The organism is Acidithiobacillus acidisediminis (assembly GCF_023277115.1).
Lineage (GTDB): Bacteria > Pseudomonadota > Gammaproteobacteria > Acidithiobacillales > Acidithiobacillaceae > Igneacidithiobacillus > Igneacidithiobacillus acidisediminis.
In genome coordinates, this window is sequence record NZ_JALQCS010000001.1 from 1,473,440 (window position 1) to 1,588,782 (window position 115,343).

Consider the following 115,343-nt stretch of genomic DNA (forward strand, 5'->3'; position numbering starts at 1 on the left):
GCCGCCAATGTAATCCGGCACGATACTCTCCACGGCTGTTGCCTCGATACCAAAGGCATGCAGCAGGTCATTCTGTTGACAAACATTGTCAACCGAAAGCGACAGGAGGTTATCGCGGGTGATGATCTTTCCCGGCAGCCGCTCAAAAACCATCGCCTGAATCGTCGCGAGCAAGTCACAAAGGGGAATGATCGCCTGATGCTTGCCGATCAGGCTCTGGGTATAGCGCAAAATCTCTGCCAAGGTGTAGACCTTGGGTCCGCAAAGATCGTAAGACTTGCCGTAGGTCTTGGGATCATCCATGGCTTGTACAAAGGCGCTGACCACATCTTCTACCCAAACCGGCTGCAGTTTGGCTTGCGCCTTTGCCAGAGGAATGAAAAAGGGAACAGAGCGCAGCAGCTGAGCAAACTGGTTGAAGAAACTGTCTCCATCACCAAAGATTACCGAGGGCCGGAAGCTGGTCACGTGTAAACCACGTCCCCAGAGCAGCTTGGGCCCATTGAGATAGGTGAAGTACCCAAGTGCGGCACTGTTTTCTCCAGATTGGCGGACGATTTCTTCGCCAATACCCTTCGAACGCAAATAGGCGCTGGGGGCAACAGGATTCGCACCCAGAGCACTCATGTGCAGAAGCCGCGGTACGCCGACCCGAGCACAGGTGTTGGCGACCAAGCGCGGTAGTTCGATGTGATTCTTTTCGAAATCTCCGTGTCGTTCTGGCGGAAGGTCATTCCGCCCCGGACGGCGTTCGTGCAGAATCCCGACCAAATTGATGACGACATCCTGATTTTTGAGTTGGCGTTCCAGCTCGATCGGATCGTGCACGTTTGTCTGCACCAATTCCAATCCTGGCAGCACCAGCAGCTTTTCCCGATGACGCTCGCGATTGCGGGTCAGGATTCGGACTTGTTGCCCCTCTTTGCAGAGACGCTCTGCCAGATGTCTGCCGACAAAACCCGATCCACCCAGGATGACAATGCGTTTGGACATAAAGACGCTCCTGCATTCAAAATTTCTCAACTGAGAATAGCATGAACCTTCGATGCCGTATTATCGTAGCTATTTATGCGCGGATTAGGAGAAAGTCGATGCGGGATACCGAAACGAGGAAGGGACACGGGACGCTGTGGGCGGCGATCGGTGCGATCCTTTGTTCCTTGACCGTAGTTCTGGCGGCGGCTGGTGATCATCTGGTAGCAGGTGATGTCGGTCATCGCGCCATGCGGGTATATGACATTGCCAACCGCTTTCAGTTTTATCAGGGGATTGGTCTGATCTTGCTGGGGCTGGCCATTGCTCAGTGGGGACAGCGACGCAGTTGGACCTGGGCGGGTATCCTGATGCTGCTCGGGGTCTTTTGTTTCAGTGGTGGCTTGTATCTGGTGGCCCTGCTCGGTCAGACCTGGACCTTTCTGGCACCCATCGGCGGTATGGCGATGATTTTTTCCTGGCTGGTTTTCGCTTTTGGTTTTTGGCGGCGTAACTCAGGCTAAGGGCGGGGTCCAGATGCCATCCCAGACCTGTTGTGCCTTGAGACCCAGGCGTTGCGCTAGACCAGTGCGAGTACTGAACTGCAGGGCCAGCACCTTTTGCGTTTCCGCCGCACGCTGAATCCAGGCATCGCTGGTCGCCAGCTCATCCACTAGCCCGAGTTCCAGAGCACGCTCCCCGAGCCATGCCTCTCCCGTGGCAACCGTTTCCACATCCAACTGTGGGCGATAGCGGCCGATCAGGTCGCGAAATTGTGCATGAATCTCGCCCAGTTCCTCGCGGAGTTTGTTCCGTCCCGCATCGGTATTCTCGCCAAAGAGGGTGACGGTACGCTTGTATTTCCCAGCTGTGAATTGCTCGAAGTCGACGTTGTGTTCCTGAAGCCAGCGATGAAAATTGGGTACCTGGGCGATTACGCCAATGGATCCAACTAAGGCAAAGGGGCTGGCGACGATATGCTCCGCAACGGCGGCCATCATGTAGCCGCCACTGGCCGCGACACTGTCGACCAATACCGTCAATTTCATGCCCGCCTCGCGCAGGCGCAGCAACTGAGCGGCGGCTAGTCCGTAAGTGTTGACCATCCCACCACCACTCTCCAAGCGCACGCAGACCTGATCCTTTTCCTGTCGTGCCGCGAGCAGGACATCGATCTCCTGGCGCAAGGTCTCCACGGCTGATGCACGCAAATCGCCTTTGAAGTCGATGACGTAGAGACAACCCTGCTGGTCTTCCTTGTCGCGCTGCTGGCGGGCCTTTTGGCGCTGCTTGCACAGTGCCTTGGCCTGCTTTTTCGGTAAGCGCTGACGTAATAACTGTACCGCTCGCTCTTCTAATCGTTGCCCGAGATCGATGATTTGCAGGCTAGGCCCTTTACCGCGTTTCCGACCCCACGGTGACCAGGCGAGGAACAAGAGGCTGGCAACAACGATTGTCGCGGTTTCGGCGAGAAAGAGGAGGTAGGCGAGGAGCATGCGCAGGTTCCATCTTGCAAGGCTTAGGGGCAGCGTCTACCATCAATCGATGGATTGCAAAGGGTGCGCGCCGCGATGATTCACGTCAAGTTCTTTGCCAGTGTGCGAGAGCGCCTGGGACGCTCGAGCATGGAGATCGATCCGCCTGCGCATCCTTGCAGTGTTGCAGATATTCTTGCGCGCGTTGAGGAAACTGCTGAAGTGTCCCTTGCCGGTACGCACCTGTTGGCTGCCCGTAATCAGAGCCATGTTCCCTTGGGTGAGACGGTGCGGGATGGTGACGAAATCGCTTTTTTCCCGCCGGTAACGGGGGGCTGAGTGCGCGTCCAGGTGCAGCAGGAGGCATTTGATCAGGGGGCGGAGATTGCTGCGCAGTCCCATCCTGAGGCTGGGGCTGTGGTAAGTTTTCTGGGCACGGTGCGTGACTACAGCGATGCTGCGGATATCCTGGCGATGGAGATTGAGCATTACCCGGGGATGACCGAGCGCGAACTGGAGCGCGTGGCGCAAGAGGCGCATCGACGCTTCTCTATTCTCGACAGCCTGATCATTCATCGCTATGGGCGCCTCGTTCCGCAGGATCCGATTGTCCTCGTGGTGGTCTGGTCTCTGCATCGCGCTGCGGCGTTTGATGCCTGCCGCTATTTGATTGACGTGCTCAAGACTTCAGCACCATTCTGGAAGAAGGAAATTACCCCGGCGGGTGCACGCTGGGTAACGGATTGTCCCGGATGTCGGGCCGGTACCCAGCATGGTCACGTACATCCCGATGTCCTAGAGGAGCTCTGATTTGCCGAGTTTTGATGTAGTCTCAGAAATTGATTTGCAGGAAGTCGACAATGCCTTGCATACCACGAGCAAGGAGATCGGTAACCGCTATGACTTCAAAGGCAGCAAGGCGAGTATCGAACGGAAGGATCATGAGTTGGTGCTGCTGGCGGAAGACGAGTACAAGCTTGGACAGATGATGGATTTGCTTTCCCAGCGTCTGGTCAAGCGTGGGGTGGATCTCAAGGCGCTGGAACTCGGTAAGGTGAATGACGCAGCCGGCGGTATGCAGCGCCAAGTCTGTACGCTCAAGGCTGGGATCAGCGCTGACCTGGGGAAAAAGATGATCAAGATCTTCAAGGACGGAAAACTCAAGGTGCAAGCCAGTATGCAGGGCGAACAGCTGCGCGTGACGGGAAAGAGTCGCGATGAATTACAGACGGCAATCGCGGCCCTGCGTGCGGGAGAATTTGACCTGCCGCTGCAATTCAATAATTTTCGAGACTGAGGGCATGGACGGCAACGCCTCGTCCTTGCGGTCCTTTGTACGCGCGCACTACCAGGGGGCGATCGCGGTCCTGGCGCCGGATGGTATGCCCTACAGCGCGGTGGTCCACTACGCATGTGATCACTCCGGCGTGCCCTATTTTCTCTTTTCCAATCTTGCGGTGCATCAGCAGTATCTGCATCGAGATCCTCGTGCGTCGCTGTTGATCTGGGAGCCTGGCGATGACCTCATGGCCTTGTCGCGTCTCGCCTTGCAGGGAGAGATCCGACGTGTGCATCCGGACCCGGCACTCGAGGGGCGTCTGCTTTGTCTGCTGCCCGGAGCCGATGGCTATCGTGATATGCCGGATTTCCACTTTTATCGCTTGGAAATCCAGAAAATCCGCTGGATCGCCGGTTTTGGCAGCATGGGATGGACGGAGGGCGAAGGAGAATTTTGCCTGTCGGGTGATCTTCGTCCGTTGGAGCTCGATGAAGCGGCGGCAGTGGCACACATGAATGCCGATCATGGCGGAAATCTGCGTGACTACTGGCGCCATTTTGGCGGCGAGGAGCCGATGGAGCACGTACGTATGCTGGCCCTCGATGCCGAGGGTATGGATCTGCAATCGGGCAGCAAGCGCCTGCGCGTAGCCTTCCCGGAAACGATTGCGGAAGCACGGGGATGGAGAAAAATGCTGGTGGAGATGGCGCAGCGTGCGCGTGAGGGAGAAGGGTGAACGCAGACCTACAACACACGGCATTGCATACCTGGCACCTGGCCCACGGCGCGAAGATGTCCCCTTTTGCCGGCTGGGACATGCCCCTGCACTATGGCTCGCAGCTGCGGGAGCATGAGGCGGTACGCACAGCCGCTGGGCTTTTTGATGTCTCACACATGCGCCCGCTGGACCTGCAGGGTCCAGATGCCCGTGCCCTGTTGCGTTTGGCCTTAGCCAACGATGTGGCGCGCCTCGACCGCGAGCCCGGCCGGGCACTTTATTCCTGCATGTTGCGCGGCGATGGCGGGATCCTCGACGACCTCATCGTCTATTTTCTTGGTGACGATCGCTACCGCATCGTCCTCAACGCCGCGGGGGTGCAGGCGGACCGCGCGTATTTACAGGATCTGGCAGCTACCCACGGGTTGACGGTGACCTTCCAGCCGCGCGACGACTGGGGCATTCTTGCCTGTCAGGGACCGGAGGCCGTGGCCAAGGTCGCCCGGGTTCTGGCACTGCCAGAGCTGCCGGCCTTGAAGGGGTTTCGTTCGTTGGCGGTAAATGCCGATCTCTTCGTCGCCCGAACCGGCTACACCGGCGAGGATGGGGTAGAGATTCTGGCCGCCAACGGGGAGCTCGCCGCCATTGCCGACGCTTTATTGGACGTGGGTGTCGTACCCGCCGGTTTGGCTGCACGGGACAGTCTGCGCCTGGAGGCTGGACTCAATCTCTATGGGCAGGATATGACGGTCGCGGATAGCCCAGACCGCAGTCATTTGGGCTGGACGGTCGATCTACGGGATCCCGAGCGCCAATTCGTGGGTCGGCCGGCGATCGAGAGCGAGAGAGCAGGGGGCCCGGTACAGCAACTCTGGGGCCTGTTACTGCCGCGCGAAGCCATTCCCCGTTCCGGGTACACTGTCACCCTGGCGAACGGGCAATCGGTTGGCGTTGTGACCAGTGGTTCCTTTTCCCCCAGTTTGGGCTTGGGTATCGCTCTGGCCCGTCTGGATGCTGATATCCTTCCAGCCAACGCAGTATTTTTGCAGGTGCGCCAACGTGCGGTCCCGGCGCGTCTGGTTGAGCCCCCATTCTGGCGTCATGGTCACGCCGTCCATTCCGTAGAGGAGATCCTTCCCCAATGAGTCATGTTCCCGCCCAACTTCGCTACAGCCACACCCACGAGTGGGTTGCGCAAATCGCTCCTGGGCATTTTCGCATTGGCATTACTGATCACGCGCAGGAGTTGCTGGGCGATGTGGTCTTCGTGGAGCTGCCAATGCTGGAGCAAGAGGTCCAGGCCGATGCAGCCTGCGGTGTTATTGAGTCGGTCAAGGCGGCGTCAGACCTCTATACCCCGCTAACGGGGAAGATCCTCGCCAGCAATGCGGAACTTGTCGACAACCCCCAATGGCTGAATGAAGATCCCTACGAGAAAGGCTGGATCTTCGAGATTCAGGCGGCCGACGCCGACTTTACTCAGCTCATGGATGCTTCTGCCTATCAGCACAGTCTAGGGGACTGAGCATGCCCTATATCCCTCATGATGCCGCTGAGACTGCGGCCATGCTGGAGGCGATTGGCGTTCAGCAACTGGCAGATCTCTTTGACGAAATCCCTGAGTCGTTACAAAACGAAACCGTCGCCCTGCCCGAAGGATGCAGTGAGGCCAGTCTGCGGCGGCTTCTGGAGGGGCGTGCGGCGGAGCAGGGCCCGCTGCGTTGCTTTGCCGGCGCTGGGGTCTATGCCCAGCACATCCCGTCCATTGTCTGGGAGATCGCCCGGCGCGGGGAATTTTACTCGGCCTATACGCCCTATCAGGCGGAGGCGAGTCAAGGTACCCTGCAACTGCTCTACGAGTTCCAGAGTTTCATGACCCGCTTGACCGCCATGGCGGTCAGCAACGCCTCTTTGTACGATGGGGCCACTGCCCTGGCCGAGGCCTGTCTCATGGCCTTGCGTTTGCGCCCCCAAGCACGCGAAATCGTCGTTCCCGAGGGGCTCTGGCCACACTGGCGTGCGGTACTTGAATCATTGTTACCCCTGCAGGGAATTCGCTTGCATACCCTGCCGCAAGATCCACAAACCGGTCAGCTCCTCTTGCCGGAAGAGGGATTCCCGCATGCGGCGGCCTTGATTATCCCGCAGATCAATCGCTACGGACTGCTCGAGGAAGTCGACACCCTGGCGCGTTGGGCAGAGGCACGCGGGTTATTACGCATTGCCGTCGTCAACCCTCTCGCCCTGGCCTTGCTCAAGGCACCAGGCGACTGGGGCGAGGAGGGGGCCGACATTGCCGTGGGTGAAGGTCAGCCTCTGGGCGTCCCCCTCTCCGCCGGTGGCCCGTATTTCGGTTTTTTGACCTGCAAGCGCGACACCGTTCGCCAGCTGCCGGGCCGCCTGGTGGCCAAGACCGTCGATGCCGAGGGGAAGGTGGCCTACTGTCTGACCCTGCAGGCGCGGGAACAGCATATACGACGCGCGGGCGCGACCAGTAACATTTGCACTAATCAAGGCTTGCTGGTCACCGCCGCGACGATCCACCTGGCCACCCTCGGCGCTGCCGGCTTGCGTGCGGCAGCAGCGCGTTCCCATCAGCAGGCGCAGCGCTTGCGCGCGCTCCTGCAGGGCATCCCCGGGGTTGTGCTGCCCTATTCCGGAGCGGTATTCAACGAATTCGTCGTGCGCTTACCGTGCCCCGCTGCAGGGCTGCGCGATGCCCTTTTGGATCAAGGCATTCTCGCCGGGGTTCCCCTCGTTGAATTGGAACCTGGCGCCAACCCGCATGACTTGCTGGTGGCGACGACGGAATTGAGTGAAGACGAAGACCTGGCTGCCTACGCTACCGCCCTTGCCCGCCTGTTGGGGGAGATCTGATGGAAGAGACCATTTTTGCGTGCCAGCACGAGCGAGAAGAGCTGCTGCCGGAGCTGGCGATCCCTGGGCATTTGTTGCGTGCGGACCTGCCCCTGCCCAATCCCTCCGAACTCGAGGTGGTACGCCATTATACCCGCCTCAGTCAGAAAAATTTTTCCATCGACACGCAATTTTATCCCCTCGGTTCCTGCACCATGAAATATAACCCGCGTATCGCCCATGAACTGGCGACGCTGCCTGGGTTCAGCCGCTTGCATCCGGCCACACCGGCCAGGGCGGCGCAGGGATTGTTGCGTACCCTGGCGGAGTTACAGGATTGGCTGGCAGAGCTGACGGGGATGGCGGCGGTCAGCTTGAGCCCGGCGGCGGGTGCGCAGGGAGAACTGGCGGGCGTGGCGATGATCCGGGCTTATCATCTGGCCCGTGGCGATCGGGAGCGACAGCGGATGCTCATTCCCCAGGCAGCCCATGGCACCAATCCGGCCAGTGCACGGATGGCCGGCTTTACCGTGACGGAGCTGCCCAATCGTGCCGATGGCGATCTCGATCTCGACGTCCTGCGTAGCGCCTTGGGGCCGGACGTGGCCGGCATCATGCTAACCAATCCGTCCACCTTGGGCGTCTTCGAGCGGCAGATCGAGGACGTCGCGGCCATGGTCCATGCTGCTGGTGCGCTCCTCTACTATGATGGGGCCAACCTCAATGCCATCCTAGGGCGCGTCAAACCCGGTAGCATGGGTTTTGACGTCATGCACCTGAATCTACACAAGACCTTCGCCACACCGCATGGTGGTGGTGGACCCGGTTCCGGGGCCGTAGCCGTTGCGGCACGCCTGGCGCCTTATCTGCCTGTGCCGCGAGTAGTCGCGCAAGAAGGCGTCTACCGCTGGGAAACCTGGGCCGAGCGCCCAGAGAGTATCGGCCCCTTGAGCGCTTATGGTGGCAACATCGCTGTGCTGCTGCGCGCCCATGCCTATATCCGTCGCCTGGGGAGCGCTGGTCTCCAGAGGGTCTCTGCCTATGCCGCGTTGAATGCCAATTATCTGCAGCAGGGGCTGCAGCGCCTGGGCTACACCCTGGCCTTCCCCGAGCGGCGCGCCAGCCATGAGTTCATCATTTCGGTGCAGGATCTCTACAAGGCGACCGGTGTGCGTGCCCTGGATGTCGCCAAGCGCTTACTCGACTTTGGTATTCACGCACCGACCATCTATTTTCCGCAACTGGTCCCGGAGTGCCTGCTCATCGAACCCACAGAGACCGAGACTCGGGCGACCCTGGATCGTTTTCTGGAGGTCATGGCGCAGATCCGTCGCGAGGCGCTGGAGGAACCCGATCTGCTGAAAAATGCACCGCAGAACTTACCCGTGCGACGGGTGGACGAGACGCTGGCAGCCCGACGGCTGCAGGTAGCGGAGTGAGGGAGAGCAGCAGTAAGGGGAACCCTGCTGCCCTGCTCGGACAGCTCGCCTCCATTCTTCTGGACAAGGAAGCGCAGATCCGCCTGGTACTCACGGCGTTGATTGCTGGAGGACATGTCCTGCTCGAAGATCTCCCGGGTCTGGGCAAGACCACCCTCGCATTGGGTCTGGCGCGCTCCCTGGACCTACCTTTCGCGCGTTTACAAATGACGGCGGATATTTTGCCGGGAGATATTCTTGGCAGTAATTTCTATGACCCTGCGCAGCGCAGCTTTGTTTTTCGTGCCGGCCCGATCTTTCACTCTCTGCTCCTGGTCGATGAAATCAACCGCGCGCCGCCGCGAGCCCAATCGGCGCTCATGGAAGCCATGGCGGAGGGGCAGGTCTCTTTGGAGGGGGCCTGTTATCCACTTCCCCACCCCTTCTTTGTCATTGCGACGCAAAACCCGGAAGAATTCGATGGCGTATTTCCCTTGCCGGAAAATCAGCTCGACCGTTTTCTTCTCTCCCTGTCTCTCGGCTATCCGAGTCGAGAAGCAGAAATGCGTCTGCTCCGTGGCGAAGCCGTGGCTCCCGAACAGGTAGAGCCGCAGGCGGATGCCAACGTCCTGCTGGAATGGCAGGCAGCGGCGCGTAGCGTCTTCCTGAGCCCTGAAATCCGCGGTCTACTTCTGGATCTTGCGGAGCACAGTCGACGCGACCCCGCCCTGCGTTTTGGTATTTCCCCCCGGGCACTGCTGGCCTTGCAGGCCGCGGCGCGCGCCTCGGCCTTTCTTGCAGGCCGTGAATTTGTCACGCCAGATGACTTGCGTGCCGTGACCGTTGCGGTTCTGGCGCATCGCCTGCGTTGGCGCGATCCAGGCGACTCCCAGGGTCAGCTGCAGACTCTGCTGCGACGATGCTGGGGTTTCGGCGTGTAAAGCGGCGGGAGGTCAAACTCTCCCGCGCGGGCAAGCTATTTGTGGCCTTTACCTTGGCCGTTGGCTTCGCAGCCGTGAATACTGGCAACAACATGCTCTTCCTGCTGGTGTCGATGATGCTGGGCTTGATGATCCTGTCGGGACTCGCGGCACTCGTCAATCTGCAGTCCCTGCAGGTGGAACTCCTGCCGCAACAGCTGCTTACAGTTGGTACATTGGGCCATCTCCAATTCCGCATCCGCAACCCCCGCCCCTGGGCGGTGTGGTTGTTGCAACTACGTCTGCCTGGGTCGCAGGTACAGCTTGCGCGCCTGCCAGGCCGAGGGAGTGCAGAGCTTGGACTGCCCTATTGTCCACAACAGCGGGGCCCACTTCCGCTGCCGGATCTTCTCCTCGGCTCATCCTTCCCTTTTGCCTTTGTCTGGCGGGGCCAGCGCGTGCAAGTGTCGGCAGAGGAACTTCCTTGGGTCGCACCAAGCCACGAAGAAACGTCTGCCATGGCTGGCGCCGAACCAGTGACCATGGATGCACTTCAAGTTCGGGCAAGAAGCGAAGGATCAGCCGATGTGCTGGGCCTGCGGCCGCGCCTGCCCAACGAAAGTTTGCATCGGGTGCTCTGGCGGCGCAGTGATTGGCGCCATGGTTGGGATGCCACTCCACTGTTGCCGGTGCTGGAGCGGGAGCTACCTGAGCAGGAGGAGGTCGCTCTTTGCTATGACGCCGAAGCATTGACAGACTTGGATCATGAACAGCGTCTCGTGGTACTCCGGTCCTGCCTGGATGCAGTGACGGACGCAGGGGCTGGCTGGCGCCTGTGTTTGCCCAGTGGGGAGTGGATCGGTCGAGGTCGCAATGGCTATCGATCGGGCCTCTGGGCTTTGGCCCGTCAAATCCCGTTCCCAGTGCCACAACCAGTGGCGCAGAAACGACGCGCGTGGTTTCGGCGTTGAAAGCCGCCAATCTTATTCCTGGGCTGTTGTTGCTCATTGGCCTGATTTTATTCCAGGCGTTGCAGCCGCTGGCGTGGCAGTGGCCAACATTGCTTTGGTTGGTGGCTGAGCTGTGGGTGATTTTGCGCGGTGGCAGACTCCCCTTCGCGGAACTGCGCGGCGGTACGCGTTTCCTGATCACCATCGCATTGCTGCTGGTGGCCAACCTCAGTGCCGGCTGGGGCAATTGGTTGCAGATGGGTGCGGCGAGTCTGTATGTCTTGCTGGCCGTAAAAACCCTGGAGCTCCGCAGCACACGCGATCTCTTTCAGATTGCTGCCTTGCTGTTGCTCGGCATGGGGCTCGCGGCGTGGATACGGGTGGATATCGCCCTCGGCATCTTCTTCGTGCTGGAACTCTTCTTCATGCTCCTCGCTTTGTTGTGGCAGGGCTTTCTCGATGCTCGCCGCAGTGAGGGGGGTGACGCACAGCAGCGGGAACTGCTGCAATTGTTGCTCTTCGCCCTGTTTTTCCAATTCTTGCTCTTGCCCGTCCTGGCGGTGTTCTTTTTTCTGTTACCGCGCACTCCGACCCCGCTGTGGCATTGGGGCGGCGGGGTTGGCGTGGCGGCGAGCGGCTTTTCTCCCAGCCTGGATCCGGCGCGGATCCAGTCCCTCCAGCTCGATCCCGCCGTCGCCTTCCGCGCGCAGATCCGCGGACCGCAGCTAGCGCCGGCAAAGATGTATTGGGTGGGAGCCATCCTTTGGCAAGATGATGGCGGCGTCCATTGGCAGCCTGGCCAGGTGACCGCGGACTGTACACGGGTACCCCAAGCCGTGTGGCAACAGAAAATTCTCCTCAGTCCAGGACATCATAGCTATCTCTTCGCACTGACCAGCCCTGCACGGGTCGAGAGTGGACTTCCGCTGGAACGGAGTGCATCTGGGCTACGTTTGCGCAGCCCTCAGGACGAGGCGTTGCGCTACACGGCCTGGTCGGGCGTGGGCGATGTCTGTTTCTCGTCAGAGCAGCGGCACGCAGCCTTGCAGTTGCCGGATAAGATCAATCCCCAGATTCTTCAACTGGCAACCCATCTGCGCGGTGCTACCCCCGAGCAGACCACTCAACGTATCCTCTCCTGGCTGCGCGGTCCCAGCTTCCATTACAGTCTGCAGACCCCCGCAGCCTATCCCCACGGGCAAAGCCTCGCCGATTTCCTGCTGCACAGTCACAGCGGATTTTGTGAGTACTATGCGGCAGGACTTGCCACCCTATTGCGTCTCGATGGCGTGCCGGCGCGAGTGGTCGTGGGCTACCACGGCGGACAATATGATGCCTTGGGGGATTTCTGGGTGGTCCGTCAGAGCATGGCACATGCCTGGGTACAGGCCTGGTTGGGCGGGCAGTGGGTTTTGTTGGATGCAACACCGGCCGTCAGTCCCGGTGACTCTACCAGCGCCGCGTCAGCATCGGGGCAACACTTCTCCGCTGGTGGTCAGCTCTGGAGTTGGTTGCAGTGGGAGTGGTTGAACTGGGTGATCAATTTCAGCCCAAGCAAACAGCGGCAGGCCTGGCTCGCGCTGGGAAGCCTAGGGCAAGGAGACAGTCGGCATGCGCAGACTGGCGGGTTATCGGCGCCGCACCTTGCTTGGTCCTCGGCAGGAACACATTGGGTGCTTTTCGTTCTTTTGTCTGCCCTTGGCTTCTGGTGGTGGCGAGAGCGCAGGAGGCATCGTTTACCGCCAGCGGAGTTCTACCGCCAGCGGAGCATACGCCTGTTGCGGCGCGCCGGTATGCGCGATCTGCGTCCCGGTACAGAGAACTCTTGGCTATGTACATTGCCTCTGGCGGAAGCAGATCGGGCGGAACTCGGCGCCGCGCTTTATCGTCAGCGCTATGGTCCCAAGCCCAATACCGCGGGTGAGCAAAGCCTCAAGGATTGGCTGCAGATCCTTGCGCGCGCCAGGCGTCGTCTCCGTGCCGGCGTCCATGCTCGAGGTGAATGACGTGATCGGCCAGGACCAAGCTCGCTTCGCGGTGGGCGGCAACGATAATGGTTACCTTCCCGCGTAACGCCTCGAGGGTCTCGAGAATGCGCTGTTCGCTCTCGCTATCCAGGGCACTGGTGGCTTCGTCCAGAACCAGAAAGGGACGCTCCAGATAGAGAGCGCGAGCGATCGCCAGGCGCTGGCGCTGACCGCCGGAAAAATTGCTGCCGTGCCCTTCGACGCGCAGATCCAGACCGCCGAGGCCGCCTAAAAACTCCCAACAGTGTGCGGCACGCGCCGCGCTCTCCGCCCGCTCGCGATCTGGCTGGGGATCGGCGTAGGCGATATTTTCCAGAACGCTGCCCGAAAAGAGCAAAGGCTCCTGTGGCACATAGGCAAAATGCTGGCGATAACGGCGCAACGACATCTCGTTCTCTGGCCGTTGTCCGATCCAGATCTGTCCTTCATGCGGACGCAGAAGCCCCAGGATGACGCGCAACAAACTCGTTTTGCCACTGCCGCTCGCCCCGGTAATCGCGGTAAAACTGCCGGCTGGAATCTCCAGATCCAGGGCGTCCAGCACCGTCTCTCCGGCAAAGCGAAGGGTGAGATTCCGACAGCGCCAACTGCTGTCCAGATTGGGCAGTGTCTCAGCAGGATCCTCCGGCTCCAGAGGTTGATCGAGCCAGAGAAAGAGGCGGTCGGCAGCCGAGAGGCCCTGTTGCAATTGATTGTTGGCGGAAGAAAGTTGGCGCAATGGCTCGTAGACCATGGCCAGAGCGGTAAGGAAGGCAAAGAACGCCCCGGTGCTCATGGCGCCGCTAACCACTTGATGACCACCCAGGTAGATGGTGACCGCAATTCCAAGGGCGGCGATGAGCTCCATGACTGGGGTGCTGGCCTTTTGAATGCGCACAATGCGCATCATTAAACGGTAGTACATGGCGGCCAGGCCGGCAAAGCGTTGCGCCTCGAAACCTTCGGTGCCTTGGCTTTTGATTACCTCTACACCGCGTAGACTTTCCGCAAATTGGCCGAGAATTCCACCCATCTGCTCCTGCTGTTCGTGCCCGCGACGGCGCAGGCTTTGCCCAAAACGGATGAGAGGATAGAAGGCGAGGGGTAGGGTGCCGAGACAAATGAGTGCCAACTGCCAGCTCATATAGAACGCAACGCCAATCAGCGCGAGGATTTGCACCCCGGACAGGAAGAATCGCGCGAGTACGGAAAGGCTCTGCTGCAGCAGGGTGAGATCGAGACTCATGCGGGACAGGGTGCTTCCCTGACTTTGCCCAAGTAATGTGGGCAGTGAGAGTCGCAGGGTGTGGGCGTAGAGCTTCTCGCGTAACTGACGCAGGATGTCTTCTTCCATGCGTGCCAACAGAACTCCACCCGCGTAATCAGCAAGACCTTTCACCGCGTAGATGGCGATGACCAGCAAGGGTAGCCACAGCAGCATGTCGGCTTGGCGGGCGATGAAGATGTGATCGAGTATCGGCTTAACGACGTAGGCGCTCGCGCCGCTGGCGAGCCCGGATAACGTCATGAACAGCAGGGCCGAGGCGATGGCGCCGCGATGTGCCGAGAAGAGCTGCAGGAAGCGCCGGAAGGTGGCGGAGTGCAGCCAGCCCTGCTGCGCTCGGCTCACTCCTCGAGCAATGCCCGTTTATCTTGCACCTCTACCCATGCATCCGCATCGGCAGGCGCATCTTTCTTCTGAATGATCGGCGGCCACGCCTTCGCCAGGCGGGCATTGATGCCGATGAACTCCTCTTGTCCCTCGGGTAGATCGTCATCACGGAAAATTGCCGCAGCCGGGCACTCCGGTTCACAGAGGGTGCAATCGATACACTCATCAGGATCGATAACCAGAAAGTTGGGTCCCTCGCGAAAGCAATCCACGGGACAGACATCCACACAGTCGGTGTACTTACATTTGATGCACGACTCAGTAACCACGTAGGTCATGGGCAGGGGGCTCCTGAATTCTATAGGGATTGGGCAATGCCACGAGTAGCCGCGTATTCTATCCCAGACTTGCCCGTTTTGCCTACATCAGTCCGTAGTTGCGGGTGGGGTTGATCTTGGTGTATCTTCTCGCCTCCTGAAGTTCCGTGCATCGCTCCCATCGTCTAGTGGTCTAGGACACCGGCCTCTCACGTCGGTAACAGGGGTTCGAACCCCCTTGGGAGCGCCATCTCGCCTGTCTGCGTTACGACTCCATCCGCATTTTGGTCTTCAAGCACAACCATGTTAGGGTTCCCCGGTATTTCTGCAGCGGAGGAATAATGATGAGGATTGCGCCATCGGGCTTGCTGTTATTGATCGTGGCCGTCCCTGCGCTCAGCTTTGCTGCCGCAGCGAATCACCCGCAAGGTTTCAGTGGGAATGTTGGATTGGGTTTCAGCAACAGTACCGGCACCAGCCAGGCTCTCAGCATCAATACCGAAGATGCCTTGTACTGGCTTCGCGGGCCTTGGTCTAACGATGCCAAGCTTGCGTATAACTATGCGAGCACCAGCGGCATAGTGTCTGCCGACCGCTTGGCCATCGATAACACCACCAAGTACCTGTTCGACGAAAATACCTACGCCTTCGGTCAGCTCAATTACGTTCGTAACCACTTCGATGGCTATTTTTATCGCGTTGATGAATCTGCGGGTATAGGTCATTACCTCTATCCGGCAGCGAATATGCGGCTGGCGCTGGAAGCAGGCGTCGGTGCACGCGAGGCCCATCGTATTGGCTATGCAGCAGAATTGAATCCCGTTGCGCAATTGTCGGCAAAATATCGCTGGCAGATCAGCAAGGGAGCGCGCCTGACGGAGGGCGTGGAGGCGTTGCTTGCACCAAATGGTGCGAACACGTACCAATCTCTCCTGGCAGTCGATACCCCCTTGCTGGGTTCTCTGGGGATGCGCTTTTCTTTCCTGGCATCCTACAATACGCAGGTTCCGACAGGGTATAAGCCCCTGAATACGTTGACTGCGGTCAATCTTGTCTATCATTTTTGAGGGGAAAATCAATGCGGCAATCTGGTCGCGCGGCGGATGAACTCCGTACGGTGCATGTCGAGCGTGGTTTTACCAAGCATGCAGAAGGATCGGTACTGATCAGTTTTGGCGATACCCGCGTGCTCTGTACGGCGAGTGTCGAAGAGAAAACAGCCCCGTTTTTACGTGGTTCCGGCCAAGGTTGGATCACTGCTGAGTACAGTATGTTGCCGCGCGCAACCCACAATCGCATGACACGAGAGGCGAGCAAGGGCAAGATCGGCGGGCGCACGCACGAAATTCAACGACTGATTGGTCGCAGTCTGCGTGCGGCCATTGATTTACGGGCCCTGGGTGAACGAACGATCTGGTTGGATTGTGACGTCCTGCAGGCCGATGGCGGTACCCGCACCGCCAGCATTACCGGCGCCTGTATCGCCTTGGCCGATGCCATCGATAGTCTTCTCCGGCGCGAAATGTTGCGCACCAACCCCTGGCGGCATTGGGTGGCGGCGGTGTCCGTTGGCATTGTTGCCGAGCAGGTCGTGCTGGATCTGGATTATGGCGAAGACAGTTCCGCGGATGTAGATATGAACCTGGTGATGACTGATGCGGGGCATTTTGTCGAGTTGCAAGGTACGGCGGAGGGGAGCCCCTTCAGTGCGAATCAGATGGCAGATCTGCTGGTTCTGGGTCAGAAGGGAATCCGAGAACTGATTGCCGTGCAACAAAGAGAATTCCCAACTTGGCTACCGCACGCAAACTCCTGATCGCAACCAGCAATGCCGGCAAGCGGCGGGAGTTGGAGTCGGCGTTTGCGGCGCTGGGCTGGGAATGTATTGGCCCAGACGCGCTGGGTATCGATAGCCCAGAAGAGACGGGTGCGACCTTTCTGGAGAATGCGCTGCTAAAGGCCAGACATGGGGCGGGGCGCTGCGATACCTGGGTTCTAGCAGAGGACTCAGGCCTTTGCGTGCCGGCCCTGGATGGTGCGCCGGGCGTATACTCGGCGCGTTTTGCGGGGGATGGCGCCAGTGACGCGGAGAACCTGACCCTGCTGTTACAGCGGCTGGAGGGGCTGGCGCCGTCACAGCGCCAAGCCTACTTTGTCTGTGTGATGATCTTATTGCGCGGGCCGCGGGATCCGGATCCACTGGTGACGCGTGGCGTCTGGCGGGGCACCATTGCGCAGCAGGCCAGAGGCGTGGGTGGATTTGGATATGACCCGATCTTTCTTCCCCAAGGCAGGGAAGGGTCCAGCGCGGCGGAGATGTCGTTAGAGGAAAAACTGCAGGAGAGCCACCGGGGCAGGGCTCTGCGTCAACTCCTTGCAGAGATGCAGCTGGAGAGTGTTTAGTCGCTACTTTCCTCTTCCCAACCCCCGTCTACGAGGAGCTGACGCAGTTTCCCCAGAGCGCGAACCTGTAGTTGCCGGACCGCCTCCCGGCTGACGCCAAGACGTTCGGCAACGGCTTCCAGGGTCATCGGGGCATCGCCATGGAGGCCAAAGCGATAAATCATCACCTCACGCTGTTTTGGATTGAGTTCCAGCAAAAAACCGCGCAGCGCGCGAGCGCAGGACTCGCGATCATACTCCTGGCAGGGGGATGCCATCACCCCCATGATTTGGTCAATCCGGCTCAGGCCTTCTTGAATCTCTTCGTCCAGCGACGAAACACGAATATCGGCAAATTCCAGCGCGCGCACCGTACTCTCACGAACACCAAGCGCCTCTACCCGCTTGCGCCGTACTTCTTCGCTACTATTCAGGGTACTCTCGTCTTCCCTCTGGGTGTGGGCGTGCAAGGATTTCGCCAGGTAATCGGGCAGGCGAATGAAGCGGGAGCGGATTAAGGCACGTTGCATGGCTTCGCGAATCCACCAAGTAGCGTAGCTCGAAAAGCGCGTGCCGAGACCTTCGCGAAAGCGTTCGGTGGCACGCATGAGGCCCATGTATCCCTCCTGAATCAGATCATCCTGGCTCAGGCCCTTGTTGCGATAGGCGCGGGCGACAGAACGCACCAAAGGCATATGGGCAGACACGAGGGACGCTCGGGCGCTCTCGTCGCCTCGGCGCAAGCGCTGAATTAGGCTGGCTTCCTGCTGTGCGCTGAGAAAGGGGCCGGATTCCGCGAGGGCTTCGGCTGGAATATCAGGCGCCTGCGCGAGAGGCAGGTCGGGCACCTGGCTATCGGCGTCCGCTTTGACCTTTTTCGAAGCATGGGTTCTCGGCATCTTTTCCCCCTGACCTGTTGCGCTTTCCATCTTTAGGAATCAGATTCAACATTGTCATCTAATATCCTAATTCAACGACATTTGTTTACAAATATATTAGGAACCCACGGTTACAAGTTGTCAAGCAGTTGTTGCAGAGAAACCGTGGCTTGTTGCACATTCCCAAATCTACTCGCGCCTAGCGAGAAAATTTTGACTCATCAGGTACTAACGAGTATCCTCTTGCGGCTTCAGACTAGCCCTATTTGGAGAGGACTCGCTTTTCATGCCAACCATTCGCGTCAAAGAAAATGAACCTTTCGAAGTTGCCCTGCGCCGTTTCAAGCGCTCCTGTGAGAAGGCGGGAGTCCTGACCGAAGTCCGCCGGCGGGAGTTTTACGAGAAGCCCACGGAAGAGCGCAAGCGCAAGGCAGCTGCTGCGCGCAAGCGGTCTCTGAAGCGGATGCGGCGGCAACAGATGCGTCTGGTGCGGATGTACTGATGTCTCTGCGCGAGCAGATCCAAGAAGACATGAAGGCGGCGATGCGCGCTCGGGACACTGAGCGCCTGGGCACCATCCGTATGTTGCTCGCTGCCATCAAGCAACGGGAAGTGGACGAGCGGCGGGAGCAGTCCGACACGGATGTCCTCTCCGTCGTAGAAAAGTTGATCAAACAGCGCAAGGAATCCGCACGTCAGTTTCTCGAGGGAAACCGCCCGGAGCTAGCGCAGAAGGAAGAAGCGGAGATTGTCTTTCTTCAACCGTATCTTCCCGCTGCCCTGAGTGATGAGGAAATTGATGCCCTGATCGCTACCGCGATTGTGGAGAGTGGTGCGGAAGGGCCGCGCGACATGGGTAAAGTACTCGGCCAACTCCGGCCCAAGGTGCAAGGTCGCGTCGATATGGCTGTACTTTCAGAAAAAGTCAGGACCCGCCTTAGTTCCTGAGTATGAGTGAGTTGGCGACGCTAGCCGACAGTGCCAATGCGCTGCGGGAGTCGGCGCAAATGGCCCTGGAACTCCCGCTTCTGCGCCAGCTTTGGCTGGGTCATTGTGCGCATATCTATGCCCAGCGCCATGTCTCCTCTCTGAGCCCGTGGGTTGCGGCAGAAGAAATCCGACTACGCTTGCAGCGTAGCGCCTCCTTGCAAAGGCTTCTGGCGGAAGGGCCATCGTTGCCGACGCTAGAGCTTCCGGACATCAAAGCACTTCTTGTCTTGGCAAGCCGGCCGGGAGCCACACTCAGTGCCTTGGAGCTGGTGCGTGTGCGTCGGGTTTTGGCGTTGGCGGCGGAATATGCGCAGTTCCTCGGGCGTGCGGAAGATATTTTCCAGGAAGATGCCGCACTTCTCGCGCCGCATCCGATTCTTTTTGCGCGTCTGCGCGACAGTCTGGATGAAGACGGTGCCCTGTTTGACCACGCCAGCCCAGAGCTGGCGCAGCTCCGCCAGGAAGTGCGCGGACAGCGCGGGCAGGTGCAGCAATATCTGCTGGCGCTATTGCGTGAGCGGGAGCGGCGCGATATCTGGCAAGACCCCCATATCGTGCAGCGCAATGGGCGCTTCTTGTTACCCGTCAAGGCCAATTTCAAAGGCCGCCTCCGCGGCATCGTGCACGACCGCTCTGCCAGTGGGGAAACGCTCTTCATCGAGCCCCTCGGCGTTGTGGAACAAAACAATCTCCTGGCTGAGGCAGAGGCGGCCCAGCGCCAGGAAGAGGAGCGCATTCTGCGCGACCTCACCAGCCTTCTTGGCGCCGAGGTGGGGCGTCTGGAGCTTACGCTGGAGCGTATGGGACGCTTGGAGGCGATTCGCGCTGGACTGGATTTGGCCGGACTCTGGAGCGGAAATGTTCCCCTGCTGCGGGAGTCGCCATCTTTCTCTTTGCGGGGGCTACGGCATCCGCTGTTACATTTGCGTCATCCCACAAGCGTGGTCGGAAATGATCTAGATTTGGGCGAAGATGCGCGGCAACTTTTGATCACTGGACCGAATACGGGGGGCAAGAGCGCCCTGCTCAAAGCTGTGGGTTTGGTGCATTTGGCCGCCTACCTAGGTTTGCCGATCCCGGCCGAAGGTCAGATTGGAACCTTTTCGGCCATCTATGCGGTAATCGGTGATGCGCAGGATCTCCAGGCCGATCTTTCCAGTTTTTCCGGACAGATGCGACAGCTGCGTGACATCCTGCAATTGACGCCCCCTGATGCGCTGATCCTTCTGGATGAATTGGGGAATGGCACCGATCCGCGGGAAGGCGCCGCTTTGGCGCAAGCGGTCGCGGCCAATCTGCGCGACCGTGGTGTACTGAGTATCCTCACCAGTCATATGGCCGTTTTGAAGCGCTATGCCTTACAGGGCGAGGGGGTGCTCCTGGGCGGAATGGGCTTTGACCTGGAGCGCTTGGAGCCTACCTATCGACTGCAGCTCGGGCGTGCTGGAGCGAGTCAGGGATTACGGATAGCACGTAAGGTTGGTCTACCCGAACCGATCCTGGCTCTGGCCGAGGCAATCCACTCCGGTGCCCAAGAGAATTGGGAAAACTGGGAGGAACATCGGGATGCGCTGTTGCGCAAAGCAGAAGAGCAGTTCGCTTCTGCGCAGGCTGCTGCGGACGAGCAGACGCGCCTGCGTGCGAAACTACAACAGGAACTCGACAAGGCAGCGGCCCTGCGTCAGCGTGCTGCCGACGAGGCGCGGATGGAGTGGCAGAGGATGCTGGCCAATGCACGTGCCCAGGTGCGCAGTGCCATTGCCGGTCTGAAGCAGGGGCGCAATACGCAGGCAGCCAGCGAAACGCTGGACAGTCTGGATCAGGTCCTGGGAATGGCGAACACTGCACCGCAGGCGCTGCCAGCGGTGGGAAGTCGCGGCCTGTTTCTGCCACTGCGCGCGCCGGTTCAGGTGCAGCGGGTCGACCCAGCTGGACAGCGCCTGCAGGTGGATTTGCGGGGCAAGCAACTGTGGATTCCGCTGGCGCAATTTCAGCCGGACGAAACCCTGGCGCTGCCCAAGGAACGTGGCCGCAGCCAGTATGTTTCCCCAGAAGAGCATCCCTGGCGTCTGGATCTGCGCGGGCAGCGTCGTGAGGAAGCAGAAGCAGCGCTGCTCCGCCATCTCGATGCCGCGGTGGCGGCTGGGCGTAGTCAGGTCGAGATTCTGCACGGCAAGGGTAACGGTGTCCTGGCGGACTTGGTACGTGTGCTTGCGCAACAAGATCCGCGGGTTGCCGCCTGGCGCATGGCGCGACCGGAGCAGGGGGGTGGCGGGGTTTCGGAATTGGAACTACGCTGAAGCATGGCCCGTTACTCTCGGCAGATCATCGACAGCGTTCTGGAGCGCACCGACTTGGTGCGCCTCATTGATACGCGCGTATCCCTCAAGAAAAAAGGCAAGGATTACTGGGCCTGTTGCCCATTTCATCACGAAAAGACCGCTTCATTTTCCGTCAGTGCAGACAAGCAGATTTACTATTGTTTTGGTTGCCACGTGCACGGCAATGCCTTGGATTTTCTGATGGCCTATGAGCGCCTGGGTTTTCTGGAGGCGCTGGAAATGCTCGCTGATCAGGCAGGAGTTGTGCTGCCCAAAGAAGAGATCAGCAGCGAAAGCGATCAGCGCCTGCCGGCACTGCGTGCGGTGTTGGAGCGCAGTTTGGCGCTGTATCGCGCAGCGCTTGGTGGATCCCCCCAGGCACAACAATATTGGCAATCACGTGGGATTACCGCCAAAAGTATCGAAGACTTTGAACTGGGTTACGCGCCGGAGGGGCAGCGTATCCTGGCAGAGCTGGGAAAAACTCTCCACGAGCGCGAACTGCTACTGGACGCGGGGGTGTTGGGAAAAAGCAGTGAGGGGCGTCTCTATGAGCGTTTCCGCGGCCGGATCATTTTTGCCATCCGCGACGGCCGTGGACGCCTCAGTGGGCTAGCGGGGCGAAGCATCGATGGTCGGGAGCCAAAATATCTCAACTCCCCCGAAACCTCTCTGTATCATAAAGCACAAATTCTCTTTGGCCTCGATCGCGCACGGAACGGGATTCGGCGCATGCAGAAGGTGGTGTTAGTAGAGGGATATCTCGACGTCATCAGTTTGCATCAGGCGGGCGTTGACTATGCGGTAGCGGCCAGTGGCACTGCCCTGGGCGAGACGCAGCTGGAGACACTGTTTCGCGCGAGCAATGAGGTCGTCCTCTGTTTTGATGGCGATCGTGCCGGTCGCCAGGCAGCGCAGCGCGCTGTTGCCCTGAGCCCCAGCCACCTGCGTCCAGGCCGTCTGCTGCGGGTGCTTTTCCTGCCGGAGGGCGAGGACCCGGATTCTCTGGTGCGCACGCAAGGCGCGCAGGCGTTCACCAATCTGCTCTCTGCCGCAAAGCCCGCCGTTGATGTCTACCTCGAATTCCTGCAGGCAGACTACGATCTGCAACGCGGCGATGAGTTGGCGCAGTTTCGTCGCTTGGCCCGCGCCTTCCTGGATCGTTTGGCGGATCCCGATCTCGCCATGGTATATCAGGAACGGTTGCAGTTACGCCCGGCTGGCATCCCCGCAACGCCCTCTGCCATGTCAGTCCATGTCCCTGTACAGGTATCTCCTTGGCGTGGTGCGTGGGGACGCCTTCTGGCGCTATTCCTGCGTCATCCGGAAGCGCCGGGGTGGGCGGGCTTAGATGCTGCTCTCCTGCGGCGCTTTCGGACGAACAGGGGAGAAATGGCTGCATTGGCTCGGGCCCTTGAAATTTCTGCTGAGATCACCCATCTAAGTAGCCAGACGTTATGTTTGGCCTTGGCAGAAGAGCCGGATGGCGAGCGCTATCTGGCGCTCGCTATGCAGGATGCTGACGCAGAGGATCCGCTGCAGACGGAGGAAGCAGTACCGAGAGCTGTGGAGCGTGCCAATGAGGAGTTGCGACGGTTGCGCAGTTTGGCGCTTGGTCGGCTTGGCGATCGATCCGGAATCGGATCCCTTACGGCAGAGGAACGGGCGGAGCTGCGACGAAACCTGCGACAAAAGCGTGCGGCAAAGGTCGCACAGAGGTAAAAAGAAGTGCGCAAGATCTTTTCATTCGTGTTGGGTTTTTTGTATAATGGGCGGCTTTCCGTGCCGTTGGATCATCTATGACAGACAACGAAACTTCTTTGGATGCAGAGTCGCAGCGCTCTGAGCTTAAGGCCTTGATTGCGCGGGGAAAGGAGCAGGGATACCTGACCTATCGCGAGATCAACGACCTGCTGCCCGAGGAGATCTTCGATCCCGAACAGATGGAGAATGTCATCTCCATGATCAACGACTTGGGTATTGAGGTCTTCGAGGAAGCGCCGGAAGACGACAGTCTCCTTCTTGGCGACGGTGAGGGTGGTCCCAATATCGCCTCCCAAGAAGTGGAGGAGGCGGCAGAAGAGGCCTTGGCCGTGGTCGAGGCGGATATCGGGCGCACCAGCGACCCCGTACGCATGTACATGCGCGAGATGGGCAGCGTCGAACTACTCACCCGTGAGGGTGAAATCGAGATCGCGCGCCGTATTGAAGATGGTCTTCTGCAGGTACTGCGCGCGGTGTCTACCTGCCCAACCACCATTTCTCTGCTTTTGGAGGCAGCGGAACGGGTGGAGCGAGGCGAGTTGCGCCTTGACGAGATTGTCGACTCCTTCATTGATCCGAATGCAATTGACGAGAGCGCTGACGCCGAGGACGAGGAAATCAGTCTCGAAGCCAGCGATGACGCGGCAGAGGATGACGAAGAAGAGGGAGAGGGAGACACCCTCTCCGCGGCCGACAAGGGGCCGCAGATGGAGGAGGCGCTAGAGCGATTTGCCGCGATCCGCAGCGATTATCAATTCCTGATGGAATTGCGCACCCGCGGAGAAGGGCGCAGCAATGCCTATCAGGAACAACGCCAGTTGCTGGCGAGCCGGTTCCTGGAGATCAAGCTCAACGTGCGGCAGATTGATCTGATGGCCGACGCGCTGCGTGCCCTTACCGAGGAAGTGCGCCAGGCTGAGCGGCGGATCATGCACCTCTGCGTGGAGCGAGCCGGATATCCGCGCAAGGATTTTGTGCGCAGTTTTCCAGGGCGAGAGAGTGATCCGCAATGGCTGGACGAGCAGATTGCCTCGGGCAAGGTCTATGCCAACAAGCTGGCAGCATTGGCCGACGACATTCGCGCGGTCATGCATGTGATGGGTGATATCGAAAATCGTGCTGGGTTGCCCATTGCCGAGATCAAAGAGGCGAGTCGCCTGATGTCCATCGGCGAAGCCAAGGCGCGGCGAGCCAAAAAGGAAATGGTTGAGGCCAATCTGCGTCTAGTGATTTCCATTGCCAAAAAGTACACCAATCGTGGCTTGCAGTTCCTGGATCTGATTCAGGAGGGCAATATTGGGCTGATGAAAGCGGTAGATAAATTCGAGTATCGTCGTGGCTATAAGTTTTCCACCTATGCCACATGGTGGATACGTCAGGCCATTACTCGATCTATCGCGGATCAGGCACGCACGATTCGTATCCCGGTGCACATGATCGAGACCATCAACAAGCTCAACCGAATCAGTCGGCAGATGCTGCAGGAGATGGGGCGCGAGCCCAGTCCAGAGGAACTTGCCGAACGCATGGAAATGCCAGAAGACAAGATTCGCAAGGTGCTCAAGATTGCGAAGGAACCGATCTCCATGGAGACCCCTATCGGCGATGACGAAGATTCGCACCTGGGCGACTTCATCGAGGATCGCAACGTGGCGGCACCTACGGACTCCGCGATCAACGCCGCCATTCGCGAGGTGGTGGAGGAACTTCTCGATAACGGCTTGACCGCTCGCGAGGCCAAGGTGTTGCGCATGCGTTTCGGGATTGGGATGAATACCGACCATACCCTGGAAGAGGTTGGTAAACAGTTCGATGTCACGCGCGAGCGAATCCGGCAGATCGAGGCGAAGGCGCTGCGCAAGTTGCGCCATCCGTCGCGCTCCGATCGCCTCAAGAGTTTTGTGGATGGCGAAGTCACCATCCTCCCCTGATAAGTCGCGCTGCTCTCTTGAGCGGCGCGCAGTTTTGGGCCTATAGCTCAGTCGGTTAGAGCAGGGGACTCATAATCCCTTGGTCGTAGGTTCGAGTCCTACTGGGCCCACCAATGTAAACAAAGTCTTACGACTGCATAATCCTGCTGTACTGGATGCGTGTAAGCAACCTGCGCAGAAATTTGCCTACCAAGACCTCCATTCGTGAGATGCCCAAAGAACCGCGAGCTTTGGGCTTTTGACATGTACGGACAATTGTCGCACGATATCTCACCATAAGTGAACTGATCCCAGCGAGACCGCCCATGCTGAACACACCAAAATCCCAAGACAGGCCGCGTAATGCGCGCTTGGAGGCGCGCGTCTCCAGCGACCAAAAGAATTTCTTCCTGAAGGCCGCCACGCTGACGGGGCGGACTCTGAGTGAACTCGTCATCGACAGTACCCAGGAAGCGGCAGCGAAGATCGTGCGGGAGCACGACGTCATCCGCCTCTCCCGGGAGGAGCAGGTCGCTTTTGTCAGCGCCTTATTGGCGCCTTCGGAACCCGGCCCACGCCTCAAGCAGGCTGTGCAGAACTACCGTCAGCAGGCGGGGCGGTGATTGGCACTCGTTCTTGCTGCGGAACACATCGGACCGTTGGAAAAGCGTCATGATCGCAAGGCTTTTGATTGCGGCAACGAGGATCTGAATCGCTATCTGCGTGAGCAGGCGCGGCAAGACGCCGATAAGCGTGTCGCTGCGCCTTTCATCTTCACACAACCGGGCAGTTCGGCGGTGCTCGGCTTTTATACCCTCTCGGCCTCCGTCATCTCGGTTGATGAACTGCCGCCGGACCTGATGCAGCGGCTGCCGCGCTATGGGCAACTGCCGGTGACGTTGCTTGGCAGGTTGGCGGTAGATCGCTCGGTCAGCGGCCAGGGCGTGGGGGAGTTTTTGCTCGTGGACGCCCTGCGCCGTGGCCTGGGAGCCGCGCAGCAGATCGCGGCCATGGCGGTAATCGTGGATGCGAAGGATAGTCGGGCCGAAAGCTTCTATCGGCATTTCGACTTCCAGCCGTTTCAGCGAACCCCTTTGCGTCTCTTCCTGCCCATGGGGCAGATCGAGAAATTGTTTGCCTAAGGGAAGTTCTTAGACCATTTTTTATTGGCTCATGGATTTTTTGCTCAAGTTATGCCCGAGCTGAATTTGGTGAATCCAAGGGGTAGGAGTTGTTTCTTTTTTCGATGATATCACGCTGCGGGGCTATGTCGGTGCGTCGTTGCCCTGCCCAGTCGGTAACGGTCTGGTTTTAACTCACGCGTGTTGATAACGGTCTGGAGGATTCGCTTTCTCAGGAATGCGCTTTCGCACACGCAAAACAATTTCTACATCTTCCAGTTCCGTATCCGCAGGGAGTGAGGGGGTTTGCGCCAAGCGTAGTTCTTGCGCTGGGATATCCAGTAAGTCGCCGGAATCGACATAATAATAATGATGATGTGGCGAGACATTGGAGTCATAGAAAACTTTTCCCGGCTCTACAATCAACTCACGCACCAGCCCATGCTGCACAAAAAGCCCAAGGGTATTATAGACAGTTGCCTTGGAAACAACGGCATAGTCGGCGTTTACCCGTTGCATGATCTCCTCTGCAGACAGATGGGCATGACGGGCAAACAGAATATAACCAATCTCTACCCGCTGACTGGTAGGGTTGACCCCTGCGTCTCTGAGAACTTCTGAAACATCTTGTTTGTTCATGCCTTCCCGTGCCCACTCTCGCTGGAGTACAACTTTGTACTGAGTACAATATATTACGCTTTGCTGGGGATGGGAAGCCCATAGGGGCGCAGATCCAGGCGGGTCGGACGCCCAAGAATTCGATCGCGCATCAGTTCGGCGGTGATGGGGGCCAGGGTGAGCCCATAGCGAAAATGGCCGCTGGCGACAAAGATCCCTGGGTGCTCAGGTACTTCCCCCAGGAAAGGAATGTTGTCGGGGCTGCCAGGGCGCAGTCCCGACCAGTGCCGCAGGAGCGTAGCTTCCCGGCTGGCTGGGAAAACCCGATGCGCAAATGCGAGCAACTCTTCCGCCGCATCGGTGGTACACGATTTGTCAAAGCCCGCCTCTTCGCTGGTGCTGCCGACCAGAATTTGCCCATCTGCACGCTGGACCAGATAGTGACTTCCTTCCAAGACAACTTGCGGCAGGGCAGCCACCTGCCCCTGCAGAAGCAGGATTTGTCCGCGTACGGGGCGAATGGGCAACTGGATGCCGATTTTCGAGAGGATCCTGGCTGACCAAGATCCGCCGCTGAGCAATATCTGATCGGCACGAAACTGGGTGTCTGCCGCGCTGATGATCCAGCCGCTTCCGTCCGGACGTATTTCCTGAACCTCGTGTTGTTCGTATACAGAAGCACCGAGTTGTCCAATATAACGAGCCAGACCCGCGAGCAAGCGCGGGTTGCGCACCTGGGCGACCTCCGGACAAAACAGCGCCGCCCCCGTCCGCAGCATGGGAGCGCGCTCGCGCATCTGCGCGGCACTGTACCACTGCCAGCCCCAGCCCCAGGTGGCTGCCCAGTCGACCAGGTCTGCCGATGCAGGAGATTGGGGGCTGTCGAGAATCCACATCCCGGAAGCCTGGAATTCCGGATCGATACCCGTGGCCGAATGGATCTCCCTCGCAAAATCTGGATATTGGCGCATGCCTTCGCGAGCCAGCTCCAGCAGGGCAGGGCGGTATCTCCAGGCGTGCAAAGGCGAAAGGATGCCTCCGCCGGCCCAGGACGCCTCCTTGCCAGCGGCCCCCCGCTCCAGAATCGTCACCTCCTTACCGGCTTGGCGCAGGCGCAAAGCCGTGCTGAGGCCAATCACCCCGGCGCCGATCACAACAATCTCTGTTTCTTGCATGCTGATTCCGAACTAAAAGTCGATTCGATAAAAGATGTTCGCACCATCCTGGGTGCCGCTCTCGGTCTGGATTTCGATATGACGAGAAATCCGATAGCGCAAGCGCGCCACCGTCCCCTGGCCAAGAATGGATTGCCCCACACTGAAATACAGATTGGGGGTGATGTAATGGCCCAAGGTGACCATATCGGCGGCCAGCCCACTGCTATTATTGCTGGAACTCACCCCAACATCGATTCCCGCGCTACTGATGCTGTTGCCAAAAACTGCGGCGCGGCCGGCAGAGAATAGCTGTCCGGCAGCGGCAGAAAGCAGGGCTTCCTGACTTTGCAGGCCGGTGCTCGGTGTGCCAAGTATCAGGTAGGAGAGAATATCATTCTGCGCCATGCTGGGTTTGGAATAGAGATTGACGACAGGATGGCTCAGGTTGCCAGTTACCTGTACCCCCGCCAGGATCGTCTCGTTGTCCACCGCGAAACTGTTACTGTTTTTGATTTTCCGAACTGCCAGCACGTCGAGACTTGCAGCCTTTGGCGGGCCAGAAAAAAGAATGGTTCCTTTTTCGAAGGTGAGCGAGTTGCCGTAGATTTCATATTTCCCGTCGACCATATGCAGCGCCCCCTCGATCAAGGGCGTGGTGGAGGGAGGAATCATACGTACGCGCAGATTTCCCTGCAGATCGGCGTGCAGCCCCCCAATGAGCACCTTGGAGTTCTTGCCGAGCCCTACCTGAAGATCAACCGCGAGGTGTGACGGAGCAGGTTTCTGCTTAATGTCGCGAACGAAAGCCACATCGCTTGACGGCTTGGGACCCCCAAAATCGGTACCGAGGATGCGTAGACGGGTTGTCTCGACCTTGCCGGAAATGTGGATTTCTTTCTTTTGTTGACGAATATCGATGTCCGGCGCAACGGACGCCTGGACCTGGGGCAAGTTCAGGGCGAGAAAATCCTTACCGGTGATATGGATTTGGAACGGAGCACCTGGGCTCAGGGAGACATCGCCGTGGCCCTGGAGGTTCCCCGTGCCAGAGTGAACTTGTAATGAATCCAGGATCAGCTTGTCCCCACCAGCGGTCAGATTGGCCGAAATGTCCGTTAAATGCAGCCCCGCCTCCGGTATGTAACAACCCAGTCCCTGCGCCCTCGCGCGGCCTTGCCAGAGCGGCTTGCCCCAGGTTCCAGAGGCGTGAAGGTCGGCCTGAATATCCCCGCTCGGGTCAACAGCAATACTTCCGGTCGGCAGGTGGGACAGCAGGACGCCGGGGACGTGACCAATCAGTTGCGCTTGTAGCGGTTGCGCCTTCGGCATCCGCCAAGGGAGCTGCAGTGTTGCGGGGCTAGACGCGCTGAGCTGGAGGTTGCCCTGCTGCTTGGCCAATTGGAGCTGGCTATGCAATTGCAAGCCGCTTTTTCCCCAGATCAGATTCCCGTTGAATTGCTGCACGGCTACCTGCTCATTGGCATCACCGGCATGCCAATGCAGGGCAGTATCCGTTACGCCCCAATCCGCCTTGAGCTGGCAAACTCCATTGCACTGCCCATGGATTCGGGCGTTCCAGCGACCGCGTATGCCAGCGTCCAGCCCGCGGTTCCAAAAATCCAGAGGCAGAGAGTGTGCGATAACGTCCAAGCTTCCCTGCGTCGACTGTGGTCCATAGCCGCCAGAGATCTGGATGCTGGCGCCGTTGGCACCCGCCACGTGCAGGAGGCTAATGTTGGCACGGCCCTTCTGCCACTGTAGGGTGGCGGTTTGCGTTAGATTCCAAAGGCCGAGGTTGGGGCTGCGGAATTGCAGCTTTTGGAGATCGAGTTTCCAGTCCTGGGGCTGATGCCAGACTGTCCCTGCCAGGCGCAGTTCCCGCGCATTGTCCCGTGCCGAAAGGGTGAGCGCTGCCTGCTGTAAGGAGCCCGATAGCCCGCCACGGATGTCCATGGATTGGCCGTTGGTGACCAGTCCCGTGGCGAGAATTTTTCCCTGGATTTGGCTTTTTCCGTTCAGCGATCCATCCAGCGCAAGGTGGGCAAGTGCAGTGCGTTGATAGCGCAGATTCCTGCCTTGGAGATGCAGTGCACCTTGCCAAGCCTGATCACGCTGGCCTATCCATCCACTGAGCTGGGTATCTCCGCTCGCACCCGGCAGGATGCCCGCCCAACGTTGAATTTTTGCGTCGATCATCAGGCGCTGCTTGACACTGCCCTGCGCCGTGATCTGCAGTCCAGGCCCCCGCAAAATGGCGTGTTTCAGCTGCCAATTTTTCCCCGCGAATTGCAGTTCACCATCGCCCTGCAGCTTTTGTTGATAGATCTGGCTGGGCAGGATCAGCCACTGCGCGTTGCCCCGCCAGCCGTTCGCAGAGGAGCTGGCAGCGATCTGCAGATTGGCAGACAGCGTGCCGGGGATTTTGGAAAAAAACGCCTGTACTGGAATCTGCTGAAAATCCAGATGGCCCTTCACGCTCGGATTTTTGGACAGCGTCGTCTCGATCTGCGAGGGTAGCAGCTTCCCCTGCAAAAGATGTCCGGTTAGACGGAGCACGAGCCGGTCTTGGCTGCTCTGAAAATCTGCCGTGAGGTCGCTGGACTGCGCATTGACGTGCAGATTACCATGATACTGGCCTGCCCGCCCTGCAGCACTCCACTGGACGCTGAGTCCTTTGTTGCCCAGCATTTTTGGCATCCCGGGCCATGTCGTGCTGAATAGATGTCCTTCCGTACCATAGTCGCCGTGCAGCACTTTGGGGAGAGAAAAACGAAGATCTCCATGGACTGGCTTGGGCAGTTTCGAGCTCGTAATCTGGGCCTGGGATAACGCTATCTGATTTGGTTTTATGGTCGCGATTGCCTGTAGCTGTCCGGTGTTTTTGCCTTGGCGAAGCGCGAGCTGTATCGGGCCGCCATAGCTATTCGCCGAGATCCCGTGCCAATCCAGCGTTAATGCCAGGGAAGGGGCTGTGGACTGCGCACCTTGCCAATGGGCAGTAAGGACAATCTTTCTATTTGCTAGCGTTCCGGCAGCATTTGCCGAGATCTTGCCAAAGGAACCCGAGGCCACCAATTGATGCACTTCCAGCGTGCCGCGATTCCATCCCAAACTTGCACACTGACCATGCTGCAGCAAAAATTCCCTTTTTCCATTTTGATAGACCGATAAACTCTCTACCTGTACGGGAGATACGCGCAGGGAAAAAAGGTCCATCCAGGAGGGTAATTGGGGGATCGTCAGCGTTGGAGCAGTCTGGGACGGCGTGGATTTTGGCGTCCAGATCTTCGCGTCCTGCAGCAGTACGGAAGAAAAGCGTAGTTCTCCCCAAAGCAAGGTGCTGGGATGAAAGGCCCAGGAAACCTGTTGCGCAGAGATCTTGGTATGCCCGTGCGCATAGGTTAGCCCCCGCAAGGATAATCCATGTGCAATACTCCCGTGCAGGCTGCGGACCTGTAAACCCGGAACGAAACTGAGTGCCCAATTGGCACCTGCACTCGTAAAAAAAAGCCAGGTGAGCAGCACGAATAGGCCAATCAGCGGCAGCAATAAGCCAGAGAGGAGTAGGCGCGATAGTAGATTCGATGCGCGCATCAGAAATCAAAACCAACGGAAAGTACCAGTCGTACGGCTGGGGCGCGAGGCGCAACCAATGGGTGGGCAAGATCCAGTTTTATGGGGCCGACCGGAGAGTACCAGCGTGCACCAAGGCCCACATCCTGTAATGCATGAAAAGTGGAAAAGCTATCAAAGGCGTTGCCAATATCATAAAATGCATCAATTGCCCAATCGTGCGAGATAAATCGGTCTACATGTACTCCGGCAACCGCCAGTAGCCGTCCGCCAACGACCGCGCCCTCGGCATTGGTGGGTCCCTGCGACTGAAAGGCATAACCGGGAAGACTGTTTTGTCCGCCCGCGAAAAAGCGTAGATCCGGTGGTAAAAAACGGATATTGCCATGCAGCCACAGGGCACCCAGGCTGGCTCTTCCGCCAACTCCCCAGTTGCGGTTCAGCATCTCATCCCAACCGCCGCGAACGCGCAGTCGCAGGAAATTGCTGGTACTACCCCAGACTTTGCTTGCACCCTCTGCCGTCGCACGGACATAAAATCCAGACACGGGACGAAGGATATTGCGGTAATTTTGTACACTATAGGTAATCGATGGAAAAAGATAAAAAGAACTATCACTGATTCCAGAAACGGTATAGTTGGCTTGTTCCAGGTTGAACATGGCCTGGATGGAGGCATTCACATTTTTTCGCGCATTGTCGGCCAGCGCCCAACGCCTTCCGATGGCTGCGCGGAGCTCATTGGCAGACCAAATTTGATAGGTCTCATTCTGAAAGGACGTGCTCGCAATGTATTCCGAGCCCAGTGCGGCACCCACCGGCCAAGTATAGGTTCCACCAATATTACGACTTTTCTGGGCCACCTGCACGGCTACATGGAGATGTTGTGCGCGCCGAAACATGTTGTAGTCGTCATAATAGAGAATGCCATTCAGCCCAATGTCGGTGCTGTAGCCTACGCCCACTTTCAAATGCTGTTCTGGCAAGCTCGCGAGCTTGATGGTTACAGGTATGGAATCGCCGTGTAGATTTGTGGTGTCGCCAGTGACCTGGATATTTTGGAAGCGATTGGCATCATGCAGATTACTTTGCGTTAGAGAAAGTGCGCGTGGAGAATACCAATCACCCGGCTTGATGGTAAGGTAGCGATCGATAAACCAGCGCGGATATCGATCCGCACCAACGATATGGATGCTTCCTACACGGTATCGTTTTCCACTATTGAGCCAGAGATATATCTCCGCCCAGTTCTGTTTTCTGTCAATCAAGATTTCGTGGCGTGGGTAATAGGCGTTTACATATCCTTTTGACTCGAGAAAAGATAATGTCTGGTCTTTCCAAGTGCTATAAAGAACTTGATCGAGAATATCTCCGTCAGCGAGGGGGAAGGGCGCTATGGTTTTGCGAAGGACAGGATTTTCGTCGATTTGACCTTCAATCCGTATGTCTTTGCTCCGCAGGCGGATGGGAGCGCCGAGATCAATATGATACTGTACTGTTGCATCGCCGTTTGGGCCAGATATCGTCTTGGTATCCCATTTTGCGTGATAAAACCCATAGGCTTGCAGCGCATCGCGTAGGCGCAAGTTGGCAGAAAGGACCAGTTCGTGTAGGCGAGCTTCTTTGCCGTTATAACTCAGGGCGGGCATGGCACGCTGTAGTTTTGCACTGAGATCCGTAGGTACGCCAGTAACCCGAAAGGCGATCTCATTTTTGGCTAGCGCGACAGTCGGCAGTAGGCAGAGCAGCAGCGGTAGGAGACGCCACGCTGCGTGACCTCCAGGTTGGTATGCTTGCACTTTCAGGAGACGTTCCACCCTCTCGCTATGTTTTCCTGCTCGATGACGCCAGTGTAGCACAGGTAAGAAGGTGCTTTGCTAGCAGGTTGCTGGCTGCGACTGCTTGATTTTGGCCCCCGATTTCTATAGCATTCAGGCCTCTTCGAGATTTGGGCGGTTAGCTCAGCGGTAGAGCACTGCCTTCACACGGCAGGGGCCACAAGTTCGAACCTTGTACCGCCCACCAAATAAATCAATCAGTTAAAAAGCCGGCTCCGCGCCGGTTTTTCTTTGCGTGCGTTACCAAGTGCAGACGAATGAAAACCGTGTTCAAGGAGGGATGGGACTCGATAACATGGCGCTGTTTGACGCACTGGGTTTCCGATGGACCGCTCGGCAGTGCCGACTTCTGTTCTATCTTACTCGCTGGCTTCAGGGCTCATCTTCTTCTGCCGGTTTGCTAAGCAGGCCCGCCCGATTTTCGAGCCGCAAACCGAAGCGCACATCCTGATGAAATACCCAATACTGGCTGCGCTCCCCGCGTAACGCCTTGGCGCGGTAGAGGGCCTGGTCGGCGTAGCGGAGTAGGTTGGCTAGATCTTGCACGCCATCCTCCGGCACCCGGCAAATCCCCATGCTCAGGCGCACCGCCACCTCGCGGCCATCGGACAATAGGATGGGCGCATTCACTCCCGCCTCGATCTTGATCAGGACCAGCTCCAGCTCATCGAGATTGCGATAGCCCTCGATCAGCACCACAAATTCATCACCACCCAGGCGGGCGACATAGTCCGTGCGCCGCAGGCTATCCCGCAGACGGCGGCTGACGGCGCGCAGCACCTGGTCGCCGGCCTCATGGCCGTAGAGATCATTGATGGGCTTGAAATGATCGAGGTCGATCATGCACACCGCCAGATGCGATTCATTGCGCTTCGCCCGGGCGATGGCCAGCTCCAGCTCGTCATCCAGGGCGCGGCGGTTAGCCAATCCGGTAAGGCGATCGTGGCGCGACTCGTAATCCAGTTGCTCGAAGAGCTGCTGCTCACGGCTGACATCCCGTAGCAGGCCCAGATAATGGGTGAGCACGCCCGCCGTATCGCGGATCGGGATGATACTGATATGGTTCCAGAACTCGGTACCATCACGCCGGTAATTCAGCAGCTTTCCTTCCCAGGACGACTCCTGGGAGAGCGCATGATCAAGGGAGGCCAGTTCCTGCACGCTGGTGTCTGGCCCCTGTAGAATTTTCAGGCCCCGTTCCAGGATTTCCTCGTTGCGGTATCCCGTCATCAGGGTGAAGCTTTGGTTGACGTAGAGCACCCGCTTGCTCGCGTCAGTCAGCACCACGGCGTCGAAGGCCGAGCGTAACCCGGCGCCCAGGGTAGCCTGCAACTCATAGATAGCAACATCTTCCAAGGTCTCGGCCAGCACGCGCGCCGTCGACTCTAGTAGCATTTGCTCGTCGCTCGGCCAGGCCTCGCCCTCCTTGCGCAAGAGCAGCAACAAGCCCCAGGGTTTTTGCAAGCGAGAAAGCGGAATCACCGCTGTGGAGGAGATACCCTGTTGGTGCAGGCGCTCGGTCCAGGTGCGCAGGGCCGGCCCGTTGTGTAGGCGCGAAGAATAAAACGGGCGAGCGTCGCGCCAGACCAAGCCCAGCGGCCCCTGTCCCTCGGGGAGATCGGCGTGGATCGAGCACTGCACCCCAGCGAGGATGCTCCGGGAACCCGCTAGGGCCACCGTCTGCAAGATTCCATCCGCATTGGGCAGCAGGATGGCGGCAAAGGAGGCTACCTGGTTGTGCAATACGCTATCGCAGAAGCGCTGCATCAGATCCTTTTCGCTGCGCCGTGACAGGAGGATGGCGCCCAGGGCCTCACGCCAGGCCAGAAGCTGCTGCTGCCGCCGTAGATTGCTGTCCGACTGCCCGCCACGCCCGAGCAAACGCCAAAAACGCGCGCTGGGCTGGTTGGAATCGTCGGGGGAGTCGGACATGGAGCAGAAATCCTTGCAAAGGAGAGGGGGCTAGCATTGTAGCGAAATCAGGACAAGAAGTGACGTATTTTCACCCCCCGACACTTTCTCTTGCCAGTATCCGCTGGTGGTGGAACACCCAATAGTCGCGGCGTTGCTGCCGGGTCGCCTTGGCCTGATACAACGCCAGATCGGCGTAGCGCAACAGACGGCCCCCGTCGATCTCGCCATCTTCGGGGTAGCGGCAAATGCCCATGCTCAATCGTACCGATACTTCCCGCCCGTTGCCCAACAGAATCGGCGCATGGATCCGGGCTGCCAGCTTGGTGAGCACCACCGCCAATTCGTCCGGGGTCCGGTAGCCCTCTAGTAGGATCACAAATTCGTCACCGCCCAATCGCGCCACATAATCGCTGCGCCGCAGGCCCTCGCGCAGCCGCTGGGCCACCACTTGCAACACCTGATCCCCCGCCTCATGGCCGTACAGATCATTGATAGGCTTGAAAAGATCCAGATCGATCAGGCAAACGGTCAGGTTGGAATGATTCCGCTGGACCCGAGAAAGGGATACTTCCAGTTCTTCATCCAGGGCGCGGCGATTAGCCAGCCCGGTAAGGCGGTCATGGCGGGCCTCGTACTCGAGTTGCCCCAGCAGGGAGTGTTCGCGGCTCACGTCACGTAAGAGTCCGAGAAAATGCGTCAGCTCTCCGGTCGGATTGTGGATCGGCACGATACTCACATGGTTCCAGAACGGCTGTCCGCTGCGCTGATAATTCAGCAGCTTGCCCGACCAAGCAACGCCATCGCGCAGAGCGAGATCCAGGCTCGCCAAATCGGCTTGGCTGGTTTCTGGACCTTGCAGGATCTTCAAACCCTTGCCGCAGATCTCGTCTTCCTTGTAGCCCGTCATCAGGGTAAAGCTCTGATTCACAAACAGTACCCGTCGCTGTACATCCGTCAACACCACGCTGTCCAGGGCGGCGCGCAGCCCTCCCCCCAAAATCAGTTGGACCTGTTGTTTGGCTAACTCCTCCAGCACCTCGCCGAGCAAGCGTGCCGTGGATTGCAGAAGCATCTGGCCATCGCTGGCCCAATCCCTTTGCCGGTTGCGCGCTAAAAGCAGCAAGGCCCAGACCCGCCCGCGCCGCAGCACCGGAAGAACGCCCCAGGACCGCAGCCCATAGCGCGTCAATCGCGCATACCATTCGCCCCAGTCGGCAGCGGCGGGGATGGGCTGGGAGTAGAGGGCCCGCCCCTCGTGCCACACCTTCCCCAAAGGGCTCTGGGTATGGGCGACGGCGGCGAGGGGGGAACAGCAAATGTCGCTGACAAAAGCGCGGGGGCCACTCAAGGCCATGGGCTGCAGGACCGACTGCCCGCCCAGCCGCAGCACGACCGCAAGATCTGCTACCCCGTGCTGCACGGTCAGCGCGCAAAAATGCTGCAGAATCTGCCGCTCGTCGGTCTTGGGAATGAGGACCGCCGCCAAGGCCTCCCGCCAGGCGAGCAACTGCTGCTGCTCGCTGACACTCTGGTCGGCTTGCTGCGAGCCCCCCAACAGACGCCAGAAGCGGGCGCTCGGGGAACTCCGGGGGGCATCCTCCTGGCTCATGGCAGAATCAATACCCTAACTCGCGAGGCGGGCCTGGCGATGGTTCCGCTGGATTTCGTAGAGGGCGAGCAACTCGCTGCGCACGATGTTAAGCTCCATATCGAGGGTCACGACCGCCGCGCCGCGCTCATTGCGACGATCGAGCAGAAAATGACGACGGGTCTGCAGATGCTGGATGCGTTCTTGTACGTTCATCTTTCGTTCTCCTGGGTTAGTAGTGATGGCTAGGGGGTGACCCGGCCATTCTGGGTAATGACGACGCCGGAGCCGGTCGCGGCACTGGGGAAGCCGGCGGCACTGACCGCGCGGGCGATGGCGGTGCCCATGCCGGAACTGCAGTTGGCGACACCGACGGTAACTGTGATGAAAGCAGGTCCGGCAGCGCTGATGGTGGAGGCGCTGAGGGCAACCTGCCCACACTCAGGGGCCTGACCATCCACGCGGAAGGCCGGGATGCCATTGCCATACACCGGATCCGCCACATCATGGGCGGATTGGCCATTGAGAGTGCTATAGAGATCGGTTTGCGCGTTATTGCTAGACGCGGCATAACCATTCGTTACCGCATCTACTGCCATTTTGAAATCTGCTGCCACGGTTTGCGCCTTTGCAGTTTCGATGTACTGAAAATATTGGGGAATCGCAATCGCTGCCAAAATAGCGATGATGGCAATCACAATCATCAGTTCAATGAGGGTAAAGCCTCTCTGTCCCTCGGGATTCCGAGTGATTGCTTCCATTGCGATTTTCCTTTCCGAAAGGGTTCTCTATTGCAAGAACATTTTCCGAAAGGGGCACCCCCGAGGGGGTGCAACGCCAACTTATCTAACTAAAGTGAATTCCGCCATTGGAATCTATCGATACATTGCAAGATGTGCCAGTAGAGCAACTTCCACTTTGAGTAGTAGAAGTAATTCCGTTTTGAGTTCCTTGTAGATTCATATTTGACAAAGCAGCACCAACAGCAGTCACAAGCGTAGAAGACGCCCCTGACCCACTGAGGGAAATCAATACGTTGCTAGCAGTTGGTGTAACTGACGCCCCAGGTGTGGGTGTGCCGGTAGAACTGTTTGAACCGCCGATTATAAGGGTGTAACCACCCGGAAGTGAAAAAGTTGGCATTGAGGTAGTTTGACCAGCAGCAGCTGCAGCCACAGCCGCAGTACCTTGGGTAACCGCCTGATGAAAGTCCTGCGCAATCGTCGTCGCCTTGGACGTGACGATGTACTGCTCATACTGCGGAATGGCGATGGCCGCCAGGATACCGATGATCGCGATTACGATCATCAATTCGATCAGGGTGAAACCGGCTTCCGCCGCGTTCTTGACCTTCTGTACCTTCATACTCATGTTACTTCCTCCTGCAGGGAGATGATCCAAAACTCACACCATGCGAGTTGCAGGAAGACAAAGCAATTAGCGTGCCAATTCCTTATCTCATTGTTTTTGGTAGAGTATTAAAAAAGTGCGGGCTTTCCCCAAGCCTGCGCGGACGCCAGTGCATGTAACATCAGTGTTTGCAAATTCGCTAAAATAATCGACCCATCTACAATAACCTTAGGATAAACAAGGCATTGCCATCATTCCCCCGTAGAGAGCGTGTGACACGAAAACCTGTCCGCCGCCTTATTCTGTGACAAAAAATCGTGTCCGGATCCTGACCGTTCTGCACCTAATCGAGTTGGTGTCCCGCTTCGCCCCTGGCGGCAAGTGGAAAGGCGAGTAGATCCGAAAAGGTGCGATCTTACTCCGGACCCCTATCTTCACTTTTCGCGTGCGCCTTGTGCGCCTCAACGTAGGAGCGCAACACGGCATTCATGCGCGACTGATACCGCTTGCCGGTGTGCTTAAAGAACTCCAGCACTTCGGCGTCAACGCGAAGCGTGATTTGCTTCTTGGTGCGGGGCAACTCCGTTGCCGCCTTCATCCAAATGGCATCGGGCAAGTAGGGCGCATCGCTGTAGTCGATCTGCTCATCAGGCATGGCCGCGACAGCCTCAAGTTCGGCACGCTGTTGCGCCGTCAATGGCGGCAAATTCTTGGGGTCAAGGGTGAGCTTGACGGTATTGCTTGCGTTCTTGTTCATTGGCTTTTCTCGCTGAAATTAGCCGGATGGTTTCCTCATGCCGGACGGTATAAACCACGTACAGCAAGGCGGGGTCGGCATAACCGATGGTTGCCCATCGATCTTCGCCATAGTCCTCGCGCCCGTCGTACGCCTCAATGCGGTAAGGATCGAGCAGGACTCGCGCCGCAACGCTGAATCGCACGCCGTGCTTCCGCAGGTTTAGTGCCTCCTTGTCGGCGTCCCATTCAAAGTCCATGGCCTTATTGTAGATTCGTTTTGTAGTTACATCCAGCTTTATCTGTTCATCTGTCCACCTCTTTTCCGCTTTCCTGCAGGAAAACCCTGTGCTAGCTTTTTGGAATCTAACGACAGGAGTCTCGTTGCCCGTGTCCTCCGCTCCCAGCAACACCCGCATCTGGATTGGCGCGCAAAGTGCAAGTTTATTGGCAGGGACGAGTCGACAGGCCTGTTACCGGCTGGCCGACAGTGGCGAGGTGACCATCCGGCACGCAGAAAACAAGCGTCTGGAATTTTCCGCCCAGGATTTGGCGTCGCGGATTGGGCTGGATCTCACCCAGGAGGCCGGAGAGCTCTTGGTGTTGGCCGATGAAGGGGACAACGCCGCCATGCGCGAGTTTGGTCTCTTCCTCTTGGCGCAGGGGCGGGAATCTGCCGCGTTGGCATGGCTGCTCTTGGCTGCCGAGAAAAAGGATGTGGATGCGATGGACTGGGTGAGCACCTGTTTTTTGGAGGGGGTGGGAACCGATCCAGACTTGGCGCAGGCCTTGCGCTGGTTAGGAGAGGCTGCGGTAGCCGGACATCAGGTGGCGGCTGCCAAAATCGCGTCACTCCAGGAGCTGTCCTAAAGGACATGGCCCCATGCCCATTGGCGCAAGGCGCGCCGGGCTTGGAGCCATGGATATAGAACGATACCAGTGGCCCGGCTCTGGGCGCTGATTGTTCGCCCAGAACCAGATCAGCCGGGATGGCTGGCGGTGTTGCCCAACAGATGCTCGCGCTTGTCACGGATATCCTTGGCCAGGGCCATATACATGGCGGGCACGACAAAGAGCGAGAACAGTGCGCCGATAGCGAGACCGGTGCAGATCACCAAACCCATCTGGTAGCGCGATACCGATCCGGGCCCCGTCGCAAATACCAGCGGCAACACCCCCAGTACCATGGCCGCCGTGGTCATCAGGATCGGGCGCAACCGGATACTGGAGGCCTTTTCTACCGCCTCCCGCTTATCCAAGCCTTCGTGCAGCTGAATGCTGTTGGCGAATTGCACGATCAGAATACCCTGCTTGGCAATCAACCCAATCAGCGTGATCAGCCCCACCTCGGTATAGATGTTGATGGAGCCCAAGCCCAAGCTGATGAAGATCAACGCACCACTGATCGACATGGGCACGGTGATCAACACAATCAACGGATCGCGGAAGCTCTCGAACTGCGCCGAAAGAAGCAGGTAGATCAGCAGGATAGCCAGTAGGAAGGTCACCAGTAGGCCGCCTTTTTCCTGCATGTACTGGCGCGATTGGCTGCCATAGTTGATCTGATAATCACTCGGCATCACCTTTTCCGAGGCGTGACGGAAAAAGCTGAGCGCCTGCCCCATGCTCACGCCGGGTTTGGGAACCGCCTGTATCGTGGCCGCATTCAACTGATCAAACTGCGGCAAAAATTGCGGCTCCGTGCGCGTCGTGATCTGCACCAGCGTGGAAAGAGGCACCAGGGCACCGCTGGCTGTGCTGATGTAGTAGTGCTTCAGCATGCCCGGATCAGCGCGGAAGTGGTCCGGCACTTGCGGAATCACCTTATAACTGCGCCCATCCATGTCAAAACGGTTGACGTAATTGCCACCCAGCAGGGGCTGCAGATCCTGTGCAATGGTCGCCATGCTGATACCCAGGTTTCCCGCGAGATTCCGGTTGATTTTCAGCACTACTTCGGGGTTGTCGATGCGCAGATCCTTGGTGACATAAAAGAACAAACCACTCTTGTAGGCTGCGCCAACCACTTGATCCGCGACCTGATCGAGCTTGGTATAGCTACCCGGGCTCTGCAGAACAAATTGCACCGGCAGACCGCCGGAGGAGCCCGGCAGGGGAGGAGGTAGGAAGGAAGCTACCTGCAAGCCTGTAACGGATTGCAGAGCCTTCTGAACCTTGGGCTGCAAGGCCATGGCGGTAGTACTGCGCGCATCCCAGGGGGTCAGACGAATGCCGGCAAAGAGACTGTTGCTCGCGGCTCCGCTCCCAGCGGAGATTCCTGTCACCATAAAGGTCGCCGCCTTTTCGGGGTACTGATCTAACACGTGCAGTACGTCCTTACCGTAATGCACCAAAGCCTCCGGAGTAATCGTAGGTCCGCCGGTGCCTGCATTGAAAATAATTCCTTGATCTTCTTGGGGTGCCAGCTCTGACTTTGCGGTGGTGAACAAAAAGTAAATGCTGACAAAGACGACCGCCGCAAATAGCAAAGTCACCGGGACGTAATTCAGACTGCCACGCAAAAGGCGATCGTATAACCGAGTGAGAGCACTGAAGCGAGCGTCGATAAAGTGCCCGAAACCATGCTCTTGGGTCGGCCGCAAGACCTTGCTGGCCAGCATGGGAGACAGGGTGAGGGCAACGATCATGGAGATCAGCACCGCCGCCACCAGGGTAAAGGCAAACTCGCCAAAGAGGCTGCCGGTCAGGCCACCCATGAAGGCAATGGGGGCAAAGACGGCGATCAGCGTTGTGGACATGACGACGATGGCAGAGCCGAGCTCTCTGCCGGTCATGATTGCTGCTTCAAAAGGCGAGCGTCCTTCGTCGATGTGGCGATGCACGTTCTCAACGACGATGATGGCATCATCGACGACCAGCCCAATCGCCAATACAAAGGCGAGCAGGGTGATCAGATTGATGGAATAGCCCAGGGCCCACATGATCAGGCCAGCGCCAACAATGGAGAGGGGAATGGCTACGCCAGGAATGATTGCTGCGCGCCAGGAGCCCAAGGTCAGGAAGATGACCAAGAGCACCACTGCCAGGGTGATGCCGATGGTCAACATGACCTCATCCAAGGACGCCTTGATGAAGACGCTGGCATCGTAGGGAATCGCCTCGTGCAGGCCTGGAGGCAGTCCTTTGTCGATGTTTTTGAGCGCGGCCTTGACCCCACTGGCGACATCCAGGGAATTGGCCGAGGGCGATTCCTGAATGCCAATAAAGGCGGCCGGACGCCCATCGAAAAAGGCGTAAGAGGTGTAGTCTTGCGCCCCAAGCTCGACTTTGGCTACATCTTTGAGGCGAATCAGGGTATTGCCAGACTGGCTAATGACCAGATTGTCAAATTCCTGCACATTGTGCAGATTGGTGGTAGCAACGATGGTGTTCTGCACCGTCTTGCCACGGGTTTGACCAACAGCTGAAATGAAGTCGTTATCCTTGAGCGCCGTCGCAACCTGAGCGGCGCTGATGCCCAAGGCCGCCATCTTTTGCGGATTGAGCCAGACGCGCATGGCGTAAGTGTTGCCGTTGCCTGCGCCCGGCGGCAGGATTTGCGCCTCTCCCACTCCGGGTACGGTGGCCAACTGGGGCTGCACCACGCGCAACAGGTAGTCGGTGATTTGCTGCTGGTTCAGGGTCTTACTGTAGAACGCCACGTACATCAAATCCGTCGTGCTACCAACGGTCACGTTGATCACCGGCAACTGACTACCGCTCGGTAGTTGATCGGTAACCTGCTGCACCTTGGCTTGGATATTGGCCAGGGCGGAACTGGGGGGCGTATCCAGCTTCATGTAGATGGTGATGGTGGAGGTGCCCTCGGAGCTATTCGAGGTCAGGTAATCGATATGCGGCGCGCTGGCAATCACCTTCTCCAGGCGAGTGGTCACAAAACCCTGCACGGTTGCTGGGCTCGCACCAGGGTACGCGGTGGTGATAGTGACCACGGTATTGGTCAATGCCGGGTACTGCCGCACCGTCATCATCATGAAGGCGTGTAAGCCCAGCAGGAAAATCACCAGATTCAGGGCCGTGGCCATGACCGGCCGACGAACGAAGATTTCGGTAAAACGCATGGGTATGCCTCAGTCCGACGCTGCGACGCTGACCGGCGCGTCATTGGTAAGTTTGACTTGGCCCGCCGTAACGATCAGGTCTCCCGCTTTCAATCCTTTGCGAATGGCGACCTGACCGTCACGCTCTGCGCCCGTTTCTACAACGTGCTGCACCGCAATCTGGCTTTTTTTGCCATCTACGGTCTTGCTTTCGACGACATATACGAAGTTCCCGTAGGTGTTGTAGGTAATTGCCGCCGCTGGCACCGTAAGCACCTTTTGCACTGCATCGCGCACCACAGTGACCTGGCCGAACATGCCAGGACGTAGCACATTCTTGGGGTTTTCCAGAGTGGCCTGAATCTCTACCTGACGCGTCTGGGAATTGATGGCGGAGCCCAACGCGGTAATCTTGCCAATAAACGTCTGGTTACCCGTTGCGTCGGACTGGAAATGTACCGGCGTACCCCGCTGCAGCAACGGAAGGTCTGCTTGCGGCAGAGTAAAATCCACATGGAGCGGGTTCCAGGACTGTAGATCCGCGATGGCGGTTCCTGGCATTACATATTGCCCAACGTTTATCTTGTTGATGCCGATGTAGCCACTGAAGGGGGCGCTGATGGCCAGCTTGTGTAAGGTCGCTTGATCATTTTGTACCGTAGCCTGATCAACCGCATAGGTGGCGCGCGCCTGGTCCAGTTGCGCCTGGCTTGCGGCCTTGTCGGCAATCAAGGCTTCGGTTCGTTTGAGGTTGACCTCGGCAAGATGCAAATTGGCTCGATCGACCCGCAGCTGCGCCAGCTGGTTGCTGTCGTCTACCTGCACCAAGAGCTGTCCGGCGTGGACATAGCTACCCGAATGAAAATAAATGGCGGTAATGTTACCCGCAATCTGCGTGCTGAGTTCCGTACCTTGCACGGCCTTCAGCGAAGCGACTGCCTGCAGTTCGGGGTGCCACTCCTGCTCCCGTACTTTGGTTGCCGACACCGAAAATACCGGTTTGGGGGCGTTGGCGATAGCCTTGGCAACCATCTGGTTGACAAATGCCTTGAAGCCAAAAATCCCACCAAATAGGATGACTAAACCGAGAATAACGATAGCGTATGCTTTTTTCATTACAGATCTCCGGTGCCGGTTGCCGGGGGAATGAGAGACGAGGATTTACTGCGAAGAGCTAGAGGCCGCATGTGCATCATGTGCATCCGCGAGCTTGGGTCCGTCTTTACCGGGATGGTTCCACCAACCCCCACCCAGGGCCACAAGTAGGGCCGCAGTATCCTGGTAGCGTTGCGATTCTGCCTGTACCACGGCGATTTTCGCCGCACTGTACTGCACCTCACTGTTCAACAAGGTCAGATAGTCGATTGCGCCGCTGCGATAGCTTACCTCGCTCAGCTGCAAGGATTTGCGTGCCGCATCTAGGGCCGCCTGTTGGGCGCGCAGGGCCTCCGCGTCGCGCTGCAGGGCGCGCAAGGCATTGGCCACCTGGCCAAACGCTCCGAGTACCGTGCTGCGATACTCCTGATACGTCACCTCATAGGCCGCCTTGGCCTCGGATTCTTGCGCGCGCAATTTGCCGCCCTCGAAAATGGGTTGGGAGAGGGTGCCCACCAGGCTCCAGATGCTGCTGACGGGATTAAAGAAAAGGCCCGGATGCGCAGCAGTGGAACCAATGGCAGCACTCAACTGCACCGTTGGAAAGAACTGCGCCTTCGCTTCCCCAATGGTGGCATTGGCGGCTTTCATCTGTGCCAGAGCGGCCTGAATGTCAGGTCGCTGTTTCAAGAGCGTGGAGGGCAGGCTTACCGGTATTTTTTCTGGCAAGACAATCTGCTTGAGCTGCAGCTCGGGGATGGACGCCGCACCGGGAAATTGTCCGAGGAGTGTCGCCAGCTCGTGATCATACACCGTGAGCTGCTGCTGCAATGGTGGCAACTTTGCCTGCTCGCTGGCGAGCTGACTCGCCTGGGTAACCACCGTATTGTAACCAATGGCGCCGGCCTGATACTGCAGTTGGGTGAGGCGCAATAATTTTTCCTCACGCAGGACGATTTCTTGCGTGGCCGCAATCTGCGCGCGCGTTGCCGCCGCATCAATCGCGGTCGTAACGATGTTTCCCGTCAGGGTGAGACGTGCGGCCTCGAGTTCCCAGCGCTGGTAGTCCACCAGCGCCTCACTGTTCTTGTACACCAAACGATTGACACCAAAGATGTCGGGGTAGTACGAAACATTCAGGCTGCCCGTCACCAAGGAATAGTGAAAACCGCCTTTGCCCCCACCAAAAGCGGCGGCGGACGCCTTGGCCCGGGTGGACTCCAAACTTCCGCTTACCTGGGGATAAAATATGCTCGCGTTTACTCGTTCTTCTGCCTGCGCTTGCCGCAGTTGCGCCTGTGCCTGCGCTACGCTGGGACTATTCTTCAGCCCCGTTTGCACCAAGCGGTTGATTTGCGGAGAGTGAAAAAGCTTCCACCATTCCTCGTCCAGATCTTTGCCATAGGCAAACTTTTGTGCGCTACCCGCCAGTCCCTGGGCGCCAACGGTCTTTTGCGGATTACCGGATGCAGTGTAGGAGGTATGGTCACCTGGGCTGCTGGGAACGCGCAGCTTGGGCTCAAAGCTGCAGGCGGAGAGGCCCAAGGCGAGCAGCGTGCTGAAAACGACAGCACGATAACTGGGTGAGGGGCGACGCATGGACGAGGAGCTCCCGGTTGTAACCGACCGTTCGGTATCATGCGTCAAGGTCGTGCCACTGTCAACGCGGTAAAGAATTCGTTTCCAGTTGTGAAATCCCTTGATTTTCAGCAGTCGACTACGCATATTTAGTGCCAAAGTCACTTGATGGTCTGAAGGAGCGTATCATGATTCGTCGTGCCGTGTTGATCGGCTTTTCCGCCTCTGCTTTATTCTTGCTCACCCCTGTGGCCATGGCCGAGCCATCGGTTCCCCAGGTCATTCAATCCATCCAGTCGGGTCAGTTTGATCAGGCGCAGAAGCAATTGTCGGAGGTGATGGCGGCGCACCCCAACTCTGCCCAGGCAACCTATCTGGAATCTCGTCTGTTGGCAAAGGAAGGCAAATGGAACGAGGCGGCCGCGGCCCTGCAACGTGCCAAAACCCTGGATCCCAGCCTGTCTTTTGTGCAGAGCAAGGCATTGCGTGGCTATGAAAAGCAACTACAGCAGCATGTGCGCAAAAATGGCACAGCAGCGACTGCCGGTGGACAGTCTCACTCGCGCTTGGGCAGCGCTCTAGCCTGGTTTTTGGGGCTGATCGCACTGATCGCTGGAATTTCCTGGATCATGCGTCGGCGCCGGCAGCGGCAGGCCATGGCGGCGTACCAGCAGATGCCCATGGGCTTTGGTAACCCAGGCGGATTCCCGGGGCAGGGGGGCTATGGCCCGCAGGGTCCCTATGGGCCAGCAGGCAATCCTGGTGGCGGCGGAATCGGCTCTGGTCTCGCCTCGGGCATTGCGACTGGCGTGGGCATTGGTGCCGGTATAGCGGCTGGCAATGCGCTTGCGGGAAGCCTCTTTGGTCATCACGAAGAGAATGGTGCCAATGCCAATGATGACCAGTTGGGGCTGACCGATACGTCCTGGGGCGGGGATGATTCGAGCTCCGGTGACTTTGGTCTGGGAGGGGATGACGACAGCTGGGTGTAACCGCAAAGCAGGCTTTGCTCGTCTATCCTTGCCAAGCATCGCCAGCGACCAGTACCATTCAGCCTTTGCTGGTCAATGCTGAGATCGCTGGAGTGCAGTGATGTTTCACGGAAGTATGGTGGCGTTGGTCACGCCAATGGATTCGAGTGGAGCAGTGGACGATCGTGCCCTTCGGGATTTGGTCGAGTGGCATATCGCCGAAGGCACCCACGCGATCGTTGCGGTAGGTACAACCGGGGAGTCGGCCACGCTGGCGGTAAAAGAGCATGTCTCAGTGATCCGCAGCGTGGTCGAGCAAGCGCGGGGGCGCGTCCCAGTGATTGCAGGTACCGGGGCGAATGCCACGGCGGAGGCGATCGAGCTTACCCGGGCAGCCATGGAAGCGCAGGCGGATGCTGCACTTCTCGTCAGTCCCTACTACAACAAACCCACGCAGGAAGGGCTTTTCCAGCACTACAGTGCCGTCGCCGACGCCTGCCATTTTCCCATGATTCTCTATAATGTCCCTGGTCGTACCTCCGGGGACATCCTGCCCGAGACGATTGCACGCCTGGCGCAACGGCCCTGCGTGGTCGGGGTGAAAGAGGCCAGTGGCAAGGTCGATCGGATTGCCGAAATTCTTCATCTTTGTGCTAAGAGTGATGCCAGTATCGAAGCCTATAGCGGTGATGATGGTGCTGCTCTGGCGGCCATGGCCCTGGGCGCGCGCGGCGTGATTTCGGTGACCGCCAATGTCGCCCCGCGGGCAATGGCGCAGATGATGGATGCCGCGCTGCAGGGAGATTTTTCCCGCGCTCGGCGCATCAATGATGCCCTCGTTCCGTTGCATCGGGATCTGTTTGCGGAGTCGAACCCCATTCCGGCCAAATGGCTTTTGGCCGATATGCAGCGTATTGGTCCACGCATCCGCCTGCCACTGACCCCCCTCAGCGAGTCATTGCATGAGCGATTGCGCACTGCGCTGCGACATGCCGATGCCGCTCCTCTTTCTCCCACCTCATGAGTACGCCAGCAATCATGCGTAAACCTATTGCCCGCAGTATTATTGTCGCTTCCGTGCTCAGCCTGGGGCTGAGTGGTTGCTCTTGGATTCCCTTTCTCAAAACCAACAATGGCCCTGAGTACACCGACGCCAAGCTATTGAAGCCGCTTGCTGTTCCGCCGGACTTGCTCGCATCCGCGCCGCAACCGGGGGTTACCGTGCCGGGTGGCGGATTGAGTTCCGCGGAAGCGGTGCAGCAGTCGGGTATGCAGGCTGCTAGCACCGAGAATGGTTACGAAGTCTTTCATCCGCGCCTAGCCGCTGGGGAGAGTGCGGTGGCGGAGCCAACGGTGCCCGGAGTTCAGGCCGAGTTGCTTGGCCAGGGCAAGGACCTGACGCTGCACACCCAAGCCAAACCAGAACAGGTCTGGGCGGCCGTGCGCGCTGTTCTGGCGCAGGAAAAAATTGGCGTGAAAGATTTTTCGCCGGAGAAGAATGAGCTGCTGACGGATTGGGACTACGTTCGCGGCGGGATTACCTCGATCTTCGGCAATACGCTTGGTGCGAATCGGCGCATGCGTTTTACCTTTCACCTGCAGTCCCAGGCGGATGGTAGCCAGATTCTGAGTCTACAGCAGCAGCGGATGTGGATTAGTCCGAGTTCCGATTCCGTCGACTGGAGCGCGCACGAGCCGGATCTCTCGGCCAACCGTCATCTCTTGCAAGCGGTACAGAAACGTCTCGCGCAAGCCGTGGTAACGGCAGAAATGCCGGCGATCAAGGTCACCCGCTACCGCGATGACTTGGGACCGTACCTCGTGCTCAACCAACCTCCGGCTAAGGCGCAACCCGCCGTGCAGATGGCGGTCCGCAGTCTGGGTTATCCCGTCCAGACCGAAGCGCTGGGGGTCTGGTCCGTACAGCTGCGTGGCGGAAAAGCAGCGCAATCTTCCCCAGGGATCTTCGGAGGTATGTTCAGTCGTGCTTGGCGGAGCATCGAAGATATCTGGGGTGGCGGCAAGCCGTCCAAGCCCCTTGCCGTGCGGGTGAAACTGCTGGCCATGAAGGATGACAATGGCAGTGTGCTGGAGACTTCCTCTACTGCACAGGGTGAGGAAGAGAACAAGGCCGCCATCGAGGTTCTGGACAAGCTTCAGACTGCCTTGGCGCCGGCGCAAGGGAACGCCTCATGATAGAACGGTATACCCGGCCAGAAATGGGCGCGTTGTGGACGCAGGAGGCAAAATATCGCGCCTGGCTGGTGGTGGAGCTCGCAGCCTGCCGGGCTTTGGCAAAAAGGGGCGAAATCCCCGCCGGCGATCTGGCGCAGATCGAGGCAAAGGCCGACTTTGACGTCGCTCGCATCGACGCGATCGAGAAAGAAGTCAAACATGATGTTATCGCCTTTTTGACCTCCGTAGCCGAGTTCGTCGGCCCATCCAGCCGCTTCATTCACAAGGGTCTGACCTCTTCTGATGTGGTGGACACCGGCTTTGCCATGCAACTGCGTGACGCCGGCAAATTGTTGCGAGCGGGTCTGGAGCGCATGGATCGGGCACTCGTGAATCTGGCCTGGAAATACAAAGACACAATCATGATTGGCCGTTCCCACGGTATTCATGCCGAGCCGGTTACCTTCGGCTTGAAGGTCGCCGTCTGGCGGGCCGAGGCGCAGCGCAATCTGGCACGTCTCGATCGAGCGATCGCATCGATTTCCGTCGGGATGTTGTCGGGCGCCGTGGGCACCTTCGCCAATATCGGGCCGGATATCGAGGATGCGGTCTGTCAGGAACTGGGTCTTGAGCCAGAATTGGCGAGTACCCAGGTGATTTCCCGCGACCGTCATGCGGAGTTTTTTAATACCCTGGCGCTGATCGGCGGATCCATCGAAAAGGTCGCCGTGGAAATTCGCCATTTGCAGCGCACGGAAGTGCTGGAAGCCGAAGAGCCCTTCACGGCGGGACAGAAGGGGAGTTCGGCGATGCCGCACAAGCGCAATCCCATTCTCTCCGAGAACCTCACGGGTCTGGCGCGTTTGCTGCGCGGTTATGCAGGAATGGGGCTAGAGGATATTGCGCTCTGGCATGAGCGGGATATTTCCCATTCCAGTGTCGAGCGGGTGATTGGTCCCGATGCCTGTATTGTCCTGGATTTCATGCTGCACCGGGTAAGCGGTTTGCTCGAGGGCTTGGTCGTGTATCCCGAGCGTATGCGCGCCAATCTCAACAAGATGCACGGTCTGGTCTTTTCCCAGCGCGTCCTGCTCGCTCTGACAGAAAAGGGCATGTTGCGTGAGGAGGCGTATCGCGTGGTGCAGCGCAATGCCATGCGCGTCTGGCAAGAGGGGTTGGACTTTCAGACCTTGTTGGCAGCCGATGCGGACTTGCAAGGCTATCTTTCTGCGGCAGAGCTGGGTGAACTTTTTGATCTCAACTACCATACCAAACAGATCGACACGATCTTTGCGCGGGTCTTTCCCGCGGGGCGACCGGCATGAGTACGCGCGAAAAGTTATATGAAGGCAAGGCCAAGGTCGTCTACGCTGGGGACCATGCAGACGAATTGATCCTGCATTTCAAAGACGATACCTCTGCCTTTGATGGTGAAAAACTTGCCCAACTGGCGCGCAAGGGTGAGGTCAACAATGCCTTCAATGCCTTCATCATGGAATACCTGCAAGAGGCTGGGATACCTACGCATTTCCTGCGGCGCAGCGGAGCGCAGGAGTCCGTTGTCCAGCGCCTGGAAATGATCCCAGTGGAGTGTGTCATTCGCAATCGCGCCGCCGGCTCTCTGTGTCGACGTCTGGGCATTGAAGAAGGGCGTATACTTGAGCCGCCTGTGCTAGAGTTTTTTCTCAAGAATGACGCCTTGCATGACCCGCTGATCAACCGCTCACATATCCGCAGTTTTGCCTGGGCGACGGCGGAGGAGGTCGAGGCAATGACGCGCTGGACCGAGCGGGTAAATGTGCTCCTCGTCGATCTTTTTGCCCGTGCAGGCCTCATCCTGGTCGATTTCAAGCTGGAATTTGGACGCTTCCAAGGCGACTTACGTCTCGGTGACGAATTCAGTCCCGATGGCTGTCGCCTGTGGGATGCGCAAAGCTTGGAGAAGATGGACAAGGATCGTTTTCGCCGCGATTTGGGTGGTGTGGTGGAGGCGTATCTCGAGGTGGCGCGTCGGATTGGGGTTCCCCTCGCCTCGTCGTAAATAAAATTTTTCGCTTTTCCAGGAGATTGCCGTGACCTTCGCCATTCACCGCGGGGCTCGGGCCCTGTCAGTATTCCGTACGCAACGCCTATTGCAGCGTATTCGTGCCGACGGCCTCGCGATCCAGGGGCTCGCTGCGCGTTTTGTGCATATTGTCGATTGGGAGCGAGAGCCGGAGCAGGCGGAGCAGGAACGTCTCGCAGCTCTGCTCTTGTACGGTGAATTATGGGAGGGAGACTGCGGTGCCATGGAAATTGCCGTGGTGCCGCGCTTGGGTACCATCTCGCCCTGGTCAAGCAAGGCCACAGAAATTGCGCAGGTCTGTGGACTGAGTGCTATCCGTCGGATTGAGCGCGGCATTGCCTATTATATCGACCATGAGCAGGCGCTGTTGCCGGTGCAGCGGGCGCAGTTGCTTGCGGTCCTGCATGATCCCCTCACGGAATCGGTATTGGAGGACTGGAAGGCCGCGGAACAGGTCTTTACCACGCCGGAGCCCCGTCCTCTGCGCCGCATCCCTTTTCTGCAGGAGGGCATGTCGGCATTGTTGCTGGTCAACGAGGAGCTTGGACTCGCCCTCTCCCATGCAGAGCTCGAATATCTTGCGCAAGTGTTTAGCCGTTTGCAGCGCGATCCCAGCGATGCCGAATTGATGATGTTTGCCCAGGCAAACTCGGAACATTGCCGTCACAAGGTATTCAACGCCCAGTTCTTGGTGGATGGTGTAGAGCAGAAAAATACGCTGTTTGGCATGATTCGCTCCACCCATCAACAACATCCGCAGGGTACGCTTTCGGCGTATCACGACAATGCCGCCGTGATTCAGGCTGCAGCTCCGAGTCGGTACTTTGCCGCCAGTGGGCACGGCGAATACCGTTTTCACGAGGAAGACCTTGGCATCCTGATCAAGGTGGAGACCCATAACCACCCGACCGCGATCTCGCCATTTCCTGGGGCTGCGACGGGGAGTGGCGGGGAGATTCGCGACGAGGGGGCGACGGGCCGCGGTGGCAAGGCAAAGATGGGACTCACGGGCTTTTCCGTCTCGCATCTGCACATCCCCGGCTATGAACAGAACTGGGAGAGGGGTTCTTATGGCCGACCGGCACGGATTCGTTCGGCGCTGGAGATCATGCTCGAAGGGCCCATTGGTGCCGCGGCCTTCAACAATGAATTTGGACGTGCAAGTGTCGCCGGTTATTTTCGGGTTTTTGAGGCGAATCAGAATGGGCGGCATTGGGGTTATCACAAGCCCATCATGCTCGCCGGTGGGGTTGGACAAGTCCGCCCAGGACTCGTGCAGAAACTGCCTCTGACGGTTGGGGCGAAGATTCTTGTGCTTGGTGGCCCGGCCATGCTGATTGGCCTGGGTGGTGGTGCGGCGTCGAGTGTTGCCAGTGGCACGGGAGAGGAAAATCTCGATTTTGCTTCGGTTCAGCGGGGCAACCCGGAAATGCAGCGCCGTGCCCAGGAGGTCATCGAGCGCTGTATCGCGTTGGGGGAGGACTCACCGATCCTCGCGATCCACGACGTTGGTGCTGGTGGCCTCTCCAACGCCATTCCCGAACTGTTGCATGATGGTGGGCGTGGCGGCACGCTCCAGTTGCGTGCCATCCCCAATGAAGATCCTGCCATGTCACCGATGGAAATCTGGTGCAATGAGGCGCAGGAGCGCTATGTCCTGGCAGTGGCACCGGAGCGCTTGCAAGAGTTTCTCGCCCTCTGTCAGCGCGAGCGCTGTCCCGTCGCCGTCTTGGGGGCAGCGGAGGAGGGTGACTGCCTGCGCCTGGAAGATGCCTTGCTTGCGGATGTGGCCGTCGAACTGTCGTTGGATGCCTTGCTGGGCTGCCCGCCGCGCATGCAGCGCGACGCGCATAGCCAGACGCCAGCAACCGCAGCGCTCGACCTACCGCGTCAGGAACTGCGCGAACTGGCCTATGCGGTATTGCGTCACCCGTCGGTAGCCAGCAAGGAATTTCTCATTACCATCGGCGACCGCAGTGTGGGCGGGCTCATCGCCCGCGATCAAATGGTGGGTCCTTGGCAGGTGCCGGTTGCCGATTGCGCGGTTGCGGCTGCGGATTTCTGGCAGTTCCATGGGGAGGCAATGGCCCTTGGCGAGCGCGGTCCGGTAGCGGTGCTCGATGCGCCGGCCAGTGGTCGTCTGGCCCTGGCCGAGGCGCTGACCAATCTCTTCGCGGCGGATGTGCAGGCCTTGGGACAGATCAAGCTTTCGGCGAACTGGATGGCGGCCGTCAATGTCCCCGGTGAGGATGCGCGACTTTTCCACACCGTACGTAGTATCGCGGAGGAGATCTGTCCTGCTCTCGAACTCAGTATTCCGGTTGGCAAGGATTCCCTCTCCATGCAGACGGTATGGCAGGAGGGAGAACAGCAAAAATCCGTGACCAGCCCTCTGAGTTTGGTGATCACGGCAGTGGCCCCGGTGATGGACGTCGCCGCGACCTGGACTCCGCAGCTGCAGGACGTCGCTGCGAGCGAAGTCTGGCTCCTCGACCTTGGCCGTGGGCGCCTCGGCGCATCGGTGTTGGCGCAGGTGCTCGGTCAAATGGGCGCGGAGCCAGCGGATCTCGACGACCCTGCCTCGCTGCTCAGTACCTTCGAATTCTTGCGCTGTTTGCGGCGGGAGGGGATTGTCCTCGCCTACCATGATCGTTCGGATGGCGGCCTCTGGGCCAGTGTTTGCGAAATGTCTTTTGCGGGTCGTCGTGGGGTGGAGATTCATATTCCAGATCAGCAAGATAGCAGCGCATTTCTGTTTGCAGAAGAGCCTGGCGTAGTCCTTCAGGTACACAATGAGCATAGCGCTTTGCTGCAGCAACTGGCAAAGGAATGCGATCTTTCTGCACGACTGTATCAGCTTGGGCCGGTGTTGGCGGATTGGCGCGTTCGGGTCCTGCAGTCAGGGACTTGTCTGCTGGAGGAGCCGAGTGCAGATCTGCTGCGCGCCTGGGCGGAAACCAGCTATCGCATGCAATCCCTGCGGGATGAGCCAGATTGTGCTGCCGAGAGTTATGCGCACATCGCTGCTAGCTCTCCCAGCCTCTTCAGCAATTGGCAAGAGAGCAAGCGTGCGGCATTCCCCTCCCCGGAGCTGGTCTCAGCGCGCCCGCAAGTCGCCATCCTGCGTGAGGAAGGCGTGAATGGTCAGGTGGAGATGGCTGCCGCCTTCGCACGTAGCGGTTTCACGGCGGTTGATCTGCATATGAGCGATCTCCTCGCTGGTCGTGACGATATCCGCAATTACCCGGTCTTTGCCGCCTGCGGCGGATTTTCCTATGGCGATGTGCTGGGTGCCGGCGCGGGCTGGGCAAAGTCCATACTCTATCACCCGGAGCTACGCAATCAGTTTGCTGCATACTTTGCCGACTCCACCCGCTTGAGCCTGGGGGTGTGCAACGGCTGCCAAATGTTGGCAGAGCTGCGGGAACTCATCCCTGGCACCGAACACTGGCCCTCCTTTCGCCGCAACCGCTCGGAGCAGTTTGAGGCACGCTTGGCCATGGTCGAGGTGTTCGAGTCGCCCTCCCTCCTCTTTGCGGGGCTATCTGGGTTGCAAGCACCGATTGTGGTCGCCCATGGCGAGGGTCGGGCAGAGTTTTCGCCAGCAACGGATCCGCACCAAGCGCCCGTCATCCTGCGTTATATCGATGCCCAGGGGGAAGCGGCGATGCGCTACCCCGCGAATCCGAATGGCTCTCCCGCTGGCATTACCGGTCTCGCTTCCCAGGACGGTAGGGTAAGCATCCTCATGCCCCACCCGGAGCGGGTAGTGCGCAGTGTGCAAATGAGCTGGCATCCCACCGCTTGGGAGCGTGATACCCCGTGGCTGGAGATATTCCGCAACGCTTACCGCAGCGTTATCTGATTAGAAAAGATTTTTGATGGTGTCGATCAGCTTGCTGCTCTCGCTACTACTGGTGCTTGCCGTAACGGAGGTCGCATTGGCAACCGGCGGATAACCAGTCAGGTAATCATAAACGCCAATTGGGCCAGCAAAACTTTGCGCGGAGCCGGTCACACTGCTTGGCCGTGGAAAGGGTAGGTCGGGCGTCTTGGTGAGCGCCGTTTTCATGTAATGAATCCAGATCGGCAAGGCTTCCCGCGCCCCGGCTGCCCAGCGTCCCATGGTGTGGTTGTCGTCATAGCCTACCCAGACGCTGGTCGTGATCTGCGGACTGAAGCCATTGAACCAGGCGTTATTTTCATTGTTGGTGGTACCGGTTTTGCCAGCAATGTCATGACGGCCCAGGCTCTGTGCCGCTACGCCGGTGCCAATTTTGATGACTTGCTGCATCATTTGCGTCATCAAATAGGCCACTCCCGGTGGAATGCTGGTTGCCGTGGGTGGGGGCGCATAGCCAAGAGGGCAGCCCAGCAAGGAGACCTGCGTGCCATTACTCTTGACGATCTTGCGGATCAGGTAGGGCTTGACCAGGAAGCCGCCGTTGGAGAAAACGGCGTAGCCGCGAGCCATCTGAATGGGTGTGAAGTCTCCCGAGCCCAGGACCATCGAAGGTACAGAGGGAATCTGCTGGGCAGGAAAGCCGAAGCGCTGCACATACTGCACGGCATAAGGAATGCCGATGTCCATCAGAATCCGCACGCTGGGCACGTTATGGGAGTAGGCCAGATTTGACCAGACGGGAATCGGGGTATTGGAAAACTGATTGCTGTAGTTGGTGGGGCTGTAGACTTGCCCAGTGGGCAAGGTAATGGATAGGGGAGTATCGGGAATCAGGGTCTGTGGCGTCATATAGTTGCTCGCCCCCGAGGCAAGTAACGCCGGTGCGTCCATGGCTGCTGCATAGACAAAGGGTTTGAAGCCCGAACCCGGCTGCCGATAAGCAAACACGGCGCGATTGAAGTGGCTGAGCTCATAACTGAAACCGCCACTCATGGCGAGAATGGCGCCGGTTTGACTGTTCAAGCTGACAATTGCCCCTTGCACTTTGGGAATCTGCGTCAACTGCCACCCACCGTTTGGCCCCGCCGAGGACCAGACATTGGCACCCCATTCCTGCCCAGCACCAGCGGTAACGGCACGGACGTAGGGTCGGAGCCAAACCAGATCCCCGGAGTGCAGGACGGTGTCGACGCTACGCGGTGCCGCACCGCCAATGCGTGCACGCGCCCAGGCAACATCGCGTAACGTCAGGGTTACCGTCTGTTTTCCCTCGAGGGACAGCTCCGCACTCTTCGCCGAACTGGAAACTACCACCGCCCAGCGCAGGTTGGCGGGATTGTGGGGGGGCAGTTCACTCGGACGTTTCCCGGCCAGGGCGGACTGTAGGTCCGCACCCTGCAGCCGGGCAATCGGGCCGCGATATCGCTTCGGATCGAGGCTAGTGAGGCCCATGTCATAGTTTTCCAGCCCGATTTCCAAGGCTTGATTCGCCGCATTCTGGTCCTGGGGATCAATGCTGGTATACACCTTCAAACCGGAGCGATAGGTGAAGTCCGTACCAAACTGCTGGCTCAGCCAGTTTGCGATCCAGTCCGTCACATATGGGGCATTGTTGGAGGCCGACTCGTGGTAGCGCGAGAGAATGGGTTCCTGTTTGGCGCGATCCATCTCGGCACGCGTGATGTAGCCGCGCGCAAGCATGCGACGCAACACGTAGTCCCGGCGTTTGGTCGCAAGTTGGGGGTTCACCACAGGATTCAGATAGGAGGGGGCGGGCGGCAGCCCGGCAATCGTTGCCATTTCGCCCAGACTGAGCTGGTCTACCCGTTTGCCAAAATAGGTCTCGGCCGCGGCTTCCACCCCATATGCCCCCTGCCCGAGATAAATCTTGTTGAGGTATAGCTCCAAGATCTGCGCATGGCTGAAGTGTTGCGCGAGCTTGTAGGCGAGCAGGATCTCCGCAACCTTGCGGGTAATGGTTTTCTGCGGCGTGAGATAGAAATTTCGTGCTACCTGTTCAGGGATGGTGCTGGCCCCCTGAACCGGTGCCAGGTGCGTCAGGTCAACAAAAGCGGCGCGGACGATACCCGGTAGACTGACGGGGTAGTACAGAGGATTGCTGCTGTAGAAATGGGAATTTTCCGCAGAAATGAAGGCATCCTGTAACTTTTCCGGGATTTGCTGCAACGGCAGGGCATAGCGCATCTGCGGGCCGACCACCTGCAAGAGAGAACCATTGGCAGCGTAAATCCGCAGCGGTTCGTCGGGATGCCACTCCTTCAGCTCGTGCACGGGTGGAAGGGTGGACCAGATGCGATAGGTAAAGATCGCGGCGCCAATGAAGAGGTTGGCCAAGATCAGTACCACAATAAGAAAAATCCAACGCCCGATATGCCGCTGTTTCCGGGGGGGTTCCTTGCCCTTCCGCGCCGCTTGTCGTGTTGCCATGCACCATCCCTAAGCCTGATCATAGTTCAGGCCCTGACGATTGCGACAGGGCCCTTTGCCTTCTATGATACCACGATGATTTTCTCCAGTCGCTTCGCGCCCAGCCCCACCGGCTACCTTCATTCCGGAAATGCCCGCACTGCGCTCTTCGCTTTTTTCCTGGCACGGCAAAGTGGGGGTCGTTTCATCCTGCGCATGGAAGATACAGACCAGGAACGTTCCCCAGCGGAGCTGGCAGAAGCTGTCCTTGACGACCTGCATTGGCTCGGCCTCGACTGGGATGAAGGGCCGGATTGCGGCGGTCCCCATGGGCCCTATACGCAAATGCAGCGTCTGCCGCTCTATGAGGAGTTTTATGCTCGGCTCGTGGATGCGGGAGCTGCCTACCCCTGCTTTTGCAGCGCCGAAACACTGGCCGCCGAGCGAGCCTCTCAGCGTGCCCAGGGCAAGGCGCCACGCTACTCTGGACACTGTCGTGCGCTCTCCGCAGCGGACGCGCAAGCCCTCTTGGCGGCGGGAGAAGCGGCGAGTTTGCGTTTTGCGGTGCCGCGCTCCGGCACCCTTGCAGTGGCGGATTTGGTTTGGGGGGAGCGGCGCTATGCCCTGGCGGATCTGGGTGATTTCGTCATCCGCCGCAGTGATGGATCGCCATCCTTCTTCTTTGCCAATGCGGTAGATGATGCCTTGATGGGCATCAATCTGGTCATTCGCGGAGAGGACCATCTCAGCAATACGCCCCGCCAGATTCTGATTTTGCAGGCGTTGGATTTTGCCGTACCGCAATACGCGCATCTACCGCTGCTGCAGGGAGAAGATGGACAACCGTTATCGAAAAGAAATGGTGCCGCCAGTTTGCGCGAATTGCGCGCCCAAGGGTACCTGCCGGCGGCATTGCGGAATTATCTTGGACAGCTTGGGCATCACTACCCGGATGCGCACTGGCGCGATGATGCACAGCTGATTGCCGATTTTACTCTGCAGCAGGTTGGCCGTGCCCCAGCACATTTCGACAGCGGGCAGCTCCGCTACTGGCAGGAGCAGGCTTTGCAGCATCTCGATCTGGCGACCTTAACGAGCTGGTTGGCGCCACATCTGGCTGCGTTGGTGCCGGCGGACAAACTGTCCGATTTTGTGACGGCGTTGCGTGGCAATATTCAGTTTCCTGCCGATGCCGTGGCCTGGGCGCACTGTTGTTTCCAGCCATTGGTCCTTGCTGCGGAGCAGCAGCAGGAATTGCGGGCCATGGATGCCCTGTTCTGGGAGCAGGCGCGGCAGTGTTATCGCGAGGTGCCCGAGGACTTTCGTGCCTGGACCCGTGCCTTGGCGGCCCAGAGTGGTCGTAAAGGGCGAGGGCTCTATCACCCTTTGCGGGTGGCACTGACCGGTCGTGCCGAGGGCCCCGAACTAGCGCAGCTGATCCCTTTCATCGCGCCGGAGGAAGTCCTCCGTCGCCTAGCTCCCCTCTCTCCTTGAGAGCGATTGAGAAGCTCTGATGGCATCGAACCTGCCCCCCCTCGTTATCCATGACAGTCTGCAACGGCAGAAGGTCGCTTTCGTTCCCTTGCAGCCCGGTAAGGTGAGTCTCTATGTCTGTGGCATGACGGTATACGATTACTGTCATCTGGGCCATGCTCGGGCGATGGTGACCTTTGATACCTGGGCGCGTATTTTGCGCCATTGGGGTCTACAGACGCACTATGTCCGTAACATTACCGACATCGATGACAAGATCATCCGTCGTGCCGCGGAGCGGGGGGAGGACATTGGCGCCCTTACCGAGCGTTTCATCGTTGCCATGCACGAAGATGAGCAGGCCCTCGGCTGTCTGCCGCCCAATGAGGAGCCACGCGCCACGCAGCATATCGCGGGAATGCAGCGCCTCATTTCTTCTCTGATTGAACACGGACACGCTTATGTCGCCGATAATGGCGACGTGTACTACGCTGTGCGCAGTTTTCCTGCTTACGGCTGCTTGTCAGGACGCAGTCTCGATGAGCTGCAGGTCGGGGCGCGTATCGAGCCCGGTGAGCGGAAGCGGGATCCCCTGGATTTTGCGCTATGGAAAGCCGCCAAGTTGGGGGAGCCCGCCTGGTCTTCGCCGTGGGGAGAAGGACGCCCTGGTTGGCACATCGAGTGCTCGGCCATGTCGACGGAGGCGCTGGGCTGTGCGTTCGACATTCACGGTGGCGGCCTAGACCTGCAGTTTCCCCATCACGAAAATGAAATTGCGCAATCCCAAGGGGCTGGCTGCGCCTTTGCCCGCTATTGGCTGCACAATGGGCATGTCCGCGTGCGCGACGAAAAAATGTCGAAATCCTTGGGGAATTTTGTAACCGTGCGCGATCTCATCCCGCTCTACGGTGGCGAGGCCTTGCGGCTTTTCATCCTCAGCAGCCATTATCGCAGTCCTTTGCAATACAGTGAAGAAGCCTTGGCAGCAGCACAAAGCTCGCTGGCGCGCCTCTACACCGCTCTGCGTGGGCTGGAGCGGCAGGCGTCGGTGCCAGAACTCGGCACCGACTGGAAAGAGCGATTTCTGGCAGCGCTGGCTGATGACGCCAACTCCCCTGAGGCGATTGCTGTGCTATTTGATCTGGCGCGGGAAATCAATCGCTTGCGCGAGCAGGGTAGTGAACTGGCTGCTCCTCTGGGGGGCTTGTTACGGGAGCTGGGTGCCGTGCTGGGTCTTCTGCAACAAGATCCCGAGCAGTTTTTCCAGGGTGAAACAGAAGATACCGGCTGGATTGATGAAAAGCTTGCTGCACGGCAGGCAGCTCGGGCGCGGCGTGATTTTGCTGCCGCAGATCTGCTTCGCGCCGAACTGGAGGCCGCTGGCATCCTCATCGAGGATGGCCCGGCAGGCAGCACGTGGCGCCGGCGCTAAGAGCATGAAACTGCTGCTGGTCTGTCTCGGTAACATTTGTCGTTCGCCAATGGCGGAGGGCGTGTTTCGGCATTTGGTGCGCGAGCGTGGCCTGAATTGGCAGATCGATTCTGCGGGCACGGCCGACTATCATGTTGGCGAGGCGCCTGATCCCCGCGCCTGTCAAGCAAGCTCAGACGCCGGAATCGACATCAGCGCACTTCGTGCTCGCCAGGTGGAGGCAAAGGATTTCCTGCGCTTCGACTGGATCTTGGCCTTAGATGGGGGCAATTTGCGTGCTCTACATGCGCAGACAAATTCAGACGCCTCAGCGCAGATTGGCTTGCTCCTAGACCCCTTCCTTGAAGGAAAGCAGAACTCCGAGGTCGCTGATCCCTATTGGGGAGATCTTGCGGATTTCCAGCGCTGTCTGATCCAGATTCAGCATGCAGCAGAAGACGTTATCGCTCGCATTTCCTAGTTGTCTGGACCTGCACCTACACCGAAACCTATACCCGCACAGGGCGATCCTGACGCCTAGCTGTCCCCCAGGAGATCGCCTTGTCCCTTTTGCTCGCTTCCTTCCGCATCCGCATCCGCATCCGCATCCGCAAACTGGGCATCTGCACCGACCGACACTAGAACTGCTGTTTCCAGTGAGGCAACTGCGAGGGCGGTATCTGCCCGGCTATCTGCTGCTGTGACCGGTGCTTCCTCCGCGCCAGCCTCCTCTGCAGGTCGCGCGCCTTCATCATCGCCCGCCGCTGCCGCTGGCTCTACGATGTTGGCCGCAGACTCTTCTGGCGCCGGAAGTTCTGGCTCCTCTGCTGGGGATGCCGGCGTACTTTTTGTCAGCGCACTGGCAGGGACAAGCATTTGATGCCAGTCATCTGCCCTGGGCACGCTGCCTGGATACTGCAGTTCTTCGTCAACCATACCGCCATCGGCAGGAGGAGGAGTGGCGGATACGAATTCTTCCTCTTGCTCAGTCTCTTCGTCACTGGTGTTGCTATCGCCCTCTTCTCCATTGTTGTGCTGGCGACGAGCCCGGGCGCGCCGACCGCCACGCCGGCGGCGGCGGCTGGCCGAACGAGGGTTGTCAGCATCGGGCTCGTTGCCGTCCGATGATTTTTCCGCAGCCTCCTGACTTTCCCCTAGGCTGGTCAGAGCGGCAAAGGCCTCGGCATCCATGGGTACATAGCGAGACACGAGGGCGCGGACCAGGCGTGCAAGGATGCCTTCTTCACGCGGCTCCGGAGCGGCTTTGCCCTTGGCTACAAGACTCCGTGGGGGAGGCAGCTGCTCAGGTGGTGGGGGCGCCGTAAGCGGCGTGATAGCGGCGGCGCTGACTGAACTGCCTTTGCTGGGTCGCTGCGGGATGGCGCTAACGCGATTTTCCGTTGGGCGCTCTGCGCTGGCTTCCCCTTTGATCCGCTGGATTTCGTAATGGGGCGTGACCAGTCCGGGATTGGGAATGATGTTGATGCGCACCCCACTACGCGCTTCCAGTTCCAGTATCGCCTGACGCTTTTCATTGAGGAGATAGACCGCCACATCAATCGGGACCTGACACTCTACCTCGCTGCAATGGCGTTTCAATGCCTCTTCATGCAACAAGCGCAGAACATGCAAGGCGGTCCCTTCACAGCCGCGGATCTGGCCTGTTCCGTTGCAGCGCGGACAGGGTTCGTAAGTCGCCTCATCCAGGCTGGCGCCGAGGCGCTGACGGGACATTTCGAGTAAGCCGAAGCGTGAAATGCGTCCGACCTGGACGCGGGCACGGTCGATTTTCAGGGATTCGCGGATGCGAGTTTCCACCTCACGTTGGTGCTTCGGTGACTCCATGTCAATGAAGTCGACCACAATCAGTCCGCCGATGTCGCGCAGACGAATCTGGCGGGCAATTTCTTCTGCTGCTTCCAGATTGGTCTGAAAAGCGGTTTCGGCAATATCCTGGCCCTTGGTGGACTTCCCGGAGTTGATGTCGATCGCTACCAGCGCTTCGGTGTGATCGATGACGATGGCACCCCCGGATTCCAAGCGCACTTCGCGGCTGAAGGCCGACTCGATCTGCTGCTCGATCTGATAGCGACTGAAAAGAGGGATATCATTCTCGTAGATTTTGAGACGCGAGAGCATGCGCGGCATCATGCTGCTCATGAACTGCTGGGCGGCCTCGAAAGCTGAGGGCTCATCGATGAGCACTTCGCCGATGTCGTCGGAAAAATGATCGCGCAGGGCGCGCACGACGACATTACCTTCTTGATAGATGAGGAAGGGGGCGGGATGTTCTGCCGCCGCCTGCACGATCGCCTGCCAGATCTGCTTAAGGTATTCGAGATCCCGCTGTAAGGCCTCGAAGTCTTGGCCAATTCCTGCGGTGCGGGCGATCACCCCCATGTCGTCGGGGATCTCCAGCATCTGTAAATGCTGGCGAATTTGTGCCCGATCGTCGCCCTCGATGCGTCGGGATACCCCTCCCGCACGGGGATTGTTGGGCATCAGTACCAGATAGCGGCCCGCCAGGCTGACAAAGGTCGTCAGCGCTGCGCCCTTGCTGGAACGCTCTTCTTTGTCGACCTGGACAATGACTTCCTGGCCTTCTCGCAGCAGTTCCTGGATCCGTTTGCGTCCTGGTTCCTGTTTTTGGAAATACTCGCGCGATATCTCCTTGAGCGGCAGAAAGCCATGCCGTTCTGCGCCGTAATCTACAAAGGCGGCTTCAAGGCTCGGCTCGATGCGGGTGATCTTGCCTTTGTAGACATTGCTTTTCTTCTGCTCGCGAAAGGCATGTTCCAGATGCAGATCGAGGAGCTTTTGACCATCGACGAGGGCCACCCGCAGTTCTTCGGCGTGGGTGGCATTGATCAACATTCTTTTCATTACTATCTTCTCCGGCGCTCAAACCCATGCTGGGGAGCGCGACGTATTCCGTGAACTGGGCAGCATACTCCGGTCACCGCCGGTGCTTTTACCGAACTGTACTCGACCGGTGCACTCTCACTGCAGCGCGGTCTGCATCGCAATATATGACAGAAGAGAATAGAATCGCAAACGCTTGCGTGGGGAAGGTGGATGGTAGAGAGCGGAGTTCGTTACCTGGATATTGGGGAAGCGGAAGCGGGACAGCGCCTGGACAACTTTTTGTTGCGGGTGATGAAGGGTGTGCCGCGCTCCCACATCTATAAAATTTTGCGCAGCGGTGAGGTACGGGTCAACAAGGGGCGAGTCAAGGCGCAATATCATTTGACGACGGGTGATCAGGTCCGCTTGCCACCGCTGCGCCAAGCGGAGCCGAGTCCAAGCCCGACCGTGACAGCAAAACTTGCCGACGATCTGCGCGCCCGCATCCTGTACGAAGACGAGCGGGTGCTGGTGTTGGACAAGCCGAGCGGCCTGGCAGTGCATGGTGGTTCCGGCATCGCCTGGGGTGTAATTGAGGCCTTGCGTGCGCTGCGACCAGACATCCGAGAACTCGAGCTGGTGCATCGCCTCGATCGCGAGACCTCCGGTTGCCTTCTCCTCAGTAAGCGCCGCTCGGCCTTGCGCCAACTGCATGCGGAAATACGCGAGGGTGGTATGCAGAAGCGCTATCTCGTCCTCGCCGCAGGTGCCTGGAGAGGAGGAGAGCAACGCGTTGATTTACCTCTGCGCAAGAATACCCTGCGCTCGGGCGAGCGCATCGTCTGCGTCGACAAAGGTATGGGCAAAGCAGCCGCGACGCGTTTTTCTCCATTGCAACGCTTTGCCAACTGTACCTTGCTGGAAGCGGAGCTAGAAAGCGGGCGAACGCATCAGATCCGCGTTCACTTGCAAGCCATCGGTCATCCCGTGTTGGGAGATGAAAAATACGGTGATCCGGACGCCAATGCCGCGTTGCGCGAAACTGGCTTGCGTCGTCTCTTTCTCCATGCCAGCTTGCTTTGCTTTACGCACCCTGGCGACCAGCGCGTTCTTCGTGTCGAGGCACCGCTTTCCGCTAATCTGCAAGTGCTGTTGGAGGATCTTGCGCGGCGTGATGGCCGACAAGGCGGCCAAACCCTGGCTGCGAGTTGACCCAGGTGACCATGGACACAATAATGGAAATATGTGTCCGGATATAACGAGATGAATGTTGTTCGAGCGCCTCGGGTTCGGCGCGGCTGGCCGAGTCTCGTTTTGCTGCTTTTTTCCCTCAGCCTCTTGCTCGTCTTGTTGGCACCCTTTTCTGAGATGTTCCTTGGCCTCGATTGGGCGCATCTGCAGTTTGCGCCCCATGATCTACGGGCCATTCGTGTTTCCCTGAGCTATAGTGGGGTCGCCTTGTTCCTCTGCGTGCTTCTCGGCACGCCGTTGGCTTGGTGGATGGCGCGTGGTGCAGCACGTTGGACCCGTGTGGCCGAAGCGCTGGTCCTGGTTCCTCTGCTCACGCCGCCCCTGGCCCTCGGTATCCTCCTAGCCTCTTTTTTCGGTCCCTATGCTACCGTTGGATCGTTGCTCTCGCAGTGGGGCCTGGATTTGGTGAATACCGCACCAGCCTTTGTCATGGCCCAGGTCTACGCTGCCATGCCTTATTACGTGCTCTCGGCACGCGCTGCCTTTGCCGGGACCCCTCAGGAACTCGAGGAGATCAGTCGTAGCCTGGGTAAGTCGCCATGGCAGACCTTCTGGCTTGTCACTTTGCCGCTCGCCCGCTTGGGCTTGGCGGCGGGAACCGCGCTGGCCTGGGTTCGTGCCATGGGGGAATTTGGTGTCGTGCTCATCGTTGCCTACTATCCCATGGGTATTCCCGTAAAAATATATCAAAATCTGCAGGATATCGGCCTGAGTGCCGTCTATCCCCTACTGTGGGTGTTCTTCCTGGTGGCCATTCCACTCCCGTTATGGATCGGCCTGCGCGCGGGCCGGAGGGTGGGCCTCTAGTGCTGCAGTTATGCTGCCAGATGCGCCATCCCGTCCCCCTCGACCTGACCCTCGATGTTGAAGGAGTGACCGTCCTTTTGGGGCGCTCTGGGGCGGGAAAGAGCAGTTTTTTGCGAGGGCTGCTCGGTCTACTTCCAGCTCAGGTATCGCCTTGGGGAGATCTCCCGACGGAGCGCCGACCTCTCGGCTATCTTCCCCAGGGCTATGCCCTGTTTCCGCATCTACGGGTGTGGCAGAACGTGGCCTTTCCTCTGCGGGGGGCGCGACGAGAGCGGCGCCGAGCGGCCGATGAACTTCTCGATCGGGTGGGCTTGGCGCATCTCGCAGAACAGATGCCGGAAACCCTCTCCGGTGGGCAACGCCAGCGCGTCGCCCTCGCTCGTGCCATGGCACGAAAGCCACGCCTGCTGCTGCTGGACGAGCCCACTTCGGCGCTGGATCCGCAGACCCGGGATGAAGTTATGGATGCGTTGCTGGAAGAAGCAAAAACGTTTGCTGTGCCACTTCTGGTGGTCAGTCACGACGTGGGCCTCTGCGCGCGCGCCCAACGCATGGCCATCTTGCAAGACAGAGAGATTCAAGCACAAGGGAATCCCGCACAGTTATTTTCCCGCCCGCCAACGCGTTTTGTTGCGCAGTTGCTCGGCATGGAAAATTTTTTCTTTGGGCGGATCGAGGCAGCATTGGATGGTGAGGCGTACCTCGTTCAGGTGGACTCCCTTCACTTGCAGGCTGTAGGACCGCCCGGATTGCCGGCAGGAACGGAAGTCACCTTGGGGATACGGGCGGAAGACGTACTGTTGGCCCGGAAGGTGTGTCTGGAGAAGGGTAATGTCTTTTCTGCAACACTGCGCACTTGGCAGCAGGAGACCTTATGGACCCGCTTTGTCACGGGCGGTCCGCTCGTGTTATGGGGCCGCTTTTGGACACGAGATGGTGATAGCGCGACGCTGGGGGAAAATGTTTCGATCCAGCTGCTTCCTGAACGCTTATTTCTTTGGCCAAATAAATAATAATATAAGAAACTATTGTAATTTTTTGTTTTTTGGCGGCAACTCGGCAATTCATCGACTATACTTGTTACATGAGTCATTTGGTTCCGATGAAAACGGAGGAGTGTAACAAATGAAACCGCATATCGTCGTTTTGGGAGGTAATTTTGCTGGCTTGGGTTCTGCGCAGAAGATTCGGCAGACCTGTGGTGACACGGTACGAATCACGGTCGTGGATCGGAAAGATTATCTCTTGTTCGTGCCGAATATTCCCGCCGAGGTCTATGAAGACCGTGACCCGAGCAAAACGCTCTCCATGGATCTGCGTAGTACCTTAGCCGAAGATGATATTGAATTTATTCAGGGCGAGGTGAAGGCCTTGGATGTCGATGCCAAGCGCGTCGATTTCGTGCCCAACGAGCGGCCTGGGGCAGCTGCAGAATCATTGCACTATGACTATGTCGTAGTTGCTGTTGGTAACCGACTGGCCTTCGACAAAATCGAAGGATTTGCGGAGCACGGCCACACCTGTACCGATTTTTACTATGGCAACAAGCTGCGTCGCTATTTGCACGAGGAGTATAAGGGCGGGCCGGTGGCGATTGGCTCAGCACGCTTCCATCAGGGGGATGGCACCAAGGACATCAAACTGTATGGTGGGCATGCCTTCCCCAGTGCCGAAGCGGCTTGCGAGGGCCCGCCAGTGGAGACGATGCTCGCGACGGCTACTTGGCTGAAAGAGCACGGTCTGGGCGGACCCGAGAAGGTCACCGTCTTTACCCCGGCGTCTCTGATTGCTGAGGATGCCGGAGAACAGGTTGTCGGCAATCTGCTCGAAATCGCCTCTGGTATGGGTTTCAACTATGTCAATAACGGCAAGGACATCACTCGGATTACCAAAGAGGGGGTGGAATTGGCTGGCGGTCAGAGTATCGAGGCAGAGCTCAAGATTATTTTCCCCGATTGGGTGCCGCATGATTTCCTCAAAGGTCTACCAATTTCCGACAGTGAGGGCTTTGTCGTTACCGATGTCACTATGCGCAACCCGAAATACCCGAATGTCTTTGCAGCCGGGGATGCAGCGGCCATCACCGTGCCCAAACTCGGTGGTATTGGGCACGCCGAAGCGGAAATAGTGGCTAAGCAGATTGCCAAAGATCTTGGCCGGATGAGTGCTGCGGAAGCAGATAAGCCCTTGGAGCCCGTGGTCTATTGTATTGGTGATATGGGCGCGAATCAGGCCTTCTACATCCGCTCAAACAGTTGGTTCGGTGGTCCGGATCAAGTGTTGAAGATGGGTCATGTACCATTCTTGCTCAAGATGCAATACAAGAACCTCTTCTTCAAAACCCGTGGCAAGATGCCAGAGTGGGGCCTGGATGCCTCCAAGTTGCTGGCAGAGAGGGTTTTTGCCGCCTAGATTGGCAAGATCAGGGGGGTACCACCCCCTGTTTCCCCCTTGTTATGAGAGAAGAAAAAGGAGAGCAGAAAAATGACCACAGAACAAGGTTCCGTTCCCAATCTGAGTGCTGAGCAGTGGGCTGGTCTGGCGCGTTTGGGTGATATGGTTAATGGTACGCAGGCGTTTCTTGGTAGTCCTGCAAGCAGCGCTGTAATGGATCTGGCACTACGTTTTGGTGAATGGAATGAGCGATACCAACTAGATGAGTCGCTGGAGGAGTTGCTGGCGACGGTCAGCACGTTGAGGAATGCAGGTATCTTGCGGTGGGTGCGGGAGAATGCTGAGTTTCTGCGCGATAATATTGAACTGTTGCAGGCTTTCGTCCCGCAGCTGCTCAAGATGGTGCAGGAGATCCCTTGGGCGGCGTTGCCGCAAGCATTGCAAATCTTGGGAGAATTATTACCGCGGGTGCAGGCGCTGGCAGAGTTCGTGCAAATGGGTGCTGGCAATGACTTGGTTGCACAGCTGAAAAAACTCGGCGACTTATGGGAAGAAACCCGCGCTGATGAAACCGTCATCGCTGCTTTGCGTTTATTACGACAGCTGCAGGAAGATGGGAATCTGCAACGGGTGGCCGAGCTGAGTCGGCAAATCGGGTTGATGGCAGAAACGATCCCCGTGGAGTCCCTCGTCGGCCAGCTACTGCAGGAAGAAGAGTGGGGCCCGCTGATGAGTTCCCTGGCAGCCTTGCTCCACTCGGGAAAGGCCATGACTCAGGCCTTGGCGGATGCCGCAGAGCACGAAGCGCATGGGAAATCGGGCGGCATTTCTGGCCTTTATCATATGCTCAAGGATCCCGACGTACAGCGTGGCATGCGCGTAGTGGCGGTCCTTCCCGTCTATTTGCAGAAGGCGGGTGTGTTGCCCAAGGATGCGGCAGCCTGAGCGACGGTGAGTTGAGATTGAGATGCGGCAGGGGAAAATTGCCCAACGTGGGGGCGGATGGTAGGATTGCGCAATTTTGTAACCTACTCAATGAGGATGTTTATGGCTCTCGAGCGCACCCTGTCTATCATCAAGCCTGACGCAGTTCAGAAAAATGTCATCGGGGCTATACTCAGCCGCTTTGAGAATGCGGGTTTGCGTGTCGTCGCGGCTCGCATGTTGCACCTCAGCGCCGAGGATGCTGGGGGCTTTTACGCGGTGCACAAGTCTCGCCCATTCTATGGTGAACTGTGCGCCTTCATGAGCAGTGGCCCGGTTTTGGTATCGGTTCTGGAAGGGGAAAATGCCATTGCGAAAAACCGCGACCTGATGGGGGCTACCAATCCCAAGGATGCGGCGCCAGGGACCATTCGCGCGGACTTTGCCGAGAGCATTGATGCCAATGCTGTGCATGGCTCCGATAGCGCCGAAACAGCGGCTTGGGAAATCTCCTATTTCTTCTCGCAGCGGGAGCTCTGCCCACGCTCATGACCGTTGCGGTGCAGGGCGCTGGCCGTCCCAAGCTTCTTGGCCTTGACCGGTCGGGTTTGGAGTCCCTTCTGGTCGAGTGGGGCGAGCCGCGCTTCCGTGCAGCACAAATTTTGCAGTGGTTGCATGCGCGACAAATCCATGAGTTCGCGCAGATGAGTAATATCAGCAAGGCGTTGCGCGCCCGTTTGGAACAGGACTGCGACCTCGCTGAGCCCGAGATCGTGCGGGAGCAGCAGGCCGCCGATGGCACGCGGAAGTGGCTTCTCGCGCTGCCCGACGGGAATGCCATCGAGACGGTCTTTATTCCCGAAGAGGATCGAGGAACGCTTTGTATCTCCTCGCAGGTGGGTTGCTCCCTGGCCTGTAGTTTTTGCGCCACGGGGGCACAAGGGCTCAGTCGCAATCTCGAAACGCACGAAATCATCGCCCAGATTCGCGTGGCTCGGCGCGCTCTCGGCCTGGAGGCCATCAGTAACGTGGTGTTCATGGGAATGGGCGAGCCTCTGCTCAATCTGAAGCAGGTCTTGCCCGCCATTCGGCTGCTCTTGGATGACTTTGCCTACGGTTTGAGTGCGCGTCGCGTTACCGTGAGTACGGCGGGTGTCGTGCCGGGCTTGGCGCAGTTGGGCAGAGAGAGCCCGGTGAATCTCGCCATCAGTCTGCACGCCACCCGCGACGAGATTCGTGATGAACTGGTCCCCATCAATCGGCACTATCCCCTGGCAGAATTGCTGGCTGCCTGTCGGGCCTATCCACTGCCACCACGTCGGCGCATCACTTTTGAGTATGTAATGCTCGAGGGTATCAACGATCAAGATCAGCATGCACGGGAGTTGGTGCGTCTTTTGGCAGGAATGCCCGCACTGGTCAATCTGATCCCTTTCAACCCCTTCCCGCAGGCACGTTATCGGCGCAGCGGCAACGCCCGCATCGATGCCTTCCGCGATATCATCCTGCGCGCGGGTCTGATGACTGTCACGCGCAAGACGCGCGGCGATGATATTGCCGCAGCCTGTGGGCAACTCGCCGGGCAAGTGCGCGAGGGTCGCAGCAGCGTCCCGCTGCGGGTGATGGGCTGAATGATGCGGAGATATTACGCAATTCTGCGCGTTACGCTGGTGTTGAGTCTGGCCGTGACTTCAAGTGCCTGCGCCTTGTTCTCTGGGCACCAGAAGTTGACACCAGCAGAAGAAGCAGCGGCCGCGGCACGAAACGCGCCTCCCAATCCTGCTGCATCGTTGCACGCGGCGCCGCCGGACCAGGTGGCGATCTATACCTCGCTGGGAACGGCTTATCTGCAAGGTGGACATCCCCGCGCGGCAGTGCGGGAACTACAGCAGGCCATCAAATTGCCAGGTAATCACGGTGACGCGTACGATGTCTTGGGTTTGGCATACCAGGCACTCGGTCAGGCGACGCTCGCGGAGGATGCGTTTCGGCATGCTCTCGAAACCGAGCCCAACAATCCGGAATTTTTGAATAACTATGGCGCATTTCTGCTGGAGCAGGGCCGTTTTTCGGCGGCGGTGGAGCAGTTGCGCAAGGCGACCAGCGACCCTCTCTACAGCACGCCGCAATTCGCCTGGACGAATCTGGCGGCGGCATACCGTGGTCTCAAGCAACAGAATCAAGCCGTGATCGCGTTGCAAAAGGCGCTTTATTTTAAGCCTGGGTATCCTCCAGCCCTGTTGCTCTGGGCGGAGATGGAATACCAAGCCCATGATCTGATGGCCGCCTACGGGCATTTGCAAGGGGTGTTGGCGCAGGAACCAGACAACGCCCAGGCGTTACTTTTGGCGGGAAACATTTCCTGGCAACAGGGGCAAAAGGAGCAAGCCAAATCGCTTTGGGAACGTTGCGTAAATGCCAGTCCCTATTCGGCCGCAGGCAAGGATGCGCAGCGACGACTTTTGCAGCGTGAGAACTGATGTCGGTGGATGAAACCTTGGCAGATGTCTTGCAGCAATTGCGGGCGGCTCGCAGTGCCCGTGGCTGGAACATCAAGCAGGCAGCGCAGCAGCTGCATATTACCAGTACGCAAGTGGCGGCACTGGAAGAGGGCCGTTTTCAAGACTTGCCGGGGGCAGCCTTTGCGCGCGGTTACTTGCGTAATTACGCTCGTTTGCTTGACCTGAATGTAGAGGACGTTCTTGCGGCCTATGATCAGCAGCAGGGCACTTCCGGGCTGCGCCCGAGTGCAGAAGTGTTGCCGCGCAGTGAGCTGCCTTTGCTCGATTACAGTCGCAAGATGCTATTTTTTTCCATTCTGCTGGCCATAGCCCTGATCATTCTTGGCTGGTGGCTGTGGGGACGTCCATCGTCATCCTCCAGCGCGGTATCCGCAGCTGCCATCAGTAGCCCAGCGGCGCCTAGTCAAAGTGCTGCTCAAATTGCCTTGTCGACCCCGGTGCAGCCCGCTGCTGCTGTAACGAGTTCTGCCTATTCTGTGGCTTCCGTGGCCAGGGCAAGCTCCACGGTGGGTCCGGCGCAATCCGCTCTGGCGCCTGAAAATTCTGGGATGCGCGCGGGTCTTGTGCTGCATTTCTCGGGTGATTGCTGGGTGCAGGTTCGCGACGGTAGCGGAGCCATAGTGCTGTCGACGCTCGCCAAGGCGGGACAGTCCATCAACGTGACGCAAGGGACTCCGCCGTATCGCATCCTGGTGGGAAAAGCCAGCGCAGTGCAGATTACCTACGCGGGCAAACCCGTGCCGCTTCCGGCCAATGCACTGAATGTGGCGCGGGTAGAGGTGGGCTCAACGCCTGTTGCTGCGACCGCGAGCACAGCGGTTACGCGCACTTCAAGCAACGCCAGACTTGCCGCGCGCCCGCATCGAGAGGCACAATCATCGCATCTTTCTCGCCCTGCCACTGCCAATTCTTTGGCTCCGGCAGAGGCTACAGCAAGTGACGAAACCATTTCCAGCGAGGTAGCTCATGCAACATCAATCGCCCATTCAGCGCCGTAAAAGCCGCCAAATCCATGTTGGAAAGGTCGCCATCGGTGGGGATGCACCGATCTCTGTGCAAAGCATGACCAATACGGAGACCCGCGATGTTCCGGCAACTGTCGCACAAATCCGCCGTCTCGAGGCGGTGGGCGCAGATATTGTGCGGGTATCGGTGCCCAGCATGGACGCTGCCGAGGCGTTTAAGGCCATTCGCGCCCAGGTTGAGGTGCCACTGGTCGCGGATATCCACTTCGATCATCGCATCGCGCTGCAAGTGATGCAGGATGGTGTCGATGGGCTACGCATCAATCCCGGGAATATCGGCTCCATCGACAAGGCGCGCCTAGTTGTGGAAATGGCAAAAGATAAGGGCATACCCATTCGCATCGGCGTGAATGCGGGCAGTCTGGAAAAGGATCTGCAGGAAAAATATGGCGAGCCAACCCCTGAGGCACTGGTAGAATCTGCCCTGCGTCATGTTGCTATCCTAGATGAGCTGAATTTCCATGACGTAAAGATCAGCGTCAAGGCCTCCGATGTCTTCCTGGCGGTGGGCGCTTATCGTCTTTTGGCGCAGAAGGTCGATTACCCCTTGCATTTGGGCATCACTGAAGCCGGTGGATTGCGGTCTGGGACCGTCAAGTCGGCCATTGGGCTTGGCCTGCTTTTAAATGAAGGAATTGGCGACACCATTCGCGTCTCCCTCGCCGCTGATCCCGTAGAGGAAATTCGCGTCGGCTTTGATATTTTGAAGAGCCTGCACCTGCGACAAAAGGGCATCAATCTGATTGCCTGCCCCTCCTGTTCGCGACAGGAATTTGATGTCATCAAGACCATCAACGCGTTGGAAGGGCGATTGGAGGACATCCTCGAGCCCATGGATGTGTCGGTGATTGGCTGCGTGGTGAATGGGATCGGTGAAGCGAAAGAGGCCGATATCGGCCTTACCGGTGGCGACAAGCGAAGCATCCTGTATTATCGCGGCAAGCAGGTGGATCGGGTGGAAAATCAGGATATAGTCGATGTCCTGGAGAAGCGGATTCGTGCCGAGGTGGCGGAGCGTCGCGCGGCGCGTACAGAAGCCTGAGGCCAACAGACCTTGGCAAAAGCGACCCTCACCGCCGTGCGGGGGATGAACGACATCCTGCCGCCGGAAACTGTTGCCTGGCAAAATCTCGAATCGGCCTTTCGCGCTGTCTTGGCGCTTTATGGCTGTGCCGAGATTCGTCTGCCTATTGTCGAACAGAGCGCGCTGTTTGCCCGCGCCATCGGCGACGTGACGGATATCGTGCAGAAGGAGATGTACACTTTTGCGGATCGCAATGGAGATTCCCTGACCCTGCGGCCGGAAGGCACAGCCGGGGTCGTGCGCGCGTTGATCGAGCATGGGGGGTTGCGTGGACAGACGCCGCGCCTCTATTACCTAGGCCCCATGTTTCGGCATGAGCGCCCTCAGCGCGGACGCTATCGGCAGTTTCATCAGCTGGGGGTCGAATTTTTTGGTATTGCCAGCGCCAGCGCGGATGCGGAAATCATCGCCTTGTCGGCACGGCTTCTGCAGGCGGCCGGAGTGCCAGCGCGTCTGCAATTGAATTCCCTGGGTACGCCGCAATCGCGCGCCGTGTATCGTGAAATTTTGCTGCAGTATTTGCGCCCGCAGGCGGAGCATTTGTGTAGCGACTGCCAGGAGAGACTGGAGCGCAATCCCCTACGCGTGCTTGATTGCAAGGTCGAGTCGTGCCAAGAGATCGCCAGGGATGCCCCGCAGCTGCTCGCGCATCTGGATCCGGAGTCTGCGGCCCATTTCGCACTTCTGCAAAAGCTGTTGCGAAGCATGGACATCGCTTATGAGATCAATCCTCGTTTGGTACGCGGCTTGGACTACTATCATCGCACCGTTTTCGAGTGGGTGGCGGAAGGACTTGGTGCGCAAGGGACAGTCCTTGCTGGTGGGCGTTATGATGCCTTGGTGGCGCAGTTGGGTGGTCCGGACACCCCTGCCATCGGCTTTGCCCTGGGGATGGAACGCTTACTCGCGTTGCGTGCCGCCAGCATGGGAGAGGAACTCGCCGCGTTGCCGCATGTGTTTCTCGGTGCCTTGGATGCGGAGAGCCTGGCAGCGGTATTCCAGCGGGCGGAAGAATTGCGCGCGCGGGGACTCCGAGTGATCAGCGCGGGTCCCGCCTCGATCAAGAGCTTGTTGAAACAGGCGCAGCGTTCCGGCGCTCATTATCAGGTGCTACTGGGTGCCGACGACCTGGCGGCCGATTCCGTGCTGCTCAAGGAGCAGGAGGGACTGGCACAGTGGCAAGGTCCTTGGACTGCTCTCGATCAAGGACTGATGCAGCTCGGCGTTGATTTCTCCTAGATGCCCCTCCATACTACGCGGCTCACGCCGTAGGCAAAAAATCATGACTGGCCCAGAGTTTACTGCATATCTTCAACGTCATCGCAAGCTGCTGATCGTTTTCTTCGTGCTGATCATTGCTGGAGTCCTGGCATTTTTTGCTTACGACAAATACCAGCGACATCAGATCGAGCGGGCTGGCGTGTTGTATAGTGAAATGAGTGACAGCCTAGCCTCCGGCAATGACGCGACGGCACGCGCCAGTGCCGAGACCCTGTTGCACAATTATCATTCGACGCCTTACGCGGCGATGGCGCGCTTCTACCTGGCTCGACTGGATACGGATGCAAACAAGACGGCTGCGGCTGAGGCACAGCTCGAAAAGCTGGTGTCGAACAACGATCTGCCGACGGGTCTGCAACCCTTGGCGCAGGCCAGCTTGGCCCGTTTATACATAGAGCAGGGAAAGAACCAGCAAGCGCTGCAGTTACTGCAGAAACCGGATAAGGCTTTTGCGGCGGTGGACTGGGAGCTGCGCGGCGATGCGGAGGCTAAGATGGGTCAAGGCGCCAAGGCGCGTGCCGACTATCAGAAGGCTCTCGCAGCCTTGCCCGCTACCGACCCCTACGCAGCATTCCTGCAGATGAAAATGGCCAATTTGGGAGTTGCCGGATGACGTATTGGAAAGCCAGTTATGGGCGTGGCGCATTGCGTGCTGCCGGTACCTTGGGCGTGCTCGTTGCATTGAGTGGCTGCGGGGTTTGGAATTGGGCCTTTGGACCGTCTGCCCCGCGTCCCCAACCCGTCAAGGCGATGCATCAGGAACACGTCAGCGTGACCTTTGCTACCGATTGGCAGGCGCGACTTTACGGTGACTGGCGCCTGGATCCATACAACGCAACAAAGATTCGCGTTACGGATAGCAAGATCTATCTGAGTGATGACTCTGGGCACCTCATTGCGCTGAGTAGCGCAGGGCGTCTGCGTTGGGTATATCGCCTGGATGGGAAAAGCCCACGTGGGCCGACACTTGCTGATGGTGTGGCCTACATCGGCTCTGATCGTGGCAGACTCTATGCCATCTCGGCCGAATCGGGCAAGAAACTTTGGGACGTGGAATTGGGTGCCGAACCCACCAGTCCGATTACGGTGGCCGATCATCGACTCTTCCTGCAGTTGTCGAATGGTCATCTCCTGGCCCTGAATGCCCATGATGGGGCGGTAGACTGGACCTTCTCCTTGCCGCAGCCGTCTTTGCTGCTGCGTCGCAGCAGTGGCATTGTGGTGGCTGGGCAAACTCTCTATACGGGGTTTGCGGATGGCAAATTGATTGCCTTGAACGTCGAAAATGGTGCGGAGTTGTGGCGGGCCACGGTTGCCATTCCGCATGGTAACAATGAATTGGCGCGTATGGTGGATGTTGCTGCCACTCCGGTTGTGGATGGTGATCAGGTGATTGCTGCCGCCTATCAAGGGAATATAGCTGCGTACAGCAGCAGCGGGGGCGAGGAAGAGTGGAGTCGACCCTTGTCGACGGTGATCACCCCCATTCTGCAGGATGGAAAGCTGTTCGTTGCCGGCAGTGATGGCCAAGTCTACGCAATGGATCCCAGCAGTGGCACGGTGGAATGGCGCAACAGCCGTCTGAAAGGGCAGTCATTGAGTGGTATGGCGCTCTGCGACGGCAAGCTGGTGCTGAGCAACTACGCTGGTCAGGTCATCACCCTGGACCCCCAAACTGGCCATCGCATGGGTCAGGAACGGGTCTCCAGCAGCGGCATCCAAACGGCCCCAGTCTGTGTCGGCAAAGGTCGGTTTTTGGTGCTGAGTGGGGTTGGCACCCTATATCAGCTCCAGTTTCAGCGGCCCTAAATCCGTATGGCGGCCATACTCGCGTTGCTAGGACGACCCAACGTCGGAAAATCGACGCTGTTCAACCGACTCACGCGCAGTCGCGAGGCCCTTGTCGCCGATTTGCCTGGCTTCACCCGCGATCGTCATTACGGATCGGCGCGGCACCAGGATCGGGATTTTTTGGTCATCGACACCGGCGGGTTCGAGCCAGAAGAGCGAGAGGGCTTGGTCGCAGCAATGGCTGGCCAGACCCGCCAGGCGATTGCAGAAGCCGATGTTCTCCTGTTTTTGGTCGATGCCAAAGAGGGGCTGTCGGCGCAGGATGACGAGATTGCCCGCGAGTTGCGGCGCAGTGGTAAACCGGTTTTGTTGCTGATCAACAAGATGGATGTGCGTCATGCCGTTGCCGAGTTGCCCGAGTTCCATCGTCTTGGCCTAGGCGCCCCAATCACCCTGTCTGCCGCCCACGGTCATGGCATGGATCAACTCTGGACGGCTATCACCGCTGCCATCCCAGAGTCCTCTGCGCCAGCAGACGCCAACCCGGAAATGGAAGAGGGGCCGGCCATCGCCGTGCTTGGCCGACCGAATGTTGGGAAGTCCACCCTGGTCAACGCAATGCTCGGAGAAAAACGAGTGATTGTCTTTGATCAGCCGGGTACCACCCGGGATAGCATCCGCATTCCCTATGAGCGGCAGGGCCGACGCTATGTCATGATTGATACCGCTGGCGTGCGGCGACGCGCGCGCGTTGGCGAGGGGCTGGAAAAACTCACGGTGCTCAAGACCCTGGCCGCCCTGCGGGAAGCGGACGTGGTGTTGATGGTAATGGATGCCCATGCGGGAGTCAGCGATCAGGATGCACATCTGGTCGGCGTGGCGGTGGAGCTCGGTCGTCCTATCGTGCTGGTACTCAACAAATGGGATGATCTGGAGCCCCGCCAGCGCGAGCGGATCAAGCAGGATCTCGAACGCCGCATGGTCTTTCTTCGCTACGCCCCATTCCATAGTATCTCGGCGTTGCATGGCAGCGGGGTAGGGGAGCTCTATCGTAGTATCGACAAGCTCTGGAAAAACAGTCAGCGGCATTTTTCTACCGGCGAATTGAATCGTTTGTTGGAGGACATCCTGACCAGCCATCAACCGCCCTTGGTGGCGGGTCGCCGCATCAAACTGCGCTATTGTCATCAGGGCGGTACACAACCGATCACCTTGGTTTTCCACGGCAATCAGCTCGATCGCTTGCCAGGTGCGTACAAGCGTTATCTCGAGACCGCCTTCCGCACGGCACTCAAGCTGGATGGGGTTCCTATCCGACTGCTCTTTCGTCAAGGAGAAAATCCCTACGCGAGCCAGGGAGCGCGGGCATGAATCTGGCGCAATCCTATCGCTGGTGGATACCTGCCTGGCTTTTGTATGGCGCTTTTCTGCTCCAACATTTTTCGGCAATGATACAACTACCCCCGTGGCACTGGCTTCCGGCCATCGCCTACGCCCTGTGGGCCGCCATTGCTCTTGGCGCCATTGCTCGTTCCTGGCCAACACTTACCCCCTATGGCTGGCGACCGCTGGTGATTTTTCTGGGCGCCATACTCTCGGGTATTGACGTTTTCAGTGGCCCAGGACCTGCCTCGGCACAGCGCATAGATCTCTGGATGACGGCGCTGATCGGTATCGCATTGGTCTCCATACTGGCGCGTTTTACCCCAGTAGCATGGAGTAGATTGTGGTTTGGACAGGAGGTGCGTCCTGGATCTCGTCCTGGTTCGCCACGCTGAGGCGGAAGACCATAGTAGCGATGGAACAGATACTAGTCGGCGCTTGACAGCGCGCGGACAAGAGCAGGCTGCAACCGTGGCACGTGCCTTGGGCGCCTTTGCCCTGCAGGAGGGGCTCGAAATCTGGTTCAGTCCCAAACTGCGCACGCAGCAGACGGCGGAGGCTTTGCAGTGCGAATTGCATGCGCCGATATTCCAACCCCAACCTGCCCTGGCTACTGGTGACTTTTCCCGGCTGGCATTTGCATGGCAGGAACGCATTCCCGGGCACTTGATCCTGGTCGGTCATCAGCCGTTTCTGGGTGACTGGTGCGCCGATCTTTGCGGACTGCACCTACCGATGAGCAAGGCCAGCGTGACCTTCCTACGCACAAAGGACGATGGCTCTCGTTTTCAATTTCTCGGACATCTGCGCGTGGAGTTGCTCCAGTTCCTGGCCCGCGCCTGAAAAGCCCGGCTGATCATGGTATCCTTTCGACGATGGGTCGTTGCCCGCGACTCGTTCATGATATCGATGTTGTCGATAAAAGGAGATGATCTATGTCTGAAAATCAAGCCCCCGATCTGGTAATCATCCTCATCACTGGTCCCGAGAATCCAAAGCGTTTACCCTCGGCCTTTTTCATGGCGGCGACGGCTGCTGCGGCAGAACAGCGCGTTGTCATGTACTTTACCGGTCCGGCGACGGAGCTTCTCGCCAAGGGCAAGGCGGAGACGATTTTCCCCATGCCCGGCGGGAAAAGCGTAGCCGATTTCATGAAACTTGCCGAAGATAACGATGTGCAAATGATTGGCTGCATGCAATCGCTGGAGCTGAATGGTATGACCAAGGACGATTTGGCCAAGGATCTACCGCTCCTGAATCCCAGTAATGCGTTGCCTACCCTCGCTGCCGCAGGTCGGGTATTGACCTGGTGAGTCTTGCCCTACGTGCCCGCTTTTCGGTGGGCACGTATGCATCCGTCGCGACCCTGGTTACGTAAACACCTAGGTACATCCTGAGACGGAGTGAACATGGCGGCCGCTATCCGCGAAAATATCCAAGACTCTTTGGTCTATCCCAGGGGGGCGCGTGTTCTGCACCTGGGCTTGGTCGTGCTGTTCAGCTTTGAATTGCTCAATTCCATTCTCGCCCTCTGGTTTCAACGTTTTTCTCTCTTTCAATGGCATATTGTCGCCGGCATTGCCTTGGCAATCTGGTTACTTATTTCCTGGCTGGTGTATTGGTCAACCGCGTGGGGCCGACAGTTGCTTTGGGTGTGGTACGGTCCACGCACGATTCAAGCTGTCATCCGAGATCTTGGCGCGTTACTGCGCGGCAAGTTGCCGGGACATGGTCCGCGGCCGGGTTTGTCTTCTTGGTGGCAGGGGATGTTCCTGTTATTGGCGAGCTGGGTAACCTTCACGGGTACTGCCGCATGGATGACCATGCAAGGCTATTTTACCGCGCCCGGGTTGACCCATTTAGGCCTGAGTTCGATGCGCTTGGGCACCCCAATCTTGTTGTACTTCTGGCTAGGGCATGTCGCGATGGCCGTCTATCATGCGCTACGGCGACAGCCCTTGTGGTCTATTTTCTCACTTCGCTGAGGGAGAACGACGATGCAACGGCGAGATTTTCTGCTTCAAACTTCAGGTCTCTTGGGAATTGCCGCGAGTGGATTGCTGCTGCCTGCGTGGGCGCGGGCGGGCACCATCCCCGTATTTCCCGAATACTACACCTACACCGGTTTTTACCCCAAAATCGACCCGCAGAACTACCGCTTGCGCTGTGGCGGACTCATTGCCAAAGAAAGCACCTTTACCCTTGCAGAACTCTATCAGCGCAGCAGATTGCCGATCGTTCGCACCTTTCACTGCGTGACGGGCTGGACCGTGGCGAATGTGCACTGGCAGGGTATCCAGCTGGCGGACTTTCTCGCGGAGTTGCAGCCACAATCCAACGCGCGTTTTGTGGTTTTCCACAGCGCTGACGGGGTCTATCTGGATAGTTTGACGATGGAGCAGGCGCGTGCACCGGGGGTGATCTTGGCGACGCATATTGCCGGCCAACCATTGCTCCGGAAAGGTGGTTATCCACTACGTTTGCTGGTGCCGCAGATGTATGGCTACAAGAGCGTAAAGTGGGTCAATCGCATTGATCTTACGGATGCGCGTCCTGAGGGAACTTGGGAACGGGATGGCTATCCGGCCAATGCATATATCAAGAAAGGCTTTCGTTGGAGCGATCTTCTCTAGTAATGCATGAACTCGTTTGTCATAAAAGTGTCACAAAAGGTTCATGATACTGTCACGAACTTTGGGTATGATGGCGCTCGCATAGAGATTTCAGACAACGAAGTCTCCTACTATGCTTGAGTACACTTGATAATGCCATCTTCGGAGGTTTTATGTTGCTACGTTCCAAGAAGACTGTCGCCAGCGCTATGAAGGGTGTTGTTGTTGCTTCCCTCCTCAGTCTTGCTGCCGTCGCCGCTACGCCCGCTGTTGCTGCTCCCCAGGTGAGCCTGTTGGAGACCGGTTCGACCCTTCTCTACCCATTGTTCAATCTGTGGGTGCCCGCCTACACCAAGATGCATCCCAGTGTGAAGATCACCACGCAGGGAACGGGTAGTGGTACGGGTATCGCGCAGTCCATTTCCGGTGTGGCACAGATCGGTGCTTCGGACGCCTACATGTCTGACGCGCAGGTAAAGATGCACCCGATGCTCAATATCCCCCTGGCCATCTCCATTCAGATGATCAACTACAACCTCCCGGGTTTGAACAACAAGCATATCAAGTTGTCTGGCCCAGTGTTGGCGGATATCTACTCTGGTAAGATCAGCAATTGGGACGCCCCGGAAATAGCCAAGATCAACCCGGGCATCAAGCTGCCCAACCACAAGATCATTCCGATTCATCGTACGGATGGTTCCGGTGATACCTTTATCTTCACCACCTACCTTTCTGATACCAACCCTGAGTGGGCGAAGAGTGTCGGTTACAGCACGACGGTGAGCTGGCCGACGGTGCAGGGTGGTATCGGTGCTGTGGGTAACCCGGGCATGGTCGAAGCCCTGAAGTCCACCCCCTATGGCGTTGCCTATATTGGTATTAGCTGGAAGGCACCGGTAGAGAAGGCGGGCCTGGGTATCGCCATGCTGCAGAATCGTGCTGGTAATTTTGTACTGCCCACGGTGGCCAATGCCAAGGCTGCAGCTGGTGAAATGGTCAGCAAGACTCCGGCGGATGAGCGTATCAGCTTGGTCTATGCGCCAGGGAAGAACGCCTACCCCATCATCAACTATGAGTATGCGATCGTGAAGAAGCAGCAGCCGAACGCCGAAACGGCTGCGGCAATGCGTGACTTCCTCAATTGGGCTTTGGACCCGAAGGGCGGCAACGCGCTGCACTTCATGGAAGCAGTGCATTTTGTGCCGCTACCTGCCAGTGCGGCGGAGTTGTCGCGCAAGCAGGTTGCTGAGATTCACTAAATCCCAGCGAGAGGGTGCCCGGGTCGTTCTGGCCCGAGCACCCATCATAATGAACGGCGCGGCCCTTTTTTTGGAAGTGCCGCGCGTTTATTATGGGGCGTCTCCGCCGGAGGGCGAGCATGAAAATTTCCGTTTTTCGTATCAGTTTGGTCGGTACTGCGAGTTTTTTGCCCCTCTCGCTGCTGGCCCTTGTAATTTTTCTCGTTACTTATTCCTGGCCGGCCATCCATTACAATGGCCTGGATTTTCTCTGGACCAATGACTGGAATCTGGGCAACCTCTACGGTAATCCTGTTGAGATTCACGGTCAGCAAGTCATGCCTGGGGCGCGCTACGGCATTTGGTTTCTTGTTGTTGGGACGCTGGCCAGCTCGTTTCTCGCCTTGCTATTCGCACTCCCCATTGCGGTGGGGGCGGCCTACTTTCTGGTAGAAGTGATGCCGAAATGGCTGTCTGGGCCCCTGGCATTGTTGGTCGACTTGTTGGCGGCGATTCCTAGTGTGGTCTTTGGTCTGTGGGGTTACGCCCTGCTGATCCCTTTTTTAGGCCAAACGGTTTATCCTTGGCTTGCTCAGCATATCGGTTTCATCCCGTACTTTGGCGGAAGTCCGGGGAGTGGCTATGGTCTGCTGACGACGGCTGTTGTCCTCGCCTTCATGATCATTCCCCTCATTTCCGCCACCATGCGGGAGGGAATCAGCGCCATAGAACCTTCCCTCAAAGAGGCGGGGGTGGGACTTGGTCTCAATCGCCTGGAAGTGCTTTGGAACATCACCCTGCCCAAGCTCAAAACAACCTTGGTCGGTGTATCGATCCTAGCCTTGGGGCGCGCTTTGGGAGAGACCATGGCCGTCGTCATGGTGAGCGGCAACGCATTGAATTATCTGCCGAATAATATTTATACACCCATTTCTACCATGGCGGCGTTCATCGTATCGCAGCTCGAGAGTGCCTTGCAGGACCCGACCAATATGGCGGTTGAAGCCTTGGCCGAGGTTGCTCTGGTATTGCTCGTTTTGACAGTGATCGTCAATATCATCGCACGGCTGATCCTGTGGGGAGCGAAAGTCCGATCATGAGCACTTCCAATCTATCTCGTGTCATGACCCAGAACACCTCCTCTACTGGCCATCGGCAAATTCACATTTCCTGGAAACGGCACCTATTCCGCGGTGTCGGTACAGTCTTTGTCTGGGCCAGTTTCGTCATTGTTGCCATTGCCTTTCTTTCCATCATCTTGGATGTCCTCATCAAGGCGCTTCCTGGACTGAAGCCTAGTCTACTTACTGAAGTCAGCAACGGGATGGGGGGCGGCCTGAAAAATGCCATCGAGGGGACTCTGGTGCTCTCCTTGGGGTCGCTGCTCATTGCCGCGCCGGTAGGAATTGCAGCAGGCATTTATCTCAGTGAATTTGGTAAGGGCATGGCCGGTAAATCCCTGCGTTTTCTCTCGGACGTCCTTGTCGGTGTGCCCTCTATTGTGCTGGGCTACGTGGGATATATCACCATGGTGATTTATCTCGGCTGGCAATTCTCCGTTGCTGCCGGCATCATCACCCTCAGCATCATGCTCCTGCCCTATATTGCCCGAACCACTGAAATGGCCCTCGGTAATATCCCGCAGGCGGTGCGCGAGGCAGGTTTTGGTGTAGGTGCAGGCGAGGGCACGGTCATTTTCCGGATTTTGTTGCCTGGGGCCATGCCTGCGGTGATGACTGGTCTGTTTTACGCCTTGGCACTCTCCATGGGGGAGACCGCGCCACTGATCTATACCGCCGGTTGGTCCAACTACATGTGGAATGGTCAGTTCACGAACCAGCCCATTGGTTATCTTACCTATGTCATCTGGACCTTTATCAACGAACCCTTCGAGGAGGCGCATATCCTGGCCTTCGCGGCTGCTTTTCTGATTACCATGGTGGTGCTCAGCTTGATTCTTCTGGGACGCTGGTTGATGGTACGTCAGTTGCGCAAGCGCGGCGCTTACGCCTAAACCGGAAAGCAAAAATCAGGGGAGGACGAATCCTGATTTGCGCAGCATTGCAGAAAGTCGAATCAGGGGGAGACCGATGATGGCGTTCGGATCCTCCCCTTCCATGCGATCAATCAGGCAGATGCCCAGCCCTTCGGCGCGCAAACTCCCTGCACAGTCGAAAGGCCGCTCCTTTTCGATATAGCGCCAGATTTCCTCTTCACTGAGTTTGCGTAGGAATACTCGATACGGGATCAATTCTACTTGTATAGATTTCTGTGGGCCCAGGAGGCAGAGCCCATTCAAGATCTCGACGCAGTTCCCCTGCATCGTCTGTAATTGCGCAAATGCCTGTTCGGCATTGCCGGATTTGCCAAGGAGTTCTTGGCCACAGCGTACCAGCTGATCTGCGCCAATCACCCAGGCATCGGGCATTTTGTCGCGGATTGCCGTCGCTTTCTCCTGCGCCAAGCGTTGCACCAGGGTCTCTGCTGTCTCGTCAGCTCGTCTGCTCTCATCAATTGCTGGGGACTCCCAGGTAAAAGGCAGATGGAGTCGCTGCAGGAGTTCCCGCCGATAGGGGCTGGAAGATGCCAGGATGAGCTTCATCTCAGCCGGTATTCCGTTGTCCGCCAGCAATGGCGTTGATACTGCGCAGCAAAGGGTCAAGCCAGGTCTCGCGGAACTCGGGTAATGTGTCTTCATTGCGATAGCGGCGGAGCAAGGCGATCTGGATGTGATTCAGGGGCTCCATATAGACATTCCGACGTTGCAAAGAAAAGGCCAACCCAGGGTCTTCACTCAGGAGTTTCTCTTGATTCTGCACCAATAGCATTTCTGCAAGACTGACCTCAAATTCCCTTTTGATCTTGGCATAAATTTGCTGCGCGGATACTTGATCGTTGGGCAGACTGGCATATTCAGCGGCCAAGGTCATATCTGCCTTGGCCATGGCCATGGTAATGTTGCCCAGCAAGGCGTGAAAGAAAGGCCAATGACGATACATATCCTGTAAGATCTTCAGTCGGTTGGGATCATCTCCACGCCATTGACGAATTGCGGAGCCTAGCCCGTACCAAGCCGGTAGCACGTGACGGGATTGGGCCCAGGCAAAGACCCAGGGGATGGCACGGATGGAGCTCATCGAGCGGTCACCACGTTGGCGGTGGGAAGGACGAGAGCCGATATTCATATGGGCAATCTCGTTCAGTGGGGTTGCCTCGTAGAAGTAGTCCATGAATCCCGGCGTATTCTCGATGAGCTCGCGGTAGACCGCTTCGCCGCCTTTGGTCAGGGCCGCCATCACCTCTAAAAAAGTGGGTTGATCGTGGGGGACGGTCTGCACCAAGCCAATGCTGGCCAGCATCAAGCCGGTCACGCCAACGGTAAGCTCATAGACAGCCGTTTCCAGATTGGCATATTTGAACGACAGCACTTCGCCTTGCTCGGTAATCTTGATCTGGCCGCGCACCGTATTTGCCGGCTGTGCGAGGATCGCTTCATGGGTGGGCCCGCCACCGCGTCCTACACTTCCTCCGCGCCCATGGAAGATGCGGATGTGGATGCGGCGACGATCGGCGAGAGCGGCGAGTTCCAGCTGTGCCTGATAGAGCGACCAACTGGAGGAGAGAATGCCGCCATCCTTGCAGGAGTCGGAATAACCCAGCATCACCTCTTGCGTATTTTCCTGGCTGCGCAGAATTTCGGCATAGATCGGATCATCCAGTAGGCGACCCATGACGGTTTCCATACGTTCCAGATCGTGGATCGTCTCGAAGAGGGGGGTAACCGCAATCTCGCTGTACAGCCCTTGACGTGACCAGCCAGCAAGCCCGAATTCCTTCGCCAGCACGAGGACTTCGAGCACGTGACTCGCCTCGTGCGTCATGGAGATCACGTAATTGCCGAAGGAGCGTTCGCCAATTTCTCGCCGCAGTTGGGCAATGCATTTGAACATCGCGCAGGTCTCTGCAGCCAGAGGAGAGAGTTTTTCCGGTGGCGATTCCACAATCTTGCCCGGCTTGCGTAGGGTGTTACTGAGAAGGGCCAATTTGTGCTCTTCTTCCATCTCGGCATAGCCTTGAAATTCAGGAATATTGCTGAAGAGCTCGGCGATGGTGCGCGTATGGACGGTCGATTCCTGGCGGATGTCGAGGGCCGCGAGATGGAATCCAAAAGTTTCTACCAACCAGACCAGATCCTGAACGGAATGATTGGCAATGTAGTCATCCCCATGACCGCGCAGAGAATCGCGTACCAACAGCAGGTCAGCAAGAAAATCCTGATCACTGGCATATGCCGGTCCACCGGCAGCAAAACCGCTACTGCTCTGACCATTTTCCAGTTGTCGTAGACGCAGATCGAGACGGGTCATCATGTACCGCAATTTGCGCCGGTAGGGTTCGCTGGGAAAGCGTTGATCTACCCACTCTGCGAGCTCTGGGAAATCATCCGCATCCTTCTCGAGGGAGGCCAGCAAGATCGGGGAAATGGCACAAAAGCGCGCGGAATGCCCCAACAGCGGGTAGAGCTCGGAAAGACGGCGCTGATACTCGCGTAGCACCTCGACACTTTGGGTGCGCAAGGTCCAGCCGGTGATCGCCGCGGTGACGTTCGGATTGCCATCGCGATCACCACCAATCCACGAACCGAAGCGCATGAACGCGGGGATATCGACCTGACTTTCGCCGAAGACCCGCCGCGCGGCGCGGCGCGCAGCGTGATAGGTCATGGGGACAGCCTGGAAGAGGCTGTCACGGAAATAGAAGAGGCCGTTCTCGACTTCGTCCTGTACCTGCGGGCGGTTGGTGCGAACCTCTTCCGTTTCCCAGAGAATCTGGATTTGTGCTTCCAGCTGGCGCAGTACGTCATTTTCCTCCTCATCGTTCAGAGAAGGGTCATCCAACGCCTTGCTGGTCAGGAAGATGCGGCGCAGGGCGTGCAAAACTGTACGCCGTTTGGATTCCGTGGGATGGGCAGTGAATACCGGTAAATAGCGAATCTGTCCAAGCAGATACTGGAGCTGCCCGGCATTGATGCCCTTGCGCTGCAGTTGCCGGAACGTTTCCTCGAAGGATCCTACCCAGAGACCACTGGCACGCTGCAGCAGGCGGCGCCGTTGCACATGCTGAAACTCCTCTTCCGCGATATTGACCAAACTGAAATAGGTGTTGAAGGCGCGGATGACGAGCACCAGGTCATCTTGGGGTAACGCATCAATAAAACGGGCGAGGCGTTGACGCAGCTTGGGATCGTCACGACGATGCAGTCGAATATAGCCTTGACGCAGTTGTTCGACGGCGCTGAATACCCGTTCCCCGGCGCGCTCTCGCAGCACGTCTCCGAGAATATTGCCCAAGCGTTTGACGCGAGCGCGCAGGGCACGATCGCTGGTCGGTTTCTTTGCGTCCAAAGGCTCTCCCCAATTTGGTATGGTGGCGTAAGCGCAAGAGGAAACTTATCGAGATTCCGTCGAGAGGTCAAAAGGCCTGTCACACCAAGCGTCGGGTAATCACTTGGTCATGGCGTCGCGCTGTGTTTTGAGATAGTCTAATATGCGTAGCCGATGGCATGATGCGAGTCAAAAAGGAGACAATAATGGCCAGTCAGCAAAAAGGGCAAATCTTGCAAGACCCTTTCCTCAATCTGTTGCGCAAGGAGCACGTTCCGGTCGCGATCTATCTGGTCAATGGCATCAAGCTGCAGGGGTTCGTCGAGTCCTTTGATCAATTCGTCGTGTTGTTGCGCAATAATGTCAGTCAGATGATCTATAAGCACGCCATTTCTACGGTGGTACCCAGCCGCGACGTGCGCTTGCCTCTCCCGGAAGCCGAGGGTGAAGTCGCTGGGGACGAGGCCAGCGACTGAGCCAAAGTCTCGATATCGAGCGTTCTCACCGGGATCGCTCCTTACTCATACACGTCGCTGGCCCAGGAGCATCGGAGGATGGTGGCGAGGAATTTCGCCAGCTGGCAGCAGATACCGGCGCGATCATTCTTGCGCTGTGGTCGGTTCCCCGCGCGCGTCTGGATCCTGCCACCTGTATTGGTCGTGGCAAGGTGCAAGAGATTGCCGATTTCGTGCGTGCCAATGATGTCGATCTTCTCCTCTTCGACCGTTCGTTGACCCCGATTCAGGAGCGCAACCTGGAGCGAGCCTGCGCCGCGCGGGTAGTGGATCGGGTAGGTTTGATCCTGGATATCTTCGCCCGGCGCGCGCGTACCTACGAGGGGCAGTTGCAGGTAGAGCTGGCGCAGCTGGATCATCTACGTACGCGTTTGGTGCGTGGCTGGACCCATCTGGAACGACAGCGTGGCGGTATTGGTTTGCGTGGCCCAGGGGAAACCCAGCTCGAGACGGACCGGAGACTCATTGGTGTGCGCATTCGTATTCTGCGGGAGCGACTGGCGCGCGTCGCAGCACAACGGGCCACACAACGGCGTGCTCGGGTCCGCGCGCCCGCGCCTACGGTGGCTTTGGTAGGCTACACGAATGCCGGCAAGTCCTCCCTTTTCAATGCATTGACTGCGAATGCACAGTATGCAGCAGACCAATTGTTCGCCACACTTGATCCCGCCATCCGCCGTCTGGCTGGAGCCAGCGGGGCCACTACCCTGGTCGCGGATACGGTGGGTTTCTTGCGCGATCTCCCGACAGAATTGATCGCCGCCTTTCGCGCTACGCTGGAGGAGGTGAATCAGGCGCAGTTGCTCTTGCATGTGATCGATGCGGCGGCACCGGACCGGGATGAGCAGATTTCTGCGGTGGAGAGGATCTTGGCAGAGATTGGCGCTGACGAGATTCCTCGCATTCGCGTCTTCAATAAGATCGATCTACTCGGCGAAGAGCCGCGCGAACGATTGGACGACGCCGGTAGGGTGAGCGACCTCTGGCTCAGTGCCCAATCTGGGGCTGGTGTGGAAAGAGCGCGCACAGTCATTGCGCAGCGAGTGCATGGGACGCGTTTGCGACTAGATTGTGCGCTGGGTCCGGAGGAGGGCGCGCTGCGCGCGAGCCTGTTTCAGGCGGGCACAGTTTTGGAAGAATATTATGACAGCAATGGACAGGGTCACCTGCTGCTCGAAATTGAGGAGCAGGTGTGGGCAGGCTTGCAAAAGCGGTATCGGGCAGATAGTTGTCAGCGAGCAGATCTGCCTTCTACAATGCGCCCATAGTCCGGCACAAGGAGAGCGGGATGCCATGGAGTGATCCGGGCGGGAACGGTAATCAAGGCGGAAAAAACGGGGGCCAAGGTCCTTGGGGTCAGCGTCCGAAAGGCGCAGCGTGGAACATCGAGAAAATTACCAAAGAACTGCGCAAACTAGGAAGCAAGTTTTCGTCGGCTCCGGGCTCGGGTCCACGACGCAAAATTCCTTTCCTCCGCTGGCTACCGTTGGTCGTCGTTGCGGTACTGATTGCCATTTGGTTGCTCTCCGGGTTTTACGATGTCGGTGCTGGTCAGGAGGGTGTGGTCTTGCGCTTTGGTCGAGTGATCGCCACCGTGCCTCCTGGAAGTCATTATCATTGGCCTGCGCCCATTGAATCGGTGCAGATGGTGGATGTTGGTCGTAGCCGTCGCTTGGTTCTGGGCTATGGGGATTCCGGCGAGGCGCTCAGTCCGGGACGTATCCTCACCAGCAACGGTGAGATCGTCGATGTGCGCTATGCCGCAGACTACCGCATCGAGCATCCGCGTGCCTTTCTCTTCGCCAACAGCAATCCGCAGCAGTATCTGGCTTTCGTACTCAGTGCTGAACTGCGCCAGGTAACTAGTGGCATGAGCTCGCAGCAATTGCTCACCGCCGCCCATGCGCCGTTAGAGCAGCAGTTGCTGCAGAGGGCGCAGGATTTGTTGGCCAACAGTGATAGTGGCATCGCCCTGCAATCGGTACGAATCATTGAGCTTGCGCATCCGAAGGCGCTCGATGCCGATTACGAGAAAATTGCCAAAGCTCACAAAGAAGCGGAAGAGCAAGCCGAGCAGGTCAAGGCGGATGGCAGCAAGACCTTGTTAGCTGCCAAGGCGGAGGCAGAAAAAATGCGCAATCAAGCCAATGTGCAAGCGGAAGAACTGCTGGGCAAGGCGCGGGGTGATGCAGCCCGCTTTGATGCCGTCTATCAGGCCTACCAACGCGACCCACAGGTGAGCAGTAAGCAAATGTATTTGCAGGCGATGCAGGACATTCTCGACAAGGCAGGCAAAATCGTGGTGGCGGACGGGCAGGGCGCCCAGGTGTCAGTCCATGTGACAGCGCCTTCACACCCAGCGCCAGAGACTAAGTCGAGCGCTCCCACGGCGAGTGGAGACCAGAAATCATGAAACCCATTTCTTGGAGCTGGCTCGTCCTGCTGCTGGTTCTGGTGCTTTATCTGTTATCCGCCAGTTTTTACGAACTGCGTCCAGGGCAGAGCGCTGTGGTTCTCAGTGCTGGTCATGTGAGTGCCGTGCGATCGCAACCCGGTTTGTACATGCATTGGCCCTTCCTGCAGTCGGTGCAAGTCATTGATACGCGTCGGCGCAGCCAGAGCACGAAGGCGGTTACGATTACGCCGAGCAATGGACCAAGCCAGCAACTCGATTGCTTCGTGCAGTGGCATGTCAATGATGCCGAAAGATTTTATCAGCGTGGTTTGAATACCGCTCTGGCAGAAAGTCAGGTCAGTGACGTGGTTCAGGCTGCGCTGACTCGGATTGTCGAGGACAATTCTGGCGTTGCGCCGAGTCTGACGGTGCTGAGCAATTGGCAGCGGCAGTTGCGCGATCGGGTCGGCAAAAGCTTACAACGCGATGGAATCTCATTAGACGACTTACATTTTCTGGAAATCGGGCTGACTGCTGATGCGCAGCAGGAGGTGTACAAGAAAATGCGTGCCGATTTGCAAACGCAGATCGCAGCGGCCCAGCTGGCGGGGAAGGAGCAGATCGATCAGATCAAAAGTTCCACCGAAAAGGAGCGCCAGCAAATATTGAGTCAAGCCTATACCTCGTCGCAGCAAAGCCTGGGTCAGGCGCAGGCAGAGGCAGCCAAGATCTACGCCGATGCCTACGGGAAAGATCCGCGCTTCTATGCGTTTTACCGCAGCCTCGAGGTGCTGCGTCACAGTGCCAAGGCGGGTGACGTCTGGGTGCTGCCCGCCGATTCTCCGCTGCTTCGCTATCTACGTGATGGCGTGCAAGGGGCCGGCAAGCCATGATTCAGACAAAGGAGAAATCAGCGACATGGATCTTGCCCGCGGGCTTCGAAGATATGGGGCCACGGCAGGCGGCGGCATTGGAGGGGAAACGGCGCGAACTTCTCGATCTCTTTGCTCGTTGGGGATATCGCCAGGTTATCCCGCCCATGCTCGAACATCTGGAAAGCCTGCTTACCGGCAGCGCGGTAGACCTCGATCTGGAAACCTGGAAGGTATTGGACCAGGCCAGCGGTCGGGTTCTCGGTTTCCGCTCCGATATGACCCCGCAAATGGCACGAATTGATGTGCAGATGGCGCGCGGCGAGGAAGCGAGGCGCTTAAGCTATGCCGGGACGGTGTTGCGGGCGCAGCCCGATGCCCTGGGAGGGAGTCGGGCGCCTTTTCAGGTGGGGGCTGAGCTGTTTGGTGTGGGCAGCGCGGATGCCGATCTGGAAATCCTGAGTTTGCTGGTGGAGAGTGTGCGGCGCTGTTGTTCCAGCGGCGATCTCGTGCTGGATCTGGGGCATGTGGCGATTCCACGCAGCTTGGCGCAGGAAACGGGCCTCTCGCTTCGGGATCAGAGTGAGCTGCTACGCCTTCTGGAGCGCAAGGCGTGGCCAGATCTGCGCCAGCTCTTGCGCAGCGACGTGGTAACTGCCCGCAGTGCCGAGACCTTTCTCGCCTTGACGGATTTGCATGGCGATCATGAGGTCTTGGCGCGAGCGCGGCAGCAGTTTGCCGCGTTTCCCGCCATTCTGCGCGCCCTTGATGAGCTGGAATTTGTCTGGCAGGTGCTGGCTCAGCGTTACCCGGATTTGGATATTCGGGCAGATCTGGCGGAGATGCAGGGACATCGATATCACACGGGAATGTTGTTTGCGCTCTTCTCCGCCCAACGCGGTGCGGCTATCGCGCGGGGCGGGCGTTACGATGGCGTTGGTGCAGCGTTTGGGCGGAGTCGCCCGGCTACGGGTTTCAGCCTTGACTTGCGTCCTCTGCTGCGGGATTTAGTCGATGCAGAGCCCGCTCCATCGGTATGGGCCCCGAGTGGACACGACGCAGAGCTTTGGCAAGCTATACAGGACCTACGGGGACAGGGATATACGGTGGTGCAGGACCTTGCCGGCACCGCAGCAGAGTTGCCGGTGGGATATGACGCTGTGCTGGTCCGCGAGCAGGGTCGCTGGACCCTGGTAGCACGTAGTCCCGAGCTTCCCTTTTCTGCATTCTGATTTTCTGGGGTCTAGATCGATGTCCAAGAACATAGTGGTGGTGGGCACCCAATGGGGTGACGAGGGCAAGGGCAAGATCGTTGACTGGCTTACCGAGCACTGTCAGGCAGTGGCGCGATTCCAGGGGGGGAACAACGCTGGGCACACGCTGGTCATTGGCGGCAAAAAGACCGTACTACACCTGATTCCTTCCGGCATTTTGCGCCCTGAGGTGCAGTGCCTGATTGGTAATGGGGTGGTTCTCGACCCCGTGGCCCTGTTCGAGGAGTTGGATCCACTCTTGCAAACGGTCCCCGACGCCGTCCAGCGGCTATTCATTTCCGAGGCCTGCCCGCTCATTCTGCCTTATCACAAACGCCTCGACCTGGCGCGCGAACGGGCCAAGGGGGAGGCGCGTATCGGCACCACTGGGCGCGGCATTGGCCCCGCCTATGAGGATAAGGTCGCGCGGCGCGCTCTGCGGGTTGCAGACCTCTTTCACCGGGAGCGTTTTGCCGCGAAGTTGGGGGAAGCCCTGGACTACCACAATTTCGTGCTGCAGCATTATTTCAAGGAAGAACCAGAGGATTTTCACCGCATCTTGGAGCAAAGTCTCGCTTATGCGGAGCGCTTGGCGCCCATGACAACAGACGTATCTTTACGTCTTAGTCAGATCCAGGCTGCTGGTGGACGCATCCTGTTTGAGGGTGCCCAGGGCACTTTGCTGGATGTTGATCACGGCACCTATCCCTTCGTTACCTCGTCCAACACCGTGGCCGGTGCAGCCGCTGCGGGGACGGGCGTGGGCCCGGGAGAGCTGGGCTACGTCCTGGGTATCACCAAGGCCTATACGACCCGCGTCGGTTCTGGTCCTTTTCCCACGGAGCTGTTGGATGATACCGGGCGCTGGTTGGCGGAACGTGGCGGCGAGGTGGGCGCGACCACCGGGCGGGCGCGGCGCTGTGGTTGGTTCGATGCGGTCGCCTTGCGTGCCTCCTGTCGCGTGAATGGGGTGAGCGGTCTCTGCATGACCAAGCTCGATGTCCTTGATGGCCTGGGAGAAATTCGCGTAGCAACGGGCTATCGTGTGCGTGGGCAAGAATGTAGCGATCTACCTGGGGGTGCAGAGTCGTTGGCTGACTGTGAACCCATTTATGAAAGCTTCCCCGGCTGGACAGAGTCGACGGCAGGGATTCAACGCTGGCAGGATCTACCGCAGAATGCGCGGTCGTATCTCGAAGCACTTTCGACGCTGGTGGAGCGGCCTCTGGCTATTGTTTCCACGGGCCCAGATCGCGTGCATACCATCCTGCGCGAGGCATTCCTGTGAGCCGATGGGTTTGGTCCTTTTGCTGAATAGTGTTCAACATGAGCAGCGTTTTTCCCTGGCGCTGTCATCAAAATGTCATAAAAATGTCGCACTATTGTCATGGTTTTAGGTCATACTATTATTTCCTACAACCCGTCACAGGGAGATTGAAGGATGCTCAATACGCAAGCTCAGAAAAGTATGGGACGTAACACCGGGAAAGGGGAGCGCTCACTGCGCTTGTACCTTGCCCGCCATCAGGACGAGGTGGAGGCCGCGCAACGCCTACGCTACAGAGTGTTCAGCGCTGAGTTCGGGGCACAGCTCAGCGGCCCACCAGGAATCGATCAGGATGAATATGATCCCTTTTGTGAGCACTTGATTGTCGAAGATGAGGTGCGGCAGGAGGTCGTTGGTACCTATCGATTGTTTCTTCCGGAGCAGGTAGCCAATGTGGGCCGCTACTATGCGCAGACCGAATTCGATCTTTCTCGACCGTTAGCGCTTGGCTCTCGGGTCATGGAATTAGGCCGCTCCTGTGTTCATCCGGATTATCGCCAGGGAGCGGTGATTGTCCTACTGTGGTCTGGTCTGGCCGAGGCCATGAGTATGTGGGATATCGACCATCTCATGGGTTGCGCTAGCGTACACAGCACAGACGGTCCCGCCTTGGGTGCGTTATACCGGTCGTTGGCAGAGCAGATGGTTCCGGTGGAGCAACGCGTCTTTCCCTTGCGGACGGTACCCGCTTTTGATGTGACAGCGCAGGTTGAGCCGGTAGAGTTGCCGAGTCTCCTCAAAGGCTACCTGCGGGCGGGGGTGCGACTAGGTGGGGAGCCGTACTGGGACCCGCAGTTCCATTGTGCGGACTTCTTTGTCTGGTGTGACTCTCGCCTCATTACCTCCCGCTACCAACAGCGCTTTCTGGATCCTGTAGCACAAGGCAAATGAAGTTCCGTCGACGACGACAAAATTCTCCCGCCCACGCGCAATTGATCCCGTATCCCAGCGACCGCATTCTGCGGCGCAGTCGATCCCGCGCATACCGGCGCCTGTGGCGAGTCCCCGCCCTCGCCCTGCACTTGGCGATCGCTTTTCCTCTGAGCTGGTGGTACTACGGTCGCCATCAAACCATAGACGCACGGTCGCTTGCGGTTTTTCGCTGGTGGTGTGGTGTTGCCTTGCGCATCCTGGGGATCCGCCTGCGGGTAGCCGGTACGTTGCCGCAAGCACCGGTGATGCTGGCGGCCAATCATGTCTCCTATCTCGACATTCTCGCCTTGGCCGCGTTGTCTCCGGGCCAGTTCGTGGCGAAGAAAGAAATGGCAGCGTGGCCTCTCTTCGGTCGCTTGGCAGGCCGGCTAGGGACTTTTTTTATTGATCGGAACGACGCTCGAGCGAGCCAGCGCGTGCTCAAGAATGCTGCGGAAGTGTTGCGCGATGGGCGGATTCTCACCATCTTCCCGGAAGGAACTACCAGCGATGGTAATGATGTCGGGGAATTTTTTGCCGCCCCCTTTGAGACTGCGGTCAATGCGCAAAGTAAGGTGATGCCCGTTACCCTGCGCTACGAGGACCTCTTACGGCCCGGCCACGCCGACCGTCTCTGCCCCTTTATCGGCGAAGATACCCTCGCCGGGCATCTATGGCGCCTCACTGCCTCCGCACCCCTCACATTACGGGTGCATTTTGGTACAGCGCTGTCTCCAGAGCTGGGTCGGCGAGAACTCGCCAAAGAGACTCAGCGTTTGATCCGCGAAGCATTGCGACGAATGGAAGAGGGCGCGGAAATTACCTATCTCGACCCCGCCCGCCACCGCTTACGCTCTGCCTGGGAGGCTTGGCGCCAACGCAGTCAGTCACATTGATCAGCGATCGGGTCAGTATTCTTCGTAGACGCTGTCGTTGCTACAGCCATTGCACGCATGGACGGTTTCCACCAGGAGTTCGACATTGGCGATGGGCGTCTGGGGCGTAATTCCGTGGCCGAGATTGAAAATATGGCCGGGACGACCGGCATTGGCACAGAGAATCCGATCGATTTCCGCGCGCAGTAAGGTGGGCTGTCCGTAGAGGGCGATGGGATCGAGATTCCCTTGCACGGCAATATCCCTTCCTAGACGCTTACGTGCGGGTGCGATTTCGGTGCTCCAATCCAGACCGATGACGTTGGCACCACTCTTCGCCATGGCCTCCAACCAGTTTCCTCCCCCTTTACTGAAGAGAATGATGGGCAGCTCTGCGGTCTCCGTGCTTTCGCGCAGCGCCGCAATAACCCGCCGCATGGGAGCAAGAGAGAAACGGTGATAGGCCGGAGTGCTCAAGGTGCCACCCCAGGTATCAAAAAGCATCAACGCCTGGGCTCCCGCTGCTGCCTGGGCGCGCAAATAGCCCGTTAATGCGGTCACAAGACGGTTGAGTAGTTCTTCCAGACTCTCGGGATCCGAGTAGAGCCAGCTCTTGGCGTGCAGAAAATCGCGGCTACCACGCCCCTCGATCATGTAACAAGCCAGGGTCCAAGGGCTGCCAGCAAAGCCAATCAGGGGTACACGGCCGTCCAGCTCGTGGCGGATGAGGCGTACTGCATCCATCACATAGCGCAGATCCTCTTCAGGGTCGGGCTGTCCGAGGCGACGAAGATCCTCGCTCCGGCGTAATGGTTGGCGGAAAACCGGCCCTTCGCCCTCGAGAAAATCGAGTTCCATCCCCATCGCGTGGGGTACGGTGAGGATGTCGGAGAACAGGATGGCGGCATCAAGATCAAAGCGTCGCAGGGGCTGCAAGGTAACTTCGCAGGCCAGCTCCGGGGTCTGGCAAAGTTCCAGAAATCCGCTTACCTGTGCCCGGGTGGCGCGGTATTCTGGCAAATAGCGTCCCGCCTGTCGCATCAGCCAGACGGGGGTACAGTCGACCTCTTCGCCGCGGCAGGCGCGCAGAAAACGCTCAGACTTGGGCGCGTTCATGCGCACAAGTAGTCGAGCATACCTTCCGCTGCTCGACGTCCCTCGTCGACGGCTGTCACCACCAGGTCGGAGCCGCGATGCATATCCCCGCCTACAAATACTTTGGGGTTACTGCTTTGTAGCTGCTCATTCGTGGTCACGCGTCCGATCTTGTCGGTGGCAATGCCAAATTCATCGAACCAGGAAGCCGGGGAGGGATCGAAACCAAAAGCGATGACCACGGCGTCAGCTGCCAGGATTTCTTCGGAGCCAGGCACGACCTCGGGATGACGCCGTCCCTTGGCATCGGGCGCGCCAAGCTGGGTGCGTAACACCTTGACGCCCTGGGGACCGCTATCGCTGCTGCCGGTAATCTCTACCGGCTGTCGATTAAACAGGAACTTGACGCCTTCTTCGCGCGCATTGCTGACTTCGCGCCGGGAGCCGGGCATGTTCTCTTCATCACGGCGATAGACGCAGCTGACTGCTGTAGCACCCTGGCGGATGGCGGTGCGGACGCAGTCCATGGCGGTGTCACCGCCACCCAGCACGACGACACGCTTGCCGGCCAAATTGATGTAGGGGTGGATGGGATCGGGTAAGGCCATCAAATGGGAGATGTTGCCGTTGAGGTAGTCCAAGGCTTTGACGACGCCTGGGAACTCTTCACCGGGGAAATGTCCGCGCTTGGCCGTATAGGTGCCCATACCCAAGAATACTGCGTCAAAATCGCGCAGTAGATCGGCGAAAGGAACGTCCCGACCAACCTCTTGCCCCAGGCGAAATTCGATGCCCATTTCCTGCAGTAGATCAGCGCGACGCGCGACGACTTCCTTTTCCAGTTTGAAGGGGGGGATGCCGAAAGTGAGCAATCCGCCCACTGCTGGATAGCGATCAAACACTACGACATCAACGCCATTGCGATTGAGTACGTCGGCACAACCCAAGCCAGCCGGCCCCGCTCCGACCACGGCAACGCGCTTGCCCAGACGTTGAGCAGTGTTGTGCTCTGGTTTCCAGCCGCGCGCCAGGGCCTCCTCAGTGATGAATTTTTCCAGGTTGCCAATGGTGACAGCACCGTAGTCGTCGTTCAGCGTGCAGGCCCCTTCACAGAGGCGATCCTGAGGGCAGATGCGGCCACAGATTTCCGGAAGGGTATTGGTACTATGGGACAGCGTCGCCGCCTCTTCGATGCGATTTTCAACGATGAGCTGCAACCAGTTCGGGATGTAGTTGTGCACCGGGCATTTCCACTCGCAATAGGGGTTGCCACAGTGTAAACAGCGATCGGCCTGCAGGCGTGCGCTGTCCAGGTCAAAGCTTTGATAGATCTCCCGAAAGATCTCGCGGCGTTCTTCCACGGGCAACTTTTTCGGGTCCTGCCGGCCATCTTCCAAAAAGGCAAAATTATTCATGAGGATTCCTCTCAGTGCAGGGGCAGGGCTCAGCTCGCTTCTTCGAGCAGCACATCAAGCTTCGCGGCCTTGGGGACCACCAGCCAGACCTGAGCCAGAAAGCGCGACCAGTTGTGCAGCAGATCCTGTGCCAGCAAGCTACCCGTCCATTCCGCATGCCGCTTGAGGTGGCGCCGTAGAAGCAGCTCATAGCCGCGCATGGATTCCGTATCGATGCGGTGCGCGTTGACCAGTTCTCCGTTGATGCGATTGGGAAAATGGCCATCGGCGTCGCGCACGAAGGCCAGACCTCCCGTCATGCCGGCACCGAAATTCAGTCCCACGCGTCCGAGAATGATCACCTGACCACCAGTCATATATTCGCAGGCATGGTCACCGGCGCCCTCGATAACCGCAGTGGCGCCGGAGTTGCGCACCGCAAAGCGTTCACCGGCGCGCCCGGCAGCATGCAGAACGCCGCCGGTGGCACCGTAGAGACAGGTGTTGCCGATGATTGCCGACTCGGCGGCCCGGTAGCCGGCATTCTCGGGGGGCGCAATGATGATGCGTCCGCCGTTCATCGCCTTGCCGACGTAGTCATTGGCATCCCCATGCAGATGCAACGTCATGCCCTGCACGGAGAAGGCGCCGAAGGATTGGCCTGCCGTCCCCTGAAATTCGATGTGCAGGCAATCGTCGGGTAGGCCGGCATTACCATGACGTTTGGCAATCTCCCCGCCGAGCCGGGCGGCAATGGAGCGATGGGTGTTCTGGATACGATAGTGCAGGCGGGTAGGAATCTTTTCCTCCAACGCCGGGCGAGCGTCTGCCACGATCTGTTCGGCCAGTTCGCCTCGATCGAAGGGGGGGTTACGATCCTGCTGGTGGGTGTTGTGATCGGCATCCTGGAGGGATGCGTTCCCGAGCAGCGGGCGTAGATCCAGTGCTGCGTGCTTCTCGTTTTGTGTCTTGCCGATTTCCAGGAGATCGCTGCGCCCTACCAGGCCGTCAAAGCGACGAATACCGAGTTCGGCCATGATCTCCCGGACCTCTTCCGCGACAAAGCGGAAGTAGTTGATGACCAATTCAGGCAGACCCTTGAAATGCTTGCGCAACGTCTCATCCTGGGTGGCTACCCCAGTAGCGCAGTTGTTCAGATGGCAGATGCGCAGATATTTGCACCCCAGGACGATCATCGGCGCGGTGCCAAAACCGAAGCTCTCAGCACCGAGCAGCGCGCCCTTGACCACGTCGAGACCGGTCTTGAAGCCCCCATCCGCCTGCAACCGCACGCGATGGCGAAGGAAGTTCTTGCGCAGGGTGACCTGAGTCTCCGCCAGTCCTAGCTCCCAGGGCGATCCCGCATATTTTACCGAGGTTAGTGGACTGGCGCCGGTACCACCGTCATAGCCAGCAATGGTGATACGATCGGCATAGGCCTTGGCGACGCCCGCCGCTACGGTACCTACGCCTGCCTCGGAGACCAGCTTGACGGAGACCAGAGCCTGGGGATTGACCTGCTTCAGATCAAAGATCAGCTGGGCCAGATCTTCGATCGAGTAGATGTCGTGATGGGGTGGTGGACTGATCAGGGCGACGCCTTCCTTGGCGTAGCGCAAGCGGGCAATGATGCCGCTGACCTTGTGGCCAGGCAGCTGCCCACCCTCGCCGGGTTTGGCGCCTTGGGCGATCTTGATCTGCAGTTCTTCGGCATTGACCGCATATTCAGGAGTGACGCCAAAGCGGCCAGAGGCAATTTGTTTGATCTTGCTGACCTTGCTGCTGCGATAGCGGACTGGATCCTCGCCACCCTCCCCAGAGTTGGAGCGACCACCGATGGTGTTCATGGCGATAGCCAGTGCCTCATGCGCCTCTGGCGAAAGGGCCCCGAGGGACATGGCGGCGGTATCGAAACGTGGCGTGATGCTTTCCACCGGCTCCACTTCATGCAGTGGAATCGCAGAGCCGCTGCGCAGCTGCAAAAGATCGCGGAGGTTGGTGACTGGGCGTCCATTTACTAGTTCGGCAAAGCTGCGATAGTCCTCTTGTCGACCGGAGCGGGTCGCCGCCTGCAGGCTGGCGACAACGTCGGGATTGTAGGCGTGATATTCGCCACCATGTATGTATTTGAGCTGCCCACCGGCGCTCATGCGCCGATGCGGGCGCCAAGCCTCGGCAACGAGCTGTCGCAGGTCCGCTTCGATATGAGAAAAATCAGCGCCTTCGATGCGGCTGACGGTACCGCGGAAACAACGCTCCACCACCCGCGAAGAGAGTCCGAGGGCCTCAAAGAGTTGGCTGCTTCGATACGAGGCGAGGGTGGAGATCCCCATTTTCGAGAGTATTTTATAGAGCCCTTTGTCGATGCCCTTGCGATAATTCGCCAGCGCCTTGACCACGCTCACCGGTTGGCTGAAGGCACGACGTTCGGCCAAACTGCGCACAATGGCGTAGGCAAGGTAGGGATAGACTGCCGTCGCACCGTAGCCGATCAAGGTGGCAAAGTGATGTGGGTCGCGGGCGTGCGCGGTCGCCACCAGGATGTTGCAGCGGGTGCGCAGTCCGGCATCGATGAGGGCATGGTGGATGGCACCGACGGCCATCAGGGCGGGAATATATACCTGATTGCGTTGCAGTCCACTATCATCCAGCACGACGATGACGACGCCGGAGCGCACTGCTGCGACCACTTCATCACTCAGGGCGATGATGGCGGATTCCAGTTCATGGCTGCTGTCGTAGCAGAGGGAAAAACTCTGGGCGCGGAATTCCGGCTCCGAACGAGATATCAAGGCTTGGAAAGCGGCATCGGAGAGCACAGGGGAGTGTACTTCGATGCGGCGCGCATATTCTGGGCGCTCGGCAAAGAGATTACTTTCGGTGCCAAGAATGGCATTGAGAGACATGACCAAGGCTTCGCGCAAGGGGTCAATCGGCGGATTGGTGACTTGCGCAAACTGTTGGCGAAAATAATCCGCCAGATGCCTCGGCTGGGTGGAGAGCACCGCAACGGGGGTGTCGTCGCCCATGGAACCCACCGCCTCCTGCCCACCCTCGGCGAGGACTCGAATCACCTGATCCTCTTCTTCCATGCTTACCCCGAAGGCCTTTTCCCAGGCGATGAGGTCGCCGATGGGGCGCGCGATTTCGGGCGCGTCATCATCAACGTCGAGGTGCTCTGCATATTCTGCCAGCCACTCCCCATACGGAAGACTGTTCTGAATGCGCAGATCAATACTGGTATTGTCCAGCAATTGGCCATTACGCAGATCTACCGCCAGGATTTGCCCCGGTCCGACACGACCTTGGGCGGTAATCTCTTGATGCTGGTAGTCAAAGACGCCAACTTCCGACGCAATATTGATGATGCGATCGCGGGTGATGACATAGCGCGCCGGACGCAGCCCATTGCGGTCGAGGGCACAGACCGCCATCTCGCCCGTGTTGAGCACCAGGCCAGCAGGGCCGTCCCAGGCTTCCATGCGCATGGAGTGGTATTCATAAAAGGCGCGCAGCTCTGGCGCCATGTTGGGCACGTTGTGCCAGGCCGGAGGAATCAACAGGCGCAGGGCCTTGAAAAAATCCATGCCGCCCTGCACAAGCAGTTCCAGCATATTGTCGAGACTGAAGGAGTCGCTGCCCCCGCCCACGGCAGGCAGTACCTCGTCCATGGGCAGCAGATCGGATTGCAGTAGGGGCGCGCGCGCGCGCGCCCAGTTGCGGTTACCTTGAATGGTATTGAGCTCGCCGTTGTGGGCGAGGATGCGGAAAGGTTGGCAGAGGCGCCATTCCGGCCAGGTGTTGGTGGAAAAACGCTGGTGGTAGCTGACGAGGGCGGAGGCGAAGCGGGGGTCACGCAGGTCGGGATAGAAGTCTGGCAGATGTTCCGGCATGACCAGACCTTTGTAGCCAATCACCCGGCTGGAGCAGGTAACGGCAAAAAAATCGGCGTCCGCGCTGCAGCGTTTCTCGATGCGTCGACGCAGGCGATAGCAGAGACGCTCGAAGGCGTCTTCCATTGCTTCTAAACTGGTGAAAAATAGTTGCTCCACCGCGGGTAGCGTCTTTAGCGCCTCGTCGCCGCAAGCCTCGGCCACCGTCGGCACCTTGCGCCAGCCGAGCAGCTCAAGCCCCAAGGCGTGGGCTTCCTCTGCGGCAATCTGGCGAATGCCGTCCGCCCGATCTGTATCACGAGGCAAAAAGAACTGCCCAACGGCAAATCGCTCCGGCAAGGTGAAACCCAACTCTGCTGTCACCGCGCGAAAAAAATCCTGCGGCATCTGGATCAGCAGACCACAGCCATCCCCACTCTTGCCATCGGCGGCGACAGCACCGCGGTGCGTCAAGCGCGCCAGCGAAGCGATGGCTGTCGCTACGATAGCGTGACTGACTTGGTTGTCCATCTGGGCAATCAGGCCAAAACCACAGGAATCGCGCTCAAAATCAGAGGAGTAAAGAGTGTCTGTCATGTTCTCACCATCGGCCGGTAACCACCCCTCCGCCCAATGGCGAAAGGGCTCCTATTATAAGCTGCTGATGCGGGAGAAACCAAGGGCAGCCTCGTCCAACTGTTAGCCCCAAGCAGTAATGTCCCCTTTGTCCAATTCTAGAATGTCCCCTTTTGCGTTGTGGGGGCGGCATGGGCGAGGAGTACAACACGATGAGCTATCGAGAGATGGATCGACTGGAGTTGCTGCAGGCTCTGATGGGTAAGCAGCTCCGGCAACGGGAGGTCGCCGAGCGGCTGAGTCTGAGCGTGCGCCAGGTCAAACGCCTTGTCGCACGGTATCGGGCCGAAGGGGCCGCCGGGCTGGTGTCCCGGCAGCGCGGCAAGCGGCCCAACAACCGGATTTTGGACTCGGTCCGTGAATCCGCCATCCAGTTGGTGCAGACGCACTACGCAGACTTTGGGCCAACGCTGGCTCGGGAGAAATTGGAAGAACGACATGGCTATCAGCTCTCTACGGAGACGTTGCGCCAGTGGATGATGGCCGAAGGTCTGTGGGTGGCGAAGCGGCGCAAGGCGGCCCGTATCCACCAACGACGGCCCCGACGCCCTTATCTCGGTGAACTGGTACAGATCGACGGCTCGCCCCACGACTGGTTCGAGGAGCGTGGCCCCCGCTGTACCCTCATCGTCTTCATAGACGATGCTACTAGCCGCCTGATGGCTTTGCATTTCGTACCAGCCGAGACTACCCAAGCGTATATGGAGACGCTGCGAGCGTACCTGAAAGCGCATGGTCGCCCGGTAGCCCTGTACTCCGACAAGCACAGCATCTTTCGCGTCAATCACCCCGATCAGGAGGGAGTACCCACCCAGTTCACTCGCGCCCTGCAGACCTTGGATATCCAAGCCATCCACGCCAACAGCCCGCAAGCAAAGGGGCGGGTCGAACGGGCCAATCAGACTCTACAAGATCGCCTGGTCAAGGAGCTACGCCTGCAGGGCATCTCCGATCTGGAGGCTGCCAACGCCTTCCTGCCGGAGTTCCTGGCCGATTACAACCGGCGCTTTGCTGTCTCCCCGCAACATCCCCAGGATGCGCATCGTCCCGTACTGCACAACCCAGAAGAATTGTCCCTGATCTTCTGCCTGCAGCACACCCGCAAGCTCTCCAAAAACCTGAGTTTTCGCTTCCAGAACCGCGAATACCAACTCACGAATTACAGCAGTGGCTACCGCCTACGCGGTGCCAGTGTAACCGTCTGCCAAGCCTTCGACAGCAGCATTACCTTGCTGTATCAGGGACAGCCCCTAACCTACCGGATCCTCGCCGAGGGTGAGCCCCCCATCCCCTTGGACGATGAGAAAAGCCTGCACTTACGTATTGAGCAAGCTGTGAAGGAGCAGGCCCAACGGAGCCACTGGAAACCCGCGCCCGACCATCCCTGGCGACGATACCCTCAGTCTAAGCCCGCTCACACATCCACCCCCTGAACTCCCTCCAAGGGGACATTCCTGTCTTGCTCAAAAGGGGACATTCCTGCTTTGGGTTGACAGGGCAGCCTCGTCCAACTGAGCAAATCCGTACGGGATGGTGTATACCGTCACCACATCATCACGTCAGAGGTTGTCATTGAAGGAGGGTGGTGCACTTCCGTCAGCTGGGTGCTGATTTGCACGTTCCCGCTCGGGTCCGAGGGGTTCTCGGAACCTCTGCATGGATGCGCAGCTTAGGGCGGAAGGGCGGCTATCCAAAAGCCCCGCCAAGGCCGAAGCTGCCCCAAGGAACGGACAGCGCGGTGGACATCCAGCAGTCACAGGAAAGAAGGTTGCGCCGTAATTTCTCATCTTACCCGGTTTTGGCGCTTGCCTGGTGGTAGTGAAATCAGTAGGTTAGCTGGAGGCGAGCTGCGGTCCACGAGGCAAAAGAGTACATTTTGTCCTGATCTCCTAAAAATTGTCCTGCTCTACTCCGCCCACGATGCCGAACATAATGCGGCGTTGGTCTTGCGGAAGTATCTCCTGACGCTCACGAATGGCGATGGCGGTGGTGCACATCGGGAAAATGAACGTGGCTGTGAGTGATGGGCGCATGGCTATGCGGATGACGGTGACGAGTGCCGGGGGCCACCGGGACGTCATGTTCGTGTTGATGATGGTCGTCATGCGCATGCCAGTGCTCATGGGAGAGTGGCTCGTGCGTGTGCACATGGGCATGTTGCTCGGTCAGATGCAGCCAGACGCCCAAGGCCATGAGGGCACCGGCCACCAGCAGCGGCCAGGTGATCGGTTCGCCCAGGGCCACGGCTAATACCGCACCAATGAAGGGTGCCACGGAAAAATACGCACCCGTGCGCGCGGTACCCAAGTGACGCAAAGCAACAATAAAGAGGGCAAGACTGACGCCATAAGCCGCAAAACCGACCAGCATGGCCGCCGATACGTCTGGCAGACTGGGCCAATGAGCAACCCCCAGGGCAAAGGCCAAACCCAGATTGATCACCCCAGACACCAGGCCCTTGCCTGCCGCTATCCAGCTGGCGTCGGACAGTGACACCTTACGTGTCAGGTTGTTGTCCATCCCCCAGGCCAAGCAGGCGCCCAGCACCGCGAGGGCCGGCCAGACACCAGAAAAGCGTAGTTCCCCCGGCCAGCTCAAAATCACCGCACCGAGCATGATGGCCGCCATTCCCAGGGCGATGCGTCGGTCAAAGTTTTCGCGAAAGGCGAACCAGGCCAGCAGGGCGGTGAACATCCCTTCGGCATTGAGGAGCAACGACGCCCCCGTCGCCGGCATATGGCGCAAACCTAGCAACAACAGTACGGGTGCAACGATGCCCCCGGATAGAATCGCGCCCGCCAGCCAAGGCCACTCCCCCGGAGCCAACCGCACCGGCTTAGCGTGGCGAAGACGGCGCACCAGGGTCAGGCCAAGCCCAGAGCCCAGATACAAGAGGCCGGCCAGCAGCAAGGGATCAAGATCAGTGAGCAGCAATTTTGCCAAGGGCGTACCAGCGCCAAAGAGTAATGCGGCCAACAGAGCGGCCACAACACCTGGTTGAGCGAGATGCATCTTGGACACCGGCAAGTTCTCCGTGCTCACTGAGCGCAAATGTGGGTGTTCGCACGACGTGCTCGAACTGAGCCATCTGAAGTGGGGGATTATAGGGTACCAGCGATAGCTCACCTATCGAATACCAAATTTACTCAGCACCCAAAGCGGGTGCTGGCATAGAATTTGACCAAGGGACGACTATTTGAGTGCTAGCGTGCCTCTATATTTTGGGCCTGGTTGGGGTCATCTACTCCGGAAATCATCAGGAAGCTGAGCAGCATCAAAATGACTAGCGCTAGCGATATGCTCACTGGACCCGTGCCAAGGCCAAGGCCTCCAAACCGTATCGGCTTGTCTGTCCAATCCGCGAATGAAGCTCCTAGCGGCCTAGTCAAGATATAGGCTATCCAGAAGGCCGCAATTTCATTAAGGTCAAACATGAAATATGCGACGACAGGAATACCAAACAAAAGGACAAATAGTAGACCCGATCCGAGGTAGCCTAAATCCAGGCTCGATGCTGTCATGTCACCGGCGGCGGTGCCCAGGGCAAAGGTGGCTACGATGGTCGCCCAATAGAATGCCTCTCGCCGAGGTGTATGCACACTGTGAATGGAAAGTGTTTTTTCTTTACTTTTCCAGATGGCCAGAATCCCGATCAAGGCAACCAGAAAAACGGATGTCGATATATCATAGGGAACGCCCAGAACGACATGGGTGACGTCCGCTATTTGGGTGCCGAAGATGCTCACCATGATGACGGCGAACCAGTAATAATGTGCGGTGTATTGTTGACTCCGCATCTGAAGCCAGATAGCCGCCAAGAATAGCAAGCCGCAACCCACCACCGCCAGATATGGATTTGTGTGGAAAACAAGAAAATCTGATGTGGCTTCTCCCATGGCGGTGGTCAGGAGTTTTGCCATCCAGAAATATGCTGTGATTCTCGGTACTTTTAGCAATGGATGAGTTCTACTGGAGTGGGTAAGTGCGGTTGCAGTCATTGACGTTCCTTAACGAAATTGATGTTTGCCATACACAAGCGGACTTGTGGATAACAGATAAGGCACGAAACGGTCAAATCTTAAAGTGGTTCGGTCGCTGACCCTGCACGTCAATCGCCGTGTAGGCGATTTAAGGCCGATTCTGCTCGTTCTCGATTCGCCATTCTTCAGCGGCAAGGAGGATGTAAAAGAATACCGCCAACGAAGCGCCAGATGTGAATACGGCACCTACTTGCGCCATGCTGGAGAAATTCAAACCAAATACGGAAAAAAGTGTTGCCCCACTAATCACCAGGATCATGAACAGCAACACCAAAAGAATATGATGGTGTGCAATCTGGTATTTCTTGGCGAGACGGTGAATCGGGCGAACCAGAATCAGCATGGCGCAACATCCTCCTATAGCAATCCGTTTATCGTACACATAAAAGGACCTGATTAGCAACGATCCTCAGCAGCCCCCCGGATAAGTCAGCAAGGCGGCGGCAAATGGCAGCGATTCCAGCTGGGCGAAGAAACACTGGAAGTCTTACCACGGTTATAAGTTCACCGTGAGCGTGGACCACAAGTGCAAGCTCACTCGGACCTGAGTCACCGAAACGGCCATGTTCCTCCTGATGAAACCCACAGGCTATCAGTTGGTCAATTTACACGCTGTTTTCCACCACACAGCTGAACGCCTTTTCCGTTCTGTTTAGAATATACAAATATTCACAAATATAAACGCAACCCGGCCATTGATTGCTACCTAACAACAAGGCATATTCATAATCGCGAAGTATGGACGAACGGAGGAGTTTCCATGTCTGTTTCCGCTAGAAAAATCACTTTCCTCGCCTTTGGAATATTAGCTCTATCTGGTTGTGCCGTTACCCCTTACGGCGGATATGGATATCACAGATACAATTGGCCACCTCCACCCCCGCCCGGTCAAGGTCCTGGTCAATACAATAATGGCTACGGTAATCCTCCGCCTCCGCCTCCGCCTCCTGGTCAGTACAGCAATGGCTATGGTAACCCACCACCACCTCCACCTCCGGCGCCATAATCAATAGTCCAAGGACCAGATCTGGTTTATAGGGTTTGAAATAACAGGAGATTCTATGCCGCAGAAACCTATTTTACATAGCATCGTCATAGGCCTGGCTGGAATATGTGCGTTGTCTCTCTCCACGCCAACATTCGCTTCTTCATTTGACATCGGCGTTCTTCTTGGAGATCTCGGGATCAATCTGGGCAATACCGGCATGCCACAGCAGTATGGGTACTTTCAGGTGCCTTCAGGGTATGCCAACTATTACAGTCAGCCACTCTATGCGCAGTATATGATGTGGTACTACTACCCGCAATCGTACTATCAATATTATTCAGCCCCTCCACCACCTCTGCCAGCGGGCGCGCCACCACCACCCGCGCCGCCACCTAGCGCGCCACCGCCACCGCCACCCAGCAGCTATTTCAATTATTTAGGTGTTCAACCCCCGCCACCTGCCCCACCGGGAGCACCACAACCTCTGCCACCAGGACCCCCACCCAGAGGGCCTGCAGGTGGCCCCCCACCACCACAAGGAGCCCCTGGCGGACCTCACTTTGGACCACCGCCTGGGGGGCCGCCACAAGGGCCTCCGCCCGGAGGTCCAGCTGGTGGGCCACCACCACCATGAGCACCAGAGTAATTTCTATCAAGCGTACCTTGATGATGTAATGCAAAAAAACGAGCGCAATTCATGGGCGCTCGTTGCTTGATAGGACAAAAGGGCACCTTATTGTCTGCTAACGCAATCTGGCCATTGAATACTGCCTAACAACAACGCATATTCATAAATGCGAGCCATGGACAAACGGAGGAGTTTCCCATGTCTATTTCCACTAGCAAAATCGCTTTCCTTGCCTTTGGAATATTAGCCCTAACGGGTTGTGCCGTTACGCCCTATGGTGAATATGGATATTATGGCTACGGCAATACAGGTATGCCGCAGAAATATGGGTACTTTAACCTGCCATCAACATATGCCAACTATTACAGTCAGCCACTCTATGCACAGTACATGATGTGGTATTACTACCCACAATCGTACTATCAATATTATTCAGCGCCGCCACCGCCCATGCCAGCGGGCGCACCACCGCCGCCTGCTCCTCCACCTGGCGCGCCACCGCCACCGCCACCCGGCAGTTATTTTCATTATCTAGGTGTACAACCGCCACCCGGATCTCCACCCAGCGGCCCAAGATTTGGACCGCCGCCTGGGAGGCCACCCCAAGGCCCACCACCCGGAGGACTTAGGCCTATGGGACCTCAGTTTCGGCCAGGGCCAGCTGGCGGGCCGCCACCAGAGCCAGCAGGTGGGCCTCACTTTGGACCGTCGCGCGGGAGACCACCCCAAAGCCCTCCACCCGGAGGACTTAGGCCTATGGGACCTCAGTTTCGGCCAGGGCCAGCTGGCGGGCCGCCACCAGAGCCAGCAGGTGAGCCTCACTTTGGACCGCCGCCTGGGGGGCCACCCCAAGGCCCTCCACCCGGAGGACTTAGGCCTATGGGACCTGGGTTTCGGCCAGGGCCAGCTGGCGGACCACCACCAGAGCCAGCAGGCGGGCCTCACTTTGGACCGCCGCCCGGGGGGCCACCCCAAAGCCCTCCACCCGGACGACCAAGGCCGAGACGCCATCAGTTTCAGCCAAGGCCAGCTGGCGGACCACCACCAGAGCCAGCGGGCGGGCATCACTTTGGACCGCCGCCCGGGGGGCCGACACAAGGCCATCCGCCCGGGGGTCCAGCTGGTGGGCCACCACCACCACCATGAGCACCAGGGTAATTTCTATCAAGCGTACCTTGATGGTGTGATGAAAAAAACGGGCGCAACTCATAGGCGCTCGTTTCTCCACAGGACAAAAGAGTATATTTTGTCTTGTAGGTGGTGGCGTTGCACCTCAGCCGTGAAACGGTCCACCTACCGATTTAGGACTATCTCCAGCAAATAACCTGACCCGCCCCATATCATGACCCAAAGAATTGCCCCAAGTATATTCCAGAGATAGAATTCTCTGAACGTCGTTTCTCCAGATCCTGATATATAACCTTGCAATTGCCGCAATGGCACAATAAATCGACCAAAAAGAATGACATATAAGCCATACTTCTTTAGGAATATATGTGCCTTGTTTAACCGTTGTTCTGTAATTCCGATCCACTTACCATGGCGTCTGATCGCTTTTATGCCATAATTTGCCCCGATATAATAAGCGAACATCCACCCACCTGTTGTGCCACCTACAGATAGTAATAGCAATAATATCGGATTGATTTGCCCGGAACCTGAAATAAATCCAGCACCTATCAATAGTGTTTCTCCTGGCAGGAATATCACTCCGGAACTTTCCAGAAATAAGGCACACACAACGATCCATACACCGTACTGCTCCTCCAGACCAGACGCCTGGTTGACTGCGGACTGCAAGTACCTAACAATAAGCGCTTCAAAGCTCATCATTAGAGCGGCGACCGATGTACAATCGTAAGGTTAATAGTATGACCGTCAATAGGAGAATCAGTACACCGATTTGCCCATGAACGAGTATACTGGATCTAGGGCGTTGTTGTGGCCAAGAGATCTGCAACATAGCGACGCCAAGGAGATCTTGGAATATGATAAGTACGGCAATGATCCAGTGAAGTAGAGGAATCACTATCCGTGAGACTACTTCTAACTTTTGAGAAGTCGTAGCGCAAGTTACATCATACATAATTCATATACCTTTCTTTCTAATCTATATCATCGCGATATTTTTCTACGTACAGCAGATAACTGTTCCTTTACGGTAGGTAGCCAGTGGTTGGCGGAGAATGTTGTGTCGTGTGCCAAGATTGTGATGGCTCGTTGTGCAACTACTTTTTTGCCGGGTGGAAGCCAATCCGTGGCTTGCCGTTCCGAGCGTAAAACACTGCGCCTAGATACTCGACTGCCGTACCACTTCTCTATACCAGAAAAAAGACCGCTTGGCGGGTTTTCAGCAGCGTGCAGCATCATGTGGTAAACCCGAGGTTGATGCAGAGTGGCAATAGCTACCATCCATAACCAAGACTGTTCGCTTTGGGCCAGGCCTTTAAACCACCTGGGAGTAGCTGCAACACACTGTACCCTTCTACCAGCTATTGCCGTGAGATAGGGCGCATTTGGAATGTGCGCTACCCGTGAGATGGCTTTGGACGTTGTAACATAGAATGCGATCTTACGGTGCGACCATTTTTCAGCCTGGGCGGCGGCAGAGCGCATGGCTATCGCCCCAGGCAGCGCATGCCGTTTCAAATAGCGACATGCGCCTGGGGAAGATATGATCACATGTCCAAAGGCGGTACCTCCACAGAGTAAGCAGCCGGCACAGGCTATTGCTGCCACAAGCACGCTTGCCTTCCTAAGTGAAAACGCGCCGAAGACATGGGGTTTCTTGTTCCTCATGACATTCACCACGTCGAGAAAGTAGACATGGAGGATCTTGCGGATACCCATTTGAGGGTTGCTTGCCTATAGGTTCGCACCAACTTTTTAATTTTGTTAATATCTCCCACGCTGGGCATAGACATAGAGAGAGCATGGCGCAGCATTTGAACAGATCGACTAGCCACACCTTTCCAGTAGATATATTCTTTCTTTTGCATTGCGTATTTGATTTTGTTAACCCGCTGCTGATGTAGGTGCTTATTTCTATAATAACTTAATCGAAGCAGAATATTCTGCCGGTCGATGGAAAGCTGCTCCCCTTGTTTCTTTGCTGCACCAAAAATATTCAGTGGCATAGTCAGGTATACCCCGCCAATAACAGCCATCTTTGTTTTGCCTGCCGATGGGTAGTAAGAGGGTCTAGCGAACAACTTAAACTTCAGATCAGCAAAGCGAAGCCACCCCAGCTTCTTTTGCGTCCGGTAGTAGTTGATTAATCCCTCCAGTCCTGGATGATGATAAAAAATTGATCTCCTCTGATGTCGGGCTATAGATCTTGGTTTTGGTAAGATCGCATGAGATGAAGGAATCTGCTTGTCACAGAGCTCTCGAATTTTTGAGAGCATCTCCCTCTTTTGCATTTTTGAAAGATATTGTCTCATTCTTACCCTCGTAATCAATGCTTGTAAGGGATCTTTGATATGCTGCGATTGTCTTTCTAATAAGGCGATTATCTTTCCCACTTCAGAGTAATCAGTTCCGTATTTCCAATACTTCGTATACAGGATCTCTAGCCTAGACCTGATCTGACGCCTTGCAGCATCGAGAAACGATATGGATTCATAATATTTCGGCTCAGCCTTATCAATAATGTGTCGCTGATATTTATTCCCGCCAAAAAGGTAGTATTTAATCCCCAATGCTGGTCGTGTAATATAATGTTTATTAATTCCATCATAAGAAAAGTGTTGATATATCCCGCCTTTAACTCTAGTTTGCAATTCGACAGATGATTCATCCTTTAGCTTTTTTAACTCCAGATGATTAAATTCAATCTTATTGCGATCAATTCTCAGTCTATAGTTCTTATTCGATAACCGCTCTAGCTGGTGCAGAGATATAGTCGGATCGGCATGAGCCAATGAGGTTGCTGTAAAAAACAGAACCGCGGCGGCAATTGTGCTTTGATAAATGTGATGAAAAATATTCATTTCTGAAGTATAGCAATATATGTGCCGAATATCTACAATAGGCTATAATATTTTGATAAAAAATGATATTTGTCAAGCATGTGACCAAACGCGTTAGCACTGATCCGGCACTGGACCTAGGAAAAGTGGATAATCCAGCTTTTCTTCGCGATGTTGTATTATAAAAGCGACATTTCTAAGATCTAATTTTGACGTAGAATTGTAAATAGTCTATAAAACAATGGGATTGGTATATTATCCAGCTGTCGTCAAATCACGACAAAATGCTGAGCTAAGCTGGCGGACTTTGCAGGGCATGGTTTACCTTGTAATGCCTGATAATCAATCAGCTGCCTGCAATATCACCGTTTGACGGACACGGCCCACGAGGTCTGCGCGGGCAGTGTTTGCCCAGAGATTTACGGATAACGTGCCAAAAACAGGAGCTTCCGGACACGCCTCGGCCGTCCCGATTCGCCCGCGTGTGCCATAGCCCAGCTCATACCATATCTCGCATTGCCCGACCAAGAACCGTCGAACCTCTCGGTGCGCGAATTGCGTCAGTTGCAGGCCAATCCGTGGCGTACTGAGGAGAACAAAAGGGGCCTGGGCCAACTCTCCTGAGTCACTCGTGCGGCGTTCACCTTGGCCAAAAACGCATGCAGACGCTACGAATCACGGAGCGCCTTATGGATCCATTTCAGATGCATCAGCGTGGGAGAGGTTGCGGTTTTCCGGTTCTCAGGCTCTCCGCCCAAGCCAATACGTCCTGATGATCTGAGACCTGCCCCGCATCCACGTCTGTCAGCGCCTCCCGCGTTAGGAGCTCTCGCTCTTCCTCTGCAAGAATCCAGGCCGCGGGCTACGACTCAATGCGCGGATCCTGCTCAGGGGCACCACGTGGCAAGCGTTTGCAATGTGACACCGGGGGCGAGGAAATGACCATGTATCCGTTCGGCCTCGCCCTGCTGATGTTTATCTGCTTGTTGGTGCTCCTAGGCGTCATTCTCGTGGATATTTTCAAGTTCTTTGCCCGCTGTCCGCGCTGTTTGGTGAATTAGAGTTTTTGAGTGTCCTCAGTCGTTACGCAACACAAAGATCCGCAGGATTTTTCGATCTTGCAGGGCGTGCACTCCAGCCATGAACAGATGCCCCGACCAGTAGGCCCAGAGGAGATTGGCGACGAGGGAGTGGATGGTCTTGGGCAGGGCGTAATATTCTGGCGCGGGCTTGACGCCGCCAGCGGAGATAATCAGGTAGAACATAAATAAGCCGCTCAGGGCCATAATGCTGATGATCAGAATCCCCCAGCCATGCACTAGGCCGGGTAGGCCACCACGCATCCCTGCCGGGGGCAATTCGGTGCGCTGGAAGAGGCCTTCCAGGTCGGTAAGAACCCGCTGCCACCAGATGCCTCGGTAGGGAAAGAGGTGACGCCGCAATTCGCCATGCCGATAGATCTCCGCCCAGAACACCAGGATCACGCCCAGGGTCAAGATGCCGGAGATCATGTGCGCCCAGTACATGGCGTGAGGGTAGAAACCAACTATTTTCCAGAGCGCATGCATCTGTAACTCACTGAAAAGCTGGAAGCTCACCAAGACCGCCAGCGCCAAATGCAGGGCGCGGATAACCTTGGGCCATGGAGGAATCGACATAAATACTACCTCGTGCGCAGAGGGGGAGAAAACCGGAGTTGGAAAGCGCTATAGAGCACGGGCGCCAGCCAGAGAGTGGTGAGGGTAGCGAGGAGCAAGCCGCCCATGACCGCCAGGGCCAGGGGTTGCAGCAGGTCCGTACCGCGCCCGACGCCGATGGCCAAAGGCAGAAAGCCCAAGACGTCCGCAACCATGGTCATGAGGATGGGCCGCAGGCGTTGACGTGCGGCAAAGGCGACGTGATCCAGACGCGGTGCCGCGCCCCCCAATTGACGTGCGCGGGCAAAGAGCAGGATCACGTTGTTGACGGCAATGGCAAAGACCAGCAGGACACCGAGGAAGGCAGTGCTGTCCAGATCGGTGCCCGACAATAGAAGCAGCAGTAAGGCCCCTGGTGCCGCACTGGCAACGGCCAGGAGGGCGGCGAGGGCGGCGCGCTGGCTGGAGAACTGCAGGCCCAGAAGTACCAGCAGGATCAGTAAGGCCGCTGCGAGGATGAGGCTCATTTGCGCAAAGCTGCGCTGTTGCTCCTGATAATAACCGACCAGATGACTGGTGACGCCCAGGGGCAGGCCGACCTGCTGGATGATGGCCTGGGCCCGCGCCGCCGCCGTTGTCAGGCCGTCGCCAGCACGAGGATGCAGTTTGATTTCCGCATCCGGCACCAGATTCTGATGGGTGACGTAGGGGATGGCACCTTCCAGATACAGCTTGGCGGCCTGGGTCAGAGGGACTTGTTGGCCGTTGGGTAGCCAGATGGACGTCTGTCCCAAGGACTGGGGTGTCGTAGATGCTTGTTGCACCGTGACCCGGATTGGCAAGATTTGCTCCCCATGCAATAGAAAGCCGGCCTGGACACCCCAGAAGCGGCTTTTCAGGTCTTCCGCAAGGGTTTGAGGCGAAAGGCCAGCAATGCTACTTATGGCATTGGGTTGGACTTCGATTTCCGGCCCCGCGGAGGGGGATTTCAAAACGATGGAGGTAAACTGCTGACTGGCGTTCAGGGCGTGGGTCAGTTTTAGGCCAATTTGATGCAAGGTACGCGGTTCGCTACCAAAGAGTTGGATGACCAGGGGGGCGTGGGAACCGGAGAGGTTACCCAGGCGATTGATCATGATCTGTTGGGTCTCCAGGGTGGTCAGGTTTGGGACGGCCCGGCGAAAGGCCACACGAAGCTCTTGCATGACCTGGGCGGTGCTGGCGCGGTGCTGGCGCTTGAGCACAATGGTGATGCCGCCCTTGTTGGGGGTGGCGTAGGCATTACCCAGACCGCGCCCGACCACGAGAGATACCCGCGCTACGTTGGGATTTTTTCGGGCAATGGCCATCAATTCGCGGCCGGTGCGCGTGGTTTCGCTCACCGTGCTCCCGGTTGGGGTGCGGAAGGGTACGACAAACAGGCCCTCGTCCCAGTGCGGGAGAAAGGCGGTAGGAAGGGTCGCCACGCCCACGCCCCCGAGGAGCAAGAGCAGCAATAGCAGGGGCAGCGCGAGCAGCGGGCGACGCATACCAAAGACCAAGGCGCGGCTATAGTGCCGGCGCAAAGCGCGCTCCCCCCAGAGCCGATGGGGTCGCCGCGCACGACCCGCCAGCCACAGGGCAAATACGGGGGTGATCGTCATGGCGATGAGCTGCGAGGTGGCAAGGGCGATGACGATGGCCAGGGCCATACTGCGGAACAAGAGACCGACAGTCCCGGAGAGAAAGATCAGGGGCAGGAAGACGACGCAGGCGGTGAGGGTGGCCAAGGTCATCAGGGGTAGCAAGGCGCGAATCCGCTGCAAGGCACGTTCCCGGCGCTGCTCCGCATCGTCCTCGTGCAAGCCATGCAGGCCCCGTTCGACAATCACGATGGCGTGATCCACCAAAGCGCCCAAGGCCGCTGTGATCCCTCCCAGGGTCATGATATCGATACCGAAGCCCAGGGCATGGAGGACGAGCAGTGTGGCCGCCAGGGCCAAGGGGACAACGGTGAGGGTGGCGAGGGCGGCATCCCAACGCCCAAGAAAGGCGAGCACCACCAAGAAGGCGAGAAAGGCGCCCAGGGCAAGGGCGCTCCACACATCGCTGAGGCTGGAGCGAATCAGCCGGCTGAGATCAAAGATCTTGACGAGATGCACGCCGGGCGGCAGTTGCTGGCGCAAATATGTCATCGCCTGGGTGACTGCCGCAGCGACCTGCACCTGATTGGCCCCTTGTTGGGCCGCCACATCGACGATCAAGGCATGCTGCCAACCGGGTACCGCCGCCTGCCGGATCAACGGTGGCGGCCCGGTCTGGATGGTAGCCACGGCACTGAGGGGCAAGGGGGCGCGCACCCCTTGGGCGTTCGCCGGACCAATGGGTAACGTCAGCTGCCCCAGGGCGGCGGGACTCTGGGGACGCGGTGTGGTGGCCAGGATGAACTGCTGGTGAAAGGCATTCAGCACGCCCGAGAAGAACGGACCCTGCTGCATCTGCAAGGCAGCAATCACCGCGGCGGCGGGGAGGTGATATTGGGCCAGTCGGCGCGGATGTAGCAGCACCTGGACCTCGGGCCAGCCACGCCCA

101 protein-coding genes and 3 tRNA genes (2 of these 104 running past the window's edge) are annotated in these 115,343 nt (G+C 58.0%); 67 read left to right on the forward strand and 37 right to left on the reverse strand.

Annotated elements, in window-relative coordinates; translation table 11 throughout:
• A protein-coding gene (locus M5D89_RS07480; RefSeq protein ID WP_248885204.1) for a complex I NDUFA9 subunit family protein crosses the window boundary here: on the reverse strand, nt 1–993 show its 5' portion. The gene continues 54 nt to the left of window position 1, outside the view; only the first 993 of its 1,047 coding nucleotides appear in the window; it begins with the start codon at nt 991–993; its stop codon lies beyond the left edge, outside the window.
• A gap of 98 nt (nt 994–1,091) precedes the next feature.
• On the opposite strand from M5D89_RS07480, the gene M5D89_RS07485 reads away from it, so the two are divergent.
• Entirely contained in the window at nt 1,092–1,496 is a 405-nt protein-coding gene (locus M5D89_RS07485) for a DUF423 domain-containing protein (protein WP_248885205.1), read from the forward strand.
• On the opposite strand, the gene sohB is transcribed toward M5D89_RS07485, so the two are convergent.
• Nucleotides 1,488–2,468: a protease SohB gene (sohB, locus tag M5D89_RS07490; protein ID WP_248885206.1), complete on the reverse strand. Its 981-nt coding sequence runs from the start codon at nt 2,466–2,468 to the stop codon at nt 1,488–1,490. The two genes, M5D89_RS07485 and sohB, sit on opposite strands and share 9 nt — an antisense overlap.
• A gap of 75 nt (nt 2,469–2,543) precedes the next feature.
• Here sohB and M5D89_RS07495 point away from each other — a divergent pair, with 75 nt between their 5' ends.
• From M5D89_RS07495 to M5D89_RS07545, 11 genes are read left to right on the forward strand one after another with little or no spacing between them, the layout of a single operon-like run.
• On the forward strand, nt 2,544–2,786 hold the full coding sequence (locus M5D89_RS07495; RefSeq protein ID WP_248885207.1) for a MoaD/ThiS family protein: 243 nt from the start codon (nt 2,544–2,546) through the stop codon (nt 2,784–2,786).
• Nucleotides 2,787–3,257, forward strand: coding sequence for a molybdenum cofactor biosynthesis protein MoaE (locus M5D89_RS07500; protein ID WP_248885208.1), 471 nt, complete (start codon nt 2,787–2,789; stop codon nt 3,255–3,257).
• 1 nt (nt 3,258) lies between these two features.
• On the forward strand, nt 3,259–3,744 hold the full coding sequence (locus M5D89_RS07505) for a YajQ family cyclic di-GMP-binding protein (RefSeq protein WP_248885209.1): 486 nt from the start codon (nt 3,259–3,261) through the stop codon (nt 3,742–3,744).
• 4 nt (nt 3,745–3,748) lie between these two features.
• Nucleotides 3,749–4,462, forward strand: a complete 714-nt coding sequence (locus M5D89_RS07510; RefSeq protein WP_248885210.1) for a HugZ family pyridoxamine 5'-phosphate oxidase — start codon at nt 3,749–3,751, stop codon at nt 4,460–4,462.
• Nucleotides 4,459–5,589 carry a glycine cleavage system aminomethyltransferase GcvT gene (gene gcvT, locus M5D89_RS07515; protein ID WP_248885211.1) on the forward strand — a complete coding sequence of 377 codons (1,131 nt, stop codon included), beginning with the start codon at nt 4,459–4,461 and terminating at the stop codon, nt 5,587–5,589. Before M5D89_RS07510 ends, gcvT begins: the two co-directional genes overlap by 4 nt.
• Complete coding sequence (gcvH, locus tag M5D89_RS07520) at nt 5,586–5,969, forward strand: glycine cleavage system protein GcvH (RefSeq protein ID WP_248885212.1); 384 nt, start codon at nt 5,586–5,588, stop codon at nt 5,967–5,969. The genes gcvT and gcvH overlap by 4 nt, the downstream gene beginning before the upstream one ends.
• Nucleotides 5,970–5,971: 2 nt before the next feature.
• A complete protein-coding gene (gcvPA, locus tag M5D89_RS07525) occupies nt 5,972–7,321 on the forward strand; it encodes an aminomethyl-transferring glycine dehydrogenase subunit GcvPA (RefSeq protein WP_248885213.1) in 1,350 nt (449 codons plus the stop codon).
• Nucleotides 7,321–8,739 (forward strand): aminomethyl-transferring glycine dehydrogenase subunit GcvPB, encoded by a 1,419-nt coding sequence (gcvPB, locus tag M5D89_RS07530; protein ID WP_248885214.1) that lies wholly within the window; start codon nt 7,321–7,323, stop codon nt 8,737–8,739. The genes gcvPA and gcvPB overlap by 1 nt, the downstream gene beginning before the upstream one ends.
• Complete coding sequence (locus tag M5D89_RS07535; RefSeq protein WP_248885215.1) at nt 8,736–9,659, forward strand: AAA family ATPase; 924 nt, start codon at nt 8,736–8,738, stop codon at nt 9,657–9,659. Before gcvPB ends, M5D89_RS07535 begins: the two co-directional genes overlap by 4 nt.
• Nucleotides 9,638–10,609, forward strand: coding sequence for a hypothetical protein (locus M5D89_RS07540; RefSeq protein ID WP_248885216.1), 972 nt, complete (start codon nt 9,638–9,640; stop codon nt 10,607–10,609). The genes M5D89_RS07535 and M5D89_RS07540 overlap by 22 nt, the downstream gene beginning before the upstream one ends.
• Nucleotides 10,606–12,594 carry a transglutaminase TgpA family protein gene (locus tag M5D89_RS07545; protein WP_248885217.1) on the forward strand — a complete coding sequence of 663 codons (1,989 nt, stop codon included), beginning with the start codon at nt 10,606–10,608 and terminating at the stop codon, nt 12,592–12,594. Before M5D89_RS07540 ends, M5D89_RS07545 begins: the two co-directional genes overlap by 4 nt.
• Here the strand turns inward: M5D89_RS07545 and M5D89_RS07550 are convergent.
• Both M5D89_RS07550 and fdxA read right to left on the reverse strand, forming a co-directional pair.
• Nucleotides 12,521–14,224: an ABC transporter ATP-binding protein gene (locus M5D89_RS07550; RefSeq protein ID WP_248885218.1), complete on the reverse strand. Its 1,704-nt coding sequence runs from the start codon at nt 14,222–14,224 to the stop codon at nt 12,521–12,523. The genes M5D89_RS07545 and M5D89_RS07550 overlap by 74 nt on opposite strands.
• A complete protein-coding gene (fdxA, locus tag M5D89_RS07555; protein ID WP_248885219.1) occupies nt 14,221–14,544 on the reverse strand; it encodes a ferredoxin FdxA in 324 nt (107 codons plus the stop codon). The genes M5D89_RS07550 and fdxA overlap by 4 nt, the downstream gene beginning before the upstream one ends.
• Before the next feature lie 153 nt (nt 14,545–14,697).
• Between fdxA and M5D89_RS07560 the strand changes: the two genes are divergently transcribed.
• The 4 genes from M5D89_RS07560 (at nt 14,698) to rdgB (ending at nt 16,926) form a co-directional block, all read left to right on the forward strand.
• Nucleotides 14,698–14,773, forward strand: a tRNA-Glu gene (locus tag M5D89_RS07560).
• A 91-nt stretch (nt 14,774–14,864) separates the two neighbouring features.
• The gene (locus M5D89_RS07565) at nt 14,865–15,590 is read left to right on the forward strand and encodes a DUF481 domain-containing protein (RefSeq protein ID WP_248885220.1); all 726 of its coding nucleotides are present in this window, start codon (nt 14,865–14,867) and stop codon (nt 15,588–15,590) included.
• 11 nt (nt 15,591–15,601) lie between these two features.
• Complete coding sequence (gene rph / locus M5D89_RS07570; protein ID WP_248885221.1) at nt 15,602–16,339, forward strand: ribonuclease PH; 738 nt, start codon at nt 15,602–15,604, stop codon at nt 16,337–16,339.
• Nucleotides 16,315–16,926: an RdgB/HAM1 family non-canonical purine NTP pyrophosphatase gene (gene rdgB / locus M5D89_RS07575; protein ID WP_248885222.1), complete on the forward strand. Its 612-nt coding sequence runs from the start codon at nt 16,315–16,317 to the stop codon at nt 16,924–16,926. Before rph ends, rdgB begins: the two co-directional genes overlap by 25 nt.
• Here rdgB and M5D89_RS07580 read toward each other — a convergent pair.
• Nucleotides 16,923–17,804: a sigma-70 family RNA polymerase sigma factor gene (locus M5D89_RS07580; RefSeq protein ID WP_248885223.1), complete on the reverse strand. Its 882-nt coding sequence runs from the start codon at nt 17,802–17,804 to the stop codon at nt 16,923–16,925. The genes rdgB and M5D89_RS07580 overlap by 4 nt on opposite strands.
• 265 nt (nt 17,805–18,069) lie before the next feature.
• Between M5D89_RS07580 and rpsU the strand changes: the two genes are divergently transcribed.
• From rpsU to M5D89_RS07620, 8 genes are all read left to right on the forward strand, one after another.
• Nucleotides 18,070–18,285, forward strand: coding sequence for a 30S ribosomal protein S21 (gene rpsU, locus M5D89_RS07585; RefSeq protein ID WP_215871904.1), 216 nt, complete (start codon nt 18,070–18,072; stop codon nt 18,283–18,285).
• The gene (locus M5D89_RS07590) at nt 18,285–18,731 is read left to right on the forward strand and encodes a GatB/YqeY domain-containing protein (protein ID WP_248885224.1); all 447 of its coding nucleotides are present in this window, start codon (nt 18,285–18,287) and stop codon (nt 18,729–18,731) included. Before rpsU ends, M5D89_RS07590 begins: the two co-directional genes overlap by 1 nt.
• Before the next feature lie 2 nt (nt 18,732–18,733).
• Nucleotides 18,734–21,073, forward strand: coding sequence for an endonuclease MutS2 (locus tag M5D89_RS07595; RefSeq protein ID WP_248885225.1), 2,340 nt, complete (start codon nt 18,734–18,736; stop codon nt 21,071–21,073).
• Between the two features lie 3 nt (nt 21,074–21,076).
• The gene (gene dnaG, locus M5D89_RS07600) at nt 21,077–22,816 is read left to right on the forward strand and encodes a DNA primase (protein WP_248885226.1); all 1,740 of its coding nucleotides are present in this window, start codon (nt 21,077–21,079) and stop codon (nt 22,814–22,816) included.
• Nucleotides 22,817–22,893: 77 nt separating this feature from the next.
• Nucleotides 22,894–24,789, forward strand: a complete 1,896-nt coding sequence (gene rpoD / locus M5D89_RS07605; RefSeq protein WP_248885227.1) for an RNA polymerase sigma factor RpoD — start codon at nt 22,894–22,896, stop codon at nt 24,787–24,789.
• A 36-nt stretch (nt 24,790–24,825) separates the two neighbouring features.
• Nucleotides 24,826–24,902: transfer RNA gene (locus tag M5D89_RS07610), tRNA-Ile, on the forward strand.
• Nucleotides 24,903–25,094: 192 nt separating this feature from the next.
• Nucleotides 25,095–25,391, forward strand: coding sequence for a type II toxin-antitoxin system TacA family antitoxin (locus M5D89_RS07615; protein WP_248885228.1), 297 nt, complete (start codon nt 25,095–25,097; stop codon nt 25,389–25,391).
• Complete coding sequence (locus M5D89_RS07620; RefSeq protein WP_248885229.1) at nt 25,392–25,910, forward strand: GNAT family protein; 519 nt, start codon at nt 25,392–25,394, stop codon at nt 25,908–25,910.
• A gap of 174 nt (nt 25,911–26,084) precedes the next feature.
• Here M5D89_RS07620 and M5D89_RS07625 read toward each other — a convergent pair whose 3' ends face one another.
• The 4 genes from M5D89_RS07625 to M5D89_RS07640 are packed head-to-tail and all read right to left on the reverse strand — an operon-like array spanning nt 26,085 to nt 33,054.
• Complete coding sequence (locus M5D89_RS07625; protein ID WP_248885230.1) at nt 26,085–26,528, reverse strand: Fur family transcriptional regulator; 444 nt, start codon at nt 26,526–26,528, stop codon at nt 26,085–26,087.
• Nucleotides 26,529–26,581: 53 nt separating this feature from the next.
• Nucleotides 26,582–27,682 (reverse strand): glycine oxidase ThiO, encoded by a 1,101-nt coding sequence (gene thiO / locus M5D89_RS07630; RefSeq protein WP_248885231.1) that lies wholly within the window; start codon nt 27,680–27,682, stop codon nt 26,582–26,584.
• 12 nt (nt 27,683–27,694) lie between these two features.
• Nucleotides 27,695–31,258 carry a translocation/assembly module TamB domain-containing protein gene (locus tag M5D89_RS07635; RefSeq protein WP_248885232.1) on the reverse strand — a complete coding sequence of 1,188 codons (3,564 nt, stop codon included), beginning with the start codon at nt 31,256–31,258 and terminating at the stop codon, nt 27,695–27,697.
• The gene (locus tag M5D89_RS07640) at nt 31,258–33,054 is read right to left on the reverse strand and encodes an autotransporter assembly complex protein TamA (RefSeq protein WP_248885233.1); all 1,797 of its coding nucleotides are present in this window, start codon (nt 33,052–33,054) and stop codon (nt 31,258–31,260) included. Before M5D89_RS07640 ends, M5D89_RS07635 begins: the two co-directional genes overlap by 1 nt.
• 133 nt (nt 33,055–33,187) lie before the next feature.
• Between M5D89_RS07640 and M5D89_RS07645 the strand changes: the two genes are divergently transcribed.
• Nucleotides 33,188–33,262: transfer RNA gene (locus tag M5D89_RS07645), tRNA-Val, on the forward strand.
• Between the two features lie 185 nt (nt 33,263–33,447).
• Here M5D89_RS07645 and M5D89_RS07650 read toward each other — a convergent pair.
• From M5D89_RS07650 to M5D89_RS07680, 7 genes are all read right to left on the reverse strand, one after another.
• Nucleotides 33,448–35,007: a sensor domain-containing diguanylate cyclase gene (locus M5D89_RS07650; RefSeq protein ID WP_248885234.1), complete on the reverse strand. Its 1,560-nt coding sequence runs from the start codon at nt 35,005–35,007 to the stop codon at nt 33,448–33,450.
• Nucleotides 35,008–35,077: 70 nt separating this feature from the next.
• A complete protein-coding gene (locus tag M5D89_RS07655) occupies nt 35,078–36,598 on the reverse strand; it encodes a diguanylate cyclase domain-containing protein (RefSeq protein ID WP_248885235.1) in 1,521 nt (506 codons plus the stop codon).
• Between the two features lie 15 nt (nt 36,599–36,613).
• Entirely contained in the window at nt 36,614–36,793 is a 180-nt protein-coding gene (locus M5D89_RS07660) for a hypothetical protein (protein WP_248885236.1), read from the reverse strand.
• Between the two features lie 29 nt (nt 36,794–36,822).
• A complete protein-coding gene (locus tag M5D89_RS07665) occupies nt 36,823–37,338 on the reverse strand; it encodes a prepilin-type N-terminal cleavage/methylation domain-containing protein (protein WP_248885237.1) in 516 nt (171 codons plus the stop codon).
• Between the two features lie 85 nt (nt 37,339–37,423).
• On the reverse strand, nt 37,424–37,948 hold the full coding sequence (locus M5D89_RS14325; RefSeq protein WP_346347710.1) for a prepilin-type N-terminal cleavage/methylation domain-containing protein: 525 nt from the start codon (nt 37,946–37,948) through the stop codon (nt 37,424–37,426).
• Between the two features lie 394 nt (nt 37,949–38,342).
• Nucleotides 38,343–38,684, reverse strand: a complete 342-nt coding sequence (locus M5D89_RS07675; protein WP_248885238.1) for a BrnA antitoxin family protein — start codon at nt 38,682–38,684, stop codon at nt 38,343–38,345.
• Nucleotides 38,644–38,922, reverse strand: coding sequence for a BrnT family toxin (locus M5D89_RS07680; protein WP_248885239.1), 279 nt, complete (start codon nt 38,920–38,922; stop codon nt 38,644–38,646). The genes M5D89_RS07675 and M5D89_RS07680 overlap by 41 nt, the downstream gene beginning before the upstream one ends.
• A 124-nt stretch (nt 38,923–39,046) precedes the next feature.
• Here M5D89_RS07680 and M5D89_RS07685 point away from each other — a divergent pair, with 124 nt between their 5' ends.
• Nucleotides 39,047–39,532 (forward strand): SEL1-like repeat protein, encoded by a 486-nt coding sequence (locus tag M5D89_RS07685; protein WP_248885240.1) that lies wholly within the window; start codon nt 39,047–39,049, stop codon nt 39,530–39,532.
• A gap of 110 nt (nt 39,533–39,642) precedes the next feature.
• Here the strand turns inward: M5D89_RS07685 and M5D89_RS07690 are convergent, their stop codons facing one another.
• Genes M5D89_RS07690 through M5D89_RS07700 form a run of 3 tightly spaced genes read right to left on the reverse strand, consistent with a single transcriptional unit; the run spans nt 39,643 to nt 45,417 of the window.
• Nucleotides 39,643–42,744 (reverse strand): efflux RND transporter permease subunit, encoded by a 3,102-nt coding sequence (locus M5D89_RS07690; RefSeq protein ID WP_248885241.1) that lies wholly within the window; start codon nt 42,742–42,744, stop codon nt 39,643–39,645.
• 9 nt (nt 42,745–42,753) lie between these two features.
• Nucleotides 42,754–43,839, reverse strand: a complete 1,086-nt coding sequence (locus M5D89_RS07695) for an efflux RND transporter periplasmic adaptor subunit (RefSeq protein WP_248885242.1) — start codon at nt 43,837–43,839, stop codon at nt 42,754–42,756.
• A gap of 45 nt (nt 43,840–43,884) precedes the next feature.
• Nucleotides 43,885–45,417 carry an efflux transporter outer membrane subunit gene (locus tag M5D89_RS07700; RefSeq protein WP_248885243.1) on the reverse strand — a complete coding sequence of 511 codons (1,533 nt, stop codon included), beginning with the start codon at nt 45,415–45,417 and terminating at the stop codon, nt 43,885–43,887.
• Between the two features lie 167 nt (nt 45,418–45,584).
• Here M5D89_RS07700 and M5D89_RS07705 point away from each other — a divergent pair, with 167 nt between their 5' ends.
• The 6 genes from M5D89_RS07705 to purL all read left to right on the forward strand — a co-directional run bounded on the left by M5D89_RS07705 (nt 45,585) and on the right by purL (nt 54,472).
• On the forward strand, nt 45,585–46,388 hold the full coding sequence (locus M5D89_RS07705) for a tetratricopeptide repeat protein (protein WP_248885244.1): 804 nt from the start codon (nt 45,585–45,587) through the stop codon (nt 46,386–46,388).
• 100 nt (nt 46,389–46,488) lie between these two features.
• The gene (gene dapA / locus M5D89_RS07710) at nt 46,489–47,391 is read left to right on the forward strand and encodes a 4-hydroxy-tetrahydrodipicolinate synthase (RefSeq protein ID WP_248885245.1); all 903 of its coding nucleotides are present in this window, start codon (nt 46,489–46,491) and stop codon (nt 47,389–47,391) included.
• Nucleotides 47,392–47,405: 14 nt separating this feature from the next.
• Nucleotides 47,406–48,563, forward strand: a complete 1,158-nt coding sequence (locus tag M5D89_RS07715) for an outer membrane protein assembly factor BamC (RefSeq protein WP_248885246.1) — start codon at nt 47,406–47,408, stop codon at nt 48,561–48,563.
• Nucleotides 48,560–49,867: an adenylosuccinate lyase gene (purB, locus tag M5D89_RS07720; protein ID WP_248885247.1), complete on the forward strand. Its 1,308-nt coding sequence runs from the start codon at nt 48,560–48,562 to the stop codon at nt 49,865–49,867. Before M5D89_RS07715 ends, purB begins: the two co-directional genes overlap by 4 nt.
• Nucleotides 49,864–50,583, forward strand: coding sequence for a phosphoribosylaminoimidazolesuccinocarboxamide synthase (gene purC / locus M5D89_RS07725; protein ID WP_248885248.1), 720 nt, complete (start codon nt 49,864–49,866; stop codon nt 50,581–50,583). The genes purB and purC overlap by 4 nt, the downstream gene beginning before the upstream one ends.
• Nucleotides 50,584–50,614: 31 nt before the next feature.
• Entirely contained in the window at nt 50,615–54,472 is a 3,858-nt protein-coding gene (gene purL, locus M5D89_RS07730; protein ID WP_248885249.1) for a phosphoribosylformylglycinamidine synthase, read from the forward strand.
• Here the strand turns inward: purL and M5D89_RS07735 are convergent, their stop codons facing one another.
• Complete coding sequence (locus M5D89_RS07735; RefSeq protein ID WP_248885250.1) at nt 54,473–56,959, reverse strand: penicillin-binding protein 1A; 2,487 nt, start codon at nt 56,957–56,959, stop codon at nt 54,473–54,475.
• 75 nt (nt 56,960–57,034) lie between these two features.
• Between M5D89_RS07735 and gltX the strand changes: the two genes are divergently transcribed.
• From gltX to M5D89_RS07750, 3 genes are read left to right on the forward strand one after another with little or no spacing between them, the layout of a single operon-like run.
• Complete coding sequence (gene gltX / locus M5D89_RS07740) at nt 57,035–58,432, forward strand: glutamate--tRNA ligase (protein WP_248885251.1); 1,398 nt, start codon at nt 57,035–57,037, stop codon at nt 58,430–58,432.
• A 19-nt stretch (nt 58,433–58,451) separates the two neighbouring features.
• Nucleotides 58,452–59,843 (forward strand): cysteine--tRNA ligase, encoded by a 1,392-nt coding sequence (gene cysS / locus M5D89_RS07745; RefSeq protein WP_248885252.1) that lies wholly within the window; start codon nt 58,452–58,454, stop codon nt 59,841–59,843.
• Nucleotides 59,844–59,847: 4 nt separating this feature from the next.
• Nucleotides 59,848–60,303, forward strand: coding sequence for a low molecular weight protein-tyrosine-phosphatase (locus M5D89_RS07750; RefSeq protein ID WP_248885253.1), 456 nt, complete (start codon nt 59,848–59,850; stop codon nt 60,301–60,303).
• Between the two features lie 56 nt (nt 60,304–60,359).
• Here M5D89_RS07750 and M5D89_RS07755 read toward each other — a convergent pair whose 3' ends face one another.
• Nucleotides 60,360–62,705: an Rne/Rng family ribonuclease gene (locus tag M5D89_RS07755; protein ID WP_248885254.1), complete on the reverse strand. Its 2,346-nt coding sequence runs from the start codon at nt 62,703–62,705 to the stop codon at nt 60,360–60,362.
• A gap of 192 nt (nt 62,706–62,897) precedes the next feature.
• On the opposite strand from M5D89_RS07755, the gene rluC reads away from it, so the two are divergent.
• The 22 genes from rluC to pstA all read left to right on the forward strand — a co-directional run bounded on the left by rluC (nt 62,898) and on the right by pstA (nt 82,992).
• Nucleotides 62,898–63,878: a 23S rRNA pseudouridine(955/2504/2580) synthase RluC gene (rluC, locus tag M5D89_RS07760; RefSeq protein ID WP_248885255.1), complete on the forward strand. Its 981-nt coding sequence runs from the start codon at nt 62,898–62,900 to the stop codon at nt 63,876–63,878.
• Between the two features lie 51 nt (nt 63,879–63,929).
• A complete protein-coding gene (locus tag M5D89_RS07765) occupies nt 63,930–64,724 on the forward strand; it encodes a molybdate ABC transporter permease subunit (protein WP_248885256.1) in 795 nt (264 codons plus the stop codon).
• Nucleotides 64,724–65,737, forward strand: coding sequence for an ABC transporter ATP-binding protein (locus tag M5D89_RS07770; RefSeq protein ID WP_248885257.1), 1,014 nt, complete (start codon nt 64,724–64,726; stop codon nt 65,735–65,737). The genes M5D89_RS07765 and M5D89_RS07770 overlap by 1 nt, the downstream gene beginning before the upstream one ends.
• A 112-nt stretch (nt 65,738–65,849) precedes the next feature.
• On the forward strand, nt 65,850–67,136 hold the full coding sequence (locus M5D89_RS07775) for an NAD(P)/FAD-dependent oxidoreductase (RefSeq protein WP_248885258.1): 1,287 nt from the start codon (nt 65,850–65,852) through the stop codon (nt 67,134–67,136).
• 72 nt (nt 67,137–67,208) lie between these two features.
• On the forward strand, nt 67,209–68,063 hold the full coding sequence (locus M5D89_RS07780; RefSeq protein ID WP_248885259.1) for a DUF1641 domain-containing protein: 855 nt from the start codon (nt 67,209–67,211) through the stop codon (nt 68,061–68,063).
• Between the two features lie 102 nt (nt 68,064–68,165).
• Nucleotides 68,166–68,594 carry a nucleoside-diphosphate kinase gene (gene ndk, locus M5D89_RS07785; protein WP_248885260.1) on the forward strand — a complete coding sequence of 143 codons (429 nt, stop codon included), beginning with the start codon at nt 68,166–68,168 and terminating at the stop codon, nt 68,592–68,594.
• Nucleotides 68,591–69,673, forward strand: coding sequence for a dual-specificity RNA methyltransferase RlmN (gene rlmN / locus M5D89_RS07790; protein ID WP_248885261.1), 1,083 nt, complete (start codon nt 68,591–68,593; stop codon nt 69,671–69,673). Before ndk ends, rlmN begins: the two co-directional genes overlap by 4 nt.
• Entirely contained in the window at nt 69,674–70,522 is an 849-nt protein-coding gene (gene pilW / locus M5D89_RS07795) for a type IV pilus biogenesis/stability protein PilW (protein ID WP_346347711.1), read from the forward strand.
• Nucleotides 70,522–71,562: a helix-turn-helix domain-containing protein gene (locus M5D89_RS07800; RefSeq protein ID WP_248885262.1), complete on the forward strand. Its 1,041-nt coding sequence runs from the start codon at nt 70,522–70,524 to the stop codon at nt 71,560–71,562. The genes pilW and M5D89_RS07800 overlap by 1 nt, the downstream gene beginning before the upstream one ends.
• On the forward strand, nt 71,531–72,631 hold the full coding sequence (gene ispG, locus M5D89_RS07805; protein WP_248885263.1) for a flavodoxin-dependent (E)-4-hydroxy-3-methylbut-2-enyl-diphosphate synthase: 1,101 nt from the start codon (nt 71,531–71,533) through the stop codon (nt 72,629–72,631). The genes M5D89_RS07800 and ispG overlap by 32 nt, the downstream gene beginning before the upstream one ends.
• Before the next feature lie 12 nt (nt 72,632–72,643).
• Complete coding sequence (gene hisS, locus M5D89_RS07810) at nt 72,644–73,912, forward strand: histidine--tRNA ligase (protein WP_248885264.1); 1,269 nt, start codon at nt 72,644–72,646, stop codon at nt 73,910–73,912.
• Between the two features lie 43 nt (nt 73,913–73,955).
• Nucleotides 73,956–74,567: a YfgM family protein gene (locus M5D89_RS07815; RefSeq protein WP_248885265.1), complete on the forward strand. Its 612-nt coding sequence runs from the start codon at nt 73,956–73,958 to the stop codon at nt 74,565–74,567.
• Nucleotides 74,564–75,763: an outer membrane protein assembly factor BamB gene (bamB, locus tag M5D89_RS07820; protein WP_248885266.1), complete on the forward strand. Its 1,200-nt coding sequence runs from the start codon at nt 74,564–74,566 to the stop codon at nt 75,761–75,763. The genes M5D89_RS07815 and bamB overlap by 4 nt, the downstream gene beginning before the upstream one ends.
• 6 nt (nt 75,764–75,769) lie before the next feature.
• Complete coding sequence (der, locus tag M5D89_RS07825) at nt 75,770–77,116, forward strand: ribosome biogenesis GTPase Der (protein WP_248885267.1); 1,347 nt, start codon at nt 75,770–75,772, stop codon at nt 77,114–77,116.
• Complete coding sequence (locus tag M5D89_RS07830) at nt 77,113–77,523, forward strand: hypothetical protein (protein ID WP_248885268.1); 411 nt, start codon at nt 77,113–77,115, stop codon at nt 77,521–77,523. The genes der and M5D89_RS07830 overlap by 4 nt, the downstream gene beginning before the upstream one ends.
• Nucleotides 77,477–77,971, forward strand: coding sequence for a SixA phosphatase family protein (locus tag M5D89_RS07835; RefSeq protein ID WP_248885269.1), 495 nt, complete (start codon nt 77,477–77,479; stop codon nt 77,969–77,971). Before M5D89_RS07830 ends, M5D89_RS07835 begins: the two co-directional genes overlap by 47 nt.
• 92 nt (nt 77,972–78,063) lie before the next feature.
• On the forward strand, nt 78,064–78,441 hold the full coding sequence (locus M5D89_RS07840) for a DsrE family protein (protein WP_248885270.1): 378 nt from the start codon (nt 78,064–78,066) through the stop codon (nt 78,439–78,441).
• A gap of 96 nt (nt 78,442–78,537) precedes the next feature.
• Nucleotides 78,538–79,113: a cytochrome b/b6 domain-containing protein gene (locus M5D89_RS07845; RefSeq protein WP_248885271.1), complete on the forward strand. Its 576-nt coding sequence runs from the start codon at nt 78,538–78,540 to the stop codon at nt 79,111–79,113.
• A 12-nt stretch (nt 79,114–79,125) separates the two neighbouring features.
• Nucleotides 79,126–79,761, forward strand: a complete 636-nt coding sequence (locus M5D89_RS07850) for a molybdopterin-dependent oxidoreductase (RefSeq protein WP_248885272.1) — start codon at nt 79,126–79,128, stop codon at nt 79,759–79,761.
• A gap of 152 nt (nt 79,762–79,913) precedes the next feature.
• Entirely contained in the window at nt 79,914–80,999 is a 1,086-nt protein-coding gene (pstS, locus tag M5D89_RS07855) for a phosphate ABC transporter substrate-binding protein PstS (protein ID WP_248885273.1), read from the forward strand.
• Between the two features lie 119 nt (nt 81,000–81,118).
• Entirely contained in the window at nt 81,119–82,078 is a 960-nt protein-coding gene (gene pstC, locus M5D89_RS07860; protein ID WP_248885274.1) for a phosphate ABC transporter permease subunit PstC, read from the forward strand.
• On the forward strand, nt 82,075–82,992 hold the full coding sequence (gene pstA, locus M5D89_RS07865) for a phosphate ABC transporter permease PstA (protein ID WP_248885275.1): 918 nt from the start codon (nt 82,075–82,077) through the stop codon (nt 82,990–82,992). Before pstC ends, pstA begins: the two co-directional genes overlap by 4 nt.
• Nucleotides 82,993–83,007: 15 nt before the next feature.
• On the opposite strand, the gene M5D89_RS07870 is transcribed toward pstA, so the two are convergent.
• Together M5D89_RS07870 and ppc are read right to left on the reverse strand one after the other, a co-directional pair.
• The gene (locus M5D89_RS07870) at nt 83,008–83,580 is read right to left on the reverse strand and encodes a Maf family protein (protein ID WP_248885276.1); all 573 of its coding nucleotides are present in this window, start codon (nt 83,578–83,580) and stop codon (nt 83,008–83,010) included.
• A gap of 1 nt (nt 83,581) precedes the next feature.
• On the reverse strand, nt 83,582–86,383 hold the full coding sequence (gene ppc, locus M5D89_RS07875) for a phosphoenolpyruvate carboxylase (protein ID WP_248885277.1): 2,802 nt from the start codon (nt 86,381–86,383) through the stop codon (nt 83,582–83,584).
• Between the two features lie 185 nt (nt 86,384–86,568).
• Between ppc and hfq the strand changes: the two genes are divergently transcribed.
• From hfq to M5D89_RS07915, 8 genes are all read left to right on the forward strand, one after another.
• The gene (gene hfq / locus M5D89_RS07880) at nt 86,569–86,838 is read left to right on the forward strand and encodes an RNA chaperone Hfq (RefSeq protein ID WP_248885278.1); all 270 of its coding nucleotides are present in this window, start codon (nt 86,569–86,571) and stop codon (nt 86,836–86,838) included.
• 47 nt (nt 86,839–86,885) lie between these two features.
• Nucleotides 86,886–88,145, forward strand: coding sequence for a ribosome rescue GTPase HflX (hflX, locus tag M5D89_RS07885; protein WP_248886450.1), 1,260 nt, complete (start codon nt 86,886–86,888; stop codon nt 88,143–88,145).
• 20 nt (nt 88,146–88,165) lie between these two features.
• Nucleotides 88,166–89,290 carry a protease modulator HflK gene (hflK, locus tag M5D89_RS07890; RefSeq protein ID WP_248885279.1) on the forward strand — a complete coding sequence of 375 codons (1,125 nt, stop codon included), beginning with the start codon at nt 88,166–88,168 and terminating at the stop codon, nt 89,288–89,290.
• Entirely contained in the window at nt 89,287–90,165 is an 879-nt protein-coding gene (locus M5D89_RS07895; protein WP_248885280.1) for an SPFH domain-containing protein, read from the forward strand. Before hflK ends, M5D89_RS07895 begins: the two co-directional genes overlap by 4 nt.
• Nucleotides 90,162–91,376 (forward strand): ATP phosphoribosyltransferase regulatory subunit, encoded by a 1,215-nt coding sequence (locus tag M5D89_RS07900; RefSeq protein WP_248885281.1) that lies wholly within the window; start codon nt 90,162–90,164, stop codon nt 91,374–91,376. Before M5D89_RS07895 ends, M5D89_RS07900 begins: the two co-directional genes overlap by 4 nt.
• Nucleotides 91,377–91,395: 19 nt before the next feature.
• The gene (locus M5D89_RS07905) at nt 91,396–92,685 is read left to right on the forward strand and encodes an adenylosuccinate synthase (protein ID WP_248885282.1); all 1,290 of its coding nucleotides are present in this window, start codon (nt 91,396–91,398) and stop codon (nt 92,683–92,685) included.
• Nucleotides 92,686–92,838: 153 nt separating this feature from the next.
• Nucleotides 92,839–93,615, forward strand: coding sequence for a GNAT family N-acetyltransferase (locus M5D89_RS07910; RefSeq protein WP_248885283.1), 777 nt, complete (start codon nt 92,839–92,841; stop codon nt 93,613–93,615).
• The gene (locus M5D89_RS07915; protein WP_248885284.1) at nt 93,612–94,532 is read left to right on the forward strand and encodes a lysophospholipid acyltransferase family protein; all 921 of its coding nucleotides are present in this window, start codon (nt 93,612–93,614) and stop codon (nt 94,530–94,532) included. The genes M5D89_RS07910 and M5D89_RS07915 overlap by 4 nt, the downstream gene beginning before the upstream one ends.
• A gap of 12 nt (nt 94,533–94,544) precedes the next feature.
• On the opposite strand, the gene hemE is transcribed toward M5D89_RS07915, so the two are convergent.
• Genes hemE through gltB form a run of 3 tightly spaced genes read right to left on the reverse strand, consistent with a single transcriptional unit; the run spans nt 94,545 to nt 101,469 of the window.
• A complete protein-coding gene (gene hemE / locus M5D89_RS07920; RefSeq protein WP_248885285.1) occupies nt 94,545–95,627 on the reverse strand; it encodes a uroporphyrinogen decarboxylase in 1,083 nt (360 codons plus the stop codon).
• The gene (locus M5D89_RS07925; RefSeq protein WP_283102972.1) at nt 95,624–97,021 is read right to left on the reverse strand and encodes an FAD-dependent oxidoreductase; all 1,398 of its coding nucleotides are present in this window, start codon (nt 97,019–97,021) and stop codon (nt 95,624–95,626) included. Before M5D89_RS07925 ends, hemE begins: the two co-directional genes overlap by 4 nt.
• A 29-nt stretch (nt 97,022–97,050) precedes the next feature.
• Nucleotides 97,051–101,469, reverse strand: coding sequence for a glutamate synthase large subunit (gene gltB / locus M5D89_RS07930; protein ID WP_248885286.1), 4,419 nt, complete (start codon nt 101,467–101,469; stop codon nt 97,051–97,053).
• 170 nt (nt 101,470–101,639) lie between these two features.
• Here gltB and M5D89_RS07935 point away from each other — a divergent pair, with 170 nt between their 5' ends.
• Entirely contained in the window at nt 101,640–102,941 is a 1,302-nt protein-coding gene (locus M5D89_RS07935; RefSeq protein ID WP_346347697.1) for an ISNCY family transposase, read from the forward strand.
• 535 nt (nt 102,942–103,476) lie between these two features.
• Here the strand turns inward: M5D89_RS07935 and M5D89_RS07940 are convergent.
• The 9 genes from M5D89_RS07940 to M5D89_RS07980 form a co-directional block, all read right to left on the reverse strand.
• On the reverse strand, nt 103,477–104,520 hold the full coding sequence (locus tag M5D89_RS07940) for a DMT family transporter (protein ID WP_248886452.1): 1,044 nt from the start codon (nt 104,518–104,520) through the stop codon (nt 103,477–103,479).
• 191 nt (nt 104,521–104,711) lie between these two features.
• On the reverse strand, nt 104,712–105,506 hold the full coding sequence (locus tag M5D89_RS07945; RefSeq protein ID WP_248885287.1) for a COG4705 family protein: 795 nt from the start codon (nt 105,504–105,506) through the stop codon (nt 104,712–104,714).
• A 130-nt stretch (nt 105,507–105,636) separates the two neighbouring features.
• A complete protein-coding gene (locus M5D89_RS07950) occupies nt 105,637–105,891 on the reverse strand; it encodes a hypothetical protein (protein ID WP_248885288.1) in 255 nt (84 codons plus the stop codon).
• A 484-nt stretch (nt 105,892–106,375) separates the two neighbouring features.
• Nucleotides 106,376–106,552: a hypothetical protein gene (locus M5D89_RS07955; RefSeq protein ID WP_248885289.1), complete on the reverse strand. Its 177-nt coding sequence runs from the start codon at nt 106,550–106,552 to the stop codon at nt 106,376–106,378.
• Nucleotides 106,553–106,964: 412 nt separating this feature from the next.
• Nucleotides 106,965–107,216, reverse strand: a complete 252-nt coding sequence (locus M5D89_RS07960) for a hypothetical protein (RefSeq protein ID WP_248885290.1) — start codon at nt 107,214–107,216, stop codon at nt 106,965–106,967.
• Between the two features lie 282 nt (nt 107,217–107,498).
• Nucleotides 107,499–107,714, reverse strand: a complete 216-nt coding sequence (locus M5D89_RS07965) for a hypothetical protein (protein WP_248885291.1) — start codon at nt 107,712–107,714, stop codon at nt 107,499–107,501.
• 327 nt (nt 107,715–108,041) lie between these two features.
• Nucleotides 108,042–108,374, reverse strand: a complete 333-nt coding sequence (locus tag M5D89_RS07970; protein ID WP_248885292.1) for a hypothetical protein — start codon at nt 108,372–108,374, stop codon at nt 108,042–108,044.
• An 83-nt stretch (nt 108,375–108,457) separates the two neighbouring features.
• Nucleotides 108,458–108,997, reverse strand: a complete 540-nt coding sequence (locus M5D89_RS07975; RefSeq protein ID WP_248885293.1) for a DedA family protein — start codon at nt 108,995–108,997, stop codon at nt 108,458–108,460.
• 971 nt (nt 108,998–109,968) lie between these two features.
• Nucleotides 109,969–111,156: a hypothetical protein gene (locus tag M5D89_RS07980; RefSeq protein WP_248885294.1), complete on the reverse strand. Its 1,188-nt coding sequence runs from the start codon at nt 111,154–111,156 to the stop codon at nt 109,969–109,971.
• 917 nt (nt 111,157–112,073) lie between these two features.
• On the opposite strand from M5D89_RS07980, the gene M5D89_RS14230 reads away from it, so the two are divergent.
• A complete protein-coding gene (locus M5D89_RS14230) occupies nt 112,074–112,196 on the forward strand; it encodes a hypothetical protein (RefSeq protein WP_283102973.1) in 123 nt (40 codons plus the stop codon).
• Nucleotides 112,197–112,211: 15 nt separating this feature from the next.
• Here M5D89_RS14230 and M5D89_RS07985 read toward each other — a convergent pair whose 3' ends face one another.
• Entirely contained in the window at nt 112,212–112,793 is a 582-nt protein-coding gene (locus tag M5D89_RS07985; protein WP_248885295.1) for a cytochrome b/b6 domain-containing protein, read from the reverse strand.
• 5 nt (nt 112,794–112,798) lie between these two features.
• Nucleotides 112,799–115,343, reverse strand: the 3' portion of a protein-coding gene (locus M5D89_RS07990) for an efflux RND transporter permease subunit (RefSeq protein ID WP_248885296.1). It continues 527 nt past the right edge of the window; 2,545 of the gene's 3,072 nt are visible here — the last part of the coding sequence; its start codon lies off the right edge, out of view; it ends in the stop codon at nt 112,799–112,801.

What these genes read in the sequence shown, in the direction of transcription:
- M5D89_RS07485 (WP_248885205.1), top strand. Translation starts at nt 1,092, where the DNA reads ATGCGGGATACCGAAACGAGGAAGGGACACGGGACGCTGTGGGCGGCG.
- sohB (WP_248885206.1), bottom strand. Translation starts at nt 2,468, where the DNA reads ATGCTCCTCGCCTACCTCCTCTTTCTCGCCGAAACCGCGACAATCGTT.
- M5D89_RS07495 (WP_248885207.1), top strand. Translation starts at nt 2,544, where the DNA reads ATGATTCACGTCAAGTTCTTTGCCAGTGTGCGAGAGCGCCTGGGACGC.
- M5D89_RS07510 (WP_248885210.1), top strand. Translation starts at nt 3,749, where the DNA reads ATGGACGGCAACGCCTCGTCCTTGCGGTCCTTTGTACGCGCGCACTAC.
- gcvH (WP_248885212.1), top strand. Translation starts at nt 5,586, where the DNA reads ATGAGTCATGTTCCCGCCCAACTTCGCTACAGCCACACCCACGAGTGG.
- gcvPA (WP_248885213.1), top strand. Translation starts at nt 5,972, where the DNA reads ATGCCCTATATCCCTCATGATGCCGCTGAGACTGCGGCCATGCTGGAG.
- gcvPB (WP_248885214.1), top strand. Translation starts at nt 7,321, where the DNA reads ATGGAAGAGACCATTTTTGCGTGCCAGCACGAGCGAGAAGAGCTGCTG.
- M5D89_RS07540 (WP_248885216.1), top strand. Translation starts at nt 9,638, where the DNA reads ATGCTGGGGTTTCGGCGTGTAAAGCGGCGGGAGGTCAAACTCTCCCGC.
- fdxA (WP_248885219.1), bottom strand. Translation starts at nt 14,544, where the DNA reads ATGACCTACGTGGTTACTGAGTCGTGCATCAAATGTAAGTACACCGAC.
- M5D89_RS07565 (WP_248885220.1), top strand. Translation starts at nt 14,865, where the DNA reads ATGATGAGGATTGCGCCATCGGGCTTGCTGTTATTGATCGTGGCCGTC.
- rph (WP_248885221.1), top strand. Translation starts at nt 15,602, where the DNA reads ATGCGGCAATCTGGTCGCGCGGCGGATGAACTCCGTACGGTGCATGTC.
- M5D89_RS07580 (WP_248885223.1), bottom strand. Translation starts at nt 17,804, where the DNA reads ATGCCGAGAACCCATGCTTCGAAAAAGGTCAAAGCGGACGCCGATAGC.
- rpsU (WP_215871904.1), top strand. Translation starts at nt 18,070, where the DNA reads ATGCCAACCATTCGCGTCAAAGAAAATGAACCTTTCGAAGTTGCCCTG.
- M5D89_RS07590 (WP_248885224.1), top strand. Translation starts at nt 18,285, where the DNA reads ATGTCTCTGCGCGAGCAGATCCAAGAAGACATGAAGGCGGCGATGCGC.
- M5D89_RS07595 (WP_248885225.1), top strand. Translation starts at nt 18,734, where the DNA reads ATGAGTGAGTTGGCGACGCTAGCCGACAGTGCCAATGCGCTGCGGGAG.
- dnaG (WP_248885226.1), top strand. Translation starts at nt 21,077, where the DNA reads ATGGCCCGTTACTCTCGGCAGATCATCGACAGCGTTCTGGAGCGCACC.
- rpoD (WP_248885227.1), top strand. Translation starts at nt 22,894, where the DNA reads ATGACAGACAACGAAACTTCTTTGGATGCAGAGTCGCAGCGCTCTGAG.
- M5D89_RS07615 (WP_248885228.1), top strand. Translation starts at nt 25,095, where the DNA reads ATGCTGAACACACCAAAATCCCAAGACAGGCCGCGTAATGCGCGCTTG.
- M5D89_RS07625 (WP_248885230.1), bottom strand. Translation starts at nt 26,528, where the DNA reads ATGAACAAACAAGATGTTTCAGAAGTTCTCAGAGACGCAGGGGTCAAC.
- thiO (WP_248885231.1), bottom strand. Translation starts at nt 27,682, where the DNA reads ATGCAAGAAACAGAGATTGTTGTGATCGGCGCCGGGGTGATTGGCCTC.
- M5D89_RS07635 (WP_248885232.1), bottom strand. Translation starts at nt 31,258, where the DNA reads ATGCGCGCATCGAATCTACTATCGCGCCTACTCCTCTCTGGCTTATTG.
- M5D89_RS07650 (WP_248885234.1), bottom strand. Translation starts at nt 35,007, where the DNA reads ATGTCCGACTCCCCCGACGATTCCAACCAGCCCAGCGCGCGTTTTTGG.
- M5D89_RS07655 (WP_248885235.1), bottom strand. Translation starts at nt 36,598, where the DNA reads ATGAGCCAGGAGGATGCCCCCCGGAGTTCCCCGAGCGCCCGCTTCTGG.
- M5D89_RS07660 (WP_248885236.1), bottom strand. Translation starts at nt 36,793, where the DNA reads ATGAACGTACAAGAACGCATCCAGCATCTGCAGACCCGTCGTCATTTT.
- M5D89_RS07665 (WP_248885237.1), bottom strand. Translation starts at nt 37,338, where the DNA reads ATGGAAGCAATCACTCGGAATCCCGAGGGACAGAGAGGCTTTACCCTC.
- M5D89_RS14325 (WP_346347710.1), bottom strand. Translation starts at nt 37,948, where the DNA reads ATGAGTATGAAGGTACAGAAGGTCAAGAACGCGGCGGAAGCCGGTTTC.
- M5D89_RS07675 (WP_248885238.1), bottom strand. Translation starts at nt 38,684, where the DNA reads ATGAACAAGAACGCAAGCAATACCGTCAAGCTCACCCTTGACCCCAAG.
- M5D89_RS07680 (WP_248885239.1), bottom strand. Translation starts at nt 38,922, where the DNA reads ATGGACTTTGAATGGGACGCCGACAAGGAGGCACTAAACCTGCGGAAG.
- M5D89_RS07690 (WP_248885241.1), bottom strand. Translation starts at nt 42,744, where the DNA reads ATGCGTTTTACCGAAATCTTCGTTCGTCGGCCGGTCATGGCCACGGCC.
- M5D89_RS07695 (WP_248885242.1), bottom strand. Translation starts at nt 43,839, where the DNA reads ATGAAAAAAGCATACGCTATCGTTATTCTCGGTTTAGTCATCCTATTT.
- M5D89_RS07700 (WP_248885243.1), bottom strand. Translation starts at nt 45,417, where the DNA reads ATGCGTCGCCCCTCACCCAGTTATCGTGCTGTCGTTTTCAGCACGCTG.
- M5D89_RS07705 (WP_248885244.1), top strand. Translation starts at nt 45,585, where the DNA reads ATGATTCGTCGTGCCGTGTTGATCGGCTTTTCCGCCTCTGCTTTATTC.
- dapA (WP_248885245.1), top strand. Translation starts at nt 46,489, where the DNA reads ATGTTTCACGGAAGTATGGTGGCGTTGGTCACGCCAATGGATTCGAGT.
- M5D89_RS07715 (WP_248885246.1), top strand. Translation starts at nt 47,406, where the DNA reads ATGCGTAAACCTATTGCCCGCAGTATTATTGTCGCTTCCGTGCTCAGC.
- purB (WP_248885247.1), top strand. Translation starts at nt 48,560, where the DNA reads ATGATAGAACGGTATACCCGGCCAGAAATGGGCGCGTTGTGGACGCAG.
- purC (WP_248885248.1), top strand. Translation starts at nt 49,864, where the DNA reads ATGAGTACGCGCGAAAAGTTATATGAAGGCAAGGCCAAGGTCGTCTAC.
- M5D89_RS07735 (WP_248885250.1), bottom strand. Translation starts at nt 56,959, where the DNA reads ATGGCAACACGACAAGCGGCGCGGAAGGGCAAGGAACCCCCCCGGAAA.
- gltX (WP_248885251.1), top strand. Translation starts at nt 57,035, where the DNA reads ATGATTTTCTCCAGTCGCTTCGCGCCCAGCCCCACCGGCTACCTTCAT.
- cysS (WP_248885252.1), top strand. Translation starts at nt 58,452, where the DNA reads ATGGCATCGAACCTGCCCCCCCTCGTTATCCATGACAGTCTGCAACGG.
- M5D89_RS07750 (WP_248885253.1), top strand. Translation starts at nt 59,848, where the DNA reads ATGAAACTGCTGCTGGTCTGTCTCGGTAACATTTGTCGTTCGCCAATG.
- M5D89_RS07755 (WP_248885254.1), bottom strand. Translation starts at nt 62,705, where the DNA reads ATGAAAAGAATGTTGATCAATGCCACCCACGCCGAAGAACTGCGGGTG.
- rluC (WP_248885255.1), top strand. Translation starts at nt 62,898, where the DNA reads ATGGTAGAGAGCGGAGTTCGTTACCTGGATATTGGGGAAGCGGAAGCG.
- M5D89_RS07765 (WP_248885256.1), top strand. Translation starts at nt 63,930, where the DNA reads ATGAATGTTGTTCGAGCGCCTCGGGTTCGGCGCGGCTGGCCGAGTCTC.
- M5D89_RS07775 (WP_248885258.1), top strand. Translation starts at nt 65,850, where the DNA reads ATGAAACCGCATATCGTCGTTTTGGGAGGTAATTTTGCTGGCTTGGGT.
- M5D89_RS07780 (WP_248885259.1), top strand. Translation starts at nt 67,209, where the DNA reads ATGACCACAGAACAAGGTTCCGTTCCCAATCTGAGTGCTGAGCAGTGG.
- ndk (WP_248885260.1), top strand. Translation starts at nt 68,166, where the DNA reads ATGGCTCTCGAGCGCACCCTGTCTATCATCAAGCCTGACGCAGTTCAG.
- rlmN (WP_248885261.1), top strand. Translation starts at nt 68,591, where the DNA reads ATGACCGTTGCGGTGCAGGGCGCTGGCCGTCCCAAGCTTCTTGGCCTT.
- pilW (WP_346347711.1), top strand. Translation starts at nt 69,674, where the DNA reads ATGATGCGGAGATATTACGCAATTCTGCGCGTTACGCTGGTGTTGAGT.
- M5D89_RS07800 (WP_248885262.1), top strand. Translation starts at nt 70,522, where the DNA reads ATGTCGGTGGATGAAACCTTGGCAGATGTCTTGCAGCAATTGCGGGCG.
- ispG (WP_248885263.1), top strand. Translation starts at nt 71,531, where the DNA reads ATGCAACATCAATCGCCCATTCAGCGCCGTAAAAGCCGCCAAATCCAT.
- M5D89_RS07815 (WP_248885265.1), top strand. Translation starts at nt 73,956, where the DNA reads ATGACTGGCCCAGAGTTTACTGCATATCTTCAACGTCATCGCAAGCTG.
- bamB (WP_248885266.1), top strand. Translation starts at nt 74,564, where the DNA reads ATGACGTATTGGAAAGCCAGTTATGGGCGTGGCGCATTGCGTGCTGCC.
- der (WP_248885267.1), top strand. Translation starts at nt 75,770, where the DNA reads ATGGCGGCCATACTCGCGTTGCTAGGACGACCCAACGTCGGAAAATCG.
- M5D89_RS07830 (WP_248885268.1), top strand. Translation starts at nt 77,113, where the DNA reads ATGAATCTGGCGCAATCCTATCGCTGGTGGATACCTGCCTGGCTTTTG.
- M5D89_RS07840 (WP_248885270.1), top strand. Translation starts at nt 78,064, where the DNA reads ATGTCTGAAAATCAAGCCCCCGATCTGGTAATCATCCTCATCACTGGT.
- M5D89_RS07845 (WP_248885271.1), top strand. Translation starts at nt 78,538, where the DNA reads ATGGCGGCCGCTATCCGCGAAAATATCCAAGACTCTTTGGTCTATCCC.
- M5D89_RS07850 (WP_248885272.1), top strand. Translation starts at nt 79,126, where the DNA reads ATGCAACGGCGAGATTTTCTGCTTCAAACTTCAGGTCTCTTGGGAATT.
- pstS (WP_248885273.1), top strand. Translation starts at nt 79,914, where the DNA reads ATGTTGCTACGTTCCAAGAAGACTGTCGCCAGCGCTATGAAGGGTGTT.
- pstC (WP_248885274.1), top strand. Translation starts at nt 81,119, where the DNA reads ATGAAAATTTCCGTTTTTCGTATCAGTTTGGTCGGTACTGCGAGTTTT.
- pstA (WP_248885275.1), top strand. Translation starts at nt 82,075, where the DNA reads ATGAGCACTTCCAATCTATCTCGTGTCATGACCCAGAACACCTCCTCT.
- M5D89_RS07870 (WP_248885276.1), bottom strand. Translation starts at nt 83,580, where the DNA reads ATGAAGCTCATCCTGGCATCTTCCAGCCCCTATCGGCGGGAACTCCTG.
- hfq (WP_248885278.1), top strand. Translation starts at nt 86,569, where the DNA reads ATGGCCAGTCAGCAAAAAGGGCAAATCTTGCAAGACCCTTTCCTCAAT.
- hflK (WP_248885279.1), top strand. Translation starts at nt 88,166, where the DNA reads ATGCCATGGAGTGATCCGGGCGGGAACGGTAATCAAGGCGGAAAAAAC.
- M5D89_RS07895 (WP_248885280.1), top strand. Translation starts at nt 89,287, where the DNA reads ATGAAACCCATTTCTTGGAGCTGGCTCGTCCTGCTGCTGGTTCTGGTG.
- M5D89_RS07900 (WP_248885281.1), top strand. Translation starts at nt 90,162, where the DNA reads ATGATTCAGACAAAGGAGAAATCAGCGACATGGATCTTGCCCGCGGGC.
- M5D89_RS07905 (WP_248885282.1), top strand. Translation starts at nt 91,396, where the DNA reads ATGTCCAAGAACATAGTGGTGGTGGGCACCCAATGGGGTGACGAGGGC.
- M5D89_RS07910 (WP_248885283.1), top strand. Translation starts at nt 92,839, where the DNA reads ATGCTCAATACGCAAGCTCAGAAAAGTATGGGACGTAACACCGGGAAA.
- M5D89_RS07915 (WP_248885284.1), top strand. Translation starts at nt 93,612, where the DNA reads ATGAAGTTCCGTCGACGACGACAAAATTCTCCCGCCCACGCGCAATTG.
- hemE (WP_248885285.1), bottom strand. Translation starts at nt 95,627, where the DNA reads ATGAACGCGCCCAAGTCTGAGCGTTTTCTGCGCGCCTGCCGCGGCGAA.
- M5D89_RS07925 (WP_283102972.1), bottom strand. Translation starts at nt 97,021, where the DNA reads ATGAATAATTTTGCCTTTTTGGAAGATGGCCGGCAGGACCCGAAAAAG.
- gltB (WP_248885286.1), bottom strand. Translation starts at nt 101,469, where the DNA reads ATGACAGACACTCTTTACTCCTCTGATTTTGAGCGCGATTCCTGTGGT.
- M5D89_RS07935 (WP_346347697.1), top strand. Translation starts at nt 101,640, where the DNA reads ATGGGCGAGGAGTACAACACGATGAGCTATCGAGAGATGGATCGACTG.
- M5D89_RS07940 (WP_248886452.1), bottom strand. Translation starts at nt 104,520, where the DNA reads ATGCATCTCGCTCAACCAGGTGTTGTGGCCGCTCTGTTGGCCGCATTA.
- M5D89_RS07945 (WP_248885287.1), bottom strand. Translation starts at nt 105,506, where the DNA reads ATGACTGCAACCGCACTTACCCACTCCAGTAGAACTCATCCATTGCTA.
- M5D89_RS07950 (WP_248885288.1), bottom strand. Translation starts at nt 105,891, where the DNA reads ATGCTGATTCTGGTTCGCCCGATTCACCGTCTCGCCAAGAAATACCAG.
- M5D89_RS07955 (WP_248885289.1), bottom strand. Translation starts at nt 106,552, where the DNA reads ATGGCGCCGGAGGTGGAGGTGGTGGTGGGTTACCATAGCCATTGCTGT.
- M5D89_RS07970 (WP_248885292.1), bottom strand. Translation starts at nt 108,374, where the DNA reads ATGAGTTGCGCCCGTTTTTTTCATCACACCATCAAGGTACGCTTGATA.
- M5D89_RS07975 (WP_248885293.1), bottom strand. Translation starts at nt 108,997, where the DNA reads ATGATGAGCTTTGAAGCGCTTATTGTTAGGTACTTGCAGTCCGCAGTC.
- M5D89_RS07980 (WP_248885294.1), bottom strand. Translation starts at nt 111,156, where the DNA reads ATGAATATTTTTCATCACATTTATCAAAGCACAATTGCCGCCGCGGTT.
- M5D89_RS14230 (WP_283102973.1), top strand. Translation starts at nt 112,074, where the DNA reads ATGACCATGTATCCGTTCGGCCTCGCCCTGCTGATGTTTATCTGCTTG.
- M5D89_RS07985 (WP_248885295.1), bottom strand. Translation starts at nt 112,793, where the DNA reads ATGTCGATTCCTCCATGGCCCAAGGTTATCCGCGCCCTGCATTTGGCG.